The following is a 115,343-nucleotide window of genomic DNA, read 5'->3' on the forward strand; positions in this document are numbered from 1 at the left end:
CTGGTGTCCGGATCCGCCGGGCCGGCCGTGTACGTCGACTTCGGGCACACGCCCGACGCCTTCGAGAAGACGCTGGCGGCGGTGCGCCGCGTGACTCCCGGCAAGGTCATCATGCTCTTCGGCGCCGACGGCGACCGCGACGCGACCAAGCGCTACGACATGTCGCGCACGGCGGTCGAGGGCTCCGACATCACCGTCATCACCGACCACCACCCCCGCTTCGAGAACGCCGCCTCTATCCGGCGCACGCTCGTTGACGCGGCGCGCGACGTGGATCCCGCGCACGAGGTGCACGAGGTCTCGCCTCCCGAGGCGGCCATCGAAACCGCTGTGTCGCTGGCGGGCGAGGGCGACGCCATCGTGTGGTGCGGGCCCGGCCACCAGAACTACCGGGACATCGAGGGCACGCAGTGGGGCTACTCGGCACGCGAGCTCGCGCGCCGCGCGCTCATCGCAGCCGGCTGGGACGCCCCCGAGCGCGTCTGGCCCAACCCCTACAACGACTGATGACCGTCGTCCTGTTCATCCTCGGCGTGCTCGTCATGCTGATCGGCCTCGGCCTGTCGATCGCCCTGCACGAGCTGGGGCATATCGTGCCCGCGAAGCTGTTCAAGGTGCACGTCGGCCAATACATGATCGGCTTCGGGCCGCGCATCTGGTCGAAGCAGTTCGGCGAGACGGAGTACGGCTTCCGCGCGCTCCCGCTGGGCGGATTCATCTCGATCGCGGGGATGTACCCGCCCAGTTCGGGGAAGAACCCGCGCCTGTTCGCCACGCTCGTGCAGGACGCCAGGGCGCAGAACGACGAGACGATCGACGCGGCCGCCGGCCGCACGCTGTACAGCCAGGCCACGTGGAAGCGCGTCGTCGTCATGCTCGGCGGTCCCTTCATGAACTTCGTGCTCGCGATCGTCGCGTTCACGGTTCTCCTGAGCGGCATCGGCATCACGCAGGCGACCTCGACGGTGGCGACGGTGTCCGAGTGCGTGCTGCCCGCGGGCTCGCCCCAGACCGCGTGCGCGCCCGGCGACGCCCCGACCCCCGCGGCCGAGGCGGGGCTGCTGCCGGGCGACACGATCACGGCCATCGACGGCACCGCCGTGAGCAGCTTCGAAGAGGCGTCCGCGATCGTCCGAGACCACCCCGGTGACCCGCTCGCGGTCGACATCCTCCGAGACGGATCCGCGCAGACCCTGCAGGTCACCCCGATCCTCGCGGAGAACGAGTACGTCGACGCCGACGGCGAAACCGTCGTCGACGAGGTCGGCTTCGTCGGCTTCAGCCCCGCATACGAACGGGTGCGGCAGCCGCTCTGGGCCGGCGCGGAGGAAGCCGTCGGCAGCGTCGGCTCGGTCATTGGCGTCATCGTGCACCTGCCGGTCACGCTCTACGACATCGCCGTCGACCTCGTCACGGGCGGCGAGAGGGATCCGGACGGGCCGATCAGCGTCATCGGTGTCGGCCGCATCGCGGGCGAGGTCGCCGCGACCGAGGCGCCGATCATCGATCGGCTCGCCGTGCTCGTCAACCTCATCGCCGCGCTCAACATCGCGCTGATGGTGTTCAACCTCATCCCGCTGCTGCCCCTCGACGGCGGGCACGTCGTCGTCGCCCTGTGGGACGGCCTCAAACGCCTCTTCGCCCGCATCACGGGGCGCGCGGCGCCGGCGCCCGCGGACGCGACGCGCCTCGTGCCCCTCACGCTCGTCGTCGTCGTGCTGATGATCGGCATGAGCGCGCTTCTCTTCGCCGCCGACATCTTCAACCCGGTCGACCTCTTCGGCGGCTGACCCGCCGGCCGCCGCGGCGGCCGGCGCTGGACCGGATCCGCGAGATCGCATCGATTTCGCGAGGTCGCATCGAGTTCGGTGCGCTTTCGCGAAAACCGTGCGATCTCGCGGGGAGGGCGCGCACGGATCCCCGCCGGGCTTGTGAGGGCGAGCCCGGCGCTCTTCCGGGATCCGCGAGATCTCACCTTTTTCGCGAGGTCGCATCGAGTTCAGTGCGCCTTCGCGAAAACGATGCGATCTCGCGGGGATGCTGGCGTGCTTACGGACGGAGGAGGACCTTGCCGATGCGGCCCTTGCGGTTGTGAGCGGCGACGGCGTCCGCGATGTCCGTCAGCGCGTAGCTTCCCTCGACGGGGAGCGTGATGGCGCCGGACGCGACCTTAGTGAGGATCTCCCCGAAGAGGGCCGTGCGCTCGTCGGGGCTGAGGGCGGGCATCACCTTCGCGCCCCAGAATCCGTCGATCGTGATGCCGCGGAAGATGATGTCGTTCATCGATCCTTCGAAATCCCACGACCCCATCCCGCCGAAGAGGCTGAGGCGGGCGCCGTCCGCGAGGACGGAGAGCATCTCGCCGGGCGCGGATCCCCCGACCGAGTCGGCTCCGCGCACGATCGGCGCGCCGCCGGTGATCTCGGCGACGCGATCGCGCCAGTCGTCCTGATCGGTCGCGACGATGTTGTCGATTCCGGCCTCGGCCAGTTCCGCGATGGCGTCGCTGCGCCGCACGAGGCCGACCACGTTGATGCCGCGGCTCTTCGCGAACTGCGCGAGGAGGCGGCCGACTGCTCCGCCCGCGGCGTTCTGGATGATCCAGTCGCCCTCGGCGAGGTCGAGGGTGTTGAGCAGCGCGAGGGCGCTCGCCGGCATCGAGATGAGCTGCGCCGCCGCCTCGTCGGCGATCGCATCGGGGACCGGGACGACGCCCGCGGCCTTCGCGACGAACTTCTCGGCCCAGACGCCGAAGGTGTTGACGGTGACGCGCTGGCCGAGCGCGAGGTGTGCGACGCCTTCGCCGAGCTCGACGACCGTGCCCGTGGCTTCGGTGCCCGCACGTGCGGGCAGGTCCGGCGTGAAGCCGTAGTCTCCGGAGACGGTGAGGAGATCGTGGTTGTGGATGGCGGAGGCGGTCATCGCGACGACCACCTCGCCCGGCCCGGCGACAGGATCCGGGATCTCCTCGACGCGGAGAACGCTGGCGGGTTCGGCGAAAGTGTGGTGAATCAAAGCACGCATACGGGGTGCAGCGCGGACGAGCCATCATCCATTCCCGCGCCACGCTGAGAGAGTCGCCAAAAGGTGCGGCCTCCCGGGGGCACGCAATGGCATTCGTGATCACCGACCGCCGACGACGCGGGTGGGGCGCTCTGAGCGCGCGCCCCGGTCGTCAGAGCGAGATGTCCGTGAGAACGCGAGATGTCGCCTCGCGCGGGGGTGCTGTATCGCGTTCCGCGAGGACGGCAGGGGAGGCGGGGCCGACGTCAGCCGAGGCGCTTCAGGGCGAGCTGCGCGGCGAGGCGCCCGGGCATGCCCGTCACGCCCGGACCGGGCACCGTCGACGCCGAGCAGAGGAAGATCCCGGGGTCGCTCGTCGCGGCCGGATTGAGGCTGAGCCGCGGGCGGGCGATCAGCTGGAACAGATCCGGCACGCCGCCGTCGATCGAGCCGCCGATCTGGTTCGGATTGAGCGCTTCCATGGCGCGCGGATCCGTGACGTGTCGGGCGAGGATCCGCTCGCGGAAGCCCGGCGCGAACTTCTCGATCCGTGCCTCGATCGCCTCCGTGATGTCCCCGTCGAAGCCGAACGGCACGTGGGCGTATCCGCCGAAGGCGCTCTTCCCGCGCGGCGCGCGGGACGGATCCAGCCTGGACGCCTGCGACAGCAGCAGGAACGGCTCCTCGGGCATGCGGCCCTTCGCGACGTCGCGCTCGGCGGCGATCACCTGCTCCGCGGATCCGCCCAGGTGCACGAACCCGGCCTCGCGCATCCCCTCATCGAGCCACGGCACCTCGCCCTCGATCGCCCAGTCGACCTTGTACGCGGCGGCGCCGTAGCGCATGCGATGCAGGGAGTTCGCGTAGGAGGGGCTGAATCGGTGGCCGGCGATCTTGAGCGCGTCGCGCGGGGACGTGTCGAGGAGGACGGCGCGCGCTCGCGGCAGTTCCTCGATGCGGGAGATGCGGGTTCCGGTGACGATCTCGCCGCCGAGCGACGTCAGCCGGGCGATCAGCGCGTCGGCGATCGACTTCGTCCCGCCGACCGCCACGGGCCATCCGACGCCGTGGGCGAACGCCCCGAGGGCCACGCCGACCAGCGCCGTCGCGGGCTGGCGCAGATCGACGATCGCGTGCGCCGCGAGCCCCGACAGCACGGCGCGACTGCGCTCGTCGCGCAGAAGACCGAGGAGCCAGGGCGTCGGCCACACGCTGGTGGCGCCGAGCGCGATGAGGTCCGGAGTCGGCCGGAGCGGGTTACCGATCGCGCGCCCCAACTGCCGCCATCGGGATCCGAACGTCCCCATGACCGCGCGCCACAGCTTCTCATCGGCGCCGAAGCCCGCCGCCGTCTCGGCCGCACTTCGGCGGACGAAGCCACTCACCCCGGGACGGATCGCGTGCCCGAGGGGTACATCGTTCTGCGCGAAGGCGAGGCCCTCGCGCTCGAGCCCGAGGGCACGGAAGGCGGGCGACGCCATCGCCATGGGGTGGTTCGACGCGCAGCAGTCGTGGATGAAACCGGGGAGGGTGACCTCGCCGCTGCGTAGCCCGCCGCCGGGCGTTTCGGCCGCCTCGTAGACGACGACGCGCCACCCCGCCTCCGCGAGAGTCACCGCGGCGACCAGCCCGTTGGGGCCCGATCCGACGATCACGGCATCCACGTCGTATGCGCTCATGGATCCACCCTACGGCCCGCGCAGCCCCCGAAGCCCGGCGCGGCGATTCCGGCGATAAGTGGGACATGGGGTGGAGCGTGTCCCACTTAATGCGGGTATGGCGCCGCTATTCCGGCGTTAACTGGGACATGCTTTGATGCGTGTCCCACTTGCTGCGGGTATGGCGCCCCTATTCCCGCACTAAGTGGGACACGCCCCAGCCCGTGTCCCACTTGATGCGGGTATGACGCCCCTATTCCGGCGTTAACTGGGACACGCCCCACCATATGTCCCACTTAGTGCGCGTATGGCGCCCCTATTCCCGCACTAACTGGGACACGCCCCACCCCGTGTCCCACTTGATGCACGGCACCCTACGCCAATGCGTGCGTGACGAGGCGCTCGAGGGTGCGGATGCCGTCGCGCGAGAGGATCGACTCCAGGTGACCCTGCACGCTGGCGAAGCGCTCGCCGCGGAGCGCGTACACGTCGCCCGTGTCGGAGGCCGCGATCTCGACCTCGCCCGCGGTGCACCGGCTCGCGCTCGGGGTCAGGCGCGTCACGCCGGGCATCACGCGAGCCGTGAAGGTGTTGTAGAAGCCGATCGCCGCGGGCTCGCCGAACACATCGACCGTCAGCTGCAGGCCCTGGTGCGGCGACGCGAGCGGCTGAATCGACAGCCCCAGCGTGGTCGCGAGCACCTGATGGCTCAGGCACACCGCGAGCAGCGGCCCGCGCTCGTCGATGCGGCGCGACACGACCTCGCGCAGGCGCGCGACGCGGGCGCTCTCGGTGTCGAGCGGATCCCCGGGGCCGGGCCCCGAGACGACAAGCTCGGCCGCATCGATCTGCGCGTCGGTCACGGCCGACCAGTGCGCGATGTCGACCTCGAGCCCGAGGTGCCGCAGCTGGTGGGCGAGCATCGTCGTGAAGCGGTCCTCGGCGTCGACGACGAGCGCGCGCTGCCCCGCGAGGGGCTTCGCCGCGGATCCGGTCTGCTCCTCCATCCAGAACGGCGCGAGGCGCGAGTTCCGAGAGGCGAGCAGCCCGGCGATCTCCGGATCCTCGGAGAGGCGCCGCGGCGCGGATCCGGGGGCGTCCTCGTCGACGCCGGTCACGGACGTCAGCGCGCGCGGGATCGCCCCGATCGCGCCGAGCACGCCGGCGGCCTTGCCGTGGGTTTCGGCGACCTCGCCGTAGGGGTCGCTGTGGCGCACGAGCGTGGCACCCGCGGGCACGCGCAGCCGGCCCTGTTCGATGTAGGCCGTGCGGATCAGGATCGGCGCATCGAGGTCGTGGCCCGTCTCGGTGGGCGTGAACAGCGCCGCGACGCCGGAGTAGTACCCGCGGGGGGTGGTCTCGTGGCGGCGGATCACGGTGCAGGCGTTCTGCATGGGTGATCCGGTGACCGTCGGGGCGAACATCGTCTCGCGCAGGATGTCGCGCGGATCCATCTGCGATCGGCCGCGGAGGACGTACTCGGTGTGCGTCAGCCGCGACATCTCCTTGAGGTGCGGGCCGGTGATGCGGCCTCCGTCGCTGCAGACGGCACTCATCATCTTCAGCTCTTCGTCCACGACCATGAAGAGCTCCTCGGTCTCCTTGGTGTCGCGGAGGAAGGCACTGAGCGTCTCGACGGTGGCACCGCCGGCGGGGTGTCGGAAGGTGCCGGAGATGGGGTTCATCTCGACGACGCGCGCCGCGGATCCGTCGCTCCGCGCGGTCACGTGCGCCTCGGGGCTGGCCCCGACGGCGACGTGGTCGCGGGTGACGATCGCGAAGGTCCAGTACGCGCCGCGCTCGTGTTCGAGCAGCGCGCGGAACCAGGTGAGCGCGGCGACGCGCGGATCCGCGTTGACGTTCGCGCGGTAGTCGCGGCGGATGACGAAGTTCGCCCCTTCGCCGCGGCCGATCTCGTCGCGGATCACGGTGCGCACGATCTCGGCGTAGCTGTCGTCGTCGATGTCGAAGCCCGCGTCGGTGAGCGGCACCTGCGCCGTGGGGAGTTCGGCGAGCACGTCGGCGGCGGGGATCCGCTGGTGGTCCTCGACGAGCAGGCAGCGCAGCGGCGCACCGTCGTCGTGCGCCTCGAAGCCGCGCTCGGCGACCTGGCGGTAGGGCACCATCGCGAGCACCTCGCGGGCGGATCCGTCGGCGTCCGTGAGGGGGATGTCGGCGAGCCTGTCGACGTCGACGGTCGGGCCCGTCAGGACTTCGACCGTTTCGGCGCCGTCGCGGGCGATCAGCGCGAAGGAACGCTCGGGATCCGCCGCGAGCGCGGAAATCAGGCGGGCGGGATTGTCGGCCACGGGGGTCTCTCTTCTGTCGGGCGGCGGTCCCGCATACACGAAACGACCGCCGGTGAAGGGCGGTCGTTGAAAATCGGGTTCACGAAACGGGCCGCCTACGAGGCGCGCCACCAGGTGAGGTTCGTGAACACACGTCAGACGCTACACACTCCCTGAGGATCCGTGCAACTGGGGGAGCCTTGTCGGTCACGCGGCGTAGTCTTATGCACGTGCCAGCAGTGAACCTCGGTATGCCGACCGCCCAGACCCTCGCGCCCCGCCGCAAGTCACGACAGATCAATGTCGGGAAGGTGAAGGTCGGCGGCAACGCACCCGTCAGCGTGCAGTCGATGACCACGACGAAGACGCACGACATCAACGCGACGCTCCAGCAGATCGCCGAGCTGACGGCGTCGGGCTGCGAGATCGTCCGTGTCGCGTGTCCGACCGACAAGGACGCCGACGCGCTGAAGATCATCGCGATGAAGAGCCAGATCCCGGTCATCGCGGACATCCACTTCCAGCCGAAGTACGTCTTCCAGGCGATCGACGCCGGTTGCGGCGCCGTGCGCGTGAACCCCGGCAACATCCGCAAGTTCGACGACAAGGTCGGCGAGATTGCCAAGGCGGCGAAGGACGCGGGCGTCTCGCTGCGCATCGGCGTGAACGCCGGCTCGCTCGACCGGCGCCTGCTGGAGAAGTACGGCAAGGCGACGCCCGAGGCGCTCGTCGAGTCGGCCGTGTGGGAGGCATCGCTGTTCGAAGAGCACGACTTCCACGACTTCAAGATCTCGGTCAAGCACAACGACCCCGTCGTCATGGTGCAGGCGTACCGCATGCTCGCCGAGCGGGGCGACTGGCCGCTCCACCTCGGCGTCACGGAGGCCGGACCGGCCTTCCAAGGCACGATCAAGTCGGCGACCGCGTTCGGCATCCTGCTGGGCGAGGGCATCGGCGACACGATCCGTGTGTCGCTCTCCGCTCCGCCCGCGGAGGAGGTCAAGGTCGGCCACCAGATCCTGCAATCGCTGAACCTGCGCGAGCGCACGCTGGAGATCGTCTCCTGCCCGTCGTGTGGTCGCGCCCAGGTCGACGTCTACACGCTCGCGGAGGACGTCACGGAGGGGCTCAAGGACATGACCGTGCCGCTGCGTGTGGCCGTCATGGGCTGCGTCGTCAACGGTCCCGGCGAGGCGCGCGACGCCGACCTCGGAGTGGCGAGCGGCAATGGCAAGGGGCAGATCTTCGTGAAGGGCGAGGTCATCAAGACCGTGCCCGAATCCGAGATCGTGCAGACCCTCATCGAGGAGGCCAACCGCCTCGCCGACGAGATGGGCCCCGACGCCCGCGTGGGCACCGCGCAGGTCGTGACCGTCTGATCCCCGCGCGCGGTGCGCCGCTCCGCGTCGGACGCACCGCACTCGGAAGCGTGTCGGACGTAGCGCCTAGGCTGGATCCATGACCACCGCACCCGCCGTTCCCTGGGGCGACGCACTCGGCCAGGAGGCTGCCGTCGAGGTGCTGCGGCAGGCCGCGTCCGACGCTTCGAAGCTCGCCCACGGCTGGCTCCTGACGGGCCCTCCCGGATCCGGTCGCTCGACGCTCGCGCGCGCCTTCGCCGCGGCGCTCATCGCGCGCGACGAGCGCGATGAAGCGACGATGAAGCAGGTGCTCGCGGGCACGCACCCGGATCTGACGCTTCTGAAGACCGAGGGCGTGATCATCACGATCAAGGACGCCCGCGCAATCGTGGAACGGTCGTACTATGCGCCGAGCGCGGGCCGATTCCGCGTCGTGATCATCGAAGACGCCGATCGCATGGCCGAGCGCACGTCGAACGTGCTGCTGAAGGCCCTCGAGGAGCCGCCGGAGCAGACGATCTGGATCCTCTGCGCGCCGAGCGACGCCGATCTGCTGCCGACGATCCGATCGCGCGTGCGCATGCTCCGGCTCCGCGAGCTCGAGACGAGCGATGTGGCGCGGCTGCTCGTCGAACGCACCGGTGTGGATCCGCAGCTCGCGGAGCAGTCGGCGCGCCATGCGCAGAGGCACATCGGGATGGCGCAGCGGCTCGCGACGGACGAGGCGTCGCGCACACGGCGCGACGAGACAGTGCGGGACGTGCTGGCGCTGAAGGGCGTGGGCGGCGTCGTCGACGTAGCGGCCAGGATCGTCTCCGCGGCGAACGACGATGCGAAGGCGCTCACTGCCGAGCGCGACGAGGCCGAGCGCGCGTCGTTCCTGCGCACGATCGGCGTTGCCGACGGGGCGCGCATCCCACCGGCGGTGCGCAGCCAGCTCAAGGCTCTCACCGACGACCAGGAGAAGCGTTCCAAGCGCAGCGTGCGCGACGGCCTCGACCGGGTGCTGACAGACCTGCAGTCGGTGTTCCGCGACATCGTGCTCCTGCAACTGGGCCGCGACCGCGAGCTCATCAACCTCGAATACCGCGAGGAGATGCGCGTCAAGGCCGAGAAATGGACAGCCGAGCGCACCCTCACGATCCTCGACCACATCGCCGAGACTCGCGAGGCGCTCGAGCGCAACGTGCAGCCGGCGCTCGCGTTCGAGAGCCTCCTGCTGACCGTCGTGACCGGAAGGAAACCGTGATCCGCCGCCTCTTCGCTGCCCTCGCCGTGGTCGGTGCGCTCGCCGCATCCGCCGCCTGCACGCCGCAGCCCTCGCGCCCCGAGGTGCCGGAGAAGCCGCCGGTGACCGACGGGGTTCCCGAGGAGCTGCTGTCGTTCTACCAACAGCAGCCGCAGTGGGAGGACTGCGCCGACGGCTTCCAGTGCGCGACGATCGACGCGCCGCGAGACTGGGACAACCCCGCCGACGGCACGATCGAGCTCGCGATGACACGTCCGGCCGATCGACCTGCAGATCCGCAGAGCTCGCTGCTCGTCAATCCGGGCGGCCCCGGCGGATCCGGGATCGAATACGTGCAGTCGTCGATCGGGTACGACGGCTTCGGTGAGGCCCTTCTCGACACCTTCGACATCGTCGGCTTCGACCCGCGCGGGGTGGGGGAGTCCACGCCTGTGGCGTGTCTCGACGCCGATGACATGGACGCCTACCTGTACGACATCCCGTCGGGCGCGCGCGGATCCGAAGAGTGGGAAGCCGAGTTGGAGGCGGGGGCAGAGACCTTCGCGGCCGGATGCGAGGAGTCGTCCGGCGACATCCTGCCGTTCATCACGACCGAACAGTCGGCGCGCGACATGGATCTGCTGCGCGGAGTGCTGGGCGATCGGAAGCTGAACTACCTCGGCTTCTCGTACGGCACCTACCTCGGTGCGACATACGCCGAGCTGTTCCCTCAGAACACGGGGAACCTCGTCCTCGACGGGGCGATGGATCCCTCGGTGTCGTCGAGCGAGGTGGGGCGCTCGCAGGTCGTGGCGTTCGAGAAGTCCCTCGGCACGTATCTCGAGGCTTGCCTTGAGGCCTCGGCATGCCCGTTCCGCGGCACGCTCGATCAGGCGTACGACGGCGTCGCCTCGCTCCTCGCCCGCCTCGATCGCAACCCTCTTCCGACCGCGGACGGTCGAGAGCTGGGCGGCGACGCGATGATGCTCGGCATCGTCGTGGCGCTCTACAACGAGCAGAACTGGCCGTCGCTGACCGAGGCGCTCGCGAACGCGTCCGACGGCGATCCGGAGATGGCCATGTACCTCGCCGACTTCTACAACGAGCGGGCGCAGGGCGGCGGCTACCTGTCCAATTCGACCGAGGCCTTCACCGCGTACAACTGCATGGACTACCCGACCGAGACCGACGAGCAGTACGAGGCCGACAAGGAGTACCTCTCCGAACACGCGCCGGTCACCTGGGAGTACATGCTCGGGGCCGACCCCTGCCAGTACTGGCCCGTGCCGCCGAGCGGTGTGCGCGAACCGATCACCGCGGCCGGTGCCGCACCGATTCTCGTCGTGGGCACCACCGGCGACCCCGCGACGCCGTACGCGTGGGCGGAGGCGCTCGCCGACGACCTCGAGTCGGGCCAGCTGCTGACTCGCAGGGGCGAGGGGCACACGGCCTACGGATCCGGCAGCGCGTGCATCGACGAGGCCGTCGAGGCCTTCCTCGTCGACGGGACCCTTCCGGAGGAGGGGCTCGTCTGCTCGTGACGGATCCGGCACGCCCGGGATGCGACCAGGATTCGCGCACGCCCGCGTGAACGAGTAACATCAATACTCGTGCCGCTCACGCGGCGCGGGAATGCCGCCTTAGCTCAGTTGGTAGAGCGATTCACTCGTAATGAATAGGTCGTGGGTTCGAATCCCACAGGTGGCTCAGACGAAAGGCCCCGGGTAACCGGGGCCTTTCCGCGTTGTCGTGCAGTCACTCCCACACGCTGGGGGCGGGCCGGCGGGTGCCCGGAAGGCGCGTCGCATCGGACCACACGTGCATCCACTCGGGTGCCTCGGGCAGCTCGCCCTCGAAACCCAATGCGCTGAAGAGCTCCTCGTGCGAAACGGACCCGCCGGAACGGCGGAGGATCCGCCCCCTCACGATCGCGCGCGCGTAGACCTCGCCGTCGACGACGGCGCGATGCTCCATGTAGAGCGCCTTCTCGTCGTGTCCGATCCATCGCGTCTCGATGTCGAAGCGGGTGAACAGCTCGAGCGATTTGCGGAAGGTGATCGTCTCGTTCGCGACCACGGCGTACCAGCCGTTCTCGCGGAAGGCATCACCGAGGCCCGTGCGGGCGGTCATGTCCCAGCGGCCGAGGTCGAAGAGCGACAGGTATCGGCCGTTGTTCATGTGCCGGAGCAGGTCGATGTCGGTCGGCAGCGTCGTCAGGCGGATCCGCGTCACCGCGTCGAGGGGCACGGTCCCCTCGCGCCGGCGGCGCAGCTTCGCGCGGAGCATGATGATCAGGGTGCGCCAGAGTACGTTCACGAGGGCCCACGTTAGCGCCGCTGAGCGCCGATCTTCGAGCGCGTTATGCGGATCCCACAATGGGGCGGCGCTTCGGCCGTAGCGCGTGGGCGGCGATGGCGCCGCCGATCGCGCCGCCCACGTGACCCTGCCACGACACGTTCGCTCCGGCCGCGAAGATGCCGGTCAGCATCGTCGCCCCGTAGAGCGAACCCACGACGAGCGCGATGGCGCCATAGAGGATCCCGCGTCCGACCGAGGGAGCGAAGAACGCGCGCACCATCAGGTAGCCGAAGTAGCCGAACACGACGCCGGATGCGCCCACCGTGACGGTGCCGGGCGAATTGATGACCCATGCGAAGATGCCGCTGGACGCGGCCGTGATGCCCGTGACGATCCAGTAGCGCCGTGTGCCCTCGAACGCGATCAGGACGCCGAGGATCGCGAACGGCACGCTGTTGGCGATGATGTGGCCCCAGCCGGAGTGCAGGAAGGGTGAGGTGACGAGGCCGATCAGCCCGGGCGGATCCCACGCCTCCACGCCGAAGGTGTAGTTGAGGCGGTAGCGGACGATCACGTTCACGAACTGCACCGCCCAGATGACGGCGAGCAGGATGAGCGGCTGCATGGCGGCCTCGAGCAGGGGTCGGCGCGGTGCGGGCGTCGGCGTGGTCATGCGACCAGTCTGTCACCGAACGACCCTGCTTCCGTCGGAGCGGCGTAGCGTGGAGGCACCGACGAACCCCTACCCGAGGAGGATCCATGGCACGCGTGCTCATCATCGGCGGACACGGCAAGGTGGCAATGCGGTTGGCCCCGCTCCTGATCGATCGCGGCGACGAGGTCACGAGCGTCATCCGCAACCCCGATCACGCATACGAGGTTGGGCAGACGGGTGCTTCGCCCGTCGTCGCCGACGTCGAGACGCTCGACGAGGCGGCACTCACTGAGGTGTTCCGCGGTCACGACGCGGTCGTGTGGTCGGCGGGCGCCGGGGGAGGGGATCCGCAGCGCACCCGCGCGGTCGACCTCGACGGCGCGGTCCGATCGATGTCGGCGGCGGCCGCCGCCGGCGCGACGCGCTACGTGATGGTCTCCTATCTGGGGGCGAGCCGCGATCACGGTGTGCCCGAGGACAACTCGTTCTATGCGTATGCCGAGGCGAAGTCGATCGCGGACGAGCACCTCCGCGGGACCGACCTCGATTGGACGATCCTCGCCCCGGGGCCGCTGACGCTCGACGAGCCCACCGGGCTCATCGAGGTCGAGGAGCCCGGCGACGGGCGGGTGACCCGCGGCGATGTCGCGGCCGTGGCGGCGGCGGTGCTCCACGACCCGTCGACGATCCGCCGCACCATCGCCTTCGGCAATGGATCCGTGCCGATCGCGGACGCGATCCGCGGTTGAGAACGCGGATTGGGCCGCACAGCGGACGTGAACTAAACTCGTCTGCGGGCCTATAGCTCAGCTGGCAGAGCATCGGACTTTTAATCCGCGGGTCGCGGGTTCGATCCCCGCTGGGCCCACACCGAGAAGCCCTCGGAGCGTGCGTCGCTCCGAGGGCTTCTGTGTATTCCGCGAGCGGCATATGATCCGCCGCCTCGCGGCGTTGTCAGACGCCGCCGCCGAAGTCGTTCTGGCGCCAGGCCTCGAAGGTCGCGATCGCGGCGGAGTTGGAGAGGTTGAGCGAGCGGATCCCGGGGCGCATGGGGATGCGCAGGAGCCGGGTGACGCGCGGATCCGACATGATCTCCGGCGGGAGGCCGGTCGGCTCGGGGCCGAACATGAGTGCGTCGCCGGGCTCGTAGGACACGTCGGTGTAGCGGTTCTCGGTGTGGCCCGTGAACGCGTAGATGCGGCCCGTGCCCTCGGCCTCGAGGTGGGTCACAAGCGCGTCGAAGTTCGGGTGGATCGTGACGTGCGCGAGGTCGTGGTAATCCAGGCCGGCCCGCTTCAGCTTGGTATCGCTCATCTCGAAGCCGAGCGGCTCGACGAGGTGCAGCATGTTGCCGGTCGCGGCCGACGTTCGGATGGCGTTGCCCGTGTTCTGGGGGATGCGGGGCTCGAAGAAGACGATGTGGAACACCCCTCGACGCTACTCCCGTCCGCCGAGCATTGGTGGGGAGAACGGCACCCAACTGGTCAACCGGTACGATGAATGACGTCAGGTCGCGTCAGGAAAGGGCAGGCGGATGAACGAACGTCACAATGGGGTCGACACCCTCGCTCCCGTGGACCCGCTGCTCGTGGAGGCGCTCGAGCAGATCGGTGCCGAGGTTGGCGTGCGCGCGACGGACCGACTCGCCGCCGCCCACGATGCGTCCCACTACCTCCTCACGCCGCGCGCCGTCGTCACGGCCCGCACCGCCGAGGACGTGGCGGCGACCTTCCGCGCCGCACGCGCCCAGGGCGTCCCCGTGACGTTCCGATCGGGCGGCACGAGCCTGTCCGGGCAGGCGGGATCCGACGGCGTTCTGATCGATACCCGCCACCACTTCCGCGGGATCGAGGTGCTCGACGGGGGCGCGCGCGTGCGCGTGCAGCCCGGCGCGACGGTGCGGGCGACGAACACGAGGCTCGTCCGTCGGAAGCGGAAGCTGGGGCCGGATCCGGCGAGCGAGATCGCGTGCACGATCGGCGGCGTCGTCGCCAACAACTCCTCCGGGATGTCCTGCGGAACGCACGCGAACACCTACCGCACGCTCGAGTCGGCCGTCCTCGTGCTCCCAAGCGGAACCGTCGTCGACACGGGTTCACCGGGCGCCGACGAGCGCCTCCGCGCCGCGGAGCCGCGGCTCGTCCGCGGTCTCGAGCGGATCCGAGACCGGATCCGGCAGAACCCCGACTCGGTGGCGACGCTGACGCGCCTGCACGCGATCAAGAACACGATGGGCTACGGCCTGAACTCCTTCCTCGACTTCGACGAGCCCGTGAAGATCCTCGAGCACCTCGTGATCGGATCCGAGGGAACCCTCGCCTTCGTCGCCGAGGCGACCTTCCGCACGGTGCCGATCCTGCCGCACGTCTCGACGGGCCTGCTCGTGTTCGCGAACCTCGCCGACGCGACTGCCGCGCTACCCGCCCTCGTTGCCGCCGGCTTTGCGACGATCGAGCTGCTCGACGCGGCCTCGTTGCGGGTTGCGCAGCGTGACCACGAGGCGACGAAGGAGCTGCGCGCGCTCGCCGTCGTCGATCACGCCGCCCTGCTGGTGGAGTTCCAGGAGGCGACGCCGGCCGAGCTCGAGGCCCGCTCGGAGGCGGCGTCGGAACTCCTCTCGCGCCTGCCGCTGGCGTCACCCGCGGCGATGACGACGGATCTGGTGACGCGCGCCCAGCTGTGGCACATCCGGAAGGGCCTGTTCACGACCGTCGCCGAGGCGCGGCCCTCGGGCACGAACGCGCTCCTGGAGGACATCGCGGTTCCCGTCGAGCGGCTCGGCGAAACCTGCGAGCGGCTCATCGAGCTGTTCGACAAGCACGGCTACGAGGAGAGCGTGATCTTCGGCCACGCGAAGGACGGCAACATCCACTTCCTCGTGAACGAGCGATTCGATGACGCGGCGAACCTCGCGCGCTACGAGGCGTTCACGGAGGAGATGGTCGAGCTCGTGCTCTCTCGCGGTGGCACGCTCAAGGCCGAGCACGGCACGGGCCGAATCATGGCCCCGTTCGTGAACCGCCAGTACGGCGACGAGCTGTACGAGGTGATGTGGGAGGTCAAGCGACTCGTCGACCCGGAGGGGCTACTCAATCCGGGTGTGCTGCTGACGGAGGATCCGCTCGGCTACACGCGCGACCTCAAGACGGCGCCGACCGTCGAGAGCGAGGTCGATCGATGCGTCGAGTGTGGGTACTGCGAGCCGGCGTGTCCGTCGAAGGACGTGACACTCACGCCCCGCCAGCGCATCGTGCTGCGCCGCGAGATGGAGCGCGCCCGCGCGGCGGGTGACACGGCCCTGGTGAAGACGCTCGAGAAGGAATACGGCTACGACGGCATCGACACCTGCGCGGTCGACGGCATGTGTCAGATCGCCTGCCCCGTGCGCATCAACACGGGCGACCTCGTGCGCCGCCTGCGCAAGGAGAATCAGAACGCCATCTTGCAGGCGGGCTGGAACGTCGCCGCGAAGAACTGGGACACGATCAGCGGGGTCGGCGGCAAGGCGCTGTCGTTCGCCGATGCCCTCCCGACCGCGCTCCCGAAACTCGCCACGCAGCTCGGTCGCGCGGTCCTCGGATCCGACACCGTGCCGCTGTACACGGCAGACCTGCCCGGGGGTGGATCCCGTCGGCCGCTCGTGAACGCCGACGAGCCGGAGGCGATCTACTTCTCGTCGTGCACGACCACGATGTTCGGCCCCGTCGGCGGAGACGGTGTCGCGCAGTCGTTCCTCCGCCTGTGCGAGCGCGCGGGTGTGCGGGTGGCGACGCCCGACGACCTGCCCTCGCTCTGCTGCGGCACGCCGTGGAAGTCGAAGGGCCTTTCGCGGGGGTACGCCAAGATGACGTCGCGGGTGGCGTCGTCGCTGCTCCGCGCCACCGACAATGGCCGCCTGCCCGTGGTCTGCGACGCCTCGAGCTGCACCGAGGGCCTCGAGGTGCTGCTTGCCGCGGCGGATGAGCACGGGATCCGAGTGATCGACGCGGTTGCCTTCGTCGACGAGCGGATCCTGCCGGCGCTTCCCGCGGGGCAGAAGGTGGAATCGGTGACGGTGCACCCAACCTGCTCGTCGGCGCACCTGGGCATCGTCGAGGCGCTGACGCGCGTCGCCGGCGCCGCGGCCGAGGAGGTCGTCGTGCCCGAGGATTGGGGTTGCTGCGGCTTCGCGGGCGACCGCGGGATGCTTCACCCCGAGCTGACCGAGAGCGCGACGCGCGCCGAGGCCGCGGACGTTGCGGCCGCCGGATCCGCGGTGCACGCGTCGCTCAACCGCACGTGCGAGCTCGGCATGACCCGCGCGACAGGTCACGAATACCGCCACATCCTTCAGCTGCTCGACGACGCGACCGCGTGAGCGGCGCGCCCCCGCGCGGCGCGCGCCGACCAGCGCCCGCCGTGGTGGGCGACGGCGATGGGGTAGTCGAACGCCTCGGTGACCAGCTCGGTCGTGAGGACGTCGCGTGCGGCGCCCCGCGCCAGCACGCGGCCCTCCGCGATGATCATCGCGTGCGTCGTTGACTCCGGAAGTTCCTCGAGATGGTGCGTGACGAGCACCGTCGCGAGCGAGGGGTGGGTGCGGTGCAGGTGGTCGACGGTCTCGAGTAGCTGCTCGCGCGCCGCGACGTCGAGGCCCGTCGACGGCTCGTCGAGCAGCAGGAGCGGCGGATCCATGAGCAGCGCTCGTGCGATCAGAGTGCGTCCCCGCTCACCCTGGGACATCGTCGGCCAGCGCGCGGACTCCTTGCCCGCGAGGCCGAGCATGTCGATGAGTTCGTGCGCGCGCCGGAACAGGCAGGGTGTGGGCTCCCAGCGCATCATCCGTTCGTTCGTGCCCGTCGCACCGGTCAGCACGACATCGAGGACCGAGAGGGGTGACGAGACGGCATGCCGTGGGTTCACGTGTCCGATCTGCTCGCGCAGCTTCCTGATCTCGACGCGTCCGAGCTGTTGCCCGAGCACGAACACGGACCCCCGGGTCGGGTGCTCCTGCGCGCCGCACATGGTGAGCATGGTCGACTTTCCGGCCCCGTTCGGGCCGATGAGCGCCCAGTGTTCACCGGCCCGAACGGTGAGGGAGATGTCGGTGAGCAGCTGCCGCCCGCCGCGCACCACGTCGACCGAATCGAGCCTCAGAATCTCCGTCATGCATCCACTTCCTCGCGCACCGCGGCGCGATTGGCTGCCGCCAGCACGGCGGCGGCGCTCGCCGCGAACACCGACCGGTCCATGCCGGCCGCCCAGCCCGTCGCGCCGTTCGAGCGATACTCGATCATCGTGAGCGCGTCGCTCGAGCTTCCCGCGCGCACGCTCGTCTGGTGCAACTCTGTCACATCGATGTCGATGCCCGCCTCGGCAAGGGTCGCCACGATCGCCTCGACCGGACCCGCGTCGGCGAAGGTGCGGGTGACCGCGGATCCGCCCGACCGCAGGGCGACCGCGACCCGGGATCCGTCGATATCGAGCCGCTCCAGGGTGACGCGGGGCGCGGGATCCGACAGATACGCGTCGCGGAATACGTCCCAGATCTGATCGGCCGACACCTCGGCGCCGCTCGCCTCGGAGCGCCGCTGCACATGCCGCGCGAGATCGATCTGCGCGCGCCGCGGCAGCTCGATGCCGTAATCCGTCTCGAGCAGGTAGGCGATCCCGCCCTTGCCGGATTGCGAGTTCACGCGGATGACCGCATCGTAGCTGCGCCCGATGTCGGCGGGATCGATCGGCAGGTACGGCACGCGCCAGTCGATGTCCGACTCGGGCATCCCGAGCGCGGCCGCTCGCCGGCGGTGCTCGGCGAATCCCTTCCGGATCGCATCCTGATAGGTTCCGCTGAACGCCGTGTGTACGAGATCGCCGACATAGGGGTGTCGCGGGTGCACCTCGATGCGGTTGCAGTACTCCACGGTGCGGCGGATCTCGTCGATGTCGGAGAAATCGATCATCGGATCCACGCCCTGCGCGTGCAGGTTGAGCGCGAGGGTGGCGATGTCGACGTTCCCCGTGCGTTCGCCGTTACCGAAGATGCATCCCTCCACGCGCTGGGCCCCCGCGAGGACCGCGAGTTCGGCGCACGCGATGCCGGTGCCGCGGTCGTTGTGCGGGTGCACCGAGAGGATCACGCCGTCGCGCCGCGCGAGGTTGCGGTGCATGTACTCGATCTGGTCGGCGTACACATTGGGCGTCGCGGCCTCGACCGTCGCCGGGAGGTTGAGGATCACGGGGCGATCGGGGCGCGCATCCCAGAGTTCCGTCATCGCGTCACAGACCTCCAGCGCGTAGTCGGGCTCCGTCAGGTTGAACACCTCGGGGCTGAACTGGAAGCGCACGTTCGGCAGGTGCCCGGCGAGCTCGAGGATGTCTCGCCCGCCCGACAGGATCAGCTCGGTGAGGGCCGCGCGGTCGTGTCCGAGCACGGTCTCGCGCCACGCGGGGGCCGTCGCGGTGTACACGTGGATGACGACGGGGTTGGTGATGCCGTCGATCGCGGCAACGGTGCGCTCGATGAGGTCGCGGCGAGCCGCCGTAAATACGACGATCGTTACGTCATCGGGGGCGATGGCGCTCTCCGCGATGAGCCGCACGAAGTCGAAGTCCGTCTGCGAGGCCGAGGGGTATCCGACCTCGATCTCCTTGTAGCCCATGCGCACCATCAGCTCGAAGAAGCGGCGCTTGCGTTCGGGATCCATCGGTTCGGCGAGCGCCTGGTTGCCGTCGCGCAGGTCGACCGGCACCCAGAGCGGCGCCTCGGTGATGCGTGCGTCGGGCCAGCGGCGGTCGGTGAGCGGCACGCCGACGCGGGAAAAGATGTCGGTGTAGCGATGCGAGGGCATCGTCGAGGGGGATTGGCGGTTCCAAGAAGCGGTCATGGGGTCGTCCTTCTGAGAGCGAGAAGCGACCGGCGCGCGGAGCCCCCGCGGCGGGGAGCCGGTCTGTTCAGGCCCCGCCGCGGCAAAGAAGGAGAAGCGCGCGCGACATCATGTGATGACGCTAGCACAACTCCTCAGACAAGTTGAGGAGTTGTTAGTATGAGGGCATGACCCAGATCAGGCGGGAACCGCTCGCCGACCAGGCGGCACGGGCGCTCTTCGAACGGATTCGCGGGGGAGAGTGGTCGCTCGGGGCGAAGCTCCCCGGCGAAACGACGCTCGGCCCGCAGCTCGGCGTCGGGCGGTCCACCGTCCGCGAAGCGATCCGCCAGCTCGCGGGGCGCGGCGTGCTCGAGACCCGCCAGGGAGCCGGCGTCTTCGTGACCGCGCTCGATGCGCCGGAGGACTGGGGCGCGGTACTGGGGCGCGCCGATATCGCCGCCGTCATCGAGGCGCGTATCGCGATCGAATCGGAGGGCGCGCACCTCGCGGCCGAGCGTCGCTCGCCCGCGGCGATCCGCAGGATCCGGCGGGCACTCGCCGAGCGCGGCGGTGCCCACGACACCCGAGAGGAGTACGTCGACGCCGACATGCGCTTCCACCGCGCCGTCGTCGAGGCCGCGGACAACCCGGTGCTCCTCGAGCTGTTCGATGCGTTCGTGCCGCGCCTGCGGCGCGCGATGATCGACATGCTCCGGATCCATCGCCACACGGACGACGACGTCGACCGCGATGCGCACGCCGACCTCGCCGAAGCGATCGCGGATCGCGACGGCGCGCGCGCCCGCGAGCTCAGCCGCGCGCACCTCCGGGGCCTGATCGACGCGCTGGGCTGATCCGAGCCGCGAGGCCCGCTGAATACCGAGATCGCCGCCGACGCGGGAGAATGGATCCCGTGACCGGATCCGTCTGGCGCATCCCCGGGATGCGTGCCCTGCTCGTGGCGAGTGCCCTCGGTTTCGCGGGCTATGCCCTGCTCCTCCCGACCGCGCCGCTCTGGGCACGGCACGGAGGCGCGGACGAAGGCGGCGCGGGGCTTGTCAACGCGATCCTCATGCTCGCCACAGTCCTGGTGCAGACGACGGTGCCATGGGCGCTTCGAACGATCGGATGGCGGGCCACGATGGTCACCGGGGCCGTGCTGCTCGGCGCCCCGTCGCTCCTGTTCGTGATGAGCGATGCGCTGTGGGCCGTGCTCGCGGTCTCGGCGCTCCGCGGTGCCGGCTTCGCGGTCGTGACGGTGTGCGGATCGAGCGCCGTGGCGCACCTGGTCCCCGAGTCGCACCGCGGCCGGGCGATCGGGATCTACGGCCTGTCGATCGCGGTGCCGCAGTTCCTGCTGATCCCGTCGAGCGCATGGATCGCCGAGAACATCGACTTCCGGGTGATCTTCCTGCTCGGCTTCCTCCCCGTGCTCGCGGTTCCGTTCGCCGCCGCGATCGGCGGGCGCATCGACCGCGCGCCGCAGGACGACGCGCCGCGGGTGCCGGTGACGATGAACGCGCTCGCCGCCGTTCTCGTGCCGGCCCTCGTGCTCACCGCCATCGCGGCGCCGGCGGGCGCCATCATCTCCTTCGCGCCGCAGTTCGGTTTCGGCGGGGCGACGGTCCTCGTCGCACTTCTGATCCTGACGGGCGTCACGGCGTTCGCGCGCTGGCTCGCGGGAGGTTACGCCGACCGATACGGCCCGCACCGCTTCATCGCCCCGCTACTCGTCGCCGGCGCGCTGGGCCTCGTCGCGAGCGCCTTCGCCATCCTGTGGGGGAGCGCCCCGCTCGTCTGGGGAGGCATGGTCCTCGTGGGAATCGCGTACGGGGGCATCCAGAACCTGACGCTCGTCGAGTCGTTCGGATCCGTCCCGCAGCGCCTGCGCGAGCTGGCCAGCACGAGCTGGAACATCGGCTTCGACACCGGCACGGGGCTCGGCTCGCTCGTCGTCGGATTCATCGCCGCGGGCACGAGCTTCACGGTCGGTCTGGGCGTCACCGCGGCCGTATGCGTGGTGACCGCGGCGTGTTACCTCGGCCGCCTGCGAGGACTGAAGAAGAGGGCCGTGCCCTATCCCGCGTGACGCGGGCGCGCGGCGATCACGCGAAGGTGCGCGGGCGTCGGAGTCACGACCGACGCCTCGTACTCCGGGTGCTTCGGCAGCCATGCCTTGACGTACGGGCACACGGGAACGACCTTCATCCCGCGGGCCACGATGTCGTCGAGAACGGCGCGCACGAGCTGCGACGCGAGCCCCTGGCCGGAACGGCTGCTGTCGACGAAGGTGTGGAACACGATCCGCTCGTCGCCGTCGTCGGCGTACGACTCTTCCCCGATCTCGGTGTCTCCGTCGAGCAGGACGTAACGCAGTTCCTCGGGGCGGTCTTCGACTGTTGCCATGATCTTCTCCTACTCGCGGGGACGCAGCCGTGCATTGGGCAACACGGGAGCGGGGAGGGGGGCGGGCTGGCCCGCGGGGAAGTCTCCGAAAAGAGGATCGATGATCTCGCCGTCTTCGAACCCCATCTCGGCCTGGTAGCGCCGCCGGTAGTCGGCGACCTCGTCGTGGTTTCGACCGATGAAGTTCCACCACATCACGATCTGCTCCCCGAACGGGACTCCGCCGAGCAGAATCACCCGCGCGCCGTCGACCGACGAGAGCGACAACGTGTCGGATCCCGGCGGAACGTAGCCCAGCTCGCGGTGCGCGACCGTCGTGCCGTTCACCTCGATCTCGCCGGTCTCCGCGAGGGCCGCGAATTCGAAGTCGCGGCTCACCTCGAGGTGCGCGACGGCGGCGGGGGCGAGGATCAGTTCGGCACCGAGCAGCTCTGGAGTCCGCGTGTCGACGGGCGACGTCGACCCCGCCAACGACCCGATAAATACGCGGGCCGTGACCCCGTCTCCCGCGGGAACGGGGGAGGGCTCGTAGTGCTCGAAGTGGTTGTCGCTGAAGCGCGAGGCATCGGGGAGGGCATACCAGAGCTGCACGCCGTGGAGCGTCTGCGTCTCCGGCGTCGAGAGCTCCTGGTGCGTGATTCCGCGGCCGGCGATCATCAGGTTCAGCTCGCCCGGTCGGACCCGCGCCGCGTTGCCGCCCGAGTCGAGGTGATCGATCTCGCCGGAGAAGAGCCACGACACCGTCGCCAGCCCGGTGTGCGGGTGGCGAGGAACGTGCATGCCGCCGGTCGACGACACGTCGTCGGGGCCGTAATGGTCGATGAAGCACCACGAACCGACGAGCGAGCGCTTCTTCTGAGGAAGCGTGCGCGACACGGGCATGGCGCGTGGGCCGCCGAGCGGGACGTCCCGGGGCTCCAGCACCTCGACATTCGTGCATGCCGCTCCCGGCTCGAGAACGGCGACCTCGGGGAAGCGCTCCTCATTGCTCATACCCTCAGCCTACAATCCATGCGTGTGAATAGGAAGGATCCTCGCCCATGTGGGGAGCGTAGCCTGGAGCGCGATGGCAAAAGACTTCTCCCGCCCCGTGTTCCGCCCCTCCGAGACCTTCGACCGCCTCTTCGAATCGGAGGATCCGGCGGAGGTGTCGCGCGCCGCGCACGCGACCGCGACGACGCTGCTGGCGCGCGTGCGCGCGGAACCGGATCCGGAAGCGGTCGAACGGCTGATCTCCTTCGCGGCCGTCAACGGAATCGACGATATCGCCCAGCTGTGGTCGCGCTCTCCCGCCAAGAGTCTGCCGGGCGCGCTCTGGCGGATGTACCTGATTCAGCTCAGCATCCACGACGATCCGCAGACCGCGGCACTCCTGAACGAACGTGGCCGCATCGAGCTCGCGTCGAGCGATCCGATCGTCGCCGGGGCTCCCGTCCCTGCCGGCCCGGAGGAGCTCGTCGCGCTCGTCGACACGATTCTGCGGGGCGCGTTCACCGGCGACTTCGCGGTGGCTCTCGACCGTGCGGCCGCATTCTGCCGCGTGCAGGCGTCCGGCGCCACGCACCTCGCGGACGATTACGAGGCGACGGAACCCGAGCGCTCGACCGCGCTCACGAGCAGGGCGTCGCGCCTGGCGAGCTTCGCAGAGGAACTCGCGACCGCCTCCCGCCTCTGGCGCCGAGGCGAACTGATCTAGCCCCGCACCTCGCGCCCCGGGCCACGAAAAAGCCGAGCCGCACAAGTACGCCTCACGGCGGAAGGCCGCTCGGAGCGGCAAAAGTTGGAGCCCGGGGTAATGTGCGGCCCGGCAGTATCAGTGTAACGAATGGCCGCCCGAGGTATTCCCAGGCGGCCATCGTATTTCTCAGATCGGGTTTATCCGAAGCGTCCCGACACGTAGTCCTCCGTCGCCTGAACCGACGGCGAGGTGAAGATCTTGGGCGTGTCGTCGTACTCGATGAGCTTGCCGGGCTTGCCCGTGCCGGCGATGTTGAAGAAGGCGGTCTTGTCCGAGACGCGGCTCGCCTGCTGCATGTTGTGCGTGACGATCACGACCGTGTACTCGTGCTTGATCTCCTCGATCAGCTCCTCAATCGCGAAGGTCGAGATCGGGTCGAGGGCCGAGCAGGGCTCGTCCATGAGGATCACGTCGGGCGAGACCGCGATCGCGCGGGCGATGCAGAGGCGCTGCTGCTGACCGCCGGAGAGGCCGGAGCCGGGCTTGTCGAGGCGGTCCTTGACCTCGTTCCAGAGGTTCGCGCCGCGCAGCGACTTCTCGACGAGCGCATCCTGGTCGCTCTTGGCCATGCGGCGGTTGTTGAGCTTCACGCCGGCCAGCACGTTCTCCTTGATCGACATCGTCGGGAACGGGTTGGGGCGCTGGAACACCATGCCCACCTGACGGCGGACAAGCACGGGGTCGACGCCGGCACCGTAGAGGTTCTTGCCGTCGATCATGACCTCGCCCTCGACGCGCGCGCCGGGGATGACCTCGTGCATGCGGTTCAGGGTGCGCAGGAACGTCGACTTGCCGCAACCCGAGGGGCCGATGAACGCGGTCACGGTGCCGGGCTGGATGTCGATCGACACGCCCTCGACGGCGAGGAAGTCGCCGTAGTAGACGTTGAGGTCGTTGACTTCGATGCTCTTAGACATCTTGTGGATCCTTTACTTGAGTCGCGCCGCTCAGCGACCGCTGGTCTTGGGGGCGAAGAACTTGGAGATGCCGCGGCCGACGAGGTTCAGCAGCATCACGATGAGGAGGAGCGTCAGGGCCGCGGCCCACGCGCGCTCGAGCGAGGCGTCGGGCGAGGAGGCGCTCGGGTACATGAACTCGTTGTACACGAACACCGGCAGGGTCATCATCTGGCCGTTGTCGGTCTCGAACGCGTTGAGCTGCAGGTTCGCGGTGACGCCGACCGTGAGCAGCAGGGGAGCGGTCTCGCCGATGACGCGCGCAACCGCGAGCATGATCGAGGTGGTGATACCCGCGATCGAGGTCGGCAGAACGACCTTGACGATCGTGAGCCACTTCGGCACGCCGAGCGCGAAGGAGGCCTCGCGCAGCTCGTTCGGAACGATGCGCAGCATCTCCTCGGATCCGCGGACGACGACGGGGATCATGAGCACCGACAGGGCGAGGGCGCCCATGATGCCCATGCGGATTCCGGGGCCGAAGAAGATCGTGAACACCGAGTAGATGAACAGACCGGCGACGATCGACGGGATGCCGGTCATCACGTCGACGAAGAACGTGATGCCCTTCGACAGGCGGTTGCCGTTGCCGTACTCGACGAGGTAGATCGACGTCATGAGACCGATCGGCACGGAGATGATCGCGGCGAGCCCGGTGACGATGAGCGTGCCCCAGATCGCGTGGACGGCGCCGCCGCCCTCGCCGATGACGTTGCGCATCGACCAGCTGAAGAACGTCGGATCCATGCGCGCGAGGCCGTTGGAGATCACGGTCCACAGGAGCGACACGAGCGGGAGACACGCGATCACGAACGCGGTCGAGATGAGCGCCGTCATGAGGCGGTCGGTCGCGTGGCGACGGCTCTCGGCGATGAGCGAGAGCACGTAGATGAAGACGACATAGAGAACCATGCCGATGAATAGCGCGCCGGCGACGTTGAGATCGGCGAGCGGCGAGCCGGCGTTCAGCACGGCGAAGATCGCGAAGGAGACCAGCATGGCGCCGACCAGGATCGCCCAGGGTGATCCCTTGGGCAGTCGGCCGGTCGAGATGCGCGACGGCGGTACGACGACAGTCTCGGTGGTGGGGGCAGTCATGTCAGTTGGCTCCCGAGAACTCGGCACGGCGGTTCACGATCCAGCGCGCGACCGCGTTGACCGCGAAGGTCACGATGAACAGGATCAGACCGGTAGCGATGAGCGTGTTCACGCCCGTGTCGAACGCCTCCGGGAAGTGCAGGGCGATGTTCGCCGCGATCGACTGCGGGTTTCCCGACTGCAGGAGCTGGAACGCGACGATCGGCGATCCGGAGAGCACCATCGTCACGGCCATCGTCTCGCCGAGGGCGCGGCCGAGGCCGAGCATTGCGCCCGAGACCATGCCGCCGCGAGCGAACGGGAGGACGGCCATGCGGATCATCTCCCAGCGCGTCGCGCCGAGCGCGAGCGCGGCTTCCTCGTGCAGCTTGGGCGTCTGCAGGAAGACCTCACGGCAGATGGCCGTCATGATCGGGAGGATCATGACGGACAGGACGAGCGCGGCGGTGAGGATCGTGCGTCCGGTGGCGGACACGGGGCCGCTGAAGAGCAGGTTCAGGACCGGCCAGGTGCCGATCGTCTCGGTCAGCGTCGCGAAGAACGGCTGGAGGAACCCGGAGAAGAACAGCGCGCCCCAGAGGCCGAAGACGACGGAGGGGACCGCGGCCAGGAGGTCGATGATGTAGCCGAGAACGGCGGCGATCCGCCGGGGCGCGTAGTGCGAGATGAACAGCGCGATACCGATCGCGATCGGACTCGCGATTGCGAGGGCAAGCAATGCCGACCAGAGCGTGCCGAAGAGGAACGGCAGCGCGTAGCTCCAGAAATTCTCCCCGCCGAGGATGGGGTTCGCGTCTGGATCTCCCGCGATGGCGGGAATCGACTGAACGACGAGGAAGACGGCGGTCGCGGCGAGGACGATCAGGATGATGATGCCGGCGCCAAGGGAGCTGCCGGAGAAAGCGAGGTCGCCGGGGCGCTTCTTCGCTTTGATACTGCCTTCTGGCGGCGCCTGCCGTGCGGGCACCTTCTCGGTCGTGCTCATGAGCTCCAGGGTTTCGTGAAGTGTGTAGTCATGCGGGTGCCCCCGGGGCGGACTCAACGGTTCGTGAGGCCGCCCCAGGGGCTCCGAGTCGGGGTCTTACTCCGTGACGATCGCGTCGATCGCGGCGTTGACCTGCTCGCGCAGCGAGTCGGAGATCGGGGCGCTGCCGGCCTCGGCGGCTGAGATCTCCTGGCCCTCGGCGGAGGCGACGAAGGTGAAGTAGTCCTTCACCAGCTGTGCCTTCGTGGTGTCCTCGTACTCGGTGCAGCTGATGAGGTACGACACAAGCGCGATCGGGTAGGCACCGTCAGACGCGGATGCGGGGTCCACCGCGAAGACAAGATCCTGAGCCTCGCGTCCCTCTTCAAGCGGCGAGTTCTCGATGAGCTTCGAAGCAGCCTCGGCCGAGTACGGAACGTACTCGCCGTCAACGCCCACGGCGACCTGGCCGGCGTCGGCGGGAATCTGCGAGGCGTCGAGGTAACCGATCGTGCCCTCGCTCGAGCCGAGCACCTGTGCGATACCCTGCGTGCCCTGGGCGCGCTCGGTGCCGTCGATGGGCCACTCGTCGCCGACCTCGTAGGTCCAGACGTCACCGGCGGTTGCCGAGAGGTAGCTCACGAAGGTCTCGGTCGTGCCGGACGCGTCCGAGCGGTTCACCGGGGTGATGGCCGAGTCAGGCAGCTCAACGCCCTCGTTCTGCGAGGCAATCGCCTCGTCGTTCCACTGCGTGATCTCGCCGGCGAAGATGCCGGCGATCGTCGCGGCATCCATGTTGAGCGTGTCGACGCCGGGCAGGTTGAACGCGACGGCGACGGGCGAGATGTAGGTCGGCACCTCGACGATGCTGTCCGAGGCGCAGCCCTTGAAGCCAGCCGAGAGTTCGTCGACGTGGTATGCGCGGTCCGAACCGATGAAGTCCGAGGCGCCCGCGAGGAAGTTGTCGCGGCCGGCGCCCGAACCGGTCGACTCGTAGTTCACGGTCACGCCCGAGTTCTGGCTCTGGAAGGTGGCGACGAGCGCGGCCTGGGCGGCAGCCTGCGAGGAGGCGCCGGTCGCGCCGATCGTGCCCGTGGCACCGCCTGCGGCGGGGGCCTCCGACGAGGTGCCCTCCGACGGGGCGGACGTGGCGGGTGCGGTCTCTTCGTTCGCGGCGCAGCCGGCGAGCGTGAGAGCAGCGACGGCGCCGAGGGCGGCGATTCCAGAGAGGCGGGTGAGCTTCACGAGGGGATCCGTTCCGTTGTGAGAAGGACGTTCTTGGCGCCGGGAGGGACGCCCGGCAGTGACTGACGCTAAGCGCGCTTCCTAACGGAACTCCAGACGGAAGGTAAACGGAGGATTAACGAGAATGTGAACTTACTTAGAGGGAGTAGTCCGCGACGACGGGGGCGTGGTCGCTCCAGCGGGCGTCATACGACGGGTACCGGTCGACGCGGTAGCTGTCGACGAGCGCGGCGAGGGCGGGCGTCGCGAGGTGGTAGTCGATCCGCCAGCCCGTGTCCTTGTCGAAGGCCTGACCGCGGTTCGACCACCAGCTGAAGGGTCCCTCGACCTCGCCCGCGAAGGCGCGCCCGACGTCGACGAATCCGAGACCGGTGCGGCCCGCGGCGAAGGGACGCGTGTCGCTCAACTCGCCGACCTTGCCGCGCGCGGTGCTCACCTGGCCCTCGACGGGCTCGCCGGCGGCCGTGAGGAACTGATCGAAGTATGCGCGTTCGCGGGCGAGGAAGCCGGCGCGCGAGACGTTGCCCTTCCAGTTCTTGATATCGAACTCGCGGTGACCGACATTGAGGTCGCCCGTGACTACCGCGAACTCGCCGAGCTGGGGGAGGCGCTCGACCATTGCGTCGAGGAACACCCACTTCGCCTCCTGCTTCGGGGTGTCCACCTCGCCCGAGTGAACGTAGGCGCTCACGACGGTCACGACGCGGTCGCCGAACTGGAAGTCGGCCTCGAGCCAGCGTCCCTGGGCGTCGACGCCCTCGCCGAGCCCGGTCCGGTGCGCGATCGACGGCTCGCGGGATGCGATTGCCACGCCCGCGCGGCCCTTCTGCGGGGCCTCCTCGGCGAGGATGTGCCAGCCCGGGAGCACCGTCTCGAGGTGCGCCCGCTCGCCGCGCACCTCCTGAATGGTGAGGATGTCGACCCCGCTGGTCTCGATCCATCCGGCCATGCCCTTGCGTGCGGCGGCGCGGATCCCATTGACGTTGACGGAGGCGATGCGAGTCATGTGCTCCAGCCTAACGACGAAACGGGGCCCGACCGGATGGTCGGGCCCCGTTTCGTCAGCGGATCCGCTCAGCGGCCGCCCTTCAGGACGGCCTGCTTCACCTCGGCGATCGCCTTGGTGATCTCGATGCCGCGGGGGCATGCCTCGGTGCAGTTGAAGGTGGTGCGGCAGCGCCACACGCCTTCCTTGTCGTTGAGGATGTCGAGGCGCACCTGCGACTCGTCGTCACGCGAGTCGAAGATGAAGCGGTGCGCGTTGACGATGGCGGCCGGACCGAAGTACTGGCCGTCGGTCCAGAACACGGGGCACGACGAGGTGCACGCGGCGCAGAGGATGCACTTCGTGGTGTCGTCGAAACGCTCGCGATCCGCGACCGACTGGATGCGCTCCTTGCCCTTCTCGGGCGTCGAACGCGACTGCAGGAACGGCTGCACCTCGCGGAACGACGCGAAGAACGGCTCCATGTCGACGATGAGGTCCTTCTCGAGGGGAAGGCCCTTGATCGCCTCGACGTAGACGGGCTTCGAGATGTCGAGGTCCTTGATCAGCGTCTTGCATGCGAGGCGGTTGCGTCCGTTGATCCGCATTGCGTCGGATCCGCAGATGCCGTGCGCGCAGGAGCGGCGGAAGGCGAGCGAGCCGTCCACGTCCCACTTGATGCGGTGCAGCGCGTCGAGCACGCGGTCGGTCGGGTACATCTCGACGTCGTAGTCGACCCAGCGGGGTTCGCTGTCCTTCTCCGGGTCGAAGCGACGCACCATGAAGGTGACGAGGTACGACTGGATTGCCTGCTCCTCGGCAGGTGCTTCTGCCACAGCTGCGGACATCAGTACTTCCTCTCCTTCGGCGGGTAGCGGAGCTCGCCTTCGTCGTTCTTGACGAACACGACGGGCTTCCAATCCAGGGTGATGTGGTCCTCGGGGTTCGGCGAGTGCGGGTCGCCCGTGAGGTACGCCATCGTGTGCTTCATGTAGTTGGCGTCATCGCGGTCGGGGTAGTCCTCGCGCATGTGGCCGCCGCGGCTCTCCTTGCGGTTGCGCGCGGCGTAGGCGACGATCTCGGCGAGGTCGAGCAGGAAGCCCAGCTCGATGGCCTCGAGCAGGTCGGTGTTGAACCGCTTGCCCTTGTCGTCGATCGAGACGTTCATGTAGCGCTGGCGCAGCTCGTGGATCGTTCCCATAACGTTCGTCAGGGTCTCCTCGGTGCGGAACACCTGCGCGTTCTTGTCCATCTCCTCCTGCAGCGTGCGGCGGATGTCCGCGATGCGCTCGGTGCCGTTGGAGTTGCGCAGGCGCTCGACCATGTCGCGCACCTCCTTCGCGGGATCCGCGGGGAGCGGCACGAAGTCGGCCGTCTTCGCGTACGCCACGGCGTTGCGGCCGGAGCGCTTGCCGAACACGTTGATGTCGAGCAGCGAGTTCGTGCCCAGGCGGTTGGATCCGTGGACGGAGACGCAGGCGCACTCGCCCGCCGCGTACAGTCCGGGGACGATCTCGTCGTTGTTCGCGAGGACCTCGCCCTCGTTGTTCGTCGGGATGCCACCCATCGCGTAGTGGGCCGTCGGCATCACGGGAACCGGCTCGACGACCGGGTCGACGCCCAGGTAGGTGCGGGCGAACTCGGTGATGTCGGGGAGCTTGGTTTCGAGAACCTCGGCGCCCAGGTGGGTGCAGTCGAGGTAGACGTAGTCCTTGTTCGGGCCGGCGCCGCGGCCCTCGAGGACCTCCTTGACCATGGAGCGGGCGACGATGTCGCGCGGGGCCAGGTCCTTGATCGTCGGCGCGTAACGCTCCATGAAGCGCTCACCCGACGCGTTGCGCAGGATCGCGCCCTCACCACGGGCGCCCTCGGTGAGGAGGATGCCGAGGCCGGCGAGGCCCGTCGGGTGGAACTGGAAGAACTCGATGTCCTCGAGGGGGAGGCCCTTGCGCCACACGATGCCGACGCCGTCGCCCGTGAGGGTGTGCGCGTTGGAGGTGGTCTTGAACATCTTGCCGAAGCCGCCCGAGGCGAACACGACCGACTTCGCCTGGAAGACGTGCAGGTCGCCCGTGGCGAGCTCGAGCGCCACGATGCCGGCGACGCGGGTCTTGCCGTTCTCGTCCTTCGTCGTGACGAGGTCGAGGGCGTAGAACTCGTTGAAGAAGTTGATGCCCAGCTTGACGCAGTTCTGGTACAGCGTCTGGAGGATCATGTGACCCGTGCGGTCGGCGGCGTAACACGCGCGGCGCACCGGCGCCTTGCCGTGCTCGCGGGTGTGACCGCCGAAGCGGCGCTGGTCGATCTTGCCGTCGGGCGTGCGGTTGAAGGGCAGGCCCATGTTCTCGAGGTCGATGACCGCGTCGATGGCCTCCTTCGCGAGGATCTCGGCCGCATCCTGGTCGACGAGGTAGTCGCCGCCCTTGATGGTGTCGAAGGTGTGCCACTCCCACGAGTCTTCCTCGACGTTGGCGAGGGCCGCGGCCATCCCGCCCTGTGCGGCACCGGTGTGCGAACGAGTCGGGTAGAGCTTGGTGACGACCGCCGTCTTTGCGTGGGGGCCGGCCTCGATGGCCGCGCGCATGCCTGCGCCGCCCGCGCCGACGATGACGACGTCGTGCTGGTGATAGTAGACGCCGTCTTTGAACTCTGCGTCGGGGTACTTATTCGTCATAAGAATGTGGTTCCGTTCGAGGTTCAGAGCTCAGAGCAGAATGACGCGAGCAGGGCGGGGTCGGAGCCGGCCGGGCACGGGTCGAAGGTGAACACGACGAGCGTGCCGAGGAGGATCATGAGCGCTGCGACGATTCCGATGATCCACACGAGGGTCGCGCGGACCTTGGTGTTGAGCACGTAGTCGTTGACGACGGTGCGCATGCCGTTGGCACCGTGGATGAACGCCAGCCACAGCATCAGCACGTCCCACCACTGCCAGAACGGATCCGACAGCTTGCCGCCGACGAAGCCGAAGCTGATGGCCGAGATGCCCTCGCCGACCATGAGGTTGACGAAGAGGTGGCCGAAGATCAGCACGATCAGCAGCACGCCGGAGAGACGCATGTAGAGCCAGCCCCACTTTTCGAGGTTCGACCCCTTACGGCGCTGCGGAGTGCGCGGTGCGTCGAGTGCGGACGCGTTCATCAGTGACCACCACCCATGTGCGAGAGAACGTTCGGGATGTGGCGCGCGGCGAAGCCCGCGATCGTCACGATCCAGACGACGATGACGCACCAGAACATCTGGCGCTGGTACTTCGCGCCCTTCGACCAGAAGTCGATGAGGATGATGCGCAGGCCGTTGAACGCGTGGTACGCGATACCGGCGACCAGGGCGACCTCGCCGAAGCCCATGATGGGCGTCTGGTACTGACCGATGACGGCGTTGTACGCCTCGGGCGAGACCCGGATCAGCGCCGTGTCGAGCACGTGAACCAGGAGGAAGAAGAAGATGGCGATTCCGGTGATCCGGTGCAGGACCCACGACCACATGCCCTCGCGGCCGCGATACAGGGTGCCGCGCGGAACCTTCGAGGTGGTCTGGGACACGTCCGGTGTCTGACGCGCAGGTGCGGACACGATTGTCCTCTCTGAGATGATGGTGGCTCTGCCCGACGGCACGCCAAGCTCGGCGCGCGACTGGGCCATGCTTTTTAGGGTACTCCCCGCGTTCGGAACCTTCGATGTAGGCTCGCCTAAGTTGGGCTCGCACCGCGAGGCGCCCGTAGGACGACAGCTTCGTCGGCTACCGTGGGGGCCATGTCTGACCCGATCGACGACTTCTACGCTGTCATCCCAGCCGGGGGGATTGGATCCCGCCTCTGGCCGCTCTCGCGCGCCGAGTCGCCCAAGTTCCTGCACGACCTCACGGGTGCGGGGGCGTCGCTACTGCGGATGACCTGGGATCGCCTGCTGCCCCTGACGGGCGCCGAGCGGATCACGGTCGTCACGGGGCGCGCGCACGGTCCGAAGGTCGAGGAGGATCTGCCCGACGTCAACCTCGACAACGTCTTCATGGAGCAGGATCCCCGCGATTCGTCGGCGGCCATCGGCCTGGCGGCGGCGATCCTCGAGCGGCGGCATCCCGGCGTCGTCATCGGATCCTTCGCCGCGGACCACGTGATCAAGCGCCAGCGGGTGTTCGAGTTCACGGTGCGCCAGGCGATCGCGGCCGCCCGCGAGGGATACATCGCGACGATCGGCATCCAGCCGTCGGAACCCGCGGTTGGCTTCGGATACATCAAGACGGGCGACGAGCTCGTCATCGATGACGCGCCGATGGCGGCGCTCGTCGAGCGCTTCGTCGAGAAGCCCGACCTCGCGACCGCGCGTGAATACTTCGCCGACCGCTCCTACCTGTGGAACGCGGGGATGTTCATCTCGCGAGCTGACGTGCTCCTCGACGAGCTGAGGGCGAACGAGCCCGAGCTGCACGCGGGCCTGATGGAGATCGCGGACGCGTGGGACACGCCGTCGCGCGACGAGGTCGTCGACCGCGTCTGGCCGACGCTGAAGAAGATCGCCATCGACTACGCCGTCGCGGAGCCCGCGGCCGAGAAGGGCCGACTGGCCGTGATCCCCGGCCAGTTCGACTGGGACGACGTCGGCGACTTCGCGAGCCTCTGGACGCTCGTCGGCGATGGGCGGCGCGAGGGCGTGACGACGCTGGGCAGCAACCAGGACGTCCTGGGGGACAACGCGACGGCTCTGGTCGTGTCGGAGACGGATCGCGTCATCGCCATGATCGGCGTCGATAACATCATCGTGGTCGACACGCCGGACGCGCTTCTGGTGACGACGAGCGAGCACGCGCAGCGCGTGAAGCAGACGGTGAGCTCCCTGCAGAACAACGGTCGAGACAGCGTTCTCTGATCCCTCCGGGGATTTCGTGCTCTCGCGAATATAACTATCGCGTCTCGGCGCCCGTACGCCTCTCGAAACGCTCAGTTTTGCCGCGATAGCGTGAGCACATCGCTTCGGACGGCACTGCCCACAACTCGGGCGCGCGGCGAGGCGTGAGATCCCTGGAGGACATCAGTCATGAACATGATCAAGCGTTCGGCATTCGGTGCCATCGCTGTTGTCAGCGCAGGTCTGCTGCTCGCCGCCTGTGGCGAGGCACCGGAGGAGACCCCGGCACCGGCCGAGAGCGGCGAGGCCTCGGCCCCGGCCGACGCTGGCGGCGAGACCTCGGACTTCCTGCCCTGCATCGTCTCGGACTTCGGCGGTTTCGATGACAAGTCGTTCAACCAGCTGTCGCTCGAGGGCGTGGAAGAGGCGGCGAACGAACTCGGAGTCGAGTTCAAGCAGGTCGAGTCGAATGCCGAGACCGACTACGCACCGAACCTCAACGCGCTCGTCGCTCAGGGTTGCAGCGCGATCGCGTCCGTCGGATTTGCGCTCGCCCCGGCGACCATCGACGCGGCGAACAGCAATCCGGACATCGACTTCATCCTGATCGACGATGCGGCGGATGCCGACTTCGACGGTAAGGCGGACGCGGAGACCATCAAGCCGCTGCTTTACGACACCGCGCAGGCCGCGTTCCTCGCCGGCTACCTCTCGGCCGGGTACTCGGAGGCCGGAAAGGTCGGTACCTTCGGCGGCCAGGAGTTCCCGACCGTCACGATCTTCATGGACGGCTTCAAGCAGGGCGTCGATCACTACAACGAGGTCAAGGGCACGGACGTCGAGGTCGTCGGCTGGGACGGCGAGACCGGCTCCTTCACGGGCGGCTTCGAAGCCGGCCCGGAGGCGAAGACCGTCGCGCAGAACATCATCGACCAGGGCGTCGACGTGCTGCTCCCGGTGGGCGGTCCGATCTACCAGTCGGCGCTGCAGGCGATCAAGGAAGCCGATCGTGACATCGCCCTTATCGGCGCGGACGCCGACCTCTTCGAGAGTGACCCGACGACCGCCGACTTCGTTCTGACGTCGATCCTCAAGAACATGCACCTGTCGACGTACGAGGCCGTCATGGCGAGCGCCGACGGTTCCTTCGACCCGACGGCGTACGTCGGAACCCTGGAGAACGACGGCGTGGGAATCGCCGATCTGCACAACTTCGCGGACAAGGTCGACCCCGCGCTCCTCGAGGAGGTCGAGGCCCTGAAGGCGGAGATCATCTCGGGTGAGCTCGAGGTCGCTTCGTACCTGGGCTGATTACTCGACAACGAGGGGAGGCCGGCTGGCGCCGACCTCCCCTCGTCATGTGTGACGCTCCGGAATAGGATCAGGAACTATGAAGCTCGAACTGCGCGGCATCACGAAGAGATTCGGCGCGCTGACAGCCAACGACCACATCGATCTCACGATCGAGCCCGGCGAAATCCACTCGCTCCTCGGCGAGAACGGCGCGGGCAAGTCGACGCTGATGAATGTGTTGTACGGCCTCTATCAGGCCGACGAGGGCGAGATTCTGCTCGACGATGTCGTGCAGAACTTCAGCGGCCCCGGCGACGCGATGGCGGCCGGCATCGGCATGGTGCACCAGCACTTCATGCTGATCCCGGTCTTCACGGTGGCGGAGAACGTCATGCTGGGCCACGAGCAGACCTCCTTCGGTGGGCGGCTCGACCTGGCGGCGGCGCGCGCCCGCGTGCGGGAAATCTCCGACCGCTTTGGGTTCGACGTCGATCCCGACGCAGTCGTGGAGGACCTGCCGGTGGGCGTGCAGCAGCGCGTCGAGATCATCAAGGCACTGTCGCGCGACGCCAAGGTCCTGGTCTTCGACGAGCCGACCGCCGTTCTCACGCCGCAGGAGACCGACGAGCTCATGGCCACGATGCGCCAACTTCGCGACGCGGGTACGTCGATCGTCTTCATCACGCACAAACTGCGGGAGGTGCGCGCGGTCGCGGATCGCATCACGGTGGTGCGCCTGGGGAAGATCGTGGGTACCGCGTCGCCGACGGCGACGAACGAGGAACTCGCGTCGCTCATGGTGGGTCGGGCGGTCGAACTGACCGTTCGCAAGAACGCGCCGGCGCTCGGAGCGGAGGCGCTGGTCGTCGACGGCCTGACGGTCACCGACGAGACCGGGCAGGTCACCGTCGATGACGTATCGTTCACGGTGCGCGGCGGCGAGACCCTCGCGATCGTCGGTGTGCAGGGCAACGGCCAGACCGAACTCACCGAGGCACTCGTAGGCTTGCAGGAACGCGTGAGCGGTAGCGTGCGCCTCGACGGGCAGGAGCTCATCGGACGATCCGTCCGGGAGATCCTCGACGCGGGCGTCGGATTCGTCCCCGAGGACCGCAGCGTGGATGGCCTTGTCAAGGAGTTCTCCATCGCGGAGAACCTCATGCTCGATCGCTCGCACGGAGCGCCGTTCGTGTCGCGCGGAAATGTGCAGCGGCGCGCGCTCGACGATTTTGCGCGAGCGAAGATCGCGGAGTTCGACATCCGCACCCAGGGACCGCAGCAGGCCGCGGGGCGGCTGTCGGGCGGCAATCAGCAGAAGGTCGTTCTCGCGCGCGAGCTGAGCCGAGACCTTTCGCTGTTCGTTGCTGCGCAGCCCACCCGCGGTGTCGACGTCGGATCCATCGAGTTCATTCACACCCGTATCGTTGCGACCCGTGACAGCGGCATCCCCGTCATCGTGATCTCTACCGAGCTCGATGAGGCGACGGCCCTCGCCGACCGCATCATGGTGATGTACCGCGGAAAGGTCGTTGGCATCGTGCCCGGCGATACTCCGCGCGAGACCCTCGGCCTGATGATGGCCGGCATGATCGACGAGACCGCATCGGAGGTGGCGGAATGAACGCCGCCGACAAGCAGCGATCCCGCTGGCACCGGGCTTTCCGCGCCATCACGACCGGAAACGGCCTCATCGCCGTGTTCTCCGTCGTACTGGCGCTGATCGCCGGCTCCATCCTCATCGCCGTAACCGACGACGGAGTGCAGGCCGCGGCCGGTTACTTCTTCGCCCGTCCCGGAGACACCTTCGCGGCGGTATGGGAGGCGGCCTCGGGTGCCTACGTCGCGCTCTTCCAGGGCGCGATCTACAACACCGAGGCCGACACCTTCGCCGCGGGAATCCGGCCTCTGACCGAGTCGCTGAAGTTCGCAACGCCCCTGATCGCTGCGGGGCTGGGTGTGGGGCTCGCATTCCGCGCGGGCCTGTTCAACATCGGCGGTCAGGGCCAGATGCTCATGGCCGCCGCCGCCGCGGGCTATGTCGGTGCGTACATGGACCTGCCGGTGGGCCTGCACCTCGTCGTCGCGATCGTGGCGGGCGTCGTCGCGGGCGGCATCTGGGCGGGAATCGCGGGATTGCTGAAGGCGAAGACGGGCGCGCACGAGGTGATCCTCACGATCATGCTCAACAACATCGCCTTCTACCTGTTGGCCTGGATGCTGGCCACGCAGGGCATTCTGCAGGCGCCGGGATCAGGGAACCCGAAGACAGCGGCGATGGCCGACTCGGCTCGCCTGCCGCAGCTCTTGGGCGACGGCTTCAGCCTCCACGCGGGCCTCATCCTCGCTGTCGTCGCGGTCATCTTCACCTGGTGGCTGCTCGAGCGCTCGAGCCTCGGCTACCGGCTCCGCGCCGTGGGGGAGAACCCCGCGGCCGCTCGGACGGCGGGTATCAACGTGGGCCGGTCCTACGTGACGGTCATGCTGATCGCCGGTGGACTCGTCGGCATCGCCGGCGTCACCCAGGTTCTCGGCACCGTGCCCACCGGCTTCGGTGGCGACATCGACGCGGGCATGGGCTTTGACGCCATCACGGTCGCGCTCCTGGGGCGCTCCACTCCCGTTGGCATTCTCTTCGCCGGGCTGCTCTTCGGTGCGTTCAAGGCCGGCGGATTCTGGATGCAGGCGGCCGAGCAGGTGCCGAACGAGGTCGTACTCGTCGTGCAGTCGCTCATCGTTCTGTTCATCGCCGCGCCACCGCTCGTGCGCGCGATCTTCGGGTTGCCGCAGCAGGACGGACGCCGCAAGAAGACCAAGAAGCAGAAGTCTCGTTCGAAGAAGGAGGTGTCGGCATGAGCGCCGTCGCCGAGACCGTCGTCAGCGACGAGAAGCGCCACGTCGCGGTGCGCTCGTGGAAGACGCCCATCATCTTCGCCGTCTTCACCGTGCTCTTCGCACTGCTCCCGATCGCCGCGCCCCGCGAAGGCGAGAGTACGTTCCGTCTCGTGCGCAGCGCCGACGCGGCGATCCAGGTTCCGGACCTCGTGCTGCCGTCGAACCCCACCGCGTGGGTGTGCGTCGTTCTGATGGCAGCGGCGACGGCGTTGGCGATCGTCTGGACGCGCGCCGGTCGCCGGATCCCGCTGTGGTTGGTCACGGCATACGTCATCGTCCTCCTGGTGGGCTTCCTGACGTGGGCGTCGGCGGGCGCGAACCTGCCGATGATCGGTCTGCTGGGCGGAGCCCTGACGCTCGCAACGCCCCTGATCTTCGGTGCCCTCGGCGGCGTGATCGGTGAGCGCGTCGGCGTCGTCAACATCGCGATCGAAGCCCAGCTGCTGGCCGGCGCGTTCACCGCCGCGCTCATCGGCACCGTCACGGGGACGCCGTGGCTCGGGCTGATCGCCGCGATGATCGCCGGACTTCTCGTCGGGCTCGTGCTCGCGGTCTTCGCCATCACGTACTACGTGAGTCAGATCATCGTGGGTGTCGTGCTGAACGTGCTGGTGATCGGTCTCACGACGTTCTTCTTCAGCACGGTGATGAGCGACGACCCCGCGAAGTTCAACGCACCGAACGTGTTCCCGACACTGCCGATTCCGTTCCTGAGCGAGATCCCCGTGATCGGTCCGGTTCTGTTCCGCCAGACCATCATCACCTACCTGATGTATGTCGTCGTCGCCGTCGTCTGGTACGGGCTATATCGCACTCGATGGGGTCTGCGCCTGAGGGCCGTGGGTGAGCACCCGCAGGCGGCCGACACCGTCGGAATCAAGGTCGCCGCGATCCGCTACCGCAATGTGATGCTCGCGGGCGCGATCGCGGGCATGGGCGGGGCGTTCTACACGCTCGTGTCGAATCCGCAGTTCGGCCGCGAGATGACGGGAGGCGCGGGATTCATCGCGCTGGCTGCCGTGATCTTCGGCAAGTGGGATCCGATCCGCGCGACGCTTGCGGCGCTCTTGTTCGGCTTCGCCACGAACCTGCAGGGCATCTTCTCCGTGATCGGCTCGCCCGTGCCGAGCCAGTTCATGCTGATGCTGCCCTACGTCGTCACGCTGTTCGCCGTCGCGGGCCTCGTCGGACGTTCGCGTCCGCCGGCGGCCTCGGGCGAGCCGTACATCAAGGGATAAACCATGCCAGACATCGACTGGACGCGCCTGCGCGAGGCCGCGATCACGGCCATGGAGTGCGCCTACGCGCCCTACTCGAACTACAAGGTCGGAGCGGCGGCGTACGTCGACGACGGCCGCATCGTCTCCGGGTGCAACACCGAAAACGCCTCCTACGGGGTGGGGCTGTGCGCCGAGTGCGGCCTGATCTCGAACCTCGCCATGACGGGCGGAGGGAAGCTGACCGCCTTCGTCTGCGTGAACGGCGAGCGCGACGTCATCATGCCGTGCGGGCGCTGCCGTCAGCTGCTCTACGAACACTCGACCGCCGAGACGCTGCTCGACACCGTCTCCGGCATCCGCACGATCGACGAGGTCCTGCCCGACGCGTTCGGGCCGCGCGACCTCGAGAAGGTGAAGTAACTCATGGCCGAACCCTTCGACGCCGTCGACATCATCCGGATCAAGCGCGACGGCGGATCCGTCCCCGAGCCCGCGCTGCGCTGGCTCATCGACGCATACACGCGGGAATACGTGCAGGACGCGCAGATGTCGGCGTTCACGATGGCCGTACTCCTGAACGGCATGACCCGCGATGAGATCCGGGTGATGACCGACGCGATGATCGCATCGGGCGAGCGGATGAGCTTCGCCGGTCTCGGCAAGCGCACCGCCGACAAGCACTCGACGGGCGGCGTGGGCGACAAGATCACCCTGCCCCTGGCGCCCCTCGTCGCCGCCTACGGCGTCGCGGTGCCGCAGCTCTCCGGCCGCGGACTCGGTCACACGGGCGGCACGCTCGACAAGCTCGAGTCGATTCCGGGGTGGCGCGCGGCGCTATCCAACGAGGAGATGTTCGCCCAGATGCAGGGTCCCGTCGGCGCGGTGATCTGCGCCGCCGGATCCGGCCTCGCGCCCGCCGACAAGCGCCTCTACGCGCTGCGCGACGTGACGGGCACGGTCGAGGCGATACCGCTGATCGCGTCGAGCATCATGTCGAAGAAGATCGCGGAAGGCACGGAATCGCTCGTGCTCGACGTGAAGTTCGGTTCCGGCGCGTTCATGAAGGACTACGCCAAGGCGAAGGAACTCGCCGAGACGATGGTCGCTCTCGGCACCGATTCCGGCGTGAACACGACCGCGCTGCTGACCGACATGTCGACGCCGCTCGGCCTCACGGCGGGCAACGCGAACGAGGTGCGCGAGTCCGTCGAGGTGCTCGCCGGCGGCGGACCCGCCGATGTCGTCGAGCTGACCGTCGCGCTCGCCCGCGAGATGCTCCAGATGTCGGGCATCGACGAGGACCCCGCCGAGGCGCTCAGGGACGGCCGCGCGATGGATGTGTGGCGCGCAATGATCCGCGCCCAGGACGGGGATCCGGACGCACCGCTGCCGAGCCCGAAGGAGACGCACGTCGTCACCGCCGATCGCGACGGTGTGATGACGCGTCTCGACGCGTACGACGTCGGCATCGCCGCCTGGCGCCTCGGCGCCGGCCGCGCGCGTGCCCAGGACCCGGTCGTGCACGCCGCGGGAATCGACATGCACGCGAAGCCCGGCGATTCGGTGCGGAAGGGCGACCCCCTGTTCACGCTGAACGCCGACGATCCCGCACGCTTCGATCGTGCCCTCGACGCGCTTGCGGGATCCTACGAGATCGGTGACGCCGCACCCGACGTCGCCCCGATCGTGCGCGAGCGCATCGCCGCCGCCTGAGTCCCACCCTCCGCACCCCCGAGCAAGGAGACCCCATGTCCCGTCCCCAGCACAAGCGCCAGAGCCCTCGCCGCGAGGCGAGCGTCGAAGGGGTGCCGATCCGCAGCCTTCCGAAGGTGTCGCTTCACGACCACCTCGACGGGGGCCTGCGCGCCTCGACCGTCTTCGAGCTCGCGAGCGCGCAGGGGATATCGCTCCCTGCCGCGAACTCGCGGGAGCTGGGGGAGTGGTTCGCCGAGCGGTCGAATGCGGGCTCGCTCGTCGAGTACCTGAAGACCTTCGATCTCACGGTGTCGGTCATGCAGTCCGCGGAGAACCTCACCCGGGTCGCGCGCGAGTACGTCGAAGACCTCGCGAACGACGGCGTGATCTACGGCGAGGTGCGCTGGGCCCCCGAGCAGCACCTCGAGGGCGGGTTGTCGCTCGAGGACGCCGTACAGGCCGTGCAGGACGGCATCGAGGAGGGCGAGGACGCGGCGGACGCGAACGGGCACTCGATCCGCGTCGGTCAGATCCTCTCGGCGATGCGACAGGGCTCGCGTTCGCCGGAAATCGCCCGTCTTGCGCTCGACTTCCGCGATGACGGTGTCGTCGGCTTCGATCTCGCCGGTCCGGAGGACGGGTTCCCCGCGTCCGAGCACCAGGAGGCGCTCGACCTCTTGGCACAGGAGTTCTTCCCCGTGACGATCCACGCGGGCGAAGCGGCGGGGCTCGACTCCATCAACTCGGCACTGCTCGATGGCCGCGCGCTGCGCCTCGGGCACGGTGTGCGCATCGCGGAGGACCTGGAAGAGATCGCGGCGGAGGGCGATGAGGTGCGCGTGCGCCTGCGCGACCTCGCGACCTGGGTGCGCGACCGCGAGATCGCCCTCGAGCTATCGCCCTCCTCGAACCTGCAGACCGGCGCGATCGCCCAGTGGGGCACGAAGATCGAGGATCACCCGTTCGACCTGCTCTATCAGCTGGGGTTCTGCGTGACGGTCAACACCGACAATCGGCTCATGAGCCGCACGACGCTCACCCGCGAGCTGGCGCTTCTGGTCGACACCTTCGAGTACGGTCTCGAAGACCTGGAGACGCTGCAGCTCAACGCCGCGGGAAGCGCCTTCCTCCCGCTCGAGCAGCGCGAGGAGCTCATCGAGCTGATCCAGGAGGGCTTCGAGCGCGGCTGACGCCCCGACCGCCGCAGCAAGAGCTGATCGCTACGGAATAGCGCTGCCTCCGCGGCGGTTGCACTGGGCGTGATCCTCTCCATCCTCGACCGCTCGCGCACGCGAGCGGGAGAACCGGAGGGGCGGGCGCTTCGCGACACGATCGCACGCGCGCGGCGGGCCGAGCAGCTCGGCTACCACAGGTTCTGGGTCGCCGAGCACCACGCGGTGCCGGGCATCGCCTCGGGCGCGCCCGCAGTGCTGCTGGCCGCGATCGGCCAGGTGACATCGCGGATCCGCCTCGGCTCGGGCGGCGTCATGCTGCCTCAGCACCAACCGCTCGTCGTCGCCGAGCAGTTCCGCATGCTCGAGGGGCTCTACCCGGGGCGCATCGACCTGGGCCTCGGCACCTCGCTCGGCTTCACGCCCGCGGTCCGTCGTGCGCTGCGGCGCGAGACCGTCTCGCCCGACGAGATCGATCGCGACATCCGCGAGGTGCTCGACTTCCTCGGATCCCGCGCGCCGATCACGGCGCGCCCGAAGACCGACGCGGTGCCCGTGCATGTGCTCGCATCGCGCTCGGGCATCGCCCGCGCGGCGCGGCTGGGACTCCCCGTCGTCATCGGCGGCCCCATGGTGTTCAGCGATCGCCTTCCCGCGCTCCTCGCCGACTACCGCGCCGCGTTCGACGGCGACGCCTCGCCCCGCGTCATGCTCTCGCTCGACGCGTTCGCGGCGACGACGAGCGAGCGCGCCCGCGAGCTTGCCCTGCCGGAGGCCTGGTCGATGGCGCAGACGTCGCGCACGGGCGAGTTCGGACCGCTCGAGCCGCCCGAACGGATCCTCGCGCAGGAATGGCCGGATCGCATACGCGACCGCGTGGAGCAGCATCTCGGACAGCTCGTGCTCGGCACGCCCGAGGGCGTTGCGGAGCGGCTGACGGCGCTCGCCGAGTCGACCGGCGCCGACGAGATCCTCGTCTCCACGTCGACCTATGACACCGCCGAGCTCGCGGGGCTCGACGCCGCGCTTATCCGCGCCTTCTAGACGAGCGACGCTTTCTGCGCCTCGAGCCACTCGGCGACGACCTCGGCGCGCTCGTCGAAGCGTGCCGTCGGGAACGCGAGGCCTCGCGTGGGCACGCTCGCACCCAGTTCCACGAGCAGCGGCCGAAGGGTGTGCTCGACCGCGAGCGCGTGCGCGGGGGAGCCGATCGTGAAGACCGGGATCGCCGTGACGCCCGCAAGGCCGTTCGTGCCGTAGCGATCGAGGAACGCCTTCAGCAGCCCCGTGTAGCTCGCCTTGTACGTCGGGGACGCGATGACGAGGATCCCGGGGCGGGCCACGCGCTCGAGGAGCGCCTCGACTTCAGCGGAGGGGAAATCGAAGACCCGCTTCGCGACGTCCGCGAGGTCGATCGTTTCGTCGCGCTGCGCCCCCGTGACCGCGGCGAGCTGGTCCGCGACCTCCTCTGCGACGGCGAGGGTGCGGGAGGCGGGCTGCGGGTTGCCGACGAGGGTCGTGATCGTGGTCATGCGGCCACTCTGCCACGGCGACGGATGGCCGCGCATCGTCGGAGACGTTCTATGACGCACGCGAGAGGGGCACGGGATCCGCGGATCCCGTTCCCCTCTCCGAGGTGCCCTATGCCGTGTGCCGCGCGACGACGTCGCGCACCGAGGCGTACAGCGGGTGATCGGCCGTGAGCCCCGTCACCTCGGCCGTGAAGGCGTCGGCGTCGAGGGAGGAGAGCTTCTCGCGCAACTCGACCGCCTGGGCGTCGTCGGCGTCATCGAATGCGAGGGCCGCGTCGATCGCCGTCAGCAGCCCCATGACACCGAGCCCGCGCTCGGCGGCCTCCGCCGCCGGGCCGATGAAGCGCTCGTGGCGGGAGAGCTTGCGGAGCGGCTGGCGGCCGACTCGCTGCACCGTGTCCGGCAGGGCCGGGTTCTTGAACCGACGCAGGATCGTCGCCCGGTACTCGGCGAGGTCCTCCTCGGCGAAGCCGTGCTTCGCGGCGAGGACGGCGCTCGTCTCGGCGATCGCCGCGGCGACCTGTCGCTCGACGACCGAGTCGGCCAGCGCGTCCGAGATCTTCTCGATTCCGGCACGGGCACCGAGGTACGCCGTGGCGGCGTGGCCGGTGTTGACCGTGAACAGCTTGCGCTCGATGTACGGACCCAGCTCGTCGACGAAGTGCGCACCGGGAATCGTCGGCAGATCGCCGCCGAAGGGGCCCTGCTCGATGGCCCATTCGAAGAACGGTTCGACGGTGACGTCGATGCCGGCGCCCTCGGGCTGCCCGGGCACGATCCGGTCGACGGCCGTGTTCGCGAACACGGCCCGCGTCGAGAGCGACTCCCATTTGCCGCCCGCGAGCGCCTCGATGTGACCGCGCAGCGTGTCCGTCGCGCCGATCGCGTTCTCGCAGGCCATGACCTTGACCGGGGTCGAGTCGGCGGAACGCTCGCGGAGGCCCGCGAGGATCGAGGGGGCCACGAACTTCAGGACGGTGGGGCCCACGGCACAGGTCACCACATCGGCGGCCGCGACGGCCGCCGCGACGGCGTCCGGATCCTCGGCGCTGTTGATCGCCGAGAAGCCCGTCACCGTCACGTCGCGTCCGCCGTCGCCGACCTCGTGCACCACGTAGCTGTCGGCGGCGTTCAGCGCATCGACGAGGGGCGCCGCCACGTCCGAGAACGTGATCTCGTATCCGCCCTCGTGTAGGAGCGCGCCGACGAAACCGCGGCCGATGTTGCCGGCGCCGAAGTGGACGGCCTTCTTCACCGTCATGCGAGGCCACCCTTCAGCAGGGCGTAGAGCTCGTCCGGGGTCTCCGCGGCCTTCAGACGGGCGACGGTGTCGTCATCGCCGAACTGGATCGCGACCGACTGCAGGATCTCGAGGTGGGCGTCGCCCTTACCGGCGATGCCCACGACGAAGGTCGCGACGTCGCCGTCGCCCCACTCGACACCGCCGTCGTAGCGGATCACGGCGAGGGCGGAGCCGAGAACGGCGTCCTTCGCCGCGTCGGTGCCGTGCGGGATCGCCAGACCATTGCCCATATAGGTCGAGACGGTCTCCTCGCGGGCCTTCATGGCCTCGAGGTAGTCGCCCGTGACGGCGCCGGCCGCCTCGAGGATCCCGGCGGCCTCGCGCAGGGCCTCGTCGCGCGTGGCGGATCCGGCGTGGATCCGCACGTTGTCGCGGGTGAGGACCTCGGGGGTCGCGCCCTCGGGGGCTTCGCCTTCCGCCGTCGCCGTCGACGTCGCCGGATCCGGCTTCGCGCCGAAGTCGATGGCGGGAGCGTCGTGCGTCGCCGTCTCCTCGGCGGCGGCCTCCTCCGCGGATCCGTTCTGCTGCGCGAGGAGCAGGGCGACGACCTCGTCGTACTCGGGGGCGTTCATGAAACCGCCGACCGAGACGTGCAGCGCGTTCGGCTCCTTCATGCGGGCGCGCTCGGTCAGCTGCGCCTGGGTGACGACGAGATCGGCCGTACCGTCGAGGTTGGCGATGGCCTTGTTCGTCACGGTGACGCCCTCGATGCCCGCCTGCTGCACCTTCTTGCGGAGAACGCCCGCTCCCATAGCCGACGATCCCATGCCGGCGTCGCACGCGAAGATCACGTTCTGAATCGTCTGGGTCGCCGTCGCGGCACCCGCGCCGGCGAGGCCGCCGAGGACCGACGACGCCTTGCCCTTGTTCCGTTCCGTCTGAGCGACCGCGGCGGCGAGCTTGTCCTCGCCGGCCGCATCGGCCGCGAGGTCGCGCTTACGGCTCGCCAGCAGGAACAGCGTCGACACGACGAAGGTCACTGCGGCCGAGATGAGGACCGACAGGATGACGCCGAGGTGGCTGCCCGGGGCCGTCTGGATGAGCACCGCGAAGATCGAGCCCGGCGATGCGGGCGCGACGAGGCCGGAGTCGAAGATGAGGTTCGTCGCGACGCCGGACGCCCCGCCGAGGACCAGGGCGACGAGCAGGACCGGCTTGGCGAGCACGTAGGGGAAGTAGATCTCGTGGATACCGCCGAGGAACTGGATGAGGAAGGCACCGGGCGCGGTCGCGCGCGCCGCGCCGACGCCGAACACCGTTAGGGCGAGCAGCAGACCGGCCCCCGGGCCGGGGTTCGCCTCGACGAGGTAGAGCAGGCTGTGCCCGATTTCGGTCGACTGCTCGCCGCCGATGGGCGTGAACACGCCGTGGTTGATCGCGTTGTTGAGGAACAGCACCTTGGCGGGCTCGACGATGACGCTCGCGAGGGGGATGAGCCCGGTGTCGACGAGCCACCCCACGGCCTTGCCGAGCACGTCGGTGAGACCCTTCACCAGCGGTGCGAGCCAGTAGTAGGCCGCGAGCCCGGTGAAGAAGCCGACGAATCCGGCCGAGAAGTTGTTGACGAGCATCTCGAAGCCGGCCTTGATCTTGCCGTCCCACAGCTTCTCGACCATCTTCAGCACCCAGGCGGCACCCGGGCCGGCGATCATCGCACCGATGAACATGATCGTGCCCGCGGCGCCGACGATGACGCCCATCGTGGCGACGGCGCCCACGACGCCACCGCGGTGGCCGTATACGACGTTTCCGCCGGTGAAAGCGATCAGCAGCGGCAGCAGGTACTGGATGGTCGGGTCGACGATTGCGGCGAGGCCCTCGGATCCGCTCCAGCGGAGCGCCTCGACGGGCCCTTCGACGCCGAGCCATCCGGTCGGGATGAAGAGGGCCGTGAGCAGACCCCACGCGATGAACGCTGCGATGTTCGGCATGATCATGCCGGACAGGAAGGTGCCGAACTTCTGTACCCCGGTGCGGAGACCGCCCGGCGCCTTCGCGGATGTTTCGGTAGACATGATGATTCCTTGGAGGGGGAGTTAGGCGGCCGCGCGCGCGGCGGTCTTCGCCTGGTCGGCGTTACCGGTGGCGAGGGCCGCGGCGGCGATGCGCTGCGCGTCCTCGAGGGTGTGCTTCTTCAGCTCCGCGCGGACATCCGCGAGGGCCGACGGCGACATCGAGAGCGTGTTCACGCCGAGGCCGACGAGAACGACGGCGAGGAGCGGATCCGCGGCGGCCTCGCCGCAGACGCCGACCGGCTTGCCGTTGGCCTTGCCGCCGTCGGCGACCATCTGGATGAGACGGAGCGCGGCGGGGTGCCACGGGCTCTGCAGGTGGGCGACGGATCCGAGCAGGCGATCGGCCGCCATCGTGTACTGCACGAGGTCGTTCGTGCCGATCGACGCGAAGTCCGCCGACTTCAGGATCTCGGTCGCGAGGATCGCGGCCGAGGGCACCTCGACCATGACGCCGGTCGTCTTCAGGCCCAGTTCCTTCGCGAGCGACGTGAAGTACTCGGTCTCGTCGACCGTGGCGATCATGGGAGCCATGACCCACAGCTCGGCGTTCGTCTCGGCGTCGGCCTGGGCGAGCGCGGTGAGCTGGTCGCGGAGAATGTTCTCGCGGTGGGCGAGGGCACGGATGCCCCGGCGCCCGAGCGCGGGGTTCTCCTCGCTGTCGTCCGTGAGGAAGGGGAGCGGCTTGTCCGCGCCCGCGTCGAGCGCGCGGACGACGACCTTCTTGCCCTCGAACGCCGTCAGCAACTCCACGTAGCTGGCCTTCTGACTCTCGACGGACGGCGCCTCGTCGCTCGAGAGGAACAGGAACTCGGTGCGGAACAGGCCGACGCCCTCCGCGCCGAGCGCGATCGCGTCGGCGGCGCCGGCGGGGGATCCGAGGTTCGCGAGGAGCGGCACGGACGTACCGTCCGCGAGCGCGCCCGGCGTGATGGGGGCGCTCTGCGCGGCGGCGCGGTCGGCGGCGCGCTGCGCGGCCTCCGTGAGCTGCTCGTCAGTCGGATCCACGATCACCAGGTCCTGCGAGGCGTCGACGATGACCATCTGGCCCTCGGCGAGCTCGATCTCGCCCGTGCCGACGACCGCGACGATCCCCTTCTCGCGCGCGAGGATCGCGGTGTGCGAGGTCGGGCCGCCGTCGGTCGTGACGACCGCGAGCACCTGGTTGAGGTCGAGCAGGGCGGTGTCGGCGGGGGCGAGATCGGGCGCGACGAGCACGAAGGGGTGGCCGGGCTCGGGAACACCGGGCGCCGACACACCGCGCAGCTGCGCGATGATGCGCTGGGCGACGTCCGCGAGGTCGGCCGCGCGCTCACCCAGGTAGCCGCCGAGCTCCTTGAGCTGTTCCGCGAACTCGTGGAACGAGGTGTAGACCGCGTATTCGCCGGTCGAGCCCTCATCGATCTTGCCGTGCACGAGCTCTTCGAGCGTCGGGTCCTCGGCCATCATGGCCTGGGCCTCGAGCACGTCCTGCGCGGATCCGCCCGCGCGTTCGCCGCGGGCGTTCAGCTCGGCGGCAACGGCCGAAACCGCGGCAGCGACAGCGGTCTTCTCTTCTTCCGGCGTGCGCGACGACGGGGCAGAGGTGGGGGCCTCGAGCGCCGACGCCATGATGGCGACGGGGCCCTGGGCGATACCCGAACCGATGCCGGTGCCGCGGATCTCGGCGGTCACGATCAGGCGTCCTGGTCGGTCTCGAGCATGGTGGCGAGCTCGTCGAGCACGCCCTCGGCGTTGTCGCCCTCGACCGTGAGGGTCACGACGTCGCCCGTGTTCGCGCCGAGCGAGATGACACCGAGGATGCTCGCGGCGTTCACGGCCTTGCCGTCGCCCTTGGCGATGGTGACGGTAGCGCCGGAGTTCTTCGCGGCCTCGCTGAAGAGCTTGGCGGGACGAGCGTGCAGGCCGTGCGAGCTGGCGATGGTGACGGTACGAGTGGCCATGGTGTGTTCCTTTCGAGGGGTGGACCCGGTGTGGATCCGCGCGACGAGATCGAGCGCGATCTCGAGGGCCTGGGTGCCCTCGCGATCCCGCGCGATATCGCCAGGGAGAACTGCTACGGGAACGCCGTGCTCGCGCGCCTGCGCGTGCACGACAGACAAGGCGTCGCCCAGGTGAGCTCCGGCGAGGACCGCGTCGGCGGATCCCACCTGCTCGGCGAACGACGCCAGGGGTGAGGCAGAGAACGTTGCGTCGAATCCGATCGTCTTTGCGGCGCGCCGCATACGCGTCGCCACGAATGTGCTCGAGGCGCCCGCGCCACAGATCACGACGATCTTCATCGACTCACGTCTCCTTCTCCGTCTCATCCTGGCCGGGTGCGGGCCCCGCCGCAATGGAGATCTCTTTCCGGGGTCCGCGGAAAACAGTGCACGAATGATGATTGACTGGAGGTGTGGCGCATAAACGACAGGCGAGGATGTTGGGGATCCTGGTGCGTCGCTCAGACTGGGTCACCGCGGGCTACCTCGCCGATCATCTCGGCGTGACGCCGCGTAGCGTGCGCAGCTACGTCACCGCCATCAACCAGCTCACGCCCGACGCGATCGAGTCCGGTCCGCTCGGCTACCGCGCCACACCGCGCGCGGCCGCGATCGAGATCGACGGACTGGATCCGGCGCGGGGCACGCCGCGCGAGCGGCTGCACACCCTCATCCGTCGCCTGCTCGACTCCGACGAGGGCGTCGACGTGTTCGAGACCGCCCTGGAGATGCAGGTGTCGACCGGCACGGTCGAGGGCGACCTCCGCCGGATCCGCGGCATGCTTCGCGGCACCGGGCTCGCCTATCGGCGCGAAGCGGCCGTGGTCTCGCTCGACGGATCCGAACTCGCGCGGCGCCGCTTCGTCGGTCGCGTCGTGAACGCCGAACTCGACGACGGTGCGCTCGACCCGTCCGCCGTTCGCCGCGCGGCGGAGCGAGTCGGCCTCGACGCCGACGCCTTCGCCGCCACGGGGCGCGACCTCGTCGCCGCCCTCTCGGAGCAGGGCTACCGCGTCAATGAGCTCGCCGCCGCCGACGTCGTTCTGCGCATCGCCATCGCCGCGGACCGCGTGGCGCACGGCTACTCGCTGGGGAGCAGCGCCGCAGAGCCGGGCGGGGAGAGCGAGACCGAGCACGAACGCGCGCGCGTCGCCGACCTCATCGGCGGCATCGCGCTCGAACGCTTCGGCGTGACGCTCGGCGAGGGCGATACGCGGCACCTCGCCTCGCTCGCCCTCCTGTCGGTCGTGGATCCCGGATCCGCCGACCCGCGCGCGCCGCGACGCGCGGATCCGGCGATCGAGGCGGCCGTCGCGCGCGCCGTCGACGGGGTTGTGAGCGCCCACGGGGTGGCGCTCGCGCGCGGCGAACTGGTCGCAAGGCTCGCGCTGCACGTGCAGAACTTCCTGCAGCGCGCAGAGGAGCAGCTCTTCTCGCGCAACCCGATGACGCGATCGCTGAAGGCGGCGTCTCCACTGGTCTTCGAGATGGCCGTCGCCGTCGCGAGCGACCTGTCGCGCGAACTCGGGGTGGAGTTCCCCGACGACGAGATCACCGATATCGCGATGCACCTCGGCACGGCGATCGAGTCGGACGGCGACGCGCGTGCCCGCCTCACGGCGACGCTCGTGTGCCCCGGGATGGACGAGATGCGGCGACAGCTACGGGAGCGCCTCGAGAACGCCCTCGGCGGGGAGGTTTCCGTCACCGAGGTGTCCACCAGCTACGAGCCGGAGTGGGAGCGCTTCGCCACCGACCTCGTGCTCACGACGATCGACCCGCCGGCGCACGTGCCGGGTTCCGACCGGATCGTCAGGATCCCGCCGTTCCTCTCCGAACGGGACGTGGCGCGGGTGGCGGACGCGGCGACGCGCGTGCGGCGGCAGCGGCGGCTCGCGCGCCTGCGTGCTGAGATCCAGAAGTGGTTCGTGCCGGGGGCGTTCATGCGCGACGTCCCGGCGTCCGCGCCGGCCGAGGTGATCCGCGCCCTGGGTGGAGCGCTCCGCGCCGAGGGGATCATCGACGACGCCTACATCGACAGCGCCCTCGAGCGCGAGCGGGTGAGTTCGACGGCGTTCACGGAATCGCTCGCGGTGCCTCACGCGATGACGATGTCGGCGGAGCGCACGGCGATCGCCGTGGCGATCAGTGAGCACGGCATCGACTGGCACGGCGACCGCGTGCGGGTGGTCGCCTTCGTGGCGTTCAGCGAGTCGGATCGCTCGGCCTTCCAGACCGTCTTCGAGCAGCTGATCGACGTCTTCGCGGACCCGGAGAACGCCCGTCGCGTCGCGCGCCGCGCGACCGACCTCCCGACCTTCCTCACCGAACTCGCCGCCCTAATCGACGAGGGCTAACCCGCCCGCGCACCCTTCTTCCCCCCACCCTTCTTCCCCCACCCGTTCATATGACACCTTTAGGTACTTGAGCGCGCCGGGACTGGGGATAAGTGTCATTTGAACGGTGGGGGTGTGCGCGAGGGAGGCACGTTCTGCGGGGACTACGCAAGCAGCGCGCGCACCGAGGCCTCGAGGGCGGCGAGGCGCGACTGGGCCTCCGAAGCCGACGCGCCCTTCACATCGAGGTAGGCCTTGAGCTTGGGCTCCGTGCCGCTCGGGCGGAAGATGACGCGGCCGCCGTCCTCGAGGAGGAAGCGCAGGATGTCGCCGCCCGGCTGACCGTCGGGAACGACGAGGAGATCGTCGAAGCGTGCCACCGCGACCTCCCCGAAGGCCGCCGGCGGCTCGGCCCGTAGCCGCGCCATGGTGGCGCCGATGATCGACAGGTCCTCGACGCGGATCGACACCTGGCCGCTCGCGTAGTGTCCGATCCGCTCGGCCAGCTCGTCGAGCAGGTCCGCGAGTGTCCTGCCCTCGGCTCGCGCCTCGGCCGCGAGCCCGAGGATGGCGATGGCCGCAGAGATGCCGTCCTTGTCGCGCACCGTGTCGGGGTTCACGAGGTAGCCGAGGGCCTCCTCGAAGCCGAACACCATGCCCGGCGCGCGTGAGATCCACTTGAAGCCCGTCAGCGTCTCGTGCCAGTCGAGGCCGTGCGCTCGCGCGATCTCGCCGAGGCCCGGCGAGGAGACGAGCGAGCAGGCGAGGGATCCGGATCCGCCGGCGGAGCGCGCCGCGCGCTCGCCGAGGAGCAGCCCGACCTCGTTGCCCGTCAGGCGCCGCCAGCCGTCCGCCGTCGGGATCGCGACGGCGACGCGGTCGGCATCGGGATCGTTCGCGATCGCGAACTCCGCGCCCTCCGCCTCCGCGAGCGCGAGGGACAGATCCATCGCGCCGGGCTCTTCCGGGTTCGGGAACGCGACGGTGGGGAACGCCGCGTCCGGCGCGATCTGTTCGCTCACCGTCGCGGGGAGGGGGTAGCCGGCGCGTTCGACGACGGCGCGCGTCGTCTCCCACCCGACGCCGTGCATCGCCGTGTACACCCAGCGCATGCCGGCGGAAGCCTCCGGCGCGGGCGCGACCGCGGCCGTCGCCTCGACATAGGCGTGGACGATCTCCTCCGACCCCATCGAGTAGGAGGACGAGCGCGGCAGCTCGGCGATGGATCCGGCGGCCACCTCGTCGATGAACGCCGCGATCTCGCGATCGGCGGGCGACACGATCTGCGCGCCGTCGTCGGCACCGCCGAGGTATACCTTGTAGCCGTTGTCGTTCGGCGGGTTGTGGCTCGCCGTCACCATGACGCCCGCGTCGGCGCCCAGGTGCCGCACGGCGAAGGCGAGGACGGGCGTCGGGAGGAGCCGGGGGAGGAGGATCGCCTCGAGACCGGCGCCCGCGAACACCTCGGCCGAGTCTCGCGCGAAGATCTCGGAGTTCTTGCGCCCGTCGTATCCGATGACGACGCGGGGACGCGGGGCACGCGCCAGAAGGTAGCGCGCGAAGCCGCCCGCCGCCTGCGCGACGAGCACGCGGTTCATCCGCGCGGATCCGGCCCCGAGCTGCCCGCGCAGGCCCGCCGTGCCGAACTGCAGGCGGCCGTCGAAGCGGGCGTCGAGCTCCGCCGACGCGTCCCCGTCGCCCGCCCCCGCGCGCTCGATGAGCGACGCGAGCTGGGCGCGGGTCTCCGGATCCGGATCCTGGTCGAGCCAGCGGCGCGCGGCGTCGAGCGCGCTCACCGGATGCGCTCGATGACGTCGGCGAGGAGGCGCGAGATCCGCTCCTCGGCGTTCCTGCCGGCCTCGATGACCTCTTCGTGACTCAGCGGCGTCGGCGAGATGCCGGCCGCGAGGTTGGTGATGAGGGAGAAGCCGAGGATCTCCATGCCGGCCTGGCGGGCGGCGATCGCCTCGAGCGCCGTCGACATGCCGACGATGTCGCCGCCCACGGCGCCGACCATGCGCACCTCGGCGGGCGTTTCGTACTGCGGGCCGCGCAGCTGCGTGTAGACGCCCTCGTCGAGAGAGGGATCCACCTCGCGCGCGATGCCGCGCAGGCGCGGCGAGTACAGGTCGGTCATGTCGATGAACGTCGCGCCCTCGAGGGGGGTGTCGTTCGTGAGGTTCAGCTGGTCGCTGATGAGCACGGGCTGGCCGGGCTCCCACGAGCGCTTAAGGCCGCCCGCGCCGTTGGTCAGCACCATCGTCTTCGCGCCCGTCGCGGCGGCCGTGCGCACGCTGTGCACCACGCGGCGCACGCCATGACCCTCGTAGTAGTGGGTGCGCGCGCCGATCACGAGCACGTGGCGGCCATCGTCGGTGCGCACGCTGCGCAACGTGCCGACATGGCCCGCGAGCGCAGGCTTCGAGAATCCCGTGACCTCGGTGGCGGGAATCGTGGCCACGGTCTCGCCGATCAGCTCGGCGGCGCGGCCCCAGCCGCTGCCGAGCGTCACGGCGATGTCATGCTGCTCCACGCCGGTGAGCCGGGCGATGTCGGCCGCGGCTGTACGCGCGACCTCGAAGGGGTCGGCGGGGAAGTCAAGGGGGTGCGACGGATCTGTCATGCCCTCACGATAACCCGCAGGGGCTGGTGCCAGAATGGATCCATGAGATTTGACTTCGAGCGCAAGCAGCGAATCGCGATCATCGGCGGCGGACCCGGCGGATACGAGGCGGCGCTCGCGGGCGCACAGCTCGGCGCCGAGGTCACTCTCGTGGAGAGCACGGGCGTGGGCGGCTCCGCCGTGCTCACCGACGTCGTGCCCTCCAAGACGCTGATCGCGACGGCGGACGCCGCGCGCGCGATCGAAGACGCCGGCGATCTCGGGGTGCAGTTCTTCGCGCGCGGTGAGAACGGCAAGCCGCTGAAGCCGGAGGTGGCGATCAACCTGCTCGCCATCAACAAGCGGATCCTCGCCCTCGCGGGTCAGCAGTCTGAGGACATGCGCGAGCGCCTGATTGAGGAGGGCGTGACGATCATCTCGGGCTGCGGTCGCCTCGAGGGCCCCGACGCGATCGTCGTCTCGACCGGTCCCGACGGCACGGATTTCGACCGCATCGAGGCCGACACGATCATCGTCTCGGTCGGCGCGTCGCCGCGTGAGCTGCCCTCGGCCAAGCCGGACGGGTCGCGGATCCTCACCTGGAAGCAGATGTACAACATGACGGCGGTGCCCGAGCACCTGATCGTCGTGGGATCCGGCGTGACGGGCGCCGAGTTCGCCTCGGCCTACATGAACCTCGGTGCGAAGGTCACGCTCGTGTCGAGCCGCGAGCAGGTGCTCCCCGGTGAGGACCCCGACGCCGCTCGGGTTCTCGAGAAGGTGTTCACGCGCGGCGGCATGACGCTGCTGGCGAAGTCGCGCGCCGAGAAGGTCGAGAACACGGGAAGCGGTGTCATCGTCACGCTCGCCGACGGTTCGACCGTCGAGGGATCCCACTGCCTCATGGCGGTCGGTGGCGTGCCCAACACCGTGGGCCTCGGCCTCGAGGAGGCGGGCGTTCAGCTGGAGGGATCCGGGCACATCCGCGTCAACAAGGTCGGCCGGACCTCCGTGCCGAACATCTACGCCGTGGGCGACTGCACGAACCTCGTGCCCCTCGCCTCCGTGTCGTCGATGCTCGGTCGCACCGCCGTGTTCCACGCGATGGGCGACTCGGTGATCCCATTCAGCAAGCACAAGATCGCGTCGAACATCTTCACCTCGCCCGAGATCGCGACCGTCGGTTTCACCTCCGACGCGCTCAACGCCGTCGAGCTGAAGATCGACCTCGCCGAGAACCCCCGCGCGAAGATGATGGGCGTCAAGGACGGCTTCGTGAAGCTGTTCGCCCGCAACCTCTCGGGCACCGTCGTCGGCGGAGTCGTCGTCGCCCCGAAGGCGAGCGAGCTCATCTACCCGATCGCGATCGCCGTGGAGCGCCGCCTCACCGTCGATCAGCTCGCGCGCGTCTTCACGGCATACCCGTCGCTGACCGGTGCGATCACCGACGCCGCGCGCGCCATGCACGGCGTCGAGCAGCGCGGCGACGAGTAGACAGCAGTACAACGACAATGGGCCGCCCCGAGGGGCGGCCCATTGTCGTTGGATCTCAGACGATGTCGACGAGCACGTGACCCGAGCTGACGGTCTGGCCGACCGGCGCATCGATCTTCGCGATGCGGCCGTCCTTGTGCGCGTGCAGCGGCTGCTCCATCTTCATGGCCTCGAGCACCACGACGAGGTCGCCCTTGACGACCTCCTGGCCCTCCTCGACGGCGACCTTGACGACGGTGGCCTGCATGGGCGACTTGAGCGAGTCGCCGGATGCGCCCGTCGATGCGCCGCCGCCCTGGTGGCTGCGGCGCGAGGAGGGCGCGTTCGCGGGGCGGCCGGCGGTGGATCCGGGCTGCGTGATGCGGTCCGGAAGCGTCACCTCGACGCGCTTGCCGTTGACCTCGACGACGACGCTGTGACGCGGCACGGACGCCGCGGCGTCCTGCGGCTCGCCGTCCCACGCGGGGATCTGGTTGTCGAACTCGGTCTCGATCCAGCGCGTGTAGATACCGAACGGGCCCTCCTCCGGCGCGAACGCCGGATCCTCGACGACCACGCGGTGGAAGGGGATGACGGTCGGCAGGCCCGCGACCTCGAACTCCGCGAGGGCGCGTCGCGAGCGCTCGAGTGCCTGTTCGCGCGTCGCGCCCGTGACGATGAGCTTCGCCAGCATCGAGTCGAAGGATCCGCTGATCACGTCGCCCTCGGCGACGCCGGAGTCGACGCGCACTCCGGGCCCGCTCGGCGCCTTGAAGGTGTGCACCGGGCCGGGCTGGGGGAGGAAGCCGCGGCCGGCGTCCTCGCCGTTGATACGGAACTCGAAGGAGTGGCCCTGGGACGTCGGGTCGTCGTAGTCGATCGTGCCGCCGGCGGCGATGCGGAACTGCTCGCGCACCAGGTCGATTCCGGTGACCTCTTCGCTGACGGGGTGCTCCACCTGCAGGCGGGTGTTCACCTCGAGGAACGAGATGGTGCCGTCGGCGCCCACGAGGAACTCGCAGGTGCCGGCGCCGACGTAGCCGACCTCCTTGAGGATGGCCTTCGACGCCTCATAGAGAACGGCGTTCTGCTCGTCGGTGAGGAACGGCGCGGGCGCCTCCTCGACCAGCTTCTGGTGGCGGCGCTGCAGCGAGCAGTCGCGCGTCGAGATGACGACGACGTTGCCCTCGGCATCGGCGAGGCACTGGGTCTCGACGTGGCGGGGCTTGTCGAGATACTTCTCGACGAAGCACTCGCCGCGACCGAAGGCCGCGACGGCCTCGCGGGTGGCCGACTCGAACAGCTCGGCGACCTCGTCGAGCTCGCGGGCGACCTTGAGGCCGCGCCCGCCGCCGCCGTATGCGGCCTTGATTGCGATGGGCAGGCCCACCTTCTCGGCGAAGGCCACGACCTCGTCGGCGGTGTCGACGGGGCCGGGGGTTCCCGGCGCCAGCGGCGCGCCGACCTTCTCGGCGACGTGGCGGGCGGTGACCTTGTCGCCGAGCGCCTCGATGGCCTCGGCGCCGGGGCCGATCCAGATGAGCCCGGCGGCCTGCACGGCGCGGGCGAACTCGGCGTTCTCCGCGAGGAAGCCGTAGCCGGGGTGCACGGCGTCGGCGCCCGAACGACGGGCAACCGACAGGATCTTGTCGATCACGAGGTAGGTGTCGGCGCTCGTGGTGCCGTCGAGGGCATAGGCCTCGTCGGCGAGCTTGACGTGCATCGCGTCGCGGTCCTGATCGGCGTAAACGGCGACCGAGCTGATTCCGGAGTCACGGGCCGCACGGATGATGCGGACGGCGATTTCTCCACGGTTGGCAATGAGCACCTTGCGGATTACGGGCATGAATTCGAGCCTATCCAGCGGAACGCGCCTGCTTTTGATTGAGCCGCACAACATGCGCGGCGTTTCGTGTGGGAATTGCTACGAGGCGCGGTTCCAGAGCGAGGTCCACTCCACGCCGAGCTCGCGCACCATGCGGCGGATCGTTGACAGCGACATGCCGACGACGGTCGACGGGTCGCCCTCGACGCGCTCGATGAACGGGGCGCCGAGGCTGTCGACCGTGAAGGCGCCGGCGACGTTGAGCGGCTCGCCGGTGGCGACGTAGGCGGCGATCTCGTCGTCGGTGACATCGGCGGCGAAGCTGACGGTCGCGGAAGCGGTGTGGACGGCGCGGGTCAGCGAGCCGTCCTGCACGCGGATGACGCAGTGACCCGAGTGCAGCGTGCCGGTCTTGCCGCGCATCTCGCGCCAGCGGGCGATCGCGTTCTCCGGCGTGTGCGGCTTGCCGTAGACGACGGCGTCGAGTTCGAACATCGAGTCCCCGCCGATGACGATGCCCTCGAAGTCGTCGGCGAGGGCGACGGCGACGGCCTTTGCCTTCTCGCGCGCGAGGAAAGAAACGTGCTCGTCGGGCGTGAGCGGGCGGCCGAGCTCGGCCTCACGCTGTTCGACGGCGGCCTCCTCGTCCACGCCCGGCGAGGCGAGGCGGGGCTCGATGCCCACCTGTCGCATGAGCATCAATCGGGCCGGAGATGTAGAGGCGAGGCAGACATCCATGCCGTCAAGTCTCCCTCACGTCCGCAAGTCTCCGCGCGGTCGTCTGCGATTCGCGCACGACCGTGCGGAGACTTGCAGAGTTGTGGAGTGGGGTGATGGGAGGATTGGGGGATGCAGACTGGCGACATCATCGACCTCGACATCACGGGTATCGCCCACGGGGGCGTGTTTATCGCGCGCCACGGCGAGGACGGGCTCGTTGTGTTCGTGCCCGACACCCTGCCGGGCGAGCGCGTGCGCGCACGCATCACGCAGGTCAAGAAGTCGTTCGCCCGCGCCGAGACCCTCGAGGTGCTCGAAGCGTCGCCGCACCGCGTCCCCCACATCTGGCGGCAGGCCGACGTCTCGGTCGCGCCCGAGCAGCGCCCGGGTGGCGCCGATTTCGGGCACATCGCCCTCGACCACCAGCGCGAGCTCAAGGCGCGTGTCCTCTCGGAGGCATTCGAGCGCTTCGCGGGCGGCGCGGTCGAGGTGACCGTCGAGCCGGCCTCCGAGCGCGAGTCGGGGACGGGATACCGTACGCGCGTCGGCCTGCACGTCGACCGAGACGGCCGCGTCGGCCCCTACGCCGCGCGCAGCAACGACGTCATCGAGACGGCCGATTATCCGCTCGCCACTCCCGCGATCGAGCGCGCGATCGCGGCCCTCGGTCGCGAGCGCGAGGGCCGGATCGATCTCGTCCACCCCGCCGACGGCGAGGTGCGGATCCTGCGCCGCCCCGCGGCGCGCGGTCGCTCGCGCGGCAAAAAGGATCCGGAAACCGTCGTCGAGATCGTCGGTGGCCGCCGCTTCGACGTCGACGTCGACGGCTTCTGGCAGGTGCACCGCGAGGCGGCGACGGCCCTCGATCGCGTCGTCCGTGACGAGCTCGCGAAGCTTGACGCCCCCGAGCGCGCCCACCACCTCGACCTCTACGGCGGCGTGGGTCTGTTCTCCGCCGCGCTCGCCGGGCACGGCGCCGACTCCTGGGTGACGACGGTCGAGTCGTCGCCGCGGGCGACGCAGCACGCGGCGGACAACCTCGCCGATCTTCCCGTCGAGGCCATTTCGGCGCGCGTGGAGCGATTCATCTCGCATCTCCAGCCGACCGACGCGATCTCCCGTGGCATCACCCTGCTCGATCCGCCCCGCTCGGGCGCGGGGGAGCAGGTCGTGCGCCGGATCGCGGAGCTGGATCCGGCGGCCGTCGTCTACGTCGCGTGCGACCCCGTGGCGCTCGCGCGCGACGCCGGGCTGTTCCGCGAGCTCGGATACGCGGTGCGCTCGCTGCGGGGCATCGACCTCTTCCCGAGCTCGCATCACGTCGAGGCCGTCGCCGTTCTGACGCGATAATCCCGACGATTCGCGGTATTCGACACGCGACGCGCGGATCCGTTGTGCACGTCCGCCAAGGGTCTGTGCTCGTGTCCCGTTAGGGTGGAATCCGTGACCGAACCGGACATGTCGACCACCGCGGGGAAGATCCAAGACCTCCGCAACCGATACAACGAGGCCGTTGTCGAACCCGAGAAGGTGGCTGCCGAGAAGCAGCACGCCAAGGGCAAGCAGACGGCGCGTGAGCGCATCGAGCAGCTGATGGATCCCGGCAGCTTCGTCGAGCTCGACGAGTACGTGCGTCACCGCACGACCGCGTTCGGCATGGACCGCTCGCGGCCCTACGGCGACTCCGTCGTGACGGGCGTGGGCCGGATCCACGGCCGCGTCGTCGCCGTGTACTCGCAGGACTTCTCGACATTCGGCGGTTCGCTCGGCGAGGTCGCGGGCGAGAAGATCCTCAAGGTGATGAAGTTCGCCCTGCAGAACGGCATGCCGATCGTCGGCATCCTCGACTCGGGCGGCGCGCGCATCCAGGAGGGCGTGCTCGCGCTCGGCAAGTACGCCGAGATCTTCCGCCTCAACACCCAGTCGTCGGGTGTGATCCCGCAGATCTCGATCGTCATGGGCCCCGCCGCGGGCGGTGCCGTGTACTCGCCCGCGCTCACCGACTTCGTGATCATGGTCGACAAGACCAGCCAGATGTTCGTCACGGGCCCCGATGTCATCAAGACGGTCACGGGCGAGGACGTGGGGATGGAGGAGCTGGGCGGTGCGCACACGCACAACACCCGCTCGGGCGTCTCGCACTACCTCGCCGCCGACGAGGAGGACGCGCTCGACTACGCGCGGAGCCTTCTCGGGTATCTCCCCGACAACAACATGTCGGACGCGCCCGACTACGCGTCGGACTTCGAGTTCGAGACGAACGACCTCGACCAGAAGCTGAACGCGATCATCCCCGATTCGCCGAACCAGCCGTACGACATCAACGAGGTCATCGAGGTCATCGCGGACGGCGGTGAGTTCCTCGAGGTGCAGCCGCTGTTCGCACCGAACATCGTCGTGGGCTTCGCTCGCGTCGAGGGCCGCTCTGTCGGCATCATCGCGAACCAGCCGAAGCAGATGGCCGGAACGCTCAACATCGAGGCCGGCGAGAAGGCCGCGCGATTCATGCGCTTCTGCGATGCCTTCTCGATCCCCGTCGTCACGCTCGTCGACGTTCCGGGCTACCTGCCGGGCACCGACCAGGAGTGGACGGGCGTGATCCGTCGCGGCGCGAAGCTGCTCTACGCCTACGCCGAGGCGACGGTGCCGCTTGTCACCGTGATTCTGCGCAAGGCCTACGGTGGCGCGTACATCGTGATGGGGTCGAAGCAGCTCGGCGCCGACGTCAACCTCGCGTGGCCGACCGCGGAGATCGCCGTCATGGGCGGCCAGGGCGCCGTCAACATCCTGTACCGCGGCGAGATCAAGCGCGCAACCGAGGCGGGGGAGGACGTCGCCGCCGTGCGGACGAAGCTCGCCGACGAGTACACGTACAACGTGGCGAGCCCGTTCCTCGCGGCCGAACGCGGCGAGATCGACAGCGTCATCGAGCCGGCGCACACCCGCGTGATGATCGCGAAGGCGCTGCGCGCCCTGCGCCGCAAGCGCGCGGAGCTGCCGCCCAAGAAGCACGGGAACATCCCGCTGTGAGCGAGCTGGCACTGCGAGTCACCCGCGGCAACCCCACGGAGGAGGAGCTGGCGGCCGTCATCGCGGTCGTCGGCGAGACCTACGCGCAGGAGGTCGAGACGGCCAAGGCACCCGAGCGCGGGGCCCCGGACCGCTGGATCCGCTCGAAGCGCCTGCGCACCTTCCCGCGCGATCGCTGGTCCTGACCCGAAACGGGCCCCTCGGGGCCCGTTTCGCGTGTCGTGAGATTCTGAGAATGACGCGAGATTCTGACGATTTTCGTGGGAACACCCGGATCTCGGGCCAGAGTCAGAATCTCAGGGCGCGGGGCGCAGGTGGATGATATCGCCGGCGCCCACGGGCGTGCCGTCGATCTCGAGGCGACCGTCTTCCGCCAGGCCGGTCGCCGTGCCGGTGAGGGTGTCGCCGCCCGGCAGGTGGGCCGTCACCCGCTGGCCCAGCGTGATGCACGCCTCGCGCACGTCGTCGCGCACGGATCCGCGTTCGAGCGTGTCGAGCAGGGCCCCTAGCCGCGTGAGATAGCCCGCGAGCAACCGGTCCTCGTCGACCTCGACGCCCAGAACCTCGAACGACGTCGCGGTCTCGACGGGAAGCTGCTCGGCCGTCATGTGCGTGTTGATGCCGGCGCCGACGACGATGCGATCGGCCGTGGCGACCTCCGCGAGGATCCCGCACAGCTTGCGCCCGCCGACGAGCAGGTCGTTCGGCCACTTCACGCCCACGCCGTCGAGCTGTTCGCCCGCTGCGCCGGCCATCGCGGTGCCCGCGAGCAACGGGATCCAGCCCCGGCGCGAGGCCGGGATCCGCGCGGCGTCGATCGCGACCGAGACCGCGAGCGAGGATCCCGCGGGCGCCAGCCACGCGCGGTCGAGCCGCCCGCGTCCCCTGCGCTGATCGCGCGTGAGGAGCACGCCCAGGTGCGGCCACTGCTCGCCGCCACGGAGCGCCGCGACGAGGTCCGCGTTCGTGGATCCGGTGAACGGCGCCTCCACGAGGCGAGGAGAAACGGCGGAAGACAGCGGCCACATGCCCTCGAGCCTAGGCCGCGAGAATCGGACAATCGCGCGGGATCCACCGAAAACGGCAGAGATCGTCAGAATCTCACGCAAAAGTCAGCGTCTCGGGGCGCCGCATACCGGTCATCCAGTGCCTTCGGGCGAGAATGGATCCATGACCGCTCAGCAGGAACTCCGCATCGCGACCTTCCGTCGCGGCGCCGAGCTGCTCGTCATCCCCGCTGTCATTCTGATCGCCGTCGCCGGGGCCACAGGTTACCTGTATTCGAACCTGCCGGATCCGTACGAGGACTGGATGCTACTCGCCGCCGCGGGCGCGATCGTGCTCCTCGCGGTGGTGCTGCCGTGGTGGGTCTGGGCCTCGCGCACCTACATCCTCACGACCCGGCGCATCATCGTGACGCGCGGACTGCTGATTCGTCGCCGGAGCGAGCTGATGCACGCGGCGGGCTACCGGATCGATGTCGTGCGCGGGCCGCTCCAGCGCCTCTTCGGGCGCGGCACGCTGATCCTCAGCTCGGGCGGCGCGGAACTGGCACTCAAGGACGTGCACTCGCCTCGCCTCGTGCGCGAGACGCTCAGCGACCAGATCGAGATCTGCCAGATCCTCGCGCACCGTCAGGCGCAGCAGGCGGCGGCCGACCCCTACATGCGCACCGACAGCTGAGAGCTGACAAAATAGGGGCTATGACTAAGCGCGTCGGTGTAATCGGTGGTGGGCAGCTGGCTCGAATGATGATCGCTCCGGCGTCGGAGCTCGGCCTCGAGATCCGGGTGCTGGCCGAACAGGAGGGGATGTCGGCGCAGCTCGCCGCGACCCAGGTGGGCGACTACACCGACCTCGAGACCGTCCGCGCCTTCGTGAAGGACGTCGACGTCGTCACCTTCGACCACGAGCACGTGCCGCAGGACGTCCTGCGCGCCCTCGTCGCCGATGGCGTGCAGGTGCACCCGGGCCCGGACGCCCTGCAGTACGCCCAGGACAAGCTGGTCATGCGCGCGAAGCTCGCCGAGGCCGGCGTGCCGCAGCCCGACTGGGCGGGCGTGGCCTCGCGCGACGAGCTGCAGTCGTTCCTCGACGACCACGGCGGCCGCGCCGTCGTGAAGACTCCCCGCGGCGGATACGACGGCAAGGGTGTGCGCGTCGTGTCGAGCGGCGCCGACGCCGATGACTGGTTCGAGGCCTTCGCGGGGGAGCAGATCCTCGTGGAGGAGCTCGTCGACTTCCGTCGCGAGCTCGCCCAGCAGGTGGCGCGCCGTCCGTCGGGCCAGATGATCGTGTACCCGGTCGTCGAGTCCGTGCAGAAGGACGGCGTGTGCGCCGAGGTCTTCGCGCCGGCGCCGGGTGCGTCGGAGCGCGCGATCGAGGTCGCCGCGCAGATCGGTACGCAGATCGCCGAGTCGCTCGGAGTCACGGGAATGCTCGCGGTCGAGCTCTTCGAGACGAGCGACGAGCGGCTCCTCGTCAACGAGCTCGCCATGCGCCCTCACAACAGCGGACACTGGACCCAGGACGGCGCGGTCACGAGCCAGTTCGAGCAGCACCTGCGGGCGGTCTGCGACCTGCCGCTCGGCGCGACCGACACCCTTCGCGACGCCGCGTGCATGATCAATATCCTCGGCGGCCCCCAGGGCGTGGACATCGACGAGCGCTTCGCCGTCGCCATGCAGGCCTACCCCGCCGCGAAGATCCACACCTACGGCAAGGCGTCCCGCCCGGGCCGCAAGGTCGGCCACATCAACGTCGCGGACGACGACCTCGACGAGGCCGTGTACACCGCGCGCGCCGCCGCGGCGTTCTTCGCCTAGGCCGAAGCGCACCCGTCTCGGTGCCGCGCTTCACAGCAGATCACAAAAGGGTCACATACTCTGGGTGGGTGCTTCACTCATCTGAAACCCCTCTCGTCGGCGTCGTCATGGGCTCGGACTCCGACTGGCGCATCATGCAGGACGCGTCGGCGGCGCTCACCGAGTTCGGTATCGCTCACGAGGTGGAGGTCGTCTCGGCCCACCGCACGCCCGACAAGCTCGTCAGCTACGGGCGGGAGGCGCGCTCGCGCGGCCTGAAGGCGATCATCGCGGGCGCGGGCGGCGCGGCGCACCTGCCCGGCATGCTCGCGTCGCTGACGGCGCTGCCTGTGATCGGGGTGCCGGTGCAGCTGAAGACCCTTGAGGGGATGGACTCGCTGCTGTCCATCGTGCAGATGCCCGCGGGGATCCCGGTGGCGACGGTGTCGATCAACGGCGCGAAGAACGCGGGCCTGCTCGCCGCGCGAATCATCGGATCCGGTGACCCGGAGATCGCGGATCGGGTCGAGGCCTACGCGAAGGATCTCGAGCGTCAGGTCGAGGAGAAGAACCGTCGACTGAAGGAATCGCTCGCGTGACCCGTGCCGCCGAATGGACGGCGGCGCCGGGCGGCACCGTCATCGACCAAGCACCGCTTCGACGACCTGAGCCGGGTAATCCCCGGCTGATGGCGAGGCGCGGCTGGTGGCTGGTCCTGCTCAATTTCCTCTTCCCGGGCACCGCGCAGGCGGCGGCCGGGAACCGCCGCCTGGCGAAGTTCGGCCTCGGTGCGATGCTCCTCCTATGGGTCGTCGTGGTCGCCGTGCTGGTCGCGGCATTCGTCGCGCGCCCCGCCCTGATCGGCGTGCTCGCGAACGCCTGGGTGCTGTACGCCCTCGGCCTGGTCGCCGTCGGCTACACGGTGCTGTGGCTGGTGCTGAGCCTCGACACCCTGCGCCTCGTGCGTGTCGTGCGGGTGCCCGCGCCGCAGCGCTTCTTCGTCCTCGTGGCCTGCCTCCTCCTCACGGTCGTGCAGGTCATCGCGGGCGGCTTCGCCGCGAAGAGCATCTTCACGATCAGCAGCGCCTTCAGCCAGAACCTGTCGAGCAACTCGCTGACCAAGCCGCCGAGCGACGGCTACTACAACGTCGCGTTGCTGGGCGCCGACTCGGGCGACGGCCGCGACTCGCTGCGTTACGACAGCATCTCCATCGTGTCGATCAACGCCGAGACCGGCGCGATGACGATCACGGGCATCCCGCGCGACCTCGAGCACGTGCCGTTCAGCGAGGACAGCCCCATGCGCGAGCTCTACCCGAACTACTTCGAGGGCCACGCCGACCCCACCTGCGGGTGGAATTCCGGGATCAACCAGCTCACGAACGCGGTGTCGTTCTGCCGCGAGGACCGCGGCGACACGCTGTACCCGGAGGCGCGCGAGCAGGACTCGCTGCCCGAGATCGAGGCGACGAAGGACGCCGCCTCGGGGCTGCTGGGCATCGACGTGCAGTACTACATCTCGATCGACATGCACGGCTTCGGCGCGCTCATCGATGCCGTCGGCGGCGTCGACATCACGGTCGAGGAGCGCCTGCCCGAGGGTGGCGGCCCGGCATACGACGGCCAGCCGGCCGAAGAGTGGGCGACGGGCTGGATCGAGCCGGGGGAGCAGCACATGAACGGCGAGACGGCGCTCTGGTACGCCCGCTCGCGCTACACCACGAGCGACTGGGACCGCATGGAGCGCCAGCGCGAGTTGCAGACGGCGCTTCTCAATCAGATGAAGCCCAATATCCTGTTGACGAAGCTCGGCGACATCAAGAACGCCGGAACGGCGGTCGTCGAAACCGACATCCCGGACGATCTCGCGTCGACCTTCCTCGACCTCGCGGTGAAGTCAGGCGAACACGAGACGCAGACGATCGAGCTCAACCCCGACAACGGCGTCGACCAGGTGTGGCCGGACGTCGAGATGATCCACCAGAAGATCGACGCCGCCCTGCACCCGGGCGAGCAGTCCGAGTGATCCCTCCCAGATTCGGGAGGAGCCGAGCGATAGGATCCAGTGTGACTTTCTGCGGACGAACCCTGCGAGGCGCGGCGCTGTGACCACGATCGACCTGAACCAATACGACGTTCCGGGACGCAGCCGAGGCATCCTCGATGTGATCCGGTGGCGGTACCTGCTGACGCTTCTGGTGCGCAAGGGCACCGCGACGCGATACCGCAACTCGACGCTCGGCTGGACGTGGTCGTACGTCAAGCCGCTGATCCAGTTCTTCATCTACTTCCTGGTGATGGGCTTCATCTTCGGTCAGCGCGACAACGTCGACAACTTCCCGCTGTACATGTTCTCGGGCTTCATCACGGTGCAGTTCTTCAACGAGGCCTTCGGGAACGCGACGACGGCGATCGTCGGCAACAAGGCGCTCGTGCGCAAGATCTACCTGCCCCGAGAGCTGTTCCCGGTCGCGGCGATCATCAACGCGTTCATTCACTTCCTGCCGCAGCTCGCGATCCTCCTCGTGGTCGCGGTCTTCTACGGTTGGCGACCCGGCTTCGGCGAGATCGGATCCGTTCTCGCGGGGCTCGCGTTGATCGCGCTGATCGCCTTCGGCCTCGGCCTGCTCTTCGCGGGCCTGAACGTGCGCTTCCGCGACGCCGAGAACTTCGCGGAGGTGATTCGGCAGCTCGCGACGTGGGCATCCCCCGTGCTGTATACGTGGCAGCTGATCCCCGACAAGATGGGCACCGTCGCCGGGCACATCTACATGTGCAACCCGATCACGATCGCGGTCGAGTTCATGCACTACGGGTTCTGGGCGGAGACCGTGCCCCGCGTCGACGCGGACAACCCCGGCGGCTGGATCGGTTTCCCGCCGCACTTCGGCACCTACGCGCTCGTCGCGATCGTCATCAGCGTGATTCTCGTCGTCGTCGGACAGCTCGTCTTCCGCCGCTTCGAGCGCACCTTCGCACAGGACCTGTGATGTCAGACACGATCATTCAGACCTCCGAGAAGACGCCGGCGATCATCGTCGACCACGTCACCAAGACCTTCCTCAAGCGCAACTCGCACTCCCTCAAGGAGGCCTTCGTCGGCTGGACGAAGGGGAAGAAGGTGCGCGCCGACGTGTTCCACGCGCTCGACGACGTCAGCTTCCAGATCGGCGAGGGCGAGTCGGTGGCCGTGCTGGGCTTCAACGGATCCGGGAAGTCGACGACCCTGAAGATGGTGTCCGGCGTCATGCAGCCGGATCAGGGGCGCGTCTTCACGAAGGGGCGCGTCGCGGGTCTCATCGAGGTCGGCGCGGGTTTCCACCCCGACCTCTCGGGGCGTGAGAACGTCTACCTCAACGCGGCGATCCTCGGCATGTCCAAGGAGCAGATCGACGCGCGCTTCGACGACATCGTCGCGTTCAGCGAGATCGGCGACTTCATCGAGCAGGAGGTCAAGCACTACTCCTCCGGCATGTTCATGCGCCTGGCGTTCGCGGTCGCGATCCACGTCGACCTCGACGTGCTGCTCGTGGACGAGGTTCTCGCCGTCGGCGACGAGGCGTTCCGGAAGAAGTGCTCCGACAAGCTCAAGGAGCTCGCGCAGCAGGGCGTGACGATGCTCATCGTGAGTCACTCGATGGGCATGGTGCAGGACCTGTGTTCGCGCGGCATCGTGATCCACGAGCACAAGGTGCTGTTCGACGGGCCGATCGCCGAGGCGGTCGACATCATTCGGACGACACCTCACTGAAAAGCGTCGGGCCCCGCAGATCGCGGGGCCCGACGCTTTCTCGTCGTTGCTACTTGCGGAACTTCGCCCGCAGCACGCGAAGCGCGCGCTCCGGCAGGCTGTAGCGCTCGATCTCGCCGCGCAGGCGGTCCTCCATCTCGACCAGGCGCTGGTCGAGGAACTTCGTGAGGTACAGCGGCAGGCCGGGCCCGTGCTGCTGCACGTAGGCGCGGAGCGCCTCGTCGCGCAGCAGGGCGTCGGTCGCGCGGTGCGCCTCGTCGCTCGCGATCACGCTGTTCCCGGCGGATCCGTCGGTGCCGGGGCGCTGGTGCCAGTAGGCATAGGGGATCTCGGGGTCGAGGAACTCAAGCGGTCCCCGCGCGAGCACCTTGAGGGCGAAGTTCCAGTCGCCGACGACCGGCAGGCGCTCATCGTAGAAGCCGAGCTCGTCGTGCAGGGCGCGACGATAGACGAAGCCGATCGGCACGAAACGGTTGAACAGCATGGCGTCGCCGAGCGTGGGCGCCGTCAGCTGCTGCTGGAAGACCTCGCGGCCGAGTTCGACGTAGTCGTCGCCGTCGATCCGCTCCCAGACGATCTGGATCCGCGAGACGACTCCGCCGCGCTCGGCGTTGCTCGGGCGCTCGAGATAGTCGACCGCCCGAGCGAGGAACTCGGGGTGCCACGAGTCGTCGTCGTCGTGGAGCACGAGCAGGGGAGCGCTCGTGAGGCGCACGCCGGCGTTCGCGCTGGCCCACCGGCCGTGCGAGGTCTCGCGGTGCAGCACGCGCACGCGCTCCCGGTGGGCCTCGGGCACCCGGGCGACCATGCGGTCGACCTCGGCGGCGTCACCGCCGTCGTTGACGACGATGCACTCCCACTCGCGCAGGGTCTGGGACGTGATGCTGCGGAGCGCGCGATCGAGGAACTTCGGGCGATCCTTCGTGCGCACGACGACCGCGACGCGCGGCTCCACGGTCATCTGTTCAGCGTCCCATTCCGGTGTAGGTCCAGCCCGCGGCCTTCCACGCCTCGGGATCGAGGATGTTGCGACCATCGAACACGGCCGGGCGCGTCACCTTCGCCGCAGTGGCCACCGGGTCGAGGCCCTTGAACTGCTTCCACTCCGTCACGATTACGACCGCTTCCGCGCCCTCGAGGGCCTCGTCCAACGAGTCCGCGTACGCGAGCTGCGGGTGCAGGCGACGGGCGTTGTCCATCGCTTCCGGATCGAACGACACGACCTCCGCACCCAGGCCCTTCAACCGCACCGCGACATCCAACGCGGGCGAGTCACGAATATCGTCCGAATCGGGCTTGAACGCGAGCCCCAAAACCGCGACCCGGTGACCGAACACCTGACCATCGAAGGAGTCCACGACCCGGTCCACGACGTGCTGACGGCGACGCAGGTTGATCTCATCGACCTGCTTCAAAAACGCCACCGACTCGCCCTTGCCGAGCTCTTCCGCACGGGCCGCGAACGCGCGAATGTCTTTCGGCAGGCACCCGCCACCGAAACCCACACCCGCGTTGAGGAACTTCCGCCCGATACGCACGTCGTGACCGATCGCGTCCGCGAGCTGCGTCACGTCGGCGCCGGCGACTTCGGAGATCTCGGCCATCGCGTTGATGAAGCTGATCTTCGTCGCGAGGAAACTGTTCGCGGCGACCTTCACCAGCTCGGCCGTGGCCTGGTTCGTGACCAGCCGCGGCGTTCCCCGCTCGAGGATCGACGCATACACGGCATCGAGCGTCGCGACGTCCTCGTCACGGGTGGAGTCTGCGACACCGTAGACGAGACGGTCGGGGTCGACCGTGTCCTTGACCGCGAAACCCTCACGGAGGAACTCCGGGTTCCACGCCAGGCGCACACCCTTCGCGTTCGCGAGTTCCGACAAGCGGGCGGCCGTGCCGACGGGGACGGTCGACTTGCCCGCGATCAGCGACCCGGGCTTGGCATAGCTGAGGATGCCGTCGGTGGCGGCATCGACGAAGGTCATGTCCGCGCCCTGACCGTCACGGCGCTGCGGGGTGCCGACACCGATGAAGTGCACCTCGGCGTCGGCGAGGTCGGCGTAGTCGGTGGAGAAGGTGAGTCGGCCGGAATCGATGCCCGCGCGGAGGATCTCGTCGAGCCCGGGCTCGTAGAACGGGGTCTGTCCGGCGGAGAGCTTGTCGATCTTCGCCTGGTCGACGTCGATGCCGACGACGGTGTGTCCGAGCGACGCCATCGCGGCCGCGTGGACTGCACCGAGGTAACCGCAACCGATCACACTCAACTTCATGGGTGGGTTCTCCTTGTATTCGACACGAGACGACCCCGCGAGAGGCGCCGCAACCATCCTGCCATGCACCGGGTTCACATATCCTGGTGCGGACATGTCAGAAACTTCGCGTCGCCCCGCATACTCGGTCATCATCCCCACGCACAACGTGCGTCCGTGGCTGAGGCAGACCCTCGACTCAGTGCTTCGGCAGCGCGAAGACCTCGAGCTCATCGTCGTCGACGACGCCTCGACCGACGGCACCGCCGAGTTCGCGCGCGCCTACGCCGCGAGGGATCCGCGTGTCCGCGTCCTCGAGAACGAGGCCTCTGGGGGCGGATCCGCCCGCAACCTCGGCGCGCGCAGCGCCGCCGGGGACTTCCTCATCTTCGCCGATGGTGACGACCTCATTCCCGACGGGGCCTATGCCGCTCTCGTGGGCAGCCTCGAGCGCAGCGGATCCGACATGGCCGTCGGCGACTACCTGAAGTTCCGCGCCGTGGACACGTGGCGACCGACCGCGGCGATGCCGGCATTCGATCGCCCGGCAACGGGCGTGACGCTCGCCGACGAGCCGAGCCTGCTGTTCTCCCGCCCCTGCTGGAACCGCGCCTTCCGTACCTCGTTCTGGCGGGACGCGGGCATCGAGTTCCCGGACGTGCCGCGCTCCAACGACATCGTGCCGATGGTTCAGGCGCTGAGCCGGGCGGCGTCGATCGAGGTCGTTGAGGACGTCGTCTACGTCTATCGTGAGCGTCCCGGCAGCGGATCCATGACGGCGAGCGCCGGGGCGGCGACGAGCCTCGTGAGCTACCTGACGCAGGAGGCGGAATGCGCGGCACTCGTCGCGGCGCTCGACGATGAGGGCGTCTCCCGCGTGTTCTCGGATCTGGTGTGGGACCGCGACGGCTTCGTGGCGGTGAACCGATACCTGCTGGCCTGGCGCGAGCCGGGCGTGGGCGACGCCGAGGTGCAAGCGGCGCTCGGCCGGCTGCTCTCGCTCGTCCCGGGCCCGAGCGAGAGCGTCGGCCCGCTCCGCGCGACGGTGCTGCGTCTCGCGGCGGCCGGCGACTTCGCGGCCGCCCACGCTCTCGCCCGGGTCGCGGGCGGTCACCCCGAGGGGCGAGACGCCACCGAAGAGCAGGCCGACCTCGTCGCCACGTGGCGCGCCGCCATCGCCCGGGTCGCGGACTCCGACGGATCCGCCGATGCCGCCGAGCGAGAGCCCGGCACGACCGCCCTGACGCCGATCGAGCGCGAGCGAATCCTCGAGCGCCTTGCCCGCCAGCTCGCTCAGCCCCGCGTTCAGGACGCTTCGTGGGGGGAGCTGCTGCGAGAGGCCCGGAGCGCGCTCGGGCCGCGCGCGGCGCTGTTTGCGGTGGAGGCGTGGCAGAATCCCGCCGGCGCGAACAACCGCGGGGCGCGTCGTGCGGCGGCCGCGGCGCGCATCGATGCGCTCGCGGGCGGCGCGATCGTCGCGCTCGACGGAACCGTCTCGCCCGACGCCGGGGACGTTCGCGTGGCGTTGTTCGACGGCGAGGCGACCATCGGGTCCGGCGAACTGACCGTTGTCGGCGCGGCGAGCATCACCTGGCGCACCGCCCCCGACGGGGTGCGGAGCTTCACGGCGGCCTTCCCCGCCGCGGCCCTTCCGATGCACCGACCGCTCACGCCCGTGCTCATCGACGGCGCGCAGGTCTGGAACATCGACGCGACGCTGGAGCTTCCGCCGTACTCCCGCCACGACAGCTTCCTCTACGACGTGGTGGACCGGATCCTCGTCATCCGGCGGCGACGACACTGGTCGGTCCGCGGCGCCCTGGCACTCGTGCGGCGGGCGCTGCGCCGCTGATCCGGCGGTATGCGCCTATGCCGACAACGACCGTAGGAGCCCGGAGTACTCGCGAGCGACGTCCCACGGCGTGATCTCGGCGAGGAATCCCTCGAAATCGTCGGGCCCGACGTCGGCAAAGGGGTCGGCGGCGAGGAGATCCGCGATCGACGCCTCGGGATCGGTCGGGTCGAAGAACGCCACCCACTTCTGCGAGCCGAACTGCGAGACGAGGCCGGGGTCGCGCGGCAGGATGACGGGAACGTGGAACGTCGCGGCGAGGTGCACGCTCCCGGAATTGAGGATCGCGCGGTAGGGGAAGCACGCGACATCCGCCGAGCGGAACCAGCGCGCGATGTCGGCGTCGTCGACGAAATCGAGGTGGGTGACGCTGCGAAGCCCGGCCGGCAGCGATGCGCGGAACTCGGCGCGGGGCATCTCCTTCACGGCACCCGCGAGCATCAGCACGATGTCGCCGCCGCGGCGACGATCGGCCTCGGCCGCCGCATTCGCGAGCGCGTCGACGCCCTTGTACGGGCGGATCTGGCCGAGGAAGAGCACCGCGGTGTCGTCGTCGGCGAGATCGAAGGACGAGCGGGCCTCGGCGCGCGTGACGGAGGTGTCGTACACGCCCTCGTAGCTCGGGTGCGGGATGTGGCGGATCTTGCGCGGGTCGAGGGAGACGACGTCGGACATCGCCGCGGGCGTGTGCGGCGCCATGATGTGGATCGCGTCCGCCGATGCGGCGATGATCCGGATCAACTCGATCTCGAGCTCGCGGAAGGTGAGCTCATGGGGGAGCCTGTTGTGCACCGTCCAGACCAGCTTCGCGCCGCGCGCCCGCAGACTGTCGAGAGTGCGGGACAGCGTCGCGACGCGCGAGCGGGCGTCCTTCTCGGACAGGGCCTGCTGGGCGATGGGCGTCGTCCAGTGCAGGTGCAGCACGTCGCCGCGCCCGAGCCGCGAGGCGTCGGAGACGAGATCGTCGAAGGTGTGGGCACCCGTGATGCGGAACCCATCCGCGGCCGCCGACAGCTGCAGCAGATTGAGGAACGCGTTGTTGAGATAGGCGGGGAAGACGAGCACCTCGGGGCCGGAACGCATGCCCCGATCCTACGGCGCGCGGGCGCGTGACCCCCATTCGGGTGTCGTATTACGGGCAGATCTGAGACGATAAGCGAATGCGTCGCGTCGGAATACTCTCTCGCCCTGCCCGGAAAGCGCGCGCCCTGCTCGGTGCGGCCCTCGCTCTCGCCGTCGTCGGATCGCTGGCCCCCGCGGCCGCATTCGCCGACGAGCAGGTCCCCGAGGATCCCGCGGTCGTCTCGGAGCAGAGCGCCGCGACCACCGGAGAAGAGGTCCCCGAGGATCCCGCGGCTGTCTCGGAGCAGAGCGCCGCGACCACCGAAGAGGAGGTGGCCGAGGATTCCGCGGTCGTCACCGAGCAGGACGCCGTGAGCACCGAGGAGGAGGCGGGCGAGGACGCCCCGATCGTCACGGAGCAGAGCGCCGTGAGCGCGGACGAGGTCGCGGCGATCCCGACGCCCGACGGCGGTGACTACGTCGGCAGCAACACGGCCGACGAGCTCGACCCCGGCGCGTTTACCTCGCAGCTCACCTCGCTGTCGGCCACGGCGGCCACTGCGTTCAACGCGGGCAACATCATCAGCGACTCGAAGATGTTCACGAGCGGCACGATGACGGCGTCGCAGATTCAGTACTTCTTCGACAAGAAGGTGCCGCGCTGCGACAGCGGCTACACCTGTCTGAAGGACTTCAAGATGACGACGGTCTCGAAGTCGCCCAACTCGTACTGCTCGGGTTCGTACTCCGGCGCGCGCAACGAATCGGCGGCGCAGATCATCTCGAAGGTGTCGAAGGCGTGCGGCGTGAGCGAGAAGGTGCTCATCGTCATGCTCCAGAAGGAGCAGGGTCTCGTCACGCACGTGTGGCCGAGCCAGTTCCGCTACGACATCGCGATGGGGTACGCGTGCCCCGACGACGCGGCCTGCAACTCGCAGTACTTCGGCTTCCAGAACCAGATGTACATGGCGGCCTACCAGCTGCAGCGCTACACGAAGGACAAGTACTTCAACTGGTACCCCGTCGGCAAGACCTCGCCCGTGCGGTATCACCCGAACATCGCGTGCGGCGCGGGGCTCGTGAAGATCGAGAACAAGGCCACGGCGGCCCTGTACTACTACACGCCGTACCAGCCCAACCGGGCGGCGCTGCGCGCGGGCTACGGCGTCGGCGACTCCTGCTCGGCATACGGCAACCGCAACTTCGTGAACTACTACACGGAGTGGTTCGGCTCGACGCACGGCAACGAGAAGCCGGCGGCGCCGAGCCAGCCGTCGAAGCCCGCACCCTCGGCCGGTGAGCAGGCGATCACGGCGAAGTGGAAGGCCCTTGGCGGTGCCTCGGGCGTCTACGGCCGGGCCACCGGCAGCGTCAAGTGCAACCTGGCCGGCGGCGGCTGCTACCAGTCGTTCCAGGGCGGCGGAATCTACTGGAAGAAGTCGACGGGTGCGCAGGCGGTGAGCCAGAACATTCTCGACGGCTGGTGGAAGCTCGACAAGGAGAAGGGCGCGCTCGGATTCCCCAACGGAAGCCGCCGGTGCGTGCTCGTCGACGGCGGCTGCTACCAGTCGTTCGAGGGCGGCATGGTCTACGTGACGCCGCACAACGGATCCGTTCCGGTGACGAGCGCGATGGTGACCGGCTGGAGCGAGCAGAACCGAGAGAAGGGCGCGCTCGGCTACCCGACCCGCACGATGGTCTGCGGGCTCGCGAGCGGAGGCTGCTACCAGCAGTTCGATCACGGAGCCACCTACTGGACCTCCTCGACGGGCGCCCACGCGACGACCTCGCGCACGCTCGGCGGTTGGCGCGCGGTCGACAAGGAGAAGGGCAAGCTCGGCTACCCGACGAAGGCCATGAAGTGCGGGCTCCCGAGCGACGGCTGCTATCAGCAGTTCCAGGGCGGCAAGGTCTACTGGAGCAAGAACAGCGGCTCCCACCCGATCTACGGCTCGATCATGAACCAGTACCAGGCCCTCGGTAACGAACACAGCCGCCTCGGATACCCGACCAGCGGCGAGAACTGCCGCTACAGCGGCGGAGCGTGCCGACAAAGTTTCCAGCACGGCTACATTCAGTGGACGCCGGGCCGCGGCACCATCTACCGCTACAACTGACCCGTGGGCTTTTACGACGAGACCGTACGCGGCGTCGCCGTCCCGCACTGGGTTCCGGACGACGGCGGATCCGCGAACTTCGGCGACGAGATCGGCCCCCTGCTCGTCAGCGCCCTCGCGCCCGAGGGCGCTGACGGCGCGGGCCGCCTCCTCTCCGTCGGATCCGTGATCCACTTCGGGCGGCGCGGGGACGTCGTGTGGGGAGCGGGAATCAACGGCAAGGTGCGCCAGACGCTGCAACACCCGCTCGACGTCCGCGCGGTGCGCGGACCGCTCACGAGGGCCGTGCTGCAGGGACACGGGCTCGAGGTTCCCGCCGTGTTCGGCGACCCCGCGCTCCTGATGCCCCGGCTCTTCGACGTGCCGGTCGGCGCCCACCGCGAGCTGCTGGTGATGCCGAACCTCAACGAGCTCGATCGCGTGGCGGGGGAGCATGTCCTGAGCCCCTTAGGCGACCCGGTACAGATCGCTGCGGAGATCCGGGGCGCGGGTTTCGTGGTCGCAAGTTCGCTGCACGCGCTCGTGATCGCCGACGCGTACGGCATTCCCTCGCGGCCGCTCGTGCCCCGCGCCGAGCACGCGTTCAAGTACCTCGACTACTACGCGGGCACGGGGCGCGCAGATGTGCGGTTCGCCGGGAGCGTCGACGAGGCCCTCGACCTCGGGCCCGTTCCGCCCGCAGACGTCGATCTCGATGCGATCGAGCGCGCGTTCCCGCGCGAGTTGTGGGAGGCGCCGCGCACGTTCGACGAGAGTTCGAGCGGGTACGCCCCGGCGCGCCGTGCGGCGGTGCGCGCGCTGGGCGAGCTCGCCCTCGCCGTAGGCAGGGACGCCTCGGATCCGGCCGCGCAGGCGCTCCTGCGCGCGCAGCAGCTGATCGCGGAACAACCCCGGGCGCTCGTCGACGCCCTCGAGCGCGCGAGCGACGGATCCGCCCTGCCGGAGGTGCGGTCTGCCGCGCTACGCTACCTGCGCGACACGGACCCCCACGGCGCGACGGATCAGCGCGTGGCGCGCGCGCTGCGCCGCCGCCTGGAGGGCGAGGCGCCGGAGGCCTCGCCGGACGCCATCATCGCCCGCGTCATCGCGACGGGGAAGGTCTCGCTCGCGCGTGAGATCGTCGACGGCACCGCGGACATCTCGGAGGGCGTCGCGCACCTCGGCGAGACGAGTTCCCCGCCGGAGCCCGCGAGGGCTCGCCGCTGGTTCCGCAGGTGAGCCTCCGGCGTCCTCCGATGCTCCGCGAATAGACTGCGGCGCGTGCTCGCCTTCGTGACATCGCTCCGCCACCCGGACAACGCCTCCGACTACGACCGCGTCGAGGAGCTCCTGCGCCGGACGCTGAGGTCGATCGAGCAGCAGACGAGCGACGACTACGTCGTCATCGTCGTCGGCAATCGCGCCCCCTCGTTCGAGCTTCCGGCGCGCACTCGATTCGTCTACGTCGACTTCCCTGCGGCCGCGGAACCGACGAAGCGCGAGGAGCGGTGGGAGGCGGTGATCGCCGACAAGGGCAGTAAGCTCGCCGTCGGCCTGCTGGCGGCCCGGGCGTACTCACCGGACTACGTCATGGTCACCGATGCCGACGACTTCGTGCACCGCGGGCTGGTGCGCTGGGTGGGGGAGCAGCCCGAGGGCTCGCTCGGCTGGTACGTGGCGGACGGCTGGCGCTACTCCGCGCTCCGCGGCGCGGGCGAGCGGATCGACGACATGTACCGGGTATGCGGCACGTGCTACATCGCGCCGTGGAGCGCGTACGCCGTTCCGGACGAGCTTCCGGTGTCCGCTTCGCAGGCGGAGGTGTGGGAGGCGTTCGGCGAGCGCGCCCGCTTTATCCTCGGCAAGCACCGCGACGCCGAGAAGTGGTTCGCGGAGCACGGGTACCCGCTCGAACGGCTGCCGGTGCCCGGCTCGGTCTATCACGTCGACACGGGCGAGAACCACTCGGGGAAGCGGATCGACGGAGAGGCTCGGATGATGCCGCGCGCCGTCGCGAGGGAGTTCGGGATCACGCACGACCACCCGCTGCCCGTGCGCTGGTGGCGATGCCAGGGACTGAGCCTGCGTCGCGCGATCGCGCGCCGAGTGCGCCGGGTGTTGCGCCTCCGAGGAAAACAGGCGTGATGTTTTCGTGACATTCGTGCGAAGCTGTCAGGATTGCAGAATGCTCGATGACAGAATGGGCGCATGGACACCGATCTTCTTGTCGTCGGCTCGGGCTTCTTCGGCCTCACGATCGCCGAGCGCGCCGCGAACGCGGGCCGCAAGGTAACCGTCATCGAGCGCCGCCACCACATCGGCGGCAACGCATACAGCGAGGACGAGCCCGAGACGGGCATCGAGGTGCACCGTTACGGCGCGCACCTGTTCCACACCTCGAACGAGACGGTGTGGGAGTACGTGAACCGCTTCACGACCTTCACGAACTACGTGCACAAGGTGTACACGAACCACAAGAACCAGGTCTTCCCCATGCCGGTGAACCTGGGCACGATCAACCAGTTCTTCCAGGCCGCGTATTCGCCCGACGAGGCGCGCGCGCTGGTGCGGGAGCAGGCGGGCGAGTTCGACGTCGCCACGGCGAAGAACTTCGAGGAGAAGGGCATCGCCCTGGTGGGGCGCCCGCTCTTCGAGGCGTTCTTCCGCGACTACACCGCGAAGCAGTGGCAGACCGACCCGAAGAAGCTCTCGGGCGATATCGTCAGCCGCCTCCCCGTGCGCTACAACTACGACAACCGCTACTTCAACGACACGCACGAGGGCCTGCCGACCGACGGATACACGGCGTGGCTCGAGCGCATGGCCGACCACCCGAACATCACGGTGAAGCTCGACACCGACTTCTTCGACGCGTCGCAGCCGTTCAACAAGGCCGCCGTCACCGGCCAGATCCCCGTCGTGTACACGGGCCCGGTCGACCGCTACTTCGATTACTCGGAAGGCGCCCTGAGCTGGCGCACGCTCGACTTCGAGCAGGAGGTGCTGCAGGTCGGTGACTTCCAGGGCACCCCGGTGATGAACTACCCGGATGCCGACGTGCCGTTCACGCGCATCCACGAGTTCAAGCACTTCCACCCGGAGCGCGCGGACCGCTACCCGACCGACAAGACGGTCATCATGCGCGAGTTCTCGCGCTTCGCCGAGGGCAACGACGAGCCGTACTACCCGATCAACACCCCGGAGGACCGCAGCGGTCTCCTCGCGTACCGCGAGCTGCAGAAGGACGAGAAGGACGTGTACTTCGGCGGCCGTCTCGGCACGTATCAGTACCTCGACATGCACATGGCCATCGGCTCCGCGCTGTCGATGTGGAACAACAAGCTGGCCTAGGCCACGTTGCGGTCCGACGGATCTCACGGCACGGTAGGCGCGCCGGGAACGCTACGACGAAACCTCCATTCGCTCTGGCTGCTCTCGGCGCGCGACCTGCGCGTGCGTTATGCGACGAGCTGGCTCGGCTACCTGTGGAGCGTGCTCGATCCGCTCGTGATGAGCGGCATTTACTGGTTCGTCTTCACTCAGATCTTCCATCGGTCTACGGGGGCCGAGCCCTACATCGTCTTCCTCATCAGCGCCCTGCTGCCCTGGGTCTGGTTCAACACCTCGATCTCGGATTTCACGAAGGCGTTCAGCCGTGACGCGAAGCTGGTGCGCTCCACGGCGATCCCGAGGTCGATCTGGGTCGGCCGGATCATCCTGTCGAAGGGCGTCGAGTTCCTCTGCTCGCTCCCCGTGCTCGTCATCTTCGCCGTCGGCGCCGGCGCGGTCCCGGGCTGGGGCGTGCTCTGGTTCCCGGTCGCCGTGCTCGTGCAGGTCATGCTGCTGACGGGGCTGGGGCTCATCGTGGCGCCGCTGTGCGTCATGTACCGCGACCTCGAGCGAACGACGCGCCTGATCCTTCGCGCCTTGTTCTACGCAACCCCGATCATCTACTCCGTCACCGACCTCCCGGACGGGTTTCACTTCCTCGGCCTGATCAACCCCCTCGCCGGCATCTTCACGATGTACCGCGCGGCGTTCTTCCCCGAGCTGTGGCAGACCGCCCCCGTCGTGACAAGCGTCGTCGTGAGCGTCGTCGTGCTCGCGATCGGCGTCTGGGTGTTCCGCAGGCTCGAGCGCCAGATTCTGAAGGAGCTGTGATGGACGCCGGCAACGCCATCGAGGTCTCGGGACTCGGGATCCGTTTCCGCCGCGGTCGTCGAGGCCGCCGATCGATCAAATCGATGTTCGCGGGGAGCAAGCGCCGCGACACCAAGGACGAGTTCTGGGCCCTCGACGACGTGAGCTTCACGGTCAAGCCCGGCGAGACGATCGGCGTCGTCGGACGAAACGGGCAGGGGAAGTCGACGCTCCTCAAGCTCGTTGCCGGAGTGCTCCTGCCCGACGCCGGCACCGTGCAGGTCAACGGGGGAGTGGCGCCGCTCATCGAGATCACGGGCGGCTTCGTCGGCGACCTGACGGTGCGCGAGAACGTGCGTCTGACCGCGGGCCTACATGGAATGACCAAGGCGCAGATCGCCGAGCGCTACGACGCGATGATCTCCTTCGCCGAGCTGGAGGACTTCCAGGACACGCCGTACCGCCATCTCTCGAACGGCATGAAGGTCCGGCTCGCGTTCTCGGTCGTCTCGCAGCTCGACGAGCCGATCCTCCTCGTCGACGAGGTGCTCGCCGTGGGCGACAAAGCGTTCCGAGAGAAGTGCTATGCGCGCATCGACGAGATGCTCGCCGACGGGCGGACGCTCTTCTTCGTCAGTCACCACGAATCCGACCTCAAGCGGTTCTGCACGCGAGGACTGTATATCCGCGATCACCGCCTGGTGCTGGACGGTCCGCTCGCCGACGTGCTGAAGGCTTACAACAGCGACAACTGACCGGCGGGCGCGACGCCTGCCCGGTCGTGCCGACCCATGAAGGACACTCCCTCTGATGACGACATCCCCCGAGATCGCCGCGATCGTTCCCTGCTACAACGAAGAGGTCGCGATCGGCCAGGTCGTTGCGGATCTGCGCGCGGCGGTCCCCGAGATGACGATCTACGTCTACGACAACAACAGCTCGGACCGCACGGCGGAGGTCGCCGAGGCGGCGGGCGCAATCGTGCGCCGCGAGAGCCGTAAGGGCAAGGGCAACGTCGTGCGGCGAGCGTTCGCGGACATCGACGCCGACATCTACGTCATGATCGATGGCGACGACACCTACGACGCGGCCGCGCTGCCGGAGATGATCCGCGCCCTGCGGGAGGGCCCCTATGACCACGTCCTCGGCGTGCGGACCCAGCCGGAGGAGGCCGAGTCGGCCTATCGCGCAGGCCACGAGCTCGGAAACAAGGGCTTCAACTGGCTCGTCGGCGGCATCTTCGGCGACGAGGTCAGCGACATGCTGAGCGGGTACCGCGTCATGTCGCGGCGCTTCGTGAAGAGCTTCCCCGCCGCGTCGCGCGAGTTCGAGATCGAAACCGAGCTCACGGTGCACGTCATGAGCCTGCGCGTGCCGCAGACGGAGGTCGCGGTCGGTTTCAAGGACCGTCCCGCGGGCAGCGAGAGCAAGCTGCGCACCTATCACGACGGGTTCCGGATCCTGAACCTCGTCATGCAGCTGATCCGTCACGAGCGTCCGCTGTTCTTCTATGGAATCCTCGGCACGATCCTGGTGCTCGTCGGACTGGTCCTCGGGGTTCCTCTCATCATCGAGTTCGCGCAGACGGGCCTCGTGCCCCGTTTCCCGACGGCGATCCTCACGGTCGCCTTCGGCGTCATGGGAGCGCTCACCTGGGCCGTGGGGCTCATTCTCGACGGGGTGTTGAAGGCACGGCGCGAGACGAGCCGCCTGCTCTACCTGCAGTACAGCGCGCCGAGCCGCTGACCGGAAGCCGGCCGGCCGTGTGTGAAAGACGCGGCGACCGGCGCTTAGGCGCTGTCGAGCGCCGCGGCGATCTCCCGACCGAGATATGGAGCGAGCGTAGACGCGTACGTCGCCGTGAGGTGCGTGCCGTCGCGATACACGATCACGCCTCCGATGACCGCGAGGCAGCGGTCATCGGCGCAGTAGAACGGCGTCATGTCCACCAGTCGCGCGTTGGGGTCGTTCTCCACGGCGCGCGTCAGTCCATCGTCGACGAGCGCGTCGTCGAGCGGGCGCGAGCACCGATCGTTCGCGGTGTCGGGATCCGTCTCGATGCACGTGACCGTGCTGCTCAGCAGGTGGGGATTGTCGCGGATCGCGATGACGGGAATCGAGGCGTCCGCGCGCTGCGACCAGGCGTCCGTCATCGCCCGCACGCCCTCATCGTCCTCATCCTCGTGACCGGCGAATCGCGTGACGATGATGCCGTCGATATCTGCGCTCTCGGAGATCCGCTCCGTCAGGGCGGTGCGCCAGTCCGAGCAGGCCTGCGTGCCCTCGACCGTCTTCTGCTCGAGCTCCTCGGTCGTCCAGTAGCATCCCTCGTGACCGGCGACATCGATACGCCAGTTGTGTGCCTCCGCGATCGACTCGTACGCGCCGATGAGCGTGTTGTTGTGTGAGTCGCCGACCGCGATGAGGTGCTTGTCGTAGCCCGAATCCGGCCCCAGCGAGCACATCCGGAGGGTGGCGTCGTTCATGGCGGACCAGCAGTCGTCGTGCTCGCGATTCGCGTCGTCCATGCGAATGCCCTCGACGGCCGGAACGAGGGGAACGGAATCGAGCTCGGGGTTGTCGCACGGGGCCAGTTCGGGATCCATGGACTGCGCACCGAAGCACTCGGGCTGCTCGGCCGCGAGCTTCTCGGCGATCTCGATGGCGCGCTGCTCGCTCAGCTGCGCCGCCGCGGTTGCCGCCGCCGGCACGGCGACCACGATCGCCATCGCGGCGAGCGTGAGGCCTGCGATCGTGCGGGGACGTCGTCCGGCCAGCATCCGCGGCGAGCGTCGCGTGCCGTCCTCGACGAAGTGAGTCGACAGGTAGGCGAGTACGACCGAGATCGCACCGATGGCGAGCTTGTGTCCCGTCGTGAGGGGAATGCCGGTCGCGAACGGGACGAGGACGATGAGGGGCCAGTGCCAGAGGTAGATCGCATACGAGACGCGGCCGAGGAACGCGATGGGGGCGAAGCTTCCGATCGCGGACACGGCGGGGCTCGCGGCGAGGATGACAGCGGCGGTCCCGAGCACGGGCAGCAGGGCACTCGCGCCGGGGAACGGGGTCGCCGCCGAGTAGGCGACGACGCTGATCCCGATGGCGGTGAGGCCCGCGAAGGCGACGTTGTGGCGCCACGCGCCACGCAGCGCGGGCAAGAAGGCGAGCAGAGCGCCCGCTCCGAACTCCCACGCGCGCGTGAACGTCGAGAAGTAGGCCTCGCTCGGCGACTGCGTCATGAGCCACACCGAGTAGATGAATGATGCGACCGTCGCGGCGGCGATCGTGAGGAGCGCGACGCGGTGCCACGCGGCTCGGCGGAAGACCCAGAACGCAGCGATGAGGAGGAGGGGGAGCAGGACGTAGAACTGCTCCTCCGCCGACAGCGTCCAGAAGTGCTGGACCGGCGATGCCTGGTTCTCGGCCGCGAGGTAATCGACGCTGTCGGCCATGAGTCGCCAGTTCTGCACGTACAGGGTCGACGCGACGATCTCGCCGAGGAACTGCTCCCAGAGCGAACGCGGCACGAGCACGACGACGGCGATCGCGGTCGCCAGCAGCGTGAGCAGGGACGCGGGGAGGAGGCGCGCCGCACGGCGCGCCCAGAAATGGCCGACCGCGATCCGGCCCGTGGTCTCGCGTTCCCTCAGCAGATGCGAGGTGATCAGGTATCCGCTGATGACGAAGAACACGTCGACGCCGACGAATCCTCCGGTGAGCCGATTCGGCCACAGATGGTAGAGGAGCACGCTGACGACGGCGAGTGCGCGCAGCGCCTGGATATCCGATCGGAATCCCGAGGTGCGGGGTCTGGCATTGCCGGTACGAGCCACCGGAAGATCGTACCGGGGCATGGCTTGGTAGCTCCTGCGGGAGCGCGGATATGGCATAAACTGCATGGTCGGGCTCGGCGCGCAGACGGGCGTCGCGCCACCATCCGGTGAGAAGGGGTGAGGACATGGCCGACTCGGTCGTCGCGCGGCCGCTCCGCCGCCCCTCCACGAGGCAGGCCAACGTCCCGCCGGTCGGACAGCGACGGCGCATCGCCGAGATCGACGGTCTGCGCGGCATCGCGCTCACGCTCGTCGTGATCTTTCACCTCTTCGGGAACGGGCGGGTCTCGGGCGGCGTCGACGTCTTCCTGGCGGTATCCGGCTTCCTGCTGACGCTGTCGCTCGCCCGCGGGCTTGCGGCAGGAGGACCGCTCGGTGTACGCAGGCGCTGGGTGCGAACCTTCGCGAGACTCGCCCCGCCCGCCGCCCTCGTGCTCGCCACGATCGTGGTGCTCAGCTACACCGTGCTCACCCCGTGGACGCGCGAGCAGAACCTCATCGAGGTCGTCTCCGCCGCCCTTTACGTCGAGAACTGGCAACTGATCCTCTCCCAGCTTTCGTACGAGGCCGCCGGGCCGGCGACAAGCCCTGTGCAGCACTTCTGGTCGCTCTCGGTGCAGGCGCAGTTCTTCCTCGTCATGCCCCTCGTGGCCACGGCGATCCTCGCCGCGATTCCGGCGGCTGTTCGGGTGCGCGCCTTCTGGACCGTGCTCGGCCTCGCGACCGTCCTCTCCTTCGCGTATGCCGCGATCCGCAACGCGGAAGCACCGGAGGCGACCTACTTCGATTCGCTCGCCCGATTCTGGGAACTCGGTGTCGGCGGGCTTGCCGCCGGCCTCTTCCTCCGGGCCGCTGTCGTGCCCGCACGGGCCCGAGCGGCGACGGGATGGCTGGGCCTGGCGATGGTCGTTGCCAGCGGATTCGTGTTCGATGGCGGTGCCGCATACCCGGGGCCGGCCGCCCTCATGCCTGTCGGCGGTGCGCTGCTCGTTCTCCTGTCATCGGGTGGAGGCGCGGCATCTCCCTCGGCTCTCCTGTCGAGCCGTGCGCTCGGAGGGCTCGATCGCCTGTCATACGGGCTCTACCTGTGGCACTGGCCCCTCCTCATCGCGGCGTTGACCGTGACCGGGCGGGATCATGTCTCGCTGGCGGGTGCCGCGGTGGTGCTTGCAGGTGCCGTGCTCGCGACCGTCGCGACGCGCGGGCTTTTGCGGTGGCCGACCTCCTGGGCGAGCGTCGACCGGCCGAAGCGCGCCGCGGCGATCGTGGCGATCGCCGTTCTCGTGGCGGCGCTTCCCGCCTCGGTCGGCATCGCACTCGAGAGGCGCGACGGCCTGCCCGTCGAACTCGGTCCGTGCGCCGGCGCCGCGGCACTGGACGCCGCGCGGACGGAGTGCGCCGATACCGTCTACTCGCGCGTGGTGCCGGGGCTCGATGTGCTGCGCGAGGATGACGCGAACCGCGAGGAATGCTGGACGCGACGCGGAGATGCGGAGTTCGGGCTGTGCACCCTGGGGGATGCCTCGGCGGCCACGCGCGTGCTTGCCGTCGGCGACTCACACAACAACGTGCTCGTCGACGTGTATGACGACATCGCGCGGCATCAGGGGTGGCGCATCGACGTGGCCGGCAGCGAGGGATGCCAGTGGGTGGCCGCGGGCACCGTCAGCGACGGCAACGTCGACGGCGGGTACCCGCTGTGTGGGCAGTGGCGACGGTTCGTGGGCGGGCTCGTCGCCTCGGGCGATTACGACGCGGTCGTCACGCTCGGATCCTCGCGGCCGCGTTTCGGCGACGCGTCGACCGGCATCGAGGGGCCGGAGTATCACGCGCAGCAGCTCGCCGCAGCGTGGGGCGAGCGCGCGGATCCGTCCGTTCCGATCATCGCGATCCGCGACAATCCGATCTACGGCGAGGACGCCCTGACCTGCCTGACCGATGCCGACGCGGCGCTCGCGGGTCGCTGCGCCGTTCCGCGCGCGGATGCCCTGATCGAGACGGGGGTCGAGCGAGCGGCGGCCTCCGTCCCCAACGCCCACGTCATCGACCTGACGGATCGGACCTGCGAGCCGCTGTCGTGCAGTCTGGCGGTCGGCGGCGTCGTCGTGACGCGCGACGGGTCGCACCTGACCGGTACCTTCGCGTCGACGCTGACCCCGTACCTCGAGACGGAGCTGCTGAGGCTCGTCCCAGCGCCCGCCGCCTAGGATCGACGCTATGGATTCGAGCGCGCCGGCCCCGACCTCCACACGTCGCAGAATCACCGGGGCGCCGACGCCGCGGGCGCTGTGGCGGCGGCACCACCTCATCGCCGCAATCGGCGCACTGCTCGCCGCGCTCGCGTGGGGCGCGGGCAGGGAGCCGAGACCGATCTTCGAGGCGTTCGACGGCAATTCGATCGTCGCGGTGCTCGGATTCGTCGCGGTCTGGGCGGGCGGGCTGTGGGTGCTGCGCGCGGCGGGGATGTCCTCTCGGCCCGTCTTCGGCTGGGCGATCTCCGTCGGCGTCGTTTTCGCGATCGCGGAGCTCGCGGGCCTCTCGCTCCTGCGCGATGAGGCGGACCTGTCGCTCCTTGCCCCCTCGGCGTGGAGCGGAATCCACGTGGTCGGGACGGCGTATGCCGCCGTCCTCCTCGTCGCCGCGATCCTGATCCTCGTAGACCGTCTCGGTGAGGACAGGGCGGTGAGCAATACGCCTCGGACGCGCCTCGGACGCTTCGTCGCTCGTCTCGGCGGAAGAACCGGACGCCGGCGCTGGGCCGCGATCGGCATCACGGCGGGCGTCGTCATCGTCGCACGGCTACCCGTCCTCTTCGTGTGGTGGCCGGGGCTGATCTTCTTCGACTCGTACCGCAGCCTCTCTTATGCGCGCGGAATTGGCCCGTGGGAGGCGTACGAGCCCGTGGGCCACTCGCTGATCATTGCGGGCTGGAACGGTCTCTGGGAGTTCTTCGGATGGTCGGACCAGACGGCGCTCGCCTTCGCCGCGACGGTGCAGCTGCTCTCGAGCACGGCCGCCTTCGTCTTCCTCCTTGTCCGGCTGGCGGCGTGGCGCGTGAATCCGATCGTCTGGGCCGCGGCGCTCGCCTGGGTGTCCCTGCACCCCGTACTGGCACTGTCGTCGATCACGATCGTCAAGGACATCCCGTTCATGTCGGCGTTCATCGTCTTCGCCGTGGCCATCGCCGAGGCGGCGCTGCGCCGTCGCGACGAGCGGGTGCCGGCCTGGGTGTGGTGCACGATGGCGGTCGCAGGCATCGCCGTTGCCGTGCTGCGCAGCAATGGCGTCTATGTGGTGATCCTGTCCCTCCCGCTCCTGTTCCTCCCGCTGCGTCGGCACTGGAAGCCGATGCTCGGCGTCGCGAGCTGTTGCGCGATCGCCATCGTCGCCTATCTCGGGCCGCTGCAGACGGCGCTCGGCGTCGTGCCGGGGCCGAAGACCGAGATGTGGTCGATCCCTCTCCAGCAGATCGCGCGAATCGCCCTCGATCACCACGACGAGATGAGCGACGAGGACCGCGAGTACGTCGACTCGATCTTTACAAGCTGGGATGTTGACGAGGTCGGAGACCACTACATCTCGGAGTTCTCCGACCCGATCAAGCTCGACGCGCGCGACAAGTGGGACGATTTCACGACGGCCGAGTTCCTCTCGGGGTGGGCGCGCCTAGTCGGCGAGTACCCGATGACGGCGGTGACGGCCACGCTGGGCAACACCGTGGGCTACTGGGCGCCCGGGGCGCCCTCGTATGACGGCCTCGTCGCGGAATCGCACAATCATGTCCGCACGATCTCCCTCGACATCCCGGACCGAGAGGATCCGCGCACCGGCGTGCAGGCATACCTGCACGACAACCGGCTCGTCGGATACTTCAACACCGAGGAGTCGCTGAACATACCGGTTCTCGGCCAGGCGATGTCCACGGGAACCGTGACGTGGGTGTGGCTGCTCAGCCTCGTCGTCCTCATCCGAGCCCGCGCGTGGCGACTCGCGGGGGCACTGGTGCCGGCCGGCGTCCTCATGTTGACGTTCCTCGCCGGGCCCGTCTCGGGCGGCATGCGGTACATGCTCGTCTTCTTCGCACTCGTCCCGCTCGTCGTCGGCCTTGCCGAGACCTCCGCGCGCCGAGGAAACACGGCGGCCGCCCCGCGATCCTGAGGATCCGGGGCGGCCGCCGTGTGTCGTACTCGGGCTATCGCGAGAGGCGCCGGCGCAGGGCCCGCACCGCTCGCGCGGGCAGACCGCCCAGGCGGCGGTTCACGCCGCGGACGATCCGCGCGGCCCTGCCGCCCGTGCGGGCGTTGAGGCTGCGGGCGACGACGCGGGCCGCCGAATCCGGAACGTGCGGGGGGCGCGCCTCGCGCAGCTGCTCGCGCAGGCGCGCGGTCTCGGGATCCACGCGCACCACCTTCTCGTCGAGGTGCTCGTTCTCTCGGAGATCGGCCAGCTGCGCGGCCTCGCTCGAGTGCCACTCGAAGCCGGCGATCTGCGCGACGACGTCCTCGAGGCTGCGCTCGTCGGTCACGTACGCCCGGGCGCGCTCGACGACGGCCGAGTTCCAGATCGTCACGGCCTCGTCGTTGTCGTGGCCGGGGGTGAAGTAGCGGATGGCACCGATCCACGGCTTGTCCATCTCGACGTACATCGCCTGCAGGCTCTCGCTGGACAGCTCGGCCGTGATCGGCATGTCGACGCGGAAGGGCGCCGGGAAGACGCTCTGCGGCGTCTCCTCCGCGAAGATCACGCGGTTGTCGGTGCGGAACCATTCCTTGACGAGGTAGAGCTCGTTCATCGGGTCCGCGAGCATGCGGCGGCGCTCGTCGTGGAGCTTCGACCACGGGCCCACAAGCACTACGTGCACATCGGTCTGCGTGTTGTTGAGGATCCGGTCGATCGAGGGCCGCGCGTACCGGGCGTTCTCCTGCGTCACCTCGGTGACGACCTTGATGAGCGGGACCTCCCAGATGCGGTTGTCGGCCTTGCGGCGGTAGCGCGGGATCGCCATGCGCTGGGCGAAGTGCACATCGTTGTGCCAGGCCACCAGCTGGCCCTGGTGCTGAACGGTGCCGGGGCCCATGTGGTAGCCGATGGCGTCGTGTGCGGGGATGAACACCGCGCCGGCCTGCCACAGCTGGTATGCGATCTCGGTGTCCTCGCCCAGGTGCAGGCGGGTGTCCTGACCGAAGGTGCGGTCGTAGACGGCGCGCGTCACGGTCGCGCAGGCGCCCATGTGCGTCGAATAGTTGCGCCCGTCCGAGGTGTTCAGGTCGTCGGTGTCGCGGTAAATCTTCTTCGACCAGTGCTCGTGCAACTGGGAGCGGTCGTAGTCGTCGCCGATCGTGCCGGCCTTGACCTTGTTGTAGACCTCTTCGGGGGTGTAGTCCCACTCCTCGATGAATGCCTTCTCGCCGATCGTCGCGGCCTCGGGGATGAAATGGCCCCACTTCGCGTGCTGACGCACGTTGTCCCGGAAGAGGATCATGTCCGAGTCGCACCAGTAGATGATGTCGCCGGTCGTCGCCTTGATGCCGATGTCGGTCGCGTTGGAGCGGCCCCAGCCGTCGTTGACCTCGTGAACCCGGATCAGTCGCGTGTTCTTCGGGATGAACTCGCCCAGCTCGACCGGCTCCTCGCCGCCGCCGTCGTCGAGGACGACGACCTCCATGAGGTCCTCCGGATAGTCCTGCGCCGCGAGCGACGCGAGGGTGTACTCGAGAGTCTTCGACTTGAACGCGGGAATGATCACCGAGACGGTCATCGTCGGCTCCCAATCGTCCGGCACGGTGCCGTCGAAAACGTCCCGCCAGCGGTTGCGGGAGACAATCGTGGGCGCGGGGACACGGGATGCGGCATCAGTCACGAGGGGAAGTCTAACCAGCGGCGCCATGCCGCGCCTCAGAGAATGCCGCGCGCCCCAGAGGCCGTCCGGAAGCCACCGGATAAACTCGCCGGTATGCCAACCGCGCCCGCCGCCGCACGTATCTTCACCTTTCCCGGGTGGCGTGACAACCCCTATGTGCAGATCCTCACGCAGGGGATCATCGACCGCGGGTATCAGATCGACGGTCGTCCCGACTTCGATGAGGCGCTCGTCGAACTGACCTCGCCGGAGCGACGCGGCATCATCCACGTGCAGTGGACCAGCCCCATCACCGAGTGGGCGGTCAACGCGAAGGACGCGCGGGTTCGCACGGACCTGTTCCTCGACGCGCTCTACAGCGCCAAGCAGTGGGGCCGGAAGATCGTCTGGACGGTGCACAACGTGCTGCCGCACGACACCGAGTATCCGAAGACCAACCTGTATCTGCAGGAAGGGCTCGCCAGGCTCGCCGACAAGATCCACGTGATCTCACCGCACACCGCCGCCCTCGCCGCCGAGCACTTCGTGCTCCCCGCGGACAAGGTCGTCGTGATCCCGCACTCGAGCTACGAGGGCGTCTACGGCCCGCCGCAGGAACGGGCGGCCGCGCGCGAGGCGCTCGGGGCGGACCCGAACGCCACGGCCGCGCTGTTCTTCGGGTGGATCCGCCCCTACAAGGGACTCGAACACCTCGCGCGGGCCGCCGACATCGCGAGCGGCGCCGGGCTGGATCTTCAGATCCTCCTCGCGGGCCGGCCGCAGGGCGACGTCGAACACATCCTCGCCGCCCTGGATTCCGGCCCCACCCCGGTCGTCAAGCGACTCAAGCGCGTGTTCCCGGAGGACGTCGCGACCTGGTTCTCGGCCGCGGACGTCCTCGTGCTGCCGTACCACGCCATTCTCAACTCGGGCAACATGTTCCTCGCCGCGACGTATGGGCTGCCGATCATCCTCCCGGACGCCCCGCACCTCGTGGAGGAGTACGGAGATCAGCCGTGGATCCGATTCTTCGATCGCCATCGCCCGGCTGAGCACATCGCGGAGCTGCTCGCGGACGGCTGGTTCGCCGAGCCGGGGGCGCGCGAATCGGCGCTCGCATTCGCCGCCTCCCGCCCGCCCGCTGAGATGGGCGAGCGGTTCGCCGCGCTCATCGAGTCGCTCACGTAGGATCCTCAAAGCCCGCGGGTAGCCTGTGAGCACCCGTTTCCGCGCCCTTCTCTTCAGGAGTACAGAATGCGTCGTGCCCGCCGCGCCAGCACCGAGAGCGTCATTCGGCGCGTCGACACCCCCGAGGCGGCCCAGGCCCTCCTCGGCGTCGAGGCGGCGCCGGTCTCGCCGCTGCGCATCGAGGTGCCGGATCCGTCGCTGCTGCGTCACCTCGCGCTTCCCCGCAACCCCGGGCTGCGCACCACCGAGCTGGAGGTGCGGATCGCGCGCTTCGAGGCTCCCGTGCCGCGCTGGCGCGGGCGGCTCGGCCAGGTTCGCCACCTCGCCGGTTACGACCTGCGATTCGATGCGCCCTCGGGCGGCGCCACGGCCACCGTGCGCACCACGAAGCTCACCTCGGTCGCGGAGATCGCGAACGCGCTGATCCCGGTGTTTACCCCCAACACGCCCTTCGCGGGCGCCGGATTCCCGCTCGTCGCCCTCGCGGCGGGCGCGGGCGACGATGCCCTCGCCCTGCTGCCGACGCGCTCCGTGCCGCCCGTCGAGGCGATGGTCGGGCGCCTCCAGGGTGTGGGGCTCAAGCGCGCCGACGTCCTCATCGGCGGACCCACACGCCTGGCCGACGAACTCGCGACCCACCACATCCCGACCGCCGCCGCGCTGCACGGATCGCCCCGCACCGAACTGCCCGCGATCGACCTGAACGTGCACAACCCGATCGGTCGGGAGTTGCTCTTCTCGCCCTCGCGCCCCGCGCGCCGGCTCATCCTGCTCGGCGCCCAGGCGCGCATCGTCACGGTCGAGGCGGGCGGCGACCCCATCGAGTTCGACGTGCGTCGCCCTCTGCCGGCCACCGTCGTGCGAAGGCTGCGCGGCGTCGAGAGCGTCTCGCTCGCCGGCCTGACGGAACTGCCCGAGGGCCTCGCCGCACGGTTCGCGGAGATCGCCGCAACCGACACCATCCTGCACTCGCTCCCCGCGTCGATCCAGATCGCGCCCGAGGCGCTCGCCCCCGAGCTGGTCGAGGTGATCCGGCGTCCCTACACCCAGGCGATGGGGCTGGAGCGCGAGCTGCGGCAGGTGGAGGCGCGCCGCATCGCGATGCGCGAGCACGGAGGCTACTTCCGTCTCGCCTCGGCCATCACGGCCGCGACGGGGGAGCGCTACCTCCCGAGCGTCAGCGTCATCCTCTCCACGATGCGCAGCGAGCTGATCCCCGGTGTGCTCCAGATGATGGCGAAGCAGACCTACGCCCACTTCGAGGTCATCGTCGTCGTCCACGGCGTGCCCGCACCGTCCCTCGACGGCGTCGACCTCGCGGGCCTCGAATACACGATCGTCGAGGTTCCGGACACCGTGCTCTTCGGCGCCGCGCTCGCCGAGGGCGTGCGGCGCTCGTCCGGCGACCTGATCACCAAGCTCGACGACGACGACTGGTACAGCGAGCACCACATCTCCGACCTCGTGCTCGCGCACCTGTACTCGCGCGCCGACGTGGTCGGTAAGGCCACCGAGTACCTCTACTTCGAAGAGGTCGGGCAGACCGTCCACCGCACCTTCGCGACGGAGCGATACCACGACCAGCTCGCCGGCGGCGCCATGCTTCTCTCCCGCGCGGCCTTCGATGCGCTCGGCGGGTGGCGCCCCACGCCCAACTCGACGGATCGCTCCGTGCTGATCCGCGTCGAGACCCAGGGCGGGGTCGGATACCGCGTGCAGAGCCTGGGGTACATGTACATTCGGCACGCCTCGAAGCACACCTGGGAGCGCACCGCGTCCCAGCTCGTGCAGGGGGCCTTCGAGCAGTGGCGCGGGTGGCGGTATCCCGAGGTGGGGTACTGAGGCGCTTCATCCGCCGCCTCCGCTGCGCGATCGTGCCCCCGCGCTCGCGATCCCGCGGATCCGCCCGCCAGGCCCGAGCCAGCGAGCGCGGGGGCACGATCGCTCCGCTCCGTGTTGGGCCGTGCGTCGGAGGGGGATACGATTGCTGCGCTCCGCGGTGGGTCAGTAGACGGGGAGGGCGTGGACGTCGTAGGTGAGCGGCGTTGGGGCCGTGTCTGACGACGGGAAGGTGACCGTGAAGGGCGCGGTCGAGTAGGCGCTGATGCTCGGGGCCCAGGTGACGCCGTAGGACGAGATCCGACCGTCCGCGTCGCGCTCGACGACGACCACGTCGGGGGAGTTCCTGAGTTCGTCGGAGCCGTTCTCGATCGTCCCCGTCGCCGTCGCCTGGCCGTTCTCGACGCCGACCTCGACGTCCGTCGCGACGAGCGGGTTGCCCTCGGGAGCCTCGACGGGCTTCTGCATGACGAGCCCGTCGATGTCGACGGTGACGTCGACGATGAGCTCGCTGTCGACGACGAAATCACCCGCGAAGGCACTGGTGCCCGGGTAGATGTCGCCGAACTCCGTGCGGGTGTCGATGATGTCGCCGTCGGCGTCCACCGCGTTCACCGTGAGGGTGACGCCGGGGTACATCGTGCCTGCGCTGGCGTTGTCGACGAGAACGAGGTACTGCGGGATCGACGAGCTGCCGGCGATCACATAGTCTTCGAGCTCGACATCGCCGAGCATGGCCGCCACCTCGTCCTCGTTCGCGTACGTCTCGACGTAGGAGTTTCCCGATATCGAGTCGACGAGGCTCACGCCGCCGGCCATCGACCCGAGGAGCACCGTCACGATGAACATGAAGACGCCCCAGATGAGGCTCAGACTGGCGACGATGAGTGCCGCGACCGACATGCCCCTGCCGGCGCGCCGCTTCGCGAGGGCCACGGTCGCCACCGTGATCGCGACGAGCGCGAAGGGCACCCCGATGAGCGCGAAGAAGGGCACGATGCCGAACATGGCGCCGAGGATCGCGAAGACGAGCGCCGTGACGGCCATGCCCTTCGGGCGAGGGGCGTCCATCGGCGCGGGCGGATAGCCGTACGGGTTCGGCCGGGCGTAGCCGGATCCATACGCGGCCGGCGACGCCGGGTAGCCCTGGCCGGATCCGGGCGCGGCCGGGTAAGCGGGCTGCGGCGGGCCCGCGTGGGGTGCGGGGCCGCCATACCCGGCCGGGGCGCCGCCGTACTGCTGCTGCGGGGACGGGTAGCCGTGCGGAGGGGCGTAGCCGGCCGGCCCCCGAGCGGGCGGCGCCCATGCCCCGGCGGCGGGCGTGCCGTACGACGCCTGGTACCCCGGCGCGGGCTCCGAGCCCGGCTGCGGCGCTGCGGGCGGGGGAGTCAGGGGAACTTCCGGCTCCGGGTCGTCCCACACGTCGTCGGAACGACGGTCTTTCCGGGGAAAGGTGGGGCTCTGCGGGTCGTACGGGTTCTGTGCGTCTGACATGAGGATCCCGATCTAACGGCCGAGGCGCTTCACGACACGGGCCGGCACGCCCGCGACGACGACGTCATCGGGAACATCCTCCGTCACGACCGACCCGGCCGCGACGACGGATCCGGATCCGATGGAGACGCCCGCGAGCACCGTCGCGCTCGCGCCGATCCACGACCCGTCGCCGATCGTGATCGGGTCGTGCCGCACGGCCCCGGCTCGCCGCTCGTGCGAGCCCATCTCGTGCGTATCCGTGACGAGCCGCACGAACGGGCCGATGTTCACGCGGTCGCCGACCGTCGTGTGCGGCCGCACGTAGCAGTCGCGATTGATGAACACGTCGGATCCGATGGTGATCTCGCCCGTGAACTCGCCGCCGCGATAGATGCGGGTGGCGGAGCCGACCCTGATCGTCGCGGATGCGCCGTGGTTGAAGACGACGTTGTCATCGATGGTCGCGTCGTCGGCGATTTCGAGCATGACGCTATTGTGCCAGCGGGGCCATGATCTCGAAATTCTTGTCGCGCGAGAGCCGCAGAGCGTCGCGCATCCCGCGCCACAGGTTCGTCCACCCCGTCTTCGTGACCTTGCGCTCGACGAACGCGAGGCGGATCAGCTCCTTGGCGAAGGTCGCCGCCGTGCCGAGCGCGAACGCCAGCGGGCGGTAGTCGCCGTGAGCGCGATAGTAGTGGGCCATGATGCCGCGGTTTCGCATGATGTAGTAGCGGTACATGTCGCTCGACGCGTTGAGGTGCCGCGTGCCCATGTCCCACTGCTTGATCTCGCGCGTGCGCTGCAGCACGAACTCGTCGACGATCACGCACGCCTCGTGTCGCGACGCGAGGTAGCCGTAGATGGTGTCGTCCCAGTAGATGAAGAAGCGAGGGTCGGGGAGACCCAGCTTCTGCACGAGCGACCGATGAATGAACATCCCCTCGAAACAGCCCGAGTTCATCTCGCGGTAGCCCGAGTCGTCGAAGCCCGCGGGGGCGAAGGGGATGGGGATGCCGAGCGACGTCGACACGCGGTACTGCCAATAGAACTCGGAGCCGTCGTAGTCGTATCGCCTGCCCTGAATGTGGCGGAACCGCGGCGTCCACTTGCCCATCCGCGCGAGGCCATCGGGCAGCACCTCGACATCGTCGTCCATGAGCCAGATCCATTCGGAGCCGAGCTCGTACGCGGTTTCCATCCCCGCGCTGAACCCCCCGGCGCCGCCGGTGTTCGTCTCGAGGCGTCGGTAGACCAGCTGCGTGCCCAGCTGTTCGCGCAGCGTTTCGACGACCTCGGTCGTGTCGTCGCTCGAAGCGTTGTCGACGACGACGACGCGACCCGGCTTCGGATCCATCGTGCTGATCGACGTCAGCGCGCGCGACAGCAGGGCGGAGCGGTTGAACGTGACGATGACGATCGTCGCGCTCGCCGGATCAAAGGTCGCACTCATGCCTTGGCCTCGAAGTCGGTCATCCACTCATTCTCCGCTACGAGGCTCGGCAGAGCCTCACGATACTCGCGGGCGAGCTTCGGCCACTGCTTCTTCAACCGGCGGTGCAGCCGGATCGAGTCGAACAGCATCGTGCGGAACGTCTCGCGGTTGCGGACGTAGATCTGCTTTCCGGATCCATCGGCGGCCGAGACGAGGGCCGAATCGACGTGCGGCACGCGCCACCACTCCGCGTCCTCCTTGCCGAACTCGACCTCGGGGGTCTCCACGAATCGCGGTGCCGGCTTCGTGAGCAGGTGCCGCAGCAGCGACTTCGCGGTGAAGATCCGCAGGGCGAGACCCGTGGGGTTGCCGATGTCGCCGCGCTTGCGCAGCTCGAAGACCTGGCGGCCCTTGACGGAATGCAGCACCTCGTCCGGGTCGCGGTGCACGACCGTCTCCGGGTACTTCTTCGCGATCTTCCGCGCCAGGGGCATGCGCGTCGCGAGCGTCTTGCGCATGTGGCCCGGGCCGCTCAGCACGTCGCGGAGCGCGAAGTTGCGCAGCGCCGCGGGGTAGTACTGCATCATCATCAGGTGCTTGAGATCCATGCGCTGGCTGTGGCGCAGCAGCGTGCCGCCCGCGGGCTGGGGCGAGTGGAGGAGGCCCGCGACGATGCGGTTCCGGGCGTGGTAGTACGCCTGCCAGTCGATCGAATCGTCCTTGCCGACCCACGACACGTGCCAGAGCGCCGCTCCCGGCAGCGTGACCGTCGGGAAACCGTGCTCGCGGGCGCGCACGGAGTACTCGGCGTCGTCCCACTTGATGAACGCGGGCAGCGGCAGCCCCGTCTCCGCGATGACGGCCTTCGGGATGAGGCACATCCACCAGCCGTTGTAGTCGGCGTCCATGCGCATGTGCAGCAGGCGCGCCTGGCGGAGGTTCTGCTCGCGGAAATCGTGCGGCATCTGCTCCTGGTACAGCGTGCGCCACATGAAGGGCGCCTCGTCGATGACCTCCGCCCAGGCGTGCAGCCGCGGACGATCGAGCAGATCGAACATGTGCGCACCGACGATGACGGGCTTCGTCGCATAGCGGCCGAACACGATCGAGCGACGGATCGATTCGGGCTCGATCTTCACGTCGTCGTCGAGCAGCTGCACGAAGTCGCTCTCGTCGCGCTGCATGGTCTCGTGCATCGCGCGGGCGAAGCCGCCGGACCCGCCGAGGTTCCGTTGCGTGAGGACCTGCAGCGTCTCGCCGAGCGACGCGGCGAGCTCCGGGAAGGCGTCCTGCGCGTCGACGCGGTCGTCGCCCTGGTCGATGAGGAAGATGCGGTCGACGACCTCGAGCACGCCGGGGCTCGAGGCCAGAGCCTGCAGCGTCTCGACGCAGTACCCCGGCTTGTTGTAGGTCGTGATGCCGAGCGAGGCCTTCCCGGTGCGGGCCGGCTCCTGCTCGGTCGACCAGGCGGCGCCCACGAGGTCCACATCCTCGTCGCCCGCGACGACGTCGAACCAGACCCAGCCGCCGTCGGAGAACTGCGTCAGCGCGATCTCGAAGGTCGAGGTCGCCTCGCCCGTCACCTCGGCGGTGTCGATGCGCTGCTGCACGCCGGAGCCGTTGGAGCGGTAGACGAGGATCGTCGCGGATCCCGAGGTGCGCACCTCGAGCCGCACCCGGCGCACCGCCGTCCAGTGCTGCCAGTACGAGGCCGGGAAGGCGTTGAAATAGCTCGCGAGCGAGGTGCGCTCGCCGCCGCGGATCCGCAATGAGTCACGGGAGATCACATCGGCGATGTGGGCTCCCGTCGCGACCCGCACCGGCACGCCGTCGATCGTCGACCAGGAATCCGCGTCGACGTAGAGCGGGAGCAGGTCAGGATCGCGGTCGGTGGGGAAGACGACGTTCTGCAGAACGAATGCCATGGGGATCTCCGACTCATCTCACGGGGCGGGGCCCCATGAGCCTACCGGCCGAGTCCTGCGTTCGCCTGGGATCAGCGCCCGCCCGCCTGCGGCGGCAGGGGAATGGGTGCTGTCGCATCGATCGAGGTGCGCCACGAGCGCTCCTGCCCGGCGCGCACGGCGCAGACCACGAGCAGGAACCAGCCGACGTTCGTCAGCGTGAAGCTCTCGAACACGCTCGACACGGCGAGCGCGACGAGAACCAGGGGCAGCCAGGAGTACACGACCGAACGGCGGTCGGCGCCCGCGAGCCACGCGCGCACGAGCGCCAGCGTCAGCAGGGAGCAGAAGAGCAGCAGGCCGACCCAGCCGAGCTGCATGACCACGTCGACGAAGGCATTGAGGGCCGATTCGTTGTCGGCGCTCACCGAGATGTCGATGATGTTCGTGGGGAACGGGTCGCCGTGCCACGAGCCAAAGAATCCCCACCCCGTGACGGGGCGCTGGCCGATCCAGACGCGGATCGCGGACCAGAGTTCGACGCGCGAGGCGAATCCCGACCGGTTCGCGAGGAACAGCGCGAGGGGGCGGTGCAGGATCCAGATCCCCAGCACCGCGACGCCGGCGAGCGACGCGATCGCGATGTTGACCCGGCGGCGCCCCGGTCGCGCCGTTCCGCGCGCGACGGAGAGCAGGGCGACGGCGGCGACCACGAAGCTCGACACGACGAGCGCGGGCGGTGACCCCGAGAAGGCCGCAAGGAGGGCAGCCAGGACGATCGAGAACACCGCGATCTGAGGCGGAACGCTCCGGGCGCGCCACTCGATCATGAAGGTGATGAGGGCGATCACGGCGACGAATCCGAGCAGATTTCGCGAGCCGAACAGGCCCTGGATCGGTCCGCCGAAGGCGATCAGGCCTTCGACGCCCAGGCGGGTGAGCGGGGCGTCGAAGATGATTCCGGACAATACCTCGATCGCGAGCGAGGCGGAGAGGAGCCAGCGCAGGACATCGCCGACCGCCCGCACGATCTGCAGGGTGTCGCGGATGTGCGCGACGGTGATCGCGATGATCGTCCAGGAGGCGAGGGCCAGCCACGACGTCAGAGCTCGGCCCTGCGCGCCGTCGAGCGCCCAGGCGAAGGAGGTGAGCGTCCACACCACGAAGGCGACGAGGGAGGTCGGCGCGAAGCCGATCACGGACAGCTCGTCGCGGCGAAGCACGAGAACCGATACCGCGAGCGCGACGAGGCCCGCCACGACCGTCGCGAGCGTGACGGAACCCGCCACGCGATCGATCGCCGTGGCGAGGAACGCCGCGGCGATCGCGGTGAGTGCGTATGCGCGCGCGAACTGGGCCGACCGCAGGAGGTCCGGCAGAGACGTCGGCACGCGCATCGCGCTCATGCCGGCGAACCGATCTCCGCATCGCGATCGGGGAAGGTGACGGCGGGCGCGAGGCGCAGCTTCGTGATGAACATCGACACGAGCATCCAACCCCACAGCATCATGGGGTTCGACTCCGTGAGCCCCTGCGTCAACAGCGCCCACACGATCAGCAGCGGGACGAGCGAGAGGGGAGAGAACGGGGAGGGGCCGTCCGGCACGAGGCGCGGCGCGTCGACCGCAAAGAACCATGCGCGCCACACGGCCGACCCGTAGACGAGTGCGAGCATGACGATGCCCAGCGCTCCGAGCTGGAGGAACACGTCGAGCCACATGTTGTGCGCCTCGAAGACGGTGATGTCGTGATCGATGATCCAGCCGTCGAAGGCCGGATCCCACGGAACCCACGGGGACGAGAAGCCGTTGCCGAAGATCGGGCGCTCGGACGCGCGCTCGACGACCGCCGCCCAGATGTCGTTGCGTCCCGTGAGCCCGCTGGAGCGGCCGAGGAGCCCCGCCACCCGGTCGAAGGCGAGCACGCCGACGCCGGCGCCGACGACGGCGATCGCCGTCGCCGTCAGGTAGACCGTGCGCCGGCCGCGCGCCGTGCGCGCGCGGCGCATGACGAGCGCGACGCAGGCCACGGCCGCGACGACGATGAGCGCGACGAAGGTCGTGGCGGATCCCGCCCGGATGAACATCCACGCCGCGAGCGCCACCCAGAGCGACCGCGCGACGATCTTCGTGCCGGTCACGTGGCCCTTGACTCCCACCCAGAGCCGCGCCGAGAAGACAATGACGGCGAGGAGCATCAGCATCCCCAGCAGGTTCGAATTGCCGACCACGCCCTGGATCCGGTCGCCGACGAGCAGCGAATCGAAGATGTTGCCGCGCACCCAGTACCAGTGCGCGTTCGGCTCGCCGTCGTAGTCGACGGCGAAGAAGTTCGGCATGATCGGATGCCGGACGATGAGCGCGACCCAGGCCTCGAAGACGAATGACCCGGCGACGATCCATCGCAGCGCGACCTCCAGGCAGCGCACGATGTCGGACCACGAGAGCAGATCGGCGAAGAAGATGCCCTGCATCGTGAACCCGGCGAGGACCGCCGCCGTCAGGATGCTCGCGGCGGGCCACTGCGACCACAGGGTCGACGCGAACGCGAGCGCAACATAGACGAGCGCGATCCAGGGCAGTCGCTCCCAGCGGAAGCGACGGGCCTTCGGCCGGCGAGCGAGGCTCGGGATCCAGATCGCCAGGGTCGCGACGATAAGGGCTCCGACGAGCACCGCCGCGCCCGCCGCGCCCAAGAGGTTGAACCACCACGAGTAGGCGAGCGCGCTCACCATGACGAAGATCGAGTAGGCGCGGAGCGCCTGGTGCGCAGACCTCTCCCGTTCGGGGGCCCGGACGCGTTCGGTCACGGGATACTTCGTCGCCTGCGCCATAGACACCAGCCTAATCTTGCTCGCGCGGGGGATCTCGTAGGGTGTGAAGCATGCTTCTCGGCCTCACCAATGCACCGCGTCCGTTCGACTGGGGATCCACGAGCCTCATCGCCCGCCTCGAGGGACGGCCCGACTCCGCCACGCCCGAGGCGGAGGTGTGGTTCGGCGATCACCCGTCCGACCCGGCGGATCTGGCCGACGGCCGCACCCTCGACGCGCACCTGGCGGACGCGAAGTTGCCATACCTCCTGAAGATCCTCGCCGCGACGAAGTCGCTGTCGATCCAGGCGCACCCCACCCGCCAGCAGGCGATCGACGGTTTTGCGGCGGAGCGCGCGCTGCCAGCGGACGCGCCCCACAACTACGCGGACGACAACCACAAGCCCGAGATGATCGTCGCCCTGAGCGACGAGTTCGTCGCGCTGTGCGGGCTCCGCGAGGTCGACGCCACGCGCCGGCTGCTGGGCGAGCTCGGATCCGCGGCCGCGCCGCTCCTCGAGCGGGTGACCGACGACGACTCCCTCGCGGAATCCGTGGGGTGGCTGCTCTCGGGCGACGCGCAGGGCGTCGTCGACGCGATCATCGCCGCCCTCGAGAGCACCTCCTCCGTCGAATTCGCGGACGATATCGCCAACGCGCGGCGCAATGCGGCCGAGTTCCCGGGAGACCCCGGCGTCGTCGTCGGCCTCCTGATGAACCTCATGACGCTGCGGGCGGGGGAGGCGCTGTTCCTCCGCGCGGGCCAGCTGCACGCCTACCAGTCGGGCCTCGGAATCGAGATCATGGCGGCGAGCGACAACGTCATGCGCGGGGGCCTCACGCCCAAGCACATCGACGTCGACGAGCTCATGCGGGTGCTCGAGCGGCGGTCAGGCGCCGTGGCGCTGGTCGAACCGGTCGACGTCTCGGAGGGAGTGATCGAGTACCCCGTGCCCGTCGATGATTTCCGATTGTGGCGTGGCGCCGCGAGTGTCAAGGGTGTAACGATTGCGCCCGCGCTGCCGGCGATCGTGCTGTGCGTGTCGGGGTCGATCGAGGTGCGCGGCGCGACCGGCAACCTCGAACTTCTGCCGGGTCAGGCCGCATTTATCGAGGGTGAGGAGTCCGCGCTCGTCATCGCCGGTCGGGGCGAGTTCTTCGTGGCTCAACCCGGGGCCTGAGACACGCCGGTCGCGGGCAAACCTTCAAGAGGTGCATGAAGCATCTACTATCTGCGACTTGATATTCACGAATCACACGGGTGTAATTACCCAGGTAGGGCGTTCGGACGATCGCCATACCTAAGGGGGAGAGACACCATGACCGCACCGCAGTACCAGCCCGAGGCGCCGGCCGACTGGTTCGTCGATCCCGCCGATCTCGGCGTCCCCGGAGCGACCGGTGCCGACGGGGTCGACGAGGGCCTGCTGGGGTGGCAGAGCGAGGCGCTCTGCGCGCAGACCGACCCCGAGGCCTTCTTCCCGGAAAAGGGTGGATCGACCCGCGACGCCAAGCGCATCTGCGAGTCCTGCGATGTGCGCGCACAGTGCCTCGAGTACGCGCTCGCGAACGACGAACGATTCGGGATCTGGGGCGGGCTGTCGGAGCGCGAGCGCCGCAAGCTGAAGAAAGAGATGCAGCAGGCGTCCTGAACGCGTGTCAGTGAGCGGGTGCCGGGCTCGCCCGGCATAGGCTGGGCAGGTCATGCCCGCGCCAGTTCATGCAGTGCTCGTCGCCCGATCGTCTACCGCGGCCGCGGCGCGCCTTGAGCGCGCGCTCGACGCGATTCGAGCCCAGAGCCAATCCGTCGCCTCCCTCGCGATCGTCGTCCGCGGCGACCCCGCGCCGCTGAAGTCCGCGGCAGAAGCCGCAAACGCGAGCCATCTCATCGCCGCGCCCGAACGCACCGGATTCGCCGGCGCGGTCGAGCTGGCGATGGAGCGCCTGCCGGAGGGGCACGTGTGGCTCCTCGACGATGACTCCGTTCCGGAGCCGGCGACGCTCGCCAAGCTCGCCTCGGCGCTCGAGCGGCAGCCGTCGGTCGCGATCGCCGCTCCCAAGCTCGTCCGCGCGGGCGATCGCCGCCGCATCGAGTCCTTCGGCGTCACGATGACGACCACGGGACGCACGGTGGAGCTCGCGCACGGCGAATACGATCAGGGGCAGCACGACCGCGACGACGACGTGCTCGGCGCCGACATCCGGGGCATGCTCCTCCGCTCGGACGTGGCGCTCGCGCTCGTGCCCGACCGTGCAATGCTCGGTGCCGATGAGGGCCTCGACATGGGCGTGCGCGCGCGCCTCGGCGGCCGCCGCGTGAGCCTCGTCCCCGACGCGCGCGTCGCCGTCTGGCCGCCGCGCCAGACTCCGCTGCGCCGCGACTACACCCGACGCGTGGCCCAGCTGCACAGGCGCCTCGCCTACGCGTCCTCGCTGACCGTCGCCCCGAAGTGGATCGCGCTGCTCCCGCTCGCCGTCTGGGCGACGGCGCTCGCCCTTCTCGCCAAGCGGCCCGGGCGGGTCGCACCGGAGTGGATGGCGACCTTCACGGTGCTCGTGCGCCTCGGATCGATCTCGCGCTCGCGTCGGCGCGTGCGCGCCTTCCGCACGGGATCCTGGTCGCAGGTCGACGCGCTCCGCCTCGGCCGCACGCAACTACGCGAGCGCCAGCAGGCATCCGAGGATCCGCGACGCGACAACCCCGACCGGCTCGAGTTCTTCTCCGGCGGCGGCGCATGGGCCGTGCTCGGTGGTCTCGTCGTGAGCGTGGCGGCGTTCATCGCCCTTCTGACCTGGCCGGCCATCGGCGGCGGTGCGCTCCTGCCGCTGCGCCACGGGGTGCTCGCGTTGTGGCGCGACGCGCTCTGGGGCGTGCGCCCCGAGGGGCTGGCCGAGGTCGGACCGGCCGACCCGTTCTCCGCCGTCGTCGCCCTGCTCGGCACGATCTGGCCCGGTGGCCCCAGCTTCGCCCTGGTGCTCCTCTGGCTGCTCGCCGCGCCGCTCGCCGTCCTCGGCGGCTGGTTCGCGGCGACGCGATTCACGGCACGCCCCGCCGCACGGATCGCCCTCGCCGCCATGTGGGGCCTCGCGCCGCCGCTCTGGGACGCGCTCGCGCAGGGGCGGCCGGCGGCCGTCATCGCGCACCTGCTCCTGCCGTGGCTGCTCTTCGCGGGCATCGCCGCGCATCGCTCCTGGACCACGGCCGGCGCCGCATCGATCCTGCTCGCGGGCGTGCTCGCCTGCGCGCCGTCGCTCGCACCGGCGATCGGCCTCGTCTGGCTCGTCGGGCTCGCCGTGGCGATCGGCGCACGCCGACGCCGCATCGCCCACGTCGTGTGGGTGGTCGTCCCCTCGATCGTGATGTTCGCGCCGCTCGCGGCGCGCCAGTTCTCGCGCGGCACGCCGTGGGCGCTGTTCGCGGATCCCGACGCGGCCGACTTCGTGCACGGATCCGCCGCGGCCGTCGCCGGCGGTTCGGTCAACCCGGACGGGTGGGAGGCACTGTTCGCCGACCTCGGGCTGAGCTGGACGTCGGTGTGGTGGGCGCCGATGCTTCTCGCGCCGGTCGCCCTGCTCGCGCTCACTGCCCCCGCGACGCGGAAGACCTGGCTGGCCGTCGTCGCGCTCGCCGTGGCGGCAGTGGGCAGCGTGACCGCCGTCGTCGATCTCGGCGCGCGCCTCGCGGTCGTCGACGGCGTGCGCGTGCCGGTGTGGCCCGGGTCCGCTCTCAGCCTGGCCTGGCTAGGCGCCATCGTCGCCTGCGCGATCGCTATCGACGGCGTGCGCCGTGGGCGGCGCCCGCTCGCGGTCGTCGTCATCGTCTGCGCGGCGCTCGCGATCGTGCCGCAGGCCACCGCGCTGCACCGCGGAGACACTCCGCTGCACTCCGCGAGCGACACGACCCTTCCCGCCTATGTCTCCGCCCAGGCGCGCGCCGACGGCGAGGTCGGCACGCTGATCCTCACGCCGCTCGCCGACGGCACCGTCGCGGCGAAGGTCGTCTGGGGCACGAGCGAGACCCTGGGCGGCGCGTCGACGCTCGAACGAACCCCGGTGGACGTCAGCGAGGACGACGAGGCCGTCGCTCACCTCGCCGGCGACATCGTCTCGGGCAGCACCCTGACCGTGGCCGACGAGGTGCGGGAGGCCGGAATCACCTTCGTCCTCCTGCGCGGGCAGGATGCCTCGGCGAGCGCGCAGCGCGTCGTCGCGCTCGCGGCGCAGGCCTCGATGGACCAGCGCGCGGGCTTCGTGCGCGTCGGCGAGACACCGCACGGCGTGCTGTGGAGCGTCGTCGACGAGCCGGCCGCTCGAGGCGGCATGGACGCGGGCGAGACGACGACCGCGTGGTTCACCGGCATTGCACAGGGCCTGGTCCTCGTCGTTGCTCTGCTGCTCGCCATCCCGACCCGCCGCACGCGCGATCAGGCCAGGCAGAAGCCCCGCCTGATCGGCGTGCAGAACGAATCGCGAGAGGAGCGCACGCGATGAGCAGGCGCAGGATCGTCCGCACCGCCGTCGGCACCCTCGCCGGTATCGCGCTCGCCGGCTCCGCCGTCCTGGCGGCATCGAGCACCCTGCCGGGCGTCGGACCGAGCGCCTGGGGCGGATCGGACGAGGCCCCGCAGGTGGTGGTCACTCCGCCGCCCGCCGAGACGATTCTCGCGTGCGACGGACCGCTCGTGGGACTCGGACTGGACGCGACCGACGCGACCGGCCTGAGCGCGATCGGCGACCTCGAGCTCACCATCGGCACGGGCAACGGAACGGAACCCGAGCGCGCCGACGAGCTCGAGCTCGAGGGCGTGGGATCCGCCGCGATCCTCACCCAGCGACCGGACGGCGAGGAGCCGGTCGCCGTCGCGGGCGCGGGCTCGGCGATGCTCGACGACCTTGCCGCCGTCGGATACGCCGTGTCCTCGTGTCAACCCGGGAGCCCGGAGGCATGGATCGCCGGGGCGAGCGGGCAGACCGGCGTGAGCGACATCGTTATCATCGGCAACGCGTCGGACGTGCCGGCAACCGTGTCGCTCGAGGTGTACGGCGTCGACGGTCGCACCGTGCCGGCCGGTGGCGAGTTCGCCATTCCGCCGCGCGGACAGCGGGCCGTGCCCGTCGCCGGAATCGCGGGCGGCGAGCAGAACCCCGTCATCCGGGTCACGAGCCGCAACGCGCCCGTGCGCGTCACGCTGCAGTCGATCACCACGGCGGGGCTCGCGCAGCAGGGAATCGACCTCGAAGAGGCGACGCTGCCGATGACGAACGCCGTCGTGCCGCGCGTGCGCGTGACGCGGGCGACCGCCGAGGGCGGATCCGCCGCGACGACGGTGCAGCTCATGGGCACGAGCGGCTCGCCGGGCACCGTGGTGGTGAGCGTCGTCGACGAAGCGAGCGGAGACGAGGTCGCGCGCACCGACATCGAGATGACGCCGGAGATCCCCGTCACGGCGGCCTTCGACTCGCTCCCCGAGGGCAGTTACGCCGTGCGGATCACGAGCGAGGTCCCGTTCGTCTCGGCGGTGCGCCAGAGCTCCGGCAACGACTACGCCTGGTACACGCCGGGCGAGCCGCTCACGGGGGAATCGATCGTGGCGGCCCCGGCGGGTAATGACGGCAAGATCGCGCTCAGCTTCGCCTCGCTCGAGGACGCCTCGAGCATCACCGTCACCCCCGTGGCGGGCGGCGACGGCATGACGCTCGATCTCGACGCCGGACGCTCGGGAACCCTCGTCGTGGACGACCGGTCGAGTTACCGGATCACGGTCGACGGCGGAGCGGTAGTGGGCGCCGCCGGAACGAGCGACGACGGACGCATCGGGAGCTTCTCGATCGCTCCCGACCCGGCGCTGCCGGATCCGGTCGTCGTCACTCCGTAGCGTCGACGCGGAAGGACGCGTGCCGCAGCACCGTCCACCCCGACGGGACCGAGAGCCGCTCGGCGTGCTGAGCGCACAGGTCGTGCGCGTGCGGGTCGTCCCCGGCGCCCAGCGGGCCGAGGGCGACCATGCGGCCGTCGTAGTCGAAGGTGAGGGTCGCGACCGCCTCGCGGTTGCACGACACCTTCGAGCAGATTCGTTCCGTCACGCCAACGAGCCTAAGCTGAAGGCATGAGGTGGACGTCTCGCGCACGCCGGGAACGGCAGGAATCTCCGAAGCCGCGATCAGCGCGTCACGGCCGGCACGGGCGCGTCGGACGAAGCGCCCTGACGAAGCCGCCGCTGCCGGCGATCGGGTCGCGCTACGACCGGTTCAACATGGTCTTCCTCGCCGCGGTCGACCTGCTTCGCCGCGAGTGGCCGGAGCTGAAGGACGTGCGTTTCGAGCTCGGATCCCTCCCGGTCGGCGAGACGGGCGAGCGCATGCCGCGCTGGACCGTCGATCGCGCGAACAACCTCGTCATCGTGCACCGCGTCGTCGTCGAGCGCCTCGACAAGGCCCACGGGCAGCCCCTGAACCGCACGGACGAGTTCCACCGCCGGCTTCTCATCGAGAATGCGGTGTTCGGCGGCGCCGCCGAATATCTGGGGCGCGATCCCTACGACCTCGGGGCCGACCCGTTCCACTGATCCCCCGAGAAGGGATCCCGGCCCGCCAGGGCACTCGCCCGCTCGCGCTCCGCGCGGAGCATGCGCGCCTCGCGTTCGCGTCGCACGGCCGCGACGCCCTGGAGGACCGCCTCGGCGGGCGCCTGGGGGAGCGGCGTGACATAGGGTGCGATATCGGCGACGAGCTCGGAGGCGATGCGGGCGCGGGCGGCGGGCGAGAGCTTCGAGGCCCCCGATGAGAAGCGCGTCACCTGCGCGTCGAGACGGTCCGGCAGGCGGGCGACGTCGGCGACGCGCGCCCAGCCGGCGAGCTGTTCGGGGATCCCCGGCGACGGATCCGGGAGCCGCGTGCGCCGCGCTCGCTCGCTGTAGGTTCCGGCGACGAGGTCGCCGAGGCGCTGCGCACGCGGCGTGAACATGCCGACGATGAGGGCGACGCCGCCGAACGACATGTAGATTTCGAGCACGCCGAGAAGCCCTCGCACGAACGCGTGCCGGAAGCCGATTGCGCCGCCGTCGCTGCGCACGATGCGGCCGCCCGCGGCGAGCTTGCCGAGGCTGCGCCCGCCCGAGAGCGTCTCGACCGTGATCGGCAGCACGGCGAAGCAGACGACGAGCACAACGACCGAGAAGATGCGGTACGTGCCCTCGTCGAGCACACCCGCGTCGACGAGGGATCCGGCGCCGAACACCGCGAGCGCGAGGTAGGCGAGCCATCCGATGAGGGCGTCGATCAGGCCGCCGAGCAGCCGGAGGCCGAGCCCGAGCGGCTGTCGATCGAGAGCGACGGCCTCGCCGGTGAGGATCTCGTCCTCGGCGACGAGCGCGCGCGGTCCGGAGATCGTCATTCCCCCAGTTAACCAGACAGCCCGTAGGCTGAAGGCGATGAATCTCGACGCGATGGTTGACGAGCGGCGGGCCGAGTGGGAGCGCCTCGACGCCCTCGCGCGCCGCAAGCGACTCACGGGCGCCGAAGTGGACGAATTCGTGCACCTCTACCGGTCCGCCTCCGCGGATCTCGCGGGGATCAAGACCGCCGTCGGTCGCTCGCCGGTCGCCGATCACCTGTCCGGGATCCTCTCGCGCGCCCGGCTGAAGATCACGGGCGCGCCGGACAACATGCTGCGGCAGGTGCCTCGCTTCTTCGCGCGGCAGTTGCCGGCCGCGCTCTACCGGATCCGCTGGCTCACGCTCGCCGTGACGACCGTGTTCGTCGCGATCGTCGCGCTGATCGCATGGTGGATGCAGCAGGATCCGGCCTATATGGCGGCCATGGGTGACGAGACGCAGCTGCGGCAGTACGCCGAGAGCGACTTCGCCGACTATTACAGCGACCATCCCGAGACGGTGTTCGCCGGCATGGTGTGGTCGAACAACGCCTGGATCGCCGCGCAGACGATCATGTTCGGCATCACCGGGATCTGGCCCGTGTACGTCATCGCGCAGAACGCGGTCGGCCTCGGGACCTCGGCCGCGGTGATGAACTGGTACGGTCACGGCGACGACTTCATCCTCCTCATCCTCCCGCACGGGCTCCTCGAGATGACCAGCATCTTCGTGGCGGGCGCCGCCGGGCTGCGGATCTTCTGGGCCTGGATCGCGCCCGGCGCGCGCAGTCGCGGATCCGCTCTCGCCTCCGAGGGGCGCGCGCTCGCGACGGTTGTCGTGGGGCTCATGCTCTCGCTCGCGGTATCGGGCGTGATCGAGGGCTTCGTGACGCGGCAGGAATGGCATCCGGCGATCAAGATCGGCATCGGCGCGCTCGCGCTCGCGGCGTTCCTGTTCTACATGCTGGTCATCGGCGGGCGCGCGGCCCGCGACGGCGAGACCGGCGACCTCACGGAGTACGAGGCCGGCACCACCCGCCTCGTCTCCGGCTGACCCCGGGTGCGCCTGGCGCCCCGCGCCTCGGCCCGGGCCGGGCCCACGCCCAGGCCCTCACGCCCCGGCCCTCACGCCCCGGGCCTCGCGCCCCGGCCCGGGCCGTTCATATGACACCTTTCGCCACTTCTCGCGCGGATGACTACGCACATGTGTCATTCGAACGGCGTGGGGACGGATTGGGCGTGGGTCCTCGCCGTTCGTATGACCCTTTTGAGGTGATGTGGGGTGGGGTGACCGGGTAAAGGTGTCATTTGAACGGCGTGGCGGGTGGCGGGTGAGCGGTCACGTGAAGGAGGCCGCGAGGACGCGTGCGGTCCGTGACGGATCCCACCCGCCGGCCAGCAGCGCGGCGCGCACGCGCGCGGCGAGCCGGTACGGATCCGCGAGCAATTCCTTCGTGACCTCGATCACGTTCCACCCGGCGGCGCGGAGGCGCGCGATGCGCTCGACGTCGGCCGCATAGGTGCGCGCGTGCTGCTCGCCCTGGTATTCGACGATGACGTGGAAATCGGGGAAGCACATGTCGACGCATCCGAGGAAGGTTCCCCGGCTGTCGCGGATGTCGCGGTTCAGCTCGGGCATCGGCAGCCCGGCGCGGAGGAGCGCGATCCTGGTCATCGATTCTCGCGGCGACCACGAATCGACCGCGATGAGCTCGAGAGCGGCACGAAGCTTCGCGCCGCCGATGCGGCGACCGGCGAACACGGCGGCGCGCAGTTCGCCGATCGTCGCGAGGGGTGGCGTGCCGGCGCCCGGTCGTCCGTCGCGCCACACCCGGCACAGGTAGTCGCCCGCGACGACGAGGGTGTCGAGGGAGCGGTGGGAGAGCATCGCCCACGTCGTTGCGGGCGATGCAACGGGAAGCCCGTCGCGGAGCACTCGGCGCGCCATCCTCGGGAGCGCTCGATGCCCCGTGAGGCCCGCCACGCGAGGGAAGCTTGCGTTGCCGAACACCGTGACGTGAAGCTCCTCGCGCACGTGAATCGGCACGCCCCATGCGGCCGCGGCGGTCTCGTGGCTGAAGAACTGATTCGGCCCGAGGAGCGGCGCCGCGGCGCGGGCGAGACGGAGGACCCTGTGCTCGGGCGGAGCATCGTCGGGTTCGGGCGGCAGGGTCGTTCGTGCGCCGCGGAAGGGGGCCATGAGGTCGGATCCGTTGAGGCGGCTCCGGCTGACGCCCATGGAGATTGCCTCGGAGACGTGGAAGGCGGATCCGAGTTGCTCGGGCAGCGGGGTGCGTGCGGTCATGCGTCGAGCGTGGCCGCTTCTGCCGGATCCCGTTTTGTCTCTCCACAAGCCGTCCGCCGTTGACATGACACGTTTCCCCAGTTCGCATGGGAAAAACGCGCGATAAGTGTCATTTCGAGGGTGGGAAAGAGGTGCCTGGGGATTGGTAAACGGGGTCCCAGCGGTACCTGCGTGCGAGGACCGTCGATCGCGCGAGTGGCGCCCGACGATCCCCGCGCAATGGATATCCGGATCCACAGCGAACGCGTCGCGTCCGCGAGCCGACCCGTTCGAATGACGCGTGTGAAGGGTGAGCGGCCCCGCAACCGGCGAAACGTGTCATTTCTAGGGCGGGCACCCGTTGGGATGACACGCGTGAGGGGTCGCGCGCCCCGCCACTAGCGAAAGGTGTCATTTCAACGGTGAGGGCACCCGTTCATATGACACGCGTGCACGGTCACGCGCCCGGCAACTAGCGAAAGGTGTCATTTCAACGGTGAGGGCACCCGTTCATATGACACGCGTGAGGGGTTACGCGCCCCGCGACTATCGACAAGTGTCATATGAACGGTGAGGGCACCCGTTCGTATGACACCCGTGAGGGGTCACGCGCCCCGCCACTAGCGAAAGGTGTCATCTCAACGGTGAGGGCACCCATTCATATGACACGCGTGTGCGGTCTCGCGCCCGGCGACTAGCGAAAGGTGTCATATGAACGGCAGGCGCGGCACGCGCAGGAGGGTGGCACGGGCGTGAGGGGCCCGGGGGGAGAGAAAAGAGTGAGGAGAGAGTGGCTAGGCGCAGTCGTTGCAGATGCCGCGGAAGGTCACGGCGGCCTCGAGGATGCGCATGCCGTGGGGGTCGGAGGGGGTGAGGCACGGGGCCTCGCCGACCACGCACTCGACGTCCTCGACGCGGCCGCAGACCACGCACTGCACGTGGTGATGATTGTCGCCGCGGGCGAGTTCGTAGAGCGAGCTCGCCGCACCCGGCAGGCTCACGCGCTGCGCGATGCGGGCATCGGTCAGGTCGTTGACGATTCCGTGCACCGTCTGCAGGGCGATGCCGGGGATGTCGCGGTGCACCATCTCGTGCAGTGCATCGACCGGGGCGTGGGCGCTCTGCGAAAGAGCCTCGAGAACGGCGACGCGCTGGGCCGTCACGCGGAGCCCCGCGGTGCGCAGTCGCGCCGGCGCATCGACGGGGGCGTGCACGTGGGTCATGGGGCAAGTCTAGCTTGTTCTGAATCATTCGGATCTGGGTGCGGACACAGCGGATTTGTCAACGCGTGTCGGGGAGCGTATCGTAATGGGAAAGCGTTTACCGACGCGATCGACGACGATTCAAGGAACACAATGACGTCAACCGCAGTACCGGGCACACCAACCTCGACGAAGAAGGGCCAGGGCGGCCGAGCCGCGCTGAGCGGATGGCTCGGAAGCACCCTCGAGTACTACGACTTCTCGATCTACGCCTCCGCGGCGGCACTGGTCTTCCCGACGGTGTTCTTCCCGTCCGAGGATCCGGCGATCGCGATCATCGCGTCGCTCGCGACCTACGGCGTCGGCTACGTCGCCCGCCCCCTCGGCGCGTTCGTGCTCGGCCACTTCGGCGACCGGCACGGCCGCAAGAAGCTCCTGGTCTTCGCCATGCTGCTCATGGGCATCACGACGTTCCTGGTCGGCTGCCTGCCCAGCTATTCGCAGGTGGGGCTGCTCGCACCGGCCATGCTGGTCGTGCTGCGCCTGATCCAGGGCTTCGCGGTTTCGGGAGAGCTCGGCGGCGCGACGACTATGATCGCCGAGCACGCAGACAAGAACAAGCGCGGCCTGCTGATGAGCTTCGCCCTGCAGGGCACCCAGTTCGGAAGCATCCTTGCCCAGGCGAGCTTCATTCCGCTGTCGCACTTCCTCTCGCACGAGGATCTCATCGCCTGGGGATGGCGCGTGCCGTTCTTCCTGAGCGCCGTCGTCGTCATCGTTGCGCTCATCATCCGCGCGAAGCTTGACGAGACGCCCGTCTTCACCGACAAGACGGCCGTGAAGGGCCGCATGCCGATCGTCGAGCTGTTCCGCACCTCCGGCGGTGCGCTGTTCCGCGCCGTGCTCATGGGCATGGCGAACGTCATCGGCACGACCGTCGTCGTCTTCGGCACGACCTACGCCACGCAGGAGGCCTACGGCGTCCAGATGGATGCCGACGTGTACCTATGGATCCCCGTCGTCGCGAACATCGCCGCGATCATCCTCATCCCGGTGTTCGGCCTGCTGTCCGACAAGATCGGTCGCCGCCCGTTCCTCATCTTCGGGCCTCTCCTCGGCGGAATCGTCGCCGTGCCGTACCTCTTCGTCGTGCAGGCGCACAACATCGGCCTCACCGTCGTCCTCGCCATCCTCAGCTTCGGCATCATGTACCAGATGTTCAACGCGACCTACGCGAGCTTCTTCCAGGAGATGTTCCCGACGGAGACGCGCGTCACGGGCTTCGCGCTCTCGCAGAACATCGCCCTGTTCATCACGGGCCTCATGCCGTCGCTCTTCGCCGTCATCGCGCCGCCGTCGAGCGGACACGTGCCGCTGATCATCGGCCTCGTGACCTGCGTGCTCTGCGTCGCCTCGTCGGCCGCGGCGTTCTTCTCGAAGGAAACCGCGAACAAGGACATCGCCTAAGCTCCACGCAAAGAGGGGGCCGGGTCGTGCATCGTCACGACCCGGCCCCCTCTTTTCTGCGTTCTACAGCCGCCCGGCCTTCTTGAGCGCGAGGTACCGGTCGGCGATCCGGGGCGGAAGCGCCTCCGGGGTGTCGGCGACGGCCTCCGCGCCGGCGCGGCCGATGGCGCGGGCCACGAGCGCCGCATCCTGCGTCGTCGCCTCGGCGGCCGCCGCGCGGTACAGCTCGGTCACGGATCCGCCCGCGCGGGCCGCGTCCCTGAGCTCCGCGTCCGTGACCGTGCCGACGAGGACGCTCGTCGAGCCACCGGGCAGCGCCGCGAGGCGGGTGAGGAAGCCTCGCGACGACGACACCGCCTCCTGGGCGGTGAGGATCACGACGAGGCTGGGGCGCCGGGTGAGGCGTCGCGCCTCGGCGAAGGCCGCGTCCCAGTCGGTGTCGATCAGCTGGGCCTCGACGGCGGCGAGCGCGTCCGAGATCTCCGGCAGGAGCCGCGGCCCGTCGACGCCCGTCACGCGGGCGCGGACGACGCGGTCGAAGGCCAGCAGATGCACGTGGTCGCCCGCCCTGTTCGCAAGCGCGGCGAGCAGCATGGCTGCCTCGAAACTTGCGTCTAGTCGCGTCTCGTCGCCCACGCGCGCCGCCGCCGTGCGGCCCGTGTCGACGATGATCGTCACGTGCCGGTCGCGCTCCGGCCGCCACGTGCGCAGCATGGTCGAGGTCGACCGCGCGGTCGCGCGCCAATCGATCGAGCGCACGTCGTCTCCCTGCACGTACTCACGCAGGGAGTCGAACTCGGTGCCGCGCCCGCGCACCTGCAGCGAGGTGGATCCGTCGAGCTCGCGCAGCCGCTGAACCCGGCTCGCGAGGTGCCTGCGCGCGCGGAACGGGGGCAGGATCCGGATCGCGCCGGGGGCGGGGAGCGTGCGCTGTCGCCCCGCGAACCCGAGGGGCCCGAGCACCCGCACGGCGACGAACTCGCTGCGCAGCTCGCCGCGTCGGCGCGGCGCGAGCGGTATCTGGATCGTGCGCGACTCGCGCGGGGGGATCGCGACGGCGTAGCGCGTTCCGGGCGCCCCCGCGGTCGGCTGCCATCCGTCGCGCACGCGGGCCCGGATCATGCGTTCGCCGGTGTTGATCAGCTGGAGTCGCGTCGCGACGGCGTCGCCGAGCTTCGCGCGCGCGGGCACGTCGCGCGAGATCTCGAGGGCTCCCGGATCCGGTGCCGCCCGCACATCGGCGACGACGACCACCGTCGCGATCAGCAACCAGATCGCGAGCACGGCCCACGGGCTGGCACCAGCCGCGCCGAGCACCACGATGGGCACGACGCCCGCCGCGATCAGGAGCGGGAAGCGGCCGGTGAGGTACATCAGCGCGGGACCGGCGTCGTCTGCACGACGCTCGAGAGAATCTGATCGGCCGCGACGCCCTCGATCTCGGCGTCGGGACGGAGCTGGATGCGGTGGCGCCACACCGGGGTCAGCATCGCCTGCACGTGGTCGGGCGTGATCGCCGGGTAGCTGCCGAGCCAGGCCCACGCCTTCGAGGCCGCGAGGAGGGCGGCGGCCGCGCGGGGGCTCGCCCCCACGGCAACGGATGCCGACTGTCGCGTCGCCCTGGCGAGGTCGACGATGTAGGCGAGCACGTCGTCGGTGGCGCTGACGGCGTCGACGCTCGTCTGCGCGGCGAGGATGTCGGCGGGCGACATTGCCGGTCGAATCGCGTCGAGCTCGCGCGGGCGGAAGCCGTCGGCGTGCCGCCGGAGCACGGCGACCTCGTCGTCACGCTCCGGTACCCGGATGGTGAGCTTGAGGAGGAAGCGGTCGAGCTGCGCCTCGGGCAGCGTGTAGGTGCCCTCGTGCTCGATCGGGTTCTGCGTCGCGCAGACGAGGAACGGATCCGGAAGGGGCCGGCTGACGCCGTCGGTGGATACCTGGCGCTCCTCCATCGCCTCCAGCAGCGCCGACTGCGTCTTGGGCGGCGTGCGGTTGATCTCGTCGGCGAGGAGGACGTTTGTGAAGACGGGCCCCTCTCGGAACGAGAACTCGCCGGCTTTCTGGTCGTAGATCATCGATCCCGACACGTCTCCCGGCATGAGGTCGGGCGTGAACTGCACGCGTTTGGTGTCGAGACCCAGCGCGCGGCTGAAGCTTCGGACGAGCAGCGTCTTCGCGACGCCCGGTACGCCCTCGAGCAGCGCGTGGCCCCGCGCCAGAAGGGCGATGAGGAGGCCGGAGACGGCGCCGTCCTGCCCGACGACGGCCTTGCCGACCTCGTCGCGCACCGCCAGCGTCGCCTGCCGCAGGCGATCGGCTTCGGCGGCGTCGGCCTGCGCGGGAGATGAGATCGGCGTGGTGGGCTCGGTCATCGTGAGCGTCCTTCCCAGGGGTCTGTGGCATCGAGCAGGTCTTCGATCTCGCGCAGTCGCGCGCCGAGATCGGCGAAGTGTGAATCGTCCGTCGGGCGGTGGGTGAGGACCTCGCGGATCTCGTGCGGATCCCGGCGGATCCGCGCCGCGATCGCGGCGGACAGGGTCTCGGGATCCGTGTCGGGGGCGAGCGCCAGCCGCGCGGCCATGCGGCGGGTCGCACCGCGGGCGATGGCGTCGTACGCGTGGGCGGCGCTGAGGCCATCGCGGTAGAGCCGGGCACGCCCCTCGAGGGTTTCCGCGGCGCGCACCGTGACGGGGAGGTTCTCGGCGACGAGGGGGCCGAAGCGGCGGCCGCGCCACACCGCGGCCGCGGCGGCGACGACGCCGAGCAGGACGATGACGGGTGTGACCCAGGCGGGCACGAGGTCGCCGAGCGTGTCCGCGCCGCCGGTGAGCTCCGCGCCCGTCGGGGCGTACCACACGACGCGGCCCGTCTCCCCGAGCAGTCCGAGGGCGAGCGCGGCGTGCCCGGCCGTCGCCAGGTGCTCGTTCGTCACGACCGCGCCGCCGTCGAGCGCGTAGACGGTCCCGTTCGTGACGAGACCGTACCCGTCTCCCGTCGGGTAGCAGCCGGTGCCCTGTTCGAGGGAGTAGGCCTCGCCGGGAACGATCTCGCCGGCGTTCTGCGCCTCCGGAACCTCGCAGCTCGCCGGGGCGCTCGCGCCGTTTCCGGATCCGCCGAAGCCGATGCCGGGGAAGAACTCGTCGAGGGCCGCGAAGTCGGCGCGCAGGATGACGGTGCGGGCGGGGGAGGCGGCGAGGTCGCGGAGAGCGCCCGGGTCGATCCGCGTCGCGTCGGTGACGACGAGCACCGCGTCGCCGCCGGCCAGTCGGCCCGCGTCCTCGGCCGAATTCGTCGGCGTGACCTCCACCCCCTGGGCCTCGAGCAGCGTCGCGAGCGCGCGTGTGCCGTCGTAGCGGGGGCTGTCGATCGACAGCGGTTCGGGTTCGGAGTAGTCGAAGCGCAGAGTCGCGAGGAGGCCGCCGATGACGACCACGACCGCGACGATGCCGACCCACGACCAGACCCGGCGCCGGAGCGAGGTGCGCGGCTGTTCCGCCTTCTCGGCGGACGCGATGAGGCTCATGCGAACGCCGCCCGTGCGGCGACGGCGGGTGTCGCCGACGCGATGGCCCGGTCGAGCGCCTCGAGGGCGCGGGCGGTCTCCGCGGATCCCTCGCGGCGCAGGTAGCGGACGTCATCGAACAGATCGGCGGAGCGCGCGAGTTCGTCGGCGTGGGGCGGGAAGAATTCTCGCGCCTCGGCCGCGAGGCTACGCGCCGTCATGCCCGGGGGCGCGTGCAGGATCCCGCGCTCGTCGAGGCCGCGGGCGATGGCGCGGAAGCGCATGATGATCGCCTCGTTCCACTGAGCGCTCCGTGCGGCCGCGTCCGCGAGCTCGCGCAGATCCGCCGCGGACACCGTGTCATCGTCGAAGACGGCCGAAGACGCGTTCTGGCGCGTCCGATGATCGCCCCGTGGCCGCCCCCAGATCACGAAGGCGAGCACGATGGCGCCCATCACGATGGCGACGAGGATGACGGCCCAGATCGGGCTGAACGCCCCGCCGGAGAGGTTCGGGCTGAGCAGGTCCCTGAGGAACTCGCCGATACTCCTCGCCACCTTGTCGAACAAGGTGGGCT

At 69.3% G+C, this 115,343-nt stretch carries 98 protein-coding genes, 2 tRNA genes and 1 pseudogene (2 of these 101 only partly in view); 52 read left to right on the forward strand and 49 right to left on the reverse strand.

The window, feature by feature from the left end; translation table 11 throughout:
* Positions 1-507 carry the end of a Mur ligase family protein gene (locus IEX05_RS06785; RefSeq protein WP_188700802.1) on the forward strand. It extends 1,053 nt beyond the left edge of the window, so the window shows 507 of its 1,560 coding nt (coding positions 1,054-1,560); the start codon falls outside the window, past its left edge; it ends in the stop codon at positions 505-507.
* A complete protein-coding gene (locus IEX05_RS06790; RefSeq protein WP_188700608.1) occupies positions 507-1,790 on the forward strand; it encodes a M50 family metallopeptidase in 1,284 nt (427 codons plus the stop codon). The genes IEX05_RS06785 and IEX05_RS06790 overlap by 1 nt, the downstream gene beginning before the upstream one ends.
* A 259-nt stretch (positions 1,791-2,049) precedes the next feature.
* Here the strand turns inward: IEX05_RS06790 and IEX05_RS06795 are convergent, their stop codons facing one another.
* From IEX05_RS06795 to IEX05_RS06805, 3 genes are all read right to left on the reverse strand, one after another.
* Positions 2,050-3,024, reverse strand: a complete 975-nt coding sequence (locus tag IEX05_RS06795; protein WP_188700609.1) for a zinc-binding dehydrogenase — start codon at positions 3,022-3,024, stop codon at positions 2,050-2,052.
* A 245-nt stretch (positions 3,025-3,269) separates the two neighbouring features.
* Positions 3,270-4,682, reverse strand: a complete 1,413-nt coding sequence (locus IEX05_RS06800) for a phytoene desaturase family protein (protein WP_188700610.1) — start codon at positions 4,680-4,682, stop codon at positions 3,270-3,272.
* A 353-nt stretch (positions 4,683-5,035) separates the two neighbouring features.
* On the reverse strand, positions 5,036-6,970 hold the full coding sequence (locus tag IEX05_RS06805; protein WP_229661173.1) for an anthranilate synthase family protein: 1,935 nt from the start codon (positions 6,968-6,970) through the stop codon (positions 5,036-5,038).
* 209 nt (positions 6,971-7,179) lie between these two features.
* On the opposite strand from IEX05_RS06805, the gene ispG reads away from it, so the two are divergent.
* The 4 genes from ispG (at position 7,180) to IEX05_RS06825 (ending at position 11,245) form a co-directional block, all read left to right on the forward strand.
* The gene (gene ispG / locus IEX05_RS06810; protein WP_188700611.1) at positions 7,180-8,328 is read left to right on the forward strand and encodes a flavodoxin-dependent (E)-4-hydroxy-3-methylbut-2-enyl-diphosphate synthase; all 1,149 of its coding nucleotides are present in this window, start codon (positions 7,180-7,182) and stop codon (positions 8,326-8,328) included.
* A gap of 79 nt (positions 8,329-8,407) precedes the next feature.
* A complete protein-coding gene (locus tag IEX05_RS06815) occupies positions 8,408-9,559 on the forward strand; it encodes a DNA polymerase III subunit delta' (RefSeq protein ID WP_188700612.1) in 1,152 nt (383 codons plus the stop codon).
* Entirely contained in the window at positions 9,556-11,079 is a 1,524-nt protein-coding gene (locus IEX05_RS06820; RefSeq protein WP_188700613.1) for an alpha/beta hydrolase, read from the forward strand. Before IEX05_RS06815 ends, IEX05_RS06820 begins: the two co-directional genes overlap by 4 nt.
* A gap of 93 nt (positions 11,080-11,172) precedes the next feature.
* A tRNA-Thr gene (locus tag IEX05_RS06825) sits at positions 11,173-11,245 on the forward strand.
* Positions 11,246-11,293: 48 nt separating this feature from the next.
* Here the strand turns inward: IEX05_RS06825 and IEX05_RS06830 are convergent.
* Entirely contained in the window at positions 11,294-11,854 is a 561-nt protein-coding gene (locus IEX05_RS06830) for a thioesterase family protein (protein ID WP_188700614.1), read from the reverse strand.
* 43 nt (positions 11,855-11,897) lie between these two features.
* The gene (locus IEX05_RS06835) at positions 11,898-12,509 is read right to left on the reverse strand and encodes a rhomboid family intramembrane serine protease (protein WP_188700615.1); all 612 of its coding nucleotides are present in this window, start codon (positions 12,507-12,509) and stop codon (positions 11,898-11,900) included.
* A gap of 86 nt (positions 12,510-12,595) precedes the next feature.
* Here IEX05_RS06835 and IEX05_RS06840 point away from each other — a divergent pair, with 86 nt between their 5' ends.
* Both IEX05_RS06840 and IEX05_RS06845 read left to right on the forward strand, forming a co-directional pair.
* A complete protein-coding gene (locus IEX05_RS06840; RefSeq protein ID WP_188700616.1) occupies positions 12,596-13,240 on the forward strand; it encodes an SDR family oxidoreductase in 645 nt (214 codons plus the stop codon).
* Between the two features lie 46 nt (positions 13,241-13,286).
* Positions 13,287-13,359, forward strand: a tRNA-Lys gene (locus IEX05_RS06845).
* Between the two features lie 86 nt (positions 13,360-13,445).
* On the opposite strand, the gene IEX05_RS06850 is transcribed toward IEX05_RS06845, so the two are convergent.
* Entirely contained in the window at positions 13,446-13,919 is a 474-nt protein-coding gene (locus IEX05_RS06850) for a tRNA (cytidine(34)-2'-O)-methyltransferase (protein WP_188700617.1), read from the reverse strand.
* 106 nt (positions 13,920-14,025) lie between these two features.
* Here IEX05_RS06850 and IEX05_RS06855 point away from each other — a divergent pair, with 106 nt between their 5' ends.
* Complete coding sequence (locus IEX05_RS06855; RefSeq protein WP_188700618.1) at positions 14,026-16,848, forward strand: FAD-binding and (Fe-S)-binding domain-containing protein; 2,823 nt, start codon at positions 14,026-14,028, stop codon at positions 16,846-16,848.
* Here the strand turns inward: IEX05_RS06855 and IEX05_RS06860 are convergent.
* Together IEX05_RS06860 and IEX05_RS06865 are read right to left on the reverse strand one after the other, a co-directional pair.
* Positions 16,821-17,639, reverse strand: a complete 819-nt coding sequence (locus IEX05_RS06860; RefSeq protein ID WP_188700619.1) for an ABC transporter ATP-binding protein — start codon at positions 17,637-17,639, stop codon at positions 16,821-16,823. The two genes, IEX05_RS06855 and IEX05_RS06860, sit on opposite strands and share 28 nt — an antisense overlap.
* Positions 17,636-19,357: a 2-isopropylmalate synthase gene (locus IEX05_RS06865; protein WP_229661174.1), complete on the reverse strand. Its 1,722-nt coding sequence runs from the start codon at positions 19,355-19,357 to the stop codon at positions 17,636-17,638. The genes IEX05_RS06860 and IEX05_RS06865 overlap by 4 nt, the downstream gene beginning before the upstream one ends.
* A 167-nt stretch (positions 19,358-19,524) precedes the next feature.
* Here IEX05_RS06865 and IEX05_RS06870 point away from each other — a divergent pair, with 167 nt between their 5' ends.
* On the forward strand, positions 19,525-20,193 hold the full coding sequence (locus IEX05_RS06870; RefSeq protein WP_188700620.1) for a FadR/GntR family transcriptional regulator: 669 nt from the start codon (positions 19,525-19,527) through the stop codon (positions 20,191-20,193).
* 59 nt (positions 20,194-20,252) lie between these two features.
* Entirely contained in the window at positions 20,253-21,428 is a 1,176-nt protein-coding gene (locus tag IEX05_RS06875; protein ID WP_188700621.1) for an MFS transporter, read from the forward strand.
* Here the strand turns inward: IEX05_RS06875 and IEX05_RS06880 are convergent.
* Together IEX05_RS06880 and IEX05_RS06885 are read right to left on the reverse strand one after the other, a co-directional pair.
* Positions 21,416-21,745, reverse strand: coding sequence for a GNAT family N-acetyltransferase (locus IEX05_RS06880; protein ID WP_188700622.1), 330 nt, complete (start codon positions 21,743-21,745; stop codon positions 21,416-21,418). The genes IEX05_RS06875 and IEX05_RS06880 overlap by 13 nt on opposite strands.
* A gap of 9 nt (positions 21,746-21,754) precedes the next feature.
* Complete coding sequence (locus IEX05_RS06885) at positions 21,755-22,738, reverse strand: pirin family protein (RefSeq protein ID WP_188700623.1); 984 nt, start codon at positions 22,736-22,738, stop codon at positions 21,755-21,757.
* Positions 22,739-22,811: 73 nt separating this feature from the next.
* On the opposite strand from IEX05_RS06885, the gene IEX05_RS06890 reads away from it, so the two are divergent.
* Positions 22,812-23,441, forward strand: a complete 630-nt coding sequence (locus IEX05_RS06890) for a DNA-directed RNA polymerase subunit beta (protein ID WP_188700624.1) — start codon at positions 22,812-22,814, stop codon at positions 23,439-23,441.
* Between the two features lie 179 nt (positions 23,442-23,620).
* Here IEX05_RS06890 and pstB read toward each other — a convergent pair whose 3' ends face one another.
* The 9 genes from pstB to sdhC form a co-directional block, all read right to left on the reverse strand.
* Positions 23,621-24,400, reverse strand: a complete 780-nt coding sequence (gene pstB, locus IEX05_RS06895) for a phosphate ABC transporter ATP-binding protein PstB (protein ID WP_188700625.1) — start codon at positions 24,398-24,400, stop codon at positions 23,621-23,623.
* A gap of 30 nt (positions 24,401-24,430) precedes the next feature.
* A complete protein-coding gene (pstA, locus tag IEX05_RS06900) occupies positions 24,431-25,537 on the reverse strand; it encodes a phosphate ABC transporter permease PstA (RefSeq protein WP_188700626.1) in 1,107 nt (368 codons plus the stop codon).
* A 1-nt stretch (position 25,538) separates the two neighbouring features.
* On the reverse strand, positions 25,539-26,522 hold the full coding sequence (pstC, locus tag IEX05_RS06905) for a phosphate ABC transporter permease subunit PstC (protein ID WP_188700627.1): 984 nt from the start codon (positions 26,520-26,522) through the stop codon (positions 25,539-25,541).
* A 96-nt stretch (positions 26,523-26,618) separates the two neighbouring features.
* Entirely contained in the window at positions 26,619-27,746 is a 1,128-nt protein-coding gene (locus tag IEX05_RS06910; RefSeq protein WP_188700628.1) for a phosphate ABC transporter substrate-binding protein PstS, read from the reverse strand.
* 136 nt (positions 27,747-27,882) lie between these two features.
* Positions 27,883-28,761 carry an exodeoxyribonuclease III gene (locus IEX05_RS06915; protein WP_373286292.1) on the reverse strand — a complete coding sequence of 293 codons (879 nt, stop codon included), beginning with the start codon at positions 28,759-28,761 and terminating at the stop codon, positions 27,883-27,885.
* A 59-nt stretch (positions 28,762-28,820) separates the two neighbouring features.
* Positions 28,821-29,579, reverse strand: coding sequence for a succinate dehydrogenase iron-sulfur subunit (locus tag IEX05_RS06920; RefSeq protein ID WP_188700630.1), 759 nt, complete (start codon positions 29,577-29,579; stop codon positions 28,821-28,823).
* A complete protein-coding gene (gene sdhA, locus IEX05_RS06925; RefSeq protein ID WP_188700631.1) occupies positions 29,579-31,405 on the reverse strand; it encodes a succinate dehydrogenase flavoprotein subunit in 1,827 nt (608 codons plus the stop codon). Before sdhA ends, IEX05_RS06920 begins: the two co-directional genes overlap by 1 nt.
* Before the next feature lie 23 nt (positions 31,406-31,428).
* Entirely contained in the window at positions 31,429-31,872 is a 444-nt protein-coding gene (locus IEX05_RS06930) for a succinate dehydrogenase hydrophobic membrane anchor subunit (protein WP_188700632.1), read from the reverse strand.
* Positions 31,872-32,306 carry a succinate dehydrogenase, cytochrome b556 subunit gene (gene sdhC, locus IEX05_RS06935; protein WP_229661185.1) on the reverse strand — a complete coding sequence of 145 codons (435 nt, stop codon included), beginning with the start codon at positions 32,304-32,306 and terminating at the stop codon, positions 31,872-31,874. The genes IEX05_RS06930 and sdhC overlap by 1 nt, the downstream gene beginning before the upstream one ends.
* A 180-nt stretch (positions 32,307-32,486) precedes the next feature.
* Here sdhC and IEX05_RS06940 point away from each other — a divergent pair, with 180 nt between their 5' ends.
* From IEX05_RS06940 to IEX05_RS06980, 9 genes are all read left to right on the forward strand, one after another.
* Positions 32,487-33,599, forward strand: coding sequence for a mannose-1-phosphate guanylyltransferase (locus tag IEX05_RS06940; RefSeq protein ID WP_188700634.1), 1,113 nt, complete (start codon positions 32,487-32,489; stop codon positions 33,597-33,599).
* Between the two features lie 168 nt (positions 33,600-33,767).
* Positions 33,768-34,889, forward strand: a complete 1,122-nt coding sequence (locus tag IEX05_RS06945) for a BMP family lipoprotein (RefSeq protein ID WP_188700635.1) — start codon at positions 33,768-33,770, stop codon at positions 34,887-34,889.
* Positions 34,890-34,968: 79 nt separating this feature from the next.
* The gene (locus IEX05_RS06950; protein WP_188700636.1) at positions 34,969-36,492 is read left to right on the forward strand and encodes an ABC transporter ATP-binding protein; all 1,524 of its coding nucleotides are present in this window, start codon (positions 34,969-34,971) and stop codon (positions 36,490-36,492) included.
* Positions 36,489-37,724: an ABC transporter permease gene (locus IEX05_RS06955; RefSeq protein ID WP_188700637.1), complete on the forward strand. Its 1,236-nt coding sequence runs from the start codon at positions 36,489-36,491 to the stop codon at positions 37,722-37,724. Before IEX05_RS06950 ends, IEX05_RS06955 begins: the two co-directional genes overlap by 4 nt.
* Complete coding sequence (locus tag IEX05_RS06960) at positions 37,721-39,001, forward strand: ABC transporter permease (RefSeq protein ID WP_188700638.1); 1,281 nt, start codon at positions 37,721-37,723, stop codon at positions 38,999-39,001. Before IEX05_RS06955 ends, IEX05_RS06960 begins: the two co-directional genes overlap by 4 nt.
* Before the next feature lie 3 nt (positions 39,002-39,004).
* On the forward strand, positions 39,005-39,403 hold the full coding sequence (locus IEX05_RS06965; protein ID WP_188700639.1) for a cytidine deaminase: 399 nt from the start codon (positions 39,005-39,007) through the stop codon (positions 39,401-39,403).
* A 3-nt stretch (positions 39,404-39,406) separates the two neighbouring features.
* Positions 39,407-40,696 carry a thymidine phosphorylase gene (locus IEX05_RS06970; protein WP_188700640.1) on the forward strand — a complete coding sequence of 430 codons (1,290 nt, stop codon included), beginning with the start codon at positions 39,407-39,409 and terminating at the stop codon, positions 40,694-40,696.
* Positions 40,697-40,731: 35 nt separating this feature from the next.
* Complete coding sequence (locus IEX05_RS06975) at positions 40,732-41,868, forward strand: adenosine deaminase (RefSeq protein ID WP_188700641.1); 1,137 nt, start codon at positions 40,732-40,734, stop codon at positions 41,866-41,868.
* A 69-nt stretch (positions 41,869-41,937) separates the two neighbouring features.
* Positions 41,938-42,894 carry an MsnO8 family LLM class oxidoreductase gene (locus IEX05_RS06980; RefSeq protein ID WP_188700642.1) on the forward strand — a complete coding sequence of 319 codons (957 nt, stop codon included), beginning with the start codon at positions 41,938-41,940 and terminating at the stop codon, positions 42,892-42,894.
* On the opposite strand, the gene IEX05_RS06985 is transcribed toward IEX05_RS06980, so the two are convergent.
* The 5 genes from IEX05_RS06985 to IEX05_RS15270 all read right to left on the reverse strand — a co-directional run bounded on the left by IEX05_RS06985 (position 42,891) and on the right by IEX05_RS15270 (position 48,640).
* The gene (locus IEX05_RS06985; RefSeq protein ID WP_188700643.1) at positions 42,891-43,382 is read right to left on the reverse strand and encodes an NADPH-dependent FMN reductase; all 492 of its coding nucleotides are present in this window, start codon (positions 43,380-43,382) and stop codon (positions 42,891-42,893) included. The two genes, IEX05_RS06980 and IEX05_RS06985, sit on opposite strands and share 4 nt — an antisense overlap.
* A 109-nt stretch (positions 43,383-43,491) precedes the next feature.
* On the reverse strand, positions 43,492-44,643 hold the full coding sequence (locus tag IEX05_RS06990; protein ID WP_188700644.1) for a mannitol-1-phosphate 5-dehydrogenase: 1,152 nt from the start codon (positions 44,641-44,643) through the stop codon (positions 43,492-43,494).
* Positions 44,640-46,700: a PTS mannitol transporter subunit IICBA gene (locus IEX05_RS06995; protein ID WP_188700645.1), complete on the reverse strand. Its 2,061-nt coding sequence runs from the start codon at positions 46,698-46,700 to the stop codon at positions 44,640-44,642. The genes IEX05_RS06990 and IEX05_RS06995 overlap by 4 nt, the downstream gene beginning before the upstream one ends.
* A 21-nt stretch (positions 46,701-46,721) precedes the next feature.
* Entirely contained in the window at positions 46,722-48,308 is a 1,587-nt protein-coding gene (gene ptsP, locus IEX05_RS07000) for a phosphoenolpyruvate--protein phosphotransferase (protein ID WP_229661186.1), read from the reverse strand.
* 65 nt (positions 48,309-48,373) lie between these two features.
* Positions 48,374-48,640: an HPr family phosphocarrier protein gene (locus IEX05_RS15270; protein WP_229661187.1), complete on the reverse strand. Its 267-nt coding sequence runs from the start codon at positions 48,638-48,640 to the stop codon at positions 48,374-48,376.
* A 30-nt stretch (positions 48,641-48,670) separates the two neighbouring features.
* On the opposite strand from IEX05_RS15270, the gene IEX05_RS15275 reads away from it, so the two are divergent.
* Positions 48,671-48,874: a hypothetical protein gene (locus tag IEX05_RS15275; protein WP_229661190.1), complete on the forward strand. Its 204-nt coding sequence runs from the start codon at positions 48,671-48,673 to the stop codon at positions 48,872-48,874.
* On the opposite strand, the pseudogene IEX05_RS15460 reads toward IEX05_RS15275, so the two are convergent.
* Positions 48,803-49,006: pseudogene (locus IEX05_RS15460) on the reverse strand (PTS sugar transporter subunit IIB); the annotation flags it as partial. The gene IEX05_RS15275 and the pseudogene IEX05_RS15460 overlap by 72 nt on opposite strands.
* 125 nt (positions 49,007-49,131) lie before the next feature.
* Here IEX05_RS15460 and IEX05_RS07010 point away from each other — a divergent pair.
* A complete protein-coding gene (locus IEX05_RS07010) occupies positions 49,132-51,036 on the forward strand; it encodes a BglG family transcription antiterminator (RefSeq protein ID WP_229661175.1) in 1,905 nt (634 codons plus the stop codon).
* Positions 51,037-51,179: 143 nt separating this feature from the next.
* On the opposite strand, the gene IEX05_RS07015 is transcribed toward IEX05_RS07010, so the two are convergent.
* Both IEX05_RS07015 and IEX05_RS07020 read right to left on the reverse strand, forming a co-directional pair.
* A complete protein-coding gene (locus IEX05_RS07015) occupies positions 51,180-52,811 on the reverse strand; it encodes a phospho-sugar mutase (RefSeq protein WP_188700647.1) in 1,632 nt (543 codons plus the stop codon).
* Positions 52,808-53,638 (reverse strand): purine-nucleoside phosphorylase, encoded by an 831-nt coding sequence (locus IEX05_RS07020; RefSeq protein ID WP_188700648.1) that lies wholly within the window; start codon positions 53,636-53,638, stop codon positions 52,808-52,810. Before IEX05_RS07020 ends, IEX05_RS07015 begins: the two co-directional genes overlap by 4 nt.
* Before the next feature lie 42 nt (positions 53,639-53,680).
* On the opposite strand from IEX05_RS07020, the gene IEX05_RS07025 reads away from it, so the two are divergent.
* Positions 53,681-55,111: an NAD(P)H-quinone dehydrogenase gene (locus IEX05_RS07025; protein ID WP_188700649.1), complete on the forward strand. Its 1,431-nt coding sequence runs from the start codon at positions 53,681-53,683 to the stop codon at positions 55,109-55,111.
* Positions 55,112-55,166: 55 nt separating this feature from the next.
* On the opposite strand, the gene IEX05_RS07030 is transcribed toward IEX05_RS07025, so the two are convergent.
* Together IEX05_RS07030 and IEX05_RS07035 are read right to left on the reverse strand one after the other, a co-directional pair.
* On the reverse strand, positions 55,167-56,936 hold the full coding sequence (locus tag IEX05_RS07030; protein WP_188700650.1) for an acetyl/propionyl/methylcrotonyl-CoA carboxylase subunit alpha: 1,770 nt from the start codon (positions 56,934-56,936) through the stop codon (positions 55,167-55,169).
* 78 nt (positions 56,937-57,014) lie between these two features.
* On the reverse strand, positions 57,015-57,653 hold the full coding sequence (locus tag IEX05_RS07035) for a Maf family protein (RefSeq protein ID WP_188700651.1): 639 nt from the start codon (positions 57,651-57,653) through the stop codon (positions 57,015-57,017).
* A gap of 111 nt (positions 57,654-57,764) precedes the next feature.
* Here IEX05_RS07035 and IEX05_RS07040 point away from each other — a divergent pair, with 111 nt between their 5' ends.
* The 3 genes from IEX05_RS07040 (at position 57,765) to IEX05_RS07050 (ending at position 60,850) form a co-directional block, all read left to right on the forward strand.
* Positions 57,765-58,985, forward strand: a complete 1,221-nt coding sequence (locus IEX05_RS07040; RefSeq protein WP_188700652.1) for a class I SAM-dependent RNA methyltransferase — start codon at positions 57,765-57,767, stop codon at positions 58,983-58,985.
* A gap of 108 nt (positions 58,986-59,093) precedes the next feature.
* Positions 59,094-60,665: an acyl-CoA carboxylase subunit beta gene (locus IEX05_RS07045; RefSeq protein ID WP_188700807.1), complete on the forward strand. Its 1,572-nt coding sequence runs from the start codon at positions 59,094-59,096 to the stop codon at positions 60,663-60,665.
* Complete coding sequence (locus IEX05_RS07050) at positions 60,662-60,850, forward strand: acyl-CoA carboxylase subunit epsilon (protein WP_188700653.1); 189 nt, start codon at positions 60,662-60,664, stop codon at positions 60,848-60,850. The genes IEX05_RS07045 and IEX05_RS07050 overlap by 4 nt, the downstream gene beginning before the upstream one ends.
* Before the next feature lie 111 nt (positions 60,851-60,961).
* On the opposite strand, the gene IEX05_RS07055 is transcribed toward IEX05_RS07050, so the two are convergent.
* Complete coding sequence (locus IEX05_RS07055) at positions 60,962-61,693, reverse strand: biotin--[acetyl-CoA-carboxylase] ligase (RefSeq protein WP_188700654.1); 732 nt, start codon at positions 61,691-61,693, stop codon at positions 60,962-60,964.
* 142 nt (positions 61,694-61,835) lie between these two features.
* Here IEX05_RS07055 and IEX05_RS07060 point away from each other — a divergent pair, with 142 nt between their 5' ends.
* The 6 genes from IEX05_RS07060 to IEX05_RS07085 all read left to right on the forward strand — a co-directional run bounded on the left by IEX05_RS07060 (position 61,836) and on the right by IEX05_RS07085 (position 67,220).
* Entirely contained in the window at positions 61,836-62,348 is a 513-nt protein-coding gene (locus tag IEX05_RS07060; protein WP_188700655.1) for a PH domain-containing protein, read from the forward strand.
* On the forward strand, positions 62,345-63,490 hold the full coding sequence (locus IEX05_RS07065) for a 5-(carboxyamino)imidazole ribonucleotide synthase (protein WP_268237869.1): 1,146 nt from the start codon (positions 62,345-62,347) through the stop codon (positions 63,488-63,490). Before IEX05_RS07060 ends, IEX05_RS07065 begins: the two co-directional genes overlap by 4 nt.
* Before the next feature lie 107 nt (positions 63,491-63,597).
* Positions 63,598-64,068 (forward strand): 5-(carboxyamino)imidazole ribonucleotide mutase, encoded by a 471-nt coding sequence (purE, locus tag IEX05_RS07070; RefSeq protein WP_188700808.1) that lies wholly within the window; start codon positions 63,598-63,600, stop codon positions 64,066-64,068.
* The gene (locus tag IEX05_RS07075; protein WP_229661176.1) at positions 64,065-65,495 is read left to right on the forward strand and encodes an LCP family protein; all 1,431 of its coding nucleotides are present in this window, start codon (positions 64,065-64,067) and stop codon (positions 65,493-65,495) included. Before purE ends, IEX05_RS07075 begins: the two co-directional genes overlap by 4 nt.
* Before the next feature lie 79 nt (positions 65,496-65,574).
* The gene (locus IEX05_RS07080; protein ID WP_229661177.1) at positions 65,575-66,459 is read left to right on the forward strand and encodes an ABC transporter permease; all 885 of its coding nucleotides are present in this window, start codon (positions 65,575-65,577) and stop codon (positions 66,457-66,459) included.
* The gene (locus IEX05_RS07085; protein WP_188700657.1) at positions 66,459-67,220 is read left to right on the forward strand and encodes an ABC transporter ATP-binding protein; all 762 of its coding nucleotides are present in this window, start codon (positions 66,459-66,461) and stop codon (positions 67,218-67,220) included. The genes IEX05_RS07080 and IEX05_RS07085 overlap by 1 nt, the downstream gene beginning before the upstream one ends.
* A gap of 49 nt (positions 67,221-67,269) precedes the next feature.
* Here the strand turns inward: IEX05_RS07085 and IEX05_RS07090 are convergent, their stop codons facing one another.
* Complete coding sequence (locus IEX05_RS07090) at positions 67,270-68,181, reverse strand: glycosyltransferase family 2 protein (protein ID WP_188700658.1); 912 nt, start codon at positions 68,179-68,181, stop codon at positions 67,270-67,272.
* Positions 68,182-68,185: 4 nt separating this feature from the next.
* Positions 68,186-69,487: a UDP-glucose dehydrogenase family protein gene (locus tag IEX05_RS07095; RefSeq protein WP_188700659.1), complete on the reverse strand. Its 1,302-nt coding sequence runs from the start codon at positions 69,485-69,487 to the stop codon at positions 68,186-68,188.
* A 94-nt stretch (positions 69,488-69,581) separates the two neighbouring features.
* Between IEX05_RS07095 and IEX05_RS07100 the strand changes: the two genes are divergently transcribed.
* On the forward strand, positions 69,582-71,318 hold the full coding sequence (locus IEX05_RS07100; RefSeq protein WP_188700660.1) for a glycosyltransferase family 2 protein: 1,737 nt from the start codon (positions 69,582-69,584) through the stop codon (positions 71,316-71,318).
* Between the two features lie 15 nt (positions 71,319-71,333).
* Here the strand turns inward: IEX05_RS07100 and IEX05_RS07105 are convergent, their stop codons facing one another.
* Complete coding sequence (locus tag IEX05_RS07105) at positions 71,334-72,401, reverse strand: glycosyltransferase (protein ID WP_188700661.1); 1,068 nt, start codon at positions 72,399-72,401, stop codon at positions 71,334-71,336.
* A gap of 77 nt (positions 72,402-72,478) precedes the next feature.
* On the opposite strand from IEX05_RS07105, the gene IEX05_RS07110 reads away from it, so the two are divergent.
* From IEX05_RS07110 to IEX05_RS07140, 7 genes are all read left to right on the forward strand, one after another.
* Positions 72,479-74,497 carry an LGFP repeat-containing protein gene (locus tag IEX05_RS07110; protein WP_188700662.1) on the forward strand — a complete coding sequence of 673 codons (2,019 nt, stop codon included), beginning with the start codon at positions 72,479-72,481 and terminating at the stop codon, positions 74,495-74,497.
* A 3-nt stretch (positions 74,498-74,500) separates the two neighbouring features.
* Positions 74,501-75,715, forward strand: coding sequence for a polysaccharide pyruvyl transferase family protein (locus tag IEX05_RS07115; protein WP_188700663.1), 1,215 nt, complete (start codon positions 74,501-74,503; stop codon positions 75,713-75,715).
* 42 nt (positions 75,716-75,757) lie between these two features.
* Positions 75,758-76,621, forward strand: a complete 864-nt coding sequence (locus IEX05_RS07120; protein ID WP_188700664.1) for a glycosyltransferase family A protein — start codon at positions 75,758-75,760, stop codon at positions 76,619-76,621.
* Between the two features lie 63 nt (positions 76,622-76,684).
* A complete protein-coding gene (gene glf / locus IEX05_RS07125) occupies positions 76,685-77,827 on the forward strand; it encodes a UDP-galactopyranose mutase (protein ID WP_188700665.1) in 1,143 nt (380 codons plus the stop codon).
* 6 nt (positions 77,828-77,833) lie between these two features.
* Entirely contained in the window at positions 77,834-78,637 is an 804-nt protein-coding gene (locus IEX05_RS07130; protein WP_188700666.1) for an ABC transporter permease, read from the forward strand.
* Positions 78,637-79,371: an ABC transporter ATP-binding protein gene (locus tag IEX05_RS07135; protein ID WP_188700667.1), complete on the forward strand. Its 735-nt coding sequence runs from the start codon at positions 78,637-78,639 to the stop codon at positions 79,369-79,371. Before IEX05_RS07130 ends, IEX05_RS07135 begins: the two co-directional genes overlap by 1 nt.
* 55 nt (positions 79,372-79,426) lie before the next feature.
* On the forward strand, positions 79,427-80,362 hold the full coding sequence (locus tag IEX05_RS07140) for a glycosyltransferase (protein WP_188700668.1): 936 nt from the start codon (positions 79,427-79,429) through the stop codon (positions 80,360-80,362).
* Positions 80,363-80,406: 44 nt separating this feature from the next.
* On the opposite strand, the gene IEX05_RS07145 is transcribed toward IEX05_RS07140, so the two are convergent.
* Entirely contained in the window at positions 80,407-82,449 is a 2,043-nt protein-coding gene (locus IEX05_RS07145) for an acyltransferase family protein (RefSeq protein WP_188700669.1), read from the reverse strand.
* A gap of 125 nt (positions 82,450-82,574) precedes the next feature.
* On the opposite strand from IEX05_RS07145, the gene IEX05_RS07150 reads away from it, so the two are divergent.
* Together IEX05_RS07150 and IEX05_RS07155 are read left to right on the forward strand one after the other, a co-directional pair.
* Positions 82,575-84,656 (forward strand): acyltransferase family protein, encoded by a 2,082-nt coding sequence (locus tag IEX05_RS07150; protein WP_188700670.1) that lies wholly within the window; start codon positions 82,575-82,577, stop codon positions 84,654-84,656.
* A 10-nt stretch (positions 84,657-84,666) separates the two neighbouring features.
* Complete coding sequence (locus IEX05_RS07155; RefSeq protein ID WP_188700671.1) at positions 84,667-86,607, forward strand: DUF6020 family protein; 1,941 nt, start codon at positions 84,667-84,669, stop codon at positions 86,605-86,607.
* 34 nt (positions 86,608-86,641) lie between these two features.
* Here IEX05_RS07155 and IEX05_RS07160 read toward each other — a convergent pair whose 3' ends face one another.
* A complete protein-coding gene (locus tag IEX05_RS07160; RefSeq protein WP_188700672.1) occupies positions 86,642-88,309 on the reverse strand; it encodes a glycosyltransferase family 2 protein in 1,668 nt (555 codons plus the stop codon).
* A 93-nt stretch (positions 88,310-88,402) separates the two neighbouring features.
* Here IEX05_RS07160 and IEX05_RS07165 point away from each other — a divergent pair, with 93 nt between their 5' ends.
* Positions 88,403-89,476, forward strand: coding sequence for a glycosyltransferase (locus IEX05_RS07165; protein ID WP_188700673.1), 1,074 nt, complete (start codon positions 88,403-88,405; stop codon positions 89,474-89,476).
* Positions 89,477-89,542: 66 nt separating this feature from the next.
* Entirely contained in the window at positions 89,543-91,318 is a 1,776-nt protein-coding gene (locus tag IEX05_RS07170) for a glycosyltransferase family 2 protein (protein WP_188700674.1), read from the forward strand.
* A 162-nt stretch (positions 91,319-91,480) separates the two neighbouring features.
* On the opposite strand, the gene IEX05_RS07175 is transcribed toward IEX05_RS07170, so the two are convergent.
* The 6 genes from IEX05_RS07175 to IEX05_RS07200 all read right to left on the reverse strand — a co-directional run bounded on the left by IEX05_RS07175 (position 91,481) and on the right by IEX05_RS07200 (position 98,960).
* Positions 91,481-92,809 carry a DUF4190 domain-containing protein gene (locus IEX05_RS07175; RefSeq protein WP_188700675.1) on the reverse strand — a complete coding sequence of 443 codons (1,329 nt, stop codon included), beginning with the start codon at positions 92,807-92,809 and terminating at the stop codon, positions 91,481-91,483.
* 12 nt (positions 92,810-92,821) lie between these two features.
* Positions 92,822-93,277, reverse strand: a complete 456-nt coding sequence (locus IEX05_RS07180; RefSeq protein WP_188700676.1) for a DapH/DapD/GlmU-related protein — start codon at positions 93,275-93,277, stop codon at positions 92,822-92,824.
* A gap of 4 nt (positions 93,278-93,281) precedes the next feature.
* Positions 93,282-94,241: a glycosyltransferase gene (locus IEX05_RS07185; RefSeq protein ID WP_188700677.1), complete on the reverse strand. Its 960-nt coding sequence runs from the start codon at positions 94,239-94,241 to the stop codon at positions 93,282-93,284.
* On the reverse strand, positions 94,238-96,148 hold the full coding sequence (locus IEX05_RS07190; RefSeq protein WP_188700678.1) for a glycosyltransferase: 1,911 nt from the start codon (positions 96,146-96,148) through the stop codon (positions 94,238-94,240). Before IEX05_RS07190 ends, IEX05_RS07185 begins: the two co-directional genes overlap by 4 nt.
* Positions 96,149-96,219: 71 nt before the next feature.
* Positions 96,220-97,533 (reverse strand): O-antigen ligase family protein, encoded by a 1,314-nt coding sequence (locus IEX05_RS07195; RefSeq protein WP_188700679.1) that lies wholly within the window; start codon positions 97,531-97,533, stop codon positions 96,220-96,222.
* Positions 97,530-98,960, reverse strand: coding sequence for an O-antigen ligase family protein (locus tag IEX05_RS07200; protein ID WP_188700680.1), 1,431 nt, complete (start codon positions 98,958-98,960; stop codon positions 97,530-97,532). The genes IEX05_RS07195 and IEX05_RS07200 overlap by 4 nt, the downstream gene beginning before the upstream one ends.
* Before the next feature lie 50 nt (positions 98,961-99,010).
* Here IEX05_RS07200 and manA point away from each other — a divergent pair, with 50 nt between their 5' ends.
* The 4 genes from manA to IEX05_RS07220 all read left to right on the forward strand — a co-directional run bounded on the left by manA (position 99,011) and on the right by IEX05_RS07220 (position 104,815).
* Positions 99,011-100,120, forward strand: coding sequence for a mannose-6-phosphate isomerase, class I (manA, locus tag IEX05_RS07205; protein ID WP_188700681.1), 1,110 nt, complete (start codon positions 99,011-99,013; stop codon positions 100,118-100,120).
* 138 nt (positions 100,121-100,258) lie between these two features.
* Complete coding sequence (locus tag IEX05_RS07210) at positions 100,259-100,591, forward strand: WhiB family transcriptional regulator (protein WP_188700682.1); 333 nt, start codon at positions 100,259-100,261, stop codon at positions 100,589-100,591.
* A gap of 52 nt (positions 100,592-100,643) precedes the next feature.
* Complete coding sequence (locus IEX05_RS07215; protein WP_188700683.1) at positions 100,644-103,430, forward strand: glycosyltransferase; 2,787 nt, start codon at positions 100,644-100,646, stop codon at positions 103,428-103,430.
* Positions 103,427-104,815 (forward strand): DUF5719 family protein, encoded by a 1,389-nt coding sequence (locus IEX05_RS07220; RefSeq protein ID WP_188700684.1) that lies wholly within the window; start codon positions 103,427-103,429, stop codon positions 104,813-104,815. Before IEX05_RS07215 ends, IEX05_RS07220 begins: the two co-directional genes overlap by 4 nt.
* On the opposite strand, the gene IEX05_RS07225 is transcribed toward IEX05_RS07220, so the two are convergent.
* A complete protein-coding gene (locus IEX05_RS07225) occupies positions 104,805-105,023 on the reverse strand; it encodes a DUF3499 family protein (protein ID WP_188700685.1) in 219 nt (72 codons plus the stop codon). The two genes, IEX05_RS07220 and IEX05_RS07225, sit on opposite strands and share 11 nt — an antisense overlap.
* Positions 105,024-105,046: 23 nt before the next feature.
* Between IEX05_RS07225 and IEX05_RS07230 the strand changes: the two genes are divergently transcribed.
* Positions 105,047-105,505, forward strand: a complete 459-nt coding sequence (locus tag IEX05_RS07230; RefSeq protein ID WP_188700686.1) for a hypothetical protein — start codon at positions 105,047-105,049, stop codon at positions 105,503-105,505.
* Here the strand turns inward: IEX05_RS07230 and IEX05_RS07235 are convergent.
* Positions 105,475-106,332, reverse strand: a complete 858-nt coding sequence (locus tag IEX05_RS07235) for an RDD family protein (protein ID WP_188700687.1) — start codon at positions 106,330-106,332, stop codon at positions 105,475-105,477. The genes IEX05_RS07230 and IEX05_RS07235 overlap by 31 nt on opposite strands.
* A gap of 37 nt (positions 106,333-106,369) precedes the next feature.
* On the opposite strand from IEX05_RS07235, the gene IEX05_RS07240 reads away from it, so the two are divergent.
* The gene (locus IEX05_RS07240) at positions 106,370-107,365 is read left to right on the forward strand and encodes a stage II sporulation protein M (RefSeq protein ID WP_188700688.1); all 996 of its coding nucleotides are present in this window, start codon (positions 106,370-106,372) and stop codon (positions 107,363-107,365) included.
* Between the two features lie 285 nt (positions 107,366-107,650).
* Here IEX05_RS07240 and IEX05_RS07245 read toward each other — a convergent pair whose 3' ends face one another.
* A complete protein-coding gene (locus tag IEX05_RS07245) occupies positions 107,651-108,616 on the reverse strand; it encodes a DUF559 domain-containing protein (protein ID WP_188700689.1) in 966 nt (321 codons plus the stop codon).
* Positions 108,617-109,389: 773 nt separating this feature from the next.
* Positions 109,390-109,818 carry a Fur family transcriptional regulator gene (locus tag IEX05_RS07250; RefSeq protein WP_188700690.1) on the reverse strand — a complete coding sequence of 143 codons (429 nt, stop codon included), beginning with the start codon at positions 109,816-109,818 and terminating at the stop codon, positions 109,390-109,392.
* A 132-nt stretch (positions 109,819-109,950) separates the two neighbouring features.
* Between IEX05_RS07250 and IEX05_RS07255 the strand changes: the two genes are divergently transcribed.
* On the forward strand, positions 109,951-111,264 hold the full coding sequence (locus IEX05_RS07255) for an MFS transporter (RefSeq protein ID WP_188700691.1): 1,314 nt from the start codon (positions 109,951-109,953) through the stop codon (positions 111,262-111,264).
* 63 nt (positions 111,265-111,327) lie between these two features.
* On the opposite strand, the gene IEX05_RS07260 is transcribed toward IEX05_RS07255, so the two are convergent.
* The 4 genes in view from IEX05_RS07260 to IEX05_RS07275 are tightly spaced (each overlapping or abutting the next) and all read right to left on the reverse strand, a layout consistent with a single transcriptional unit that may run on beyond the window.
* Entirely contained in the window at positions 111,328-112,638 is a 1,311-nt protein-coding gene (locus IEX05_RS07260; RefSeq protein WP_188700692.1) for a DUF58 domain-containing protein, read from the reverse strand.
* Entirely contained in the window at positions 112,638-113,636 is a 999-nt protein-coding gene (locus tag IEX05_RS07265; RefSeq protein WP_188700693.1) for an AAA family ATPase, read from the reverse strand. Before IEX05_RS07265 ends, IEX05_RS07260 begins: the two co-directional genes overlap by 1 nt.
* On the reverse strand, positions 113,633-114,787 hold the full coding sequence (locus IEX05_RS07270) for a DUF4350 domain-containing protein (RefSeq protein WP_188700694.1): 1,155 nt from the start codon (positions 114,785-114,787) through the stop codon (positions 113,633-113,635). Before IEX05_RS07270 ends, IEX05_RS07265 begins: the two co-directional genes overlap by 4 nt.
* Positions 114,784-115,343 carry the 3' portion of a DUF4129 domain-containing protein gene (locus IEX05_RS07275; RefSeq protein WP_188700695.1) on the reverse strand. 88 nt of this gene lie beyond the right edge of the window, so the window shows 560 of its 648 coding nt (coding positions 89-648); its start codon lies beyond the right edge, outside the window — the gene reads right to left on this strand; it ends in the stop codon at positions 114,784-114,786. The genes IEX05_RS07270 and IEX05_RS07275 overlap by 4 nt, the downstream gene beginning before the upstream one ends.

It is taken from the genome of Microbacterium nanhaiense, from assembly GCF_014646015.1.
GTDB classification, from domain to species: domain Bacteria; phylum Actinomycetota; class Actinomycetes; order Actinomycetales; family Microbacteriaceae; genus Microbacterium; species Microbacterium nanhaiense.

Coding starts and splice junctions, on each gene's coding strand:
- IEX05_RS06790 (WP_188700608.1), top strand. CDS start 507: ATGACCGTCGTCCTGTTCATCCTCGGCGTGCTCGTCATGCTGATCGGC.
- IEX05_RS06795 (WP_188700609.1), bottom strand. CDS start 3,024: ATGCGTGCTTTGATTCACCACACTTTCGCCGAACCCGCCAGCGTTCTC.
- IEX05_RS06800 (WP_188700610.1), bottom strand. CDS start 4,682: ATGAGCGCATACGACGTGGATGCCGTGATCGTCGGATCGGGCCCCAAC.
- IEX05_RS06815 (WP_188700612.1), top strand. CDS start 8,408: ATGACCACCGCACCCGCCGTTCCCTGGGGCGACGCACTCGGCCAGGAG.
- IEX05_RS06835 (WP_188700615.1), bottom strand. CDS start 12,509: ATGACCACGCCGACGCCCGCACCGCGCCGACCCCTGCTCGAGGCCGCC.
- IEX05_RS06840 (WP_188700616.1), top strand. CDS start 12,596: ATGGCACGCGTGCTCATCATCGGCGGACACGGCAAGGTGGCAATGCGG.
- IEX05_RS06855 (WP_188700618.1), top strand. CDS start 14,026: ATGAACGAACGTCACAATGGGGTCGACACCCTCGCTCCCGTGGACCCG.
- IEX05_RS06860 (WP_188700619.1), bottom strand. CDS start 17,639: ATGACGGAGATTCTGAGGCTCGATTCGGTCGACGTGGTGCGCGGCGGG.
- IEX05_RS06865 (WP_229661174.1), bottom strand. CDS start 19,357: ATGACCGCTTCTTGGAACCGCCAATCCCCCTCGACGATGCCCTCGCAT.
- IEX05_RS06870 (WP_188700620.1), top strand. CDS start 19,525: ATGACCCAGATCAGGCGGGAACCGCTCGCCGACCAGGCGGCACGGGCG.
- IEX05_RS06880 (WP_188700622.1), bottom strand. CDS start 21,745: ATGGCAACAGTCGAAGACCGCCCCGAGGAACTGCGTTACGTCCTGCTC.
- IEX05_RS06885 (WP_188700623.1), bottom strand. CDS start 22,738: ATGAGCAATGAGGAGCGCTTCCCCGAGGTCGCCGTTCTCGAGCCGGGA.
- IEX05_RS06890 (WP_188700624.1), top strand. CDS start 22,812: ATGGCAAAAGACTTCTCCCGCCCCGTGTTCCGCCCCTCCGAGACCTTC.
- pstB (WP_188700625.1), bottom strand. CDS start 24,400: ATGTCTAAGAGCATCGAAGTCAACGACCTCAACGTCTACTACGGCGAC.
- pstA (WP_188700626.1), bottom strand. CDS start 25,537: ATGACTGCCCCCACCACCGAGACTGTCGTCGTACCGCCGTCGCGCATC.
- pstC (WP_188700627.1), bottom strand. CDS start 26,522: ATGAGCACGACCGAGAAGGTGCCCGCACGGCAGGCGCCGCCAGAAGGC.
- IEX05_RS06920 (WP_188700630.1), bottom strand. CDS start 29,579: ATGTCCGCAGCTGTGGCAGAAGCACCTGCCGAGGAGCAGGCAATCCAG.
- sdhA (WP_188700631.1), bottom strand. CDS start 31,405: ATGACGAATAAGTACCCCGACGCAGAGTTCAAAGACGGCGTCTACTAT.
- IEX05_RS06930 (WP_188700632.1), bottom strand. CDS start 31,872: ATGAACGCGTCCGCACTCGACGCACCGCGCACTCCGCAGCGCCGTAAG.
- IEX05_RS06940 (WP_188700634.1), top strand. CDS start 32,487: ATGTCTGACCCGATCGACGACTTCTACGCTGTCATCCCAGCCGGGGGG.
- IEX05_RS06945 (WP_188700635.1), top strand. CDS start 33,768: ATGAACATGATCAAGCGTTCGGCATTCGGTGCCATCGCTGTTGTCAGC.
- IEX05_RS06950 (WP_188700636.1), top strand. CDS start 34,969: ATGAAGCTCGAACTGCGCGGCATCACGAAGAGATTCGGCGCGCTGACA.
- IEX05_RS06955 (WP_188700637.1), top strand. CDS start 36,489: ATGAACGCCGCCGACAAGCAGCGATCCCGCTGGCACCGGGCTTTCCGC.
- IEX05_RS06960 (WP_188700638.1), top strand. CDS start 37,721: ATGAGCGCCGTCGCCGAGACCGTCGTCAGCGACGAGAAGCGCCACGTC.
- IEX05_RS06965 (WP_188700639.1), top strand. CDS start 39,005: ATGCCAGACATCGACTGGACGCGCCTGCGCGAGGCCGCGATCACGGCC.
- IEX05_RS06970 (WP_188700640.1), top strand. CDS start 39,407: ATGGCCGAACCCTTCGACGCCGTCGACATCATCCGGATCAAGCGCGAC.
- IEX05_RS06975 (WP_188700641.1), top strand. CDS start 40,732: ATGTCCCGTCCCCAGCACAAGCGCCAGAGCCCTCGCCGCGAGGCGAGC.
- IEX05_RS06985 (WP_188700643.1), bottom strand. CDS start 43,382: ATGACCACGATCACGACCCTCGTCGGCAACCCGCAGCCCGCCTCCCGC.
- IEX05_RS06990 (WP_188700644.1), bottom strand. CDS start 44,643: ATGACGGTGAAGAAGGCCGTCCACTTCGGCGCCGGCAACATCGGCCGC.
- IEX05_RS06995 (WP_188700645.1), bottom strand. CDS start 46,700: ATGTCTACCGAAACATCCGCGAAGGCGCCGGGCGGTCTCCGCACCGGG.
- ptsP (WP_229661186.1), bottom strand. CDS start 48,308: ATGGCGTCGGCGCTCGAGGCCCCCACCTCTGCCCCGTCGTCGCGCACG.
- IEX05_RS15270 (WP_229661187.1), bottom strand. CDS start 48,640: ATGGCCACTCGTACCGTCACCATCGCCAGCTCGCACGGCCTGCACGCT.
- IEX05_RS07020 (WP_188700648.1), bottom strand. CDS start 53,638: ATGACAGATCCGTCGCACCCCCTTGACTTCCCCGCCGACCCCTTCGAG.
- IEX05_RS07025 (WP_188700649.1), top strand. CDS start 53,681: ATGAGATTTGACTTCGAGCGCAAGCAGCGAATCGCGATCATCGGCGGC.
- IEX05_RS07030 (WP_188700650.1), bottom strand. CDS start 56,936: ATGCCCGTAATCCGCAAGGTGCTCATTGCCAACCGTGGAGAAATCGCC.
- IEX05_RS07035 (WP_188700651.1), bottom strand. CDS start 57,653: ATGGATGTCTGCCTCGCCTCTACATCTCCGGCCCGATTGATGCTCATG.
- IEX05_RS07040 (WP_188700652.1), top strand. CDS start 57,765: ATGCAGACTGGCGACATCATCGACCTCGACATCACGGGTATCGCCCAC.
- IEX05_RS07045 (WP_188700807.1), top strand. CDS start 59,094: ATGTCGACCACCGCGGGGAAGATCCAAGACCTCCGCAACCGATACAAC.
- IEX05_RS07055 (WP_188700654.1), bottom strand. CDS start 61,693: ATGTGGCCGCTGTCTTCCGCCGTTTCTCCTCGCCTCGTGGAGGCGCCG.
- IEX05_RS07060 (WP_188700655.1), top strand. CDS start 61,836: ATGACCGCTCAGCAGGAACTCCGCATCGCGACCTTCCGTCGCGGCGCC.
- purE (WP_188700808.1), top strand. CDS start 63,598: ATGGGCTCGGACTCCGACTGGCGCATCATGCAGGACGCGTCGGCGGCG.
- IEX05_RS07085 (WP_188700657.1), top strand. CDS start 66,459: ATGTCAGACACGATCATTCAGACCTCCGAGAAGACGCCGGCGATCATC.
- IEX05_RS07090 (WP_188700658.1), bottom strand. CDS start 68,181: ATGACCGTGGAGCCGCGCGTCGCGGTCGTCGTGCGCACGAAGGATCGC.
- IEX05_RS07095 (WP_188700659.1), bottom strand. CDS start 69,487: ATGAAGTTGAGTGTGATCGGTTGCGGTTACCTCGGTGCAGTCCACGCG.
- IEX05_RS07100 (WP_188700660.1), top strand. CDS start 69,582: ATGTCAGAAACTTCGCGTCGCCCCGCATACTCGGTCATCATCCCCACG.
- IEX05_RS07105 (WP_188700661.1), bottom strand. CDS start 72,401: ATGCGTTCCGGCCCCGAGGTGCTCGTCTTCCCCGCCTATCTCAACAAC.
- IEX05_RS07110 (WP_188700662.1), top strand. CDS start 72,479: ATGCGTCGCGTCGGAATACTCTCTCGCCCTGCCCGGAAAGCGCGCGCC.
- glf (WP_188700665.1), top strand. CDS start 76,685: ATGGACACCGATCTTCTTGTCGTCGGCTCGGGCTTCTTCGGCCTCACG.
- IEX05_RS07135 (WP_188700667.1), top strand. CDS start 78,637: ATGGACGCCGGCAACGCCATCGAGGTCTCGGGACTCGGGATCCGTTTC.
- IEX05_RS07140 (WP_188700668.1), top strand. CDS start 79,427: ATGACGACATCCCCCGAGATCGCCGCGATCGTTCCCTGCTACAACGAA.
- IEX05_RS07150 (WP_188700670.1), top strand. CDS start 82,575: ATGGCCGACTCGGTCGTCGCGCGGCCGCTCCGCCGCCCCTCCACGAGG.
- IEX05_RS07155 (WP_188700671.1), top strand. CDS start 84,667: ATGGATTCGAGCGCGCCGGCCCCGACCTCCACACGTCGCAGAATCACC.
- IEX05_RS07165 (WP_188700673.1), top strand. CDS start 88,403: ATGCCAACCGCGCCCGCCGCCGCACGTATCTTCACCTTTCCCGGGTGG.
- IEX05_RS07170 (WP_188700674.1), top strand. CDS start 89,543: ATGCGTCGTGCCCGCCGCGCCAGCACCGAGAGCGTCATTCGGCGCGTC.
- IEX05_RS07175 (WP_188700675.1), bottom strand. CDS start 92,809: ATGTCAGACGCACAGAACCCGTACGACCCGCAGAGCCCCACCTTTCCC.
- IEX05_RS07180 (WP_188700676.1), bottom strand. CDS start 93,277: ATGCTCGAAATCGCCGACGACGCGACCATCGATGACAACGTCGTCTTC.
- IEX05_RS07185 (WP_188700677.1), bottom strand. CDS start 94,241: ATGAGTGCGACCTTTGATCCGGCGAGCGCGACGATCGTCATCGTCACG.
- IEX05_RS07190 (WP_188700678.1), bottom strand. CDS start 96,148: ATGGCATTCGTTCTGCAGAACGTCGTCTTCCCCACCGACCGCGATCCT.
- IEX05_RS07195 (WP_188700679.1), bottom strand. CDS start 97,533: ATGAGCGCGATGCGCGTGCCGACGTCTCTGCCGGACCTCCTGCGGTCG.
- IEX05_RS07200 (WP_188700680.1), bottom strand. CDS start 98,960: ATGGCGCAGGCGACGAAGTATCCCGTGACCGAACGCGTCCGGGCCCCC.
- manA (WP_188700681.1), top strand. CDS start 99,011: ATGCTTCTCGGCCTCACCAATGCACCGCGTCCGTTCGACTGGGGATCC.
- IEX05_RS07210 (WP_188700682.1), top strand. CDS start 100,259: ATGACCGCACCGCAGTACCAGCCCGAGGCGCCGGCCGACTGGTTCGTC.
- IEX05_RS07215 (WP_188700683.1), top strand. CDS start 100,644: ATGCCCGCGCCAGTTCATGCAGTGCTCGTCGCCCGATCGTCTACCGCG.
- IEX05_RS07220 (WP_188700684.1), top strand. CDS start 103,427: ATGAGCAGGCGCAGGATCGTCCGCACCGCCGTCGGCACCCTCGCCGGT.
- IEX05_RS07230 (WP_188700686.1), top strand. CDS start 105,047: ATGAGGTGGACGTCTCGCGCACGCCGGGAACGGCAGGAATCTCCGAAG.
- IEX05_RS07235 (WP_188700687.1), bottom strand. CDS start 106,332: ATGACGATCTCCGGACCGCGCGCGCTCGTCGCCGAGGACGAGATCCTC.
- IEX05_RS07240 (WP_188700688.1), top strand. CDS start 106,370: ATGAATCTCGACGCGATGGTTGACGAGCGGCGGGCCGAGTGGGAGCGC.
- IEX05_RS07245 (WP_188700689.1), bottom strand. CDS start 108,616: ATGACCGCACGCACCCCGCTGCCCGAGCAACTCGGATCCGCCTTCCAC.
- IEX05_RS07250 (WP_188700690.1), bottom strand. CDS start 109,818: ATGACCCACGTGCACGCCCCCGTCGATGCGCCGGCGCGACTGCGCACC.
- IEX05_RS07255 (WP_188700691.1), top strand. CDS start 109,951: ATGACGTCAACCGCAGTACCGGGCACACCAACCTCGACGAAGAAGGGC.
- IEX05_RS07260 (WP_188700692.1), bottom strand. CDS start 112,638: ATGTACCTCACCGGCCGCTTCCCGCTCCTGATCGCGGCGGGCGTCGTG.
- IEX05_RS07265 (WP_188700693.1), bottom strand. CDS start 113,636: ATGACCGAGCCCACCACGCCGATCTCATCTCCCGCGCAGGCCGACGCC.
- IEX05_RS07270 (WP_188700694.1), bottom strand. CDS start 114,787: ATGAGCCTCATCGCGTCCGCCGAGAAGGCGGAACAGCCGCGCACCTCG.